This window comes from Methylobacterium sp. HMF5984 (assembly GCF_045033435.1).
Taxonomy (GTDB): domain Bacteria; phylum Pseudomonadota; class Alphaproteobacteria; order Rhizobiales; family Beijerinckiaceae; genus Methylobacterium.
On the sequence record NZ_JBJFLN010000001.1, the window covers coordinates 1,647,078 to 1,758,656 of the forward strand.

Below are 111,579 nucleotides of genomic sequence, written 5' to 3' on the forward strand. Positions count from 1 at the left end.
CAAGGCGGCCGTCGACGCCGCGATCGCCGAGGCGGGCGCCGCCGGCCCGAAGGACATGGGCAAGGTGATCGCCGTGCTGAAGGGCGCCTATGCCGGCCGCATGGACTTCGCGAAGGCGAGCGGGCTGGTAAAGGCGGCGCTGAACGCCAAGGCGTGAGGGCACCTCAGGCACGGAGGTCCTTTCTGCGCGCTTCCGCGTTGGCACGCAGCCCCGCGTCGACGCGGCGAGTCGTTACGATCGAAGGGTCGATCCGGCGCGCCGGCCGGCCGCCTGGATCGGGCGATTCGACCCGGAGGACTCGTTAGGACCGAAAGCGCTATACTCGGCGGCCAACGACATTCGAGTCCCGCATCTCCGTGCGCTACCCGCCCCACATCCTCGAAGAGATCCGCAACCGGCTTCCCGCCTCCGACGTGGTCGGCCGGCGGGTCAAGCTGAAGAAGGCCGGGCGCGAGTGGCGCGGGCTGTCGCCGTTCAACGCCGAGAAGACGCCGTCCTTCTACGTCAACGACCAGAAGCAGTTCTACCACTGCTTCTCGTCCGGCAAGCACGGCGACATCTTCAGTTTCCTGATCGAGACCGAAGGCCTGAGCTTCCCGGAAGCCGTCGAGCGGCTCGCCGCCGACGCCGGCGTGTCGTTGCCGGCCCCCACCGCCGACACACGCGAGATGGAGACCAAGCGCCGCGGCGCGATCGAGGTGATGGAGCTGGCCACCGCGTGGTTCGAGGAGCGGCTGGCCTCGCCCGCGGGGGCGGCCGCCCGCGCCTACCTCGACCGGCGCGAGCTCGGCCCCGAGATCCGCAGGAGCTTCCGCCTCGGCTACGCTCCGGCAGACCGCTACGGCCTGCGCGACCACTTGGCGGGTAAGGACGTCGACAAGGCGCTGATGGGCGAGCTCGGCCTGCTGGTGACCGGCGACGACATCGCCGTTCCCTACGACCGGTTCCGCGACCGCATCATCTTCCCGATCGCCGACGTGCGCGGCCGGGTGATCGCCTTCGGCGGCCGGGCGATGCAGGCGGACGCCAAGGCGAAGTACCTGAACTCGCCCGAGACGCCGCTCTTCCACAAGGGGCAGGTGCTGTACAACCTGAACCGGGCGCGGAAGGCCGCCCACGATCGCGGCACGATCATCGCTGTCGAGGGCTACGTCGACGTCATCGCGATGACGATGGCGGGCCATGCCAACACCGTCGCTCCGCTCGGCACCGCGCTGACGGAGGAGCAATTGGCGTTGCTGTGGCGGCATGCCGACGAGCCCGTGCTGTGCTTCGACGGCGACGGCGCTGGGCAGCGCGCCGCCTTCCGCGCCCTCGACGTGGCGCTGCCGATGCTGGAGCCGGGCCGGTCGCTGCGATTCGCGATGCTGCCGGAGGGCCAGGACCCGGACGACCTGCTGCGCTCGGGCGGCTCGGACGCGATCGACAAGGTGGTCGAGGCGGCCAAGCCCCTGGTCGAGATGCTGTGGAGCCGCGCCGTCGAGACCGGCTCGACCGACACGCCCGAGCGCCGGGCGGGCCTGGCCAAGACGCTGCGCGCCCTCGTCGCCGGCATCCGCGACGAGACGGTGCGGGGCTACTACCGCGACGAGATTGAGGAGCGGTTGCGCGGGCTCTCGCCGCGCGGCGCGACGCAGCAGCGTGGCGCCTACCAGCCGGGCGGGCGGCCGAATGCCTACGTCCGCAAGCCGCGCCCCGGCGATCCGCCGCCCTCGCCGCGGCTGACCGCCGGGCCGAGCGCGGGCCTCGCCCGCTCGAACGGCTTCTCCGGCAGCGGCGGCTCGCGCGAGGCGATGATCGTGGCGAGCCTCCTCGTGCATCCCGAGCTGCTCGGGCTCGAAGCCGAGGATCTCGCCGCCCTCGATCTCGAGGACGCGGATGCGGTGGCCCTGCGCTCGGTTCTGCTCGACCGCGCCGCCGACGCGGCGGACCCGGACGTGGCGGTGGTCGAGAATCGGCTGGCGCGGGCCGGGCTCGAGGCGGCGAGCGCGCGGCTGGCGGCACGGGTGCGCCCGGGCGACCGCTGGGCCCTCGATCCGCACGCCGATCTCGTCAAGCTGGAGGACGCTTTGCGGCAGGCCGTGATCTTGCACCGCAAGGCCGGCGCGCTAAATAGCGAACTCCGACAGGCGGAACGTGCGCTCGTCGAAGAAGAAACAGAGGCGAACTTCGCTTGGCTGTGCGACGTCAAGGAGCGCTTGGCGGTGATCGCGGGAGCGGAGACCGAGGCGGACCTGCAGGACACGAACGACTCGACTGTGTCGTAGGGCCTGTGCGATGGCGGAATACGTCACGCCTTCGCGGCATGGTTAACAATCGGTCAAGCGTCTCGCTTGCATACCGAACTCGAGAATACGACGCGGTCGAAGCGGTTCGCCCGGGTCTCACACGCATTGCGGCGCCGACGGCGCGGCGTGGCCGAAAGGCCCCCGCATCGTGGCGCGCCGAAACAATAGGCTGATCATGGCGACGAAGGCAACGGAACGGGACGAGACGGACACCGCTCCGGCAGAGCAGACCGATGGGCCGCTCCTCGACCTGACGGATGCTTCGGTCAAGCGGATGGTGAAGCTCGCCAAGAAGCGCGGCTACATCACCTACGAGGAGGTCAACGAGGTCCTCCCCGAGGGGCAGTCCGACCCCGACCAGCTCGAGGACGTCCTGTCCCAGCTCTCCGAGATGGGCATCAACGTCGTCGAGGCCGAGGAGACCGACGAGGCTGCCGCCGACAAGCCGGCCAACGGCGAGGCGTCGGACGACGAGGAGAGCGCCGAGGGCACGGAGGTGGCCGAGGTCGCCCCGACGCGCGCCGTCGCCGTCGTCACCGCGACCAAGGAGCCGACCGACCGCACCGACGATCCGGTGCGGATGTACCTGCGCGAGATGGGCTCGGTCGAGCTGCTGTCGCGCGAGGGCGAGATCGCCATCGCCAAGCGGATCGAGGCCGGGCGCGAGGCGATGATCGCCGGCCTGTGCGAGAGCCCGCTGACCTTCCAGGCGATCATCATCTGGCGCGACGAGCTCGTCGACGGCAAGGTGCTGCTGCGCGACATCATCGATCTCGAAGCGACCTATGCCGGCCCCGACGGCAAGAACCCGCAGATCGCGGAGGCCGCCGCCGAAAGCGAGGATGCCGAGCCGGAAGCGCCGACGCCCGAGGGTGGCGACGACGACGACGACATGGAGAACAACGTCTCGCTCGCGGCGATGGAAGCGGAGATCAAGCCGCGCGTGCTCGAGACGTTCGACGCGATCGCCAACAACTACCGCAAGCTGCGCAAGCTCCAGAACGAGGAGACCGAGCGCAAGGCGAACAGCGAGAAGACCACGCCGGCCCAGGAGAAGAAGCAGGCCGAGTTCAAGGACACCGTCGTCGCCGACGTGAAGTCGCTGTCGCTGAACAACAACCGCATCGAGGCCCTGGTCGAGCAGCTGTACGACATCAACAAGCGCCTCATCTCGCACGAGGGCCGGCTGATGCGCTACGCCGAGAGCCACGGCGTCGCCCGCGACGAGTTCCTGCGCCACTACCAGGGCTGGGAACTCGACCCGAACTGGATGACCCGCGTCGGGACGCTCGGCGGCAAGGGCTGGAAGAACCTCGTCGAGAAGGGCTCGAAGCAGGTCTCGGACCTGCGCGAGCAGATCCTGACGCTCGCCTCCGAGACGGGCCTGGAGATCGGCGAGTACCGCAAGATCGTCAACATGGTCCAGAAGGGCGAGCGCGAAGCCCGCCAGGCCAAGAAGGAGATGATCGAGGCCAACCTCCGCCTCGTGATCTCGATCGCCAAGAAGTACACCAACCGCGGCCTGCAGTTCCTGGACCTGATCCAGGAGGGCAACATCGGCCTGATGAAGGCGGTCGACAAGTTCGAGTACCGCCGCGGCTACAAGTTCTCGACCTACGCCACCTGGTGGATCCGCCAGGCGATCACCCGCTCGATCGCCGACCAGGCGCGCACCATCCGCATCCCGGTGCACATGATCGAGACGATCAACAAGATCGTCCGCACCTCGCGCCAGATGCTGCACGAGATCGGGCGGGAGCCGACCCCGGAGGAGCTGGCCGAGAAGCTGGCCATGCCGCTCGAGAAAGTCCGAAAAGTCCTGAAGATCGCCAAGGAGCCGATCTCCCTCGAGACGCCCATCGGCGACGAGGAGGACAGCCACCTCGGCGACTTCATCGAGGACAAGAACGTCGTCCTGCCGATCGACGCGGCGATCCAGAGCAACCTCCGCGAGACCACGACGCGCGTCCTCGCCTCGTTGACCCCGCGCGAGGAGCGGGTGCTCCGCATGCGCTTCGGCATCGGCATGAACACCGACCACACCCTCGAGGAGGTCGGCCAGCAGTTCTCGGTGACCCGCGAGCGCATCCGTCAGATCGAGGCGAAGGCCCTGCGTAAGCTGAAGCATCCGAGCCGGAGCCGGAAGCTGCGGAGCTTCCTGGACAACTGAGCGTCGGATACGCCATTCTCGAATTCGCCGAAATGCGATCGTCGGATCGCGCCGTGCTCGCGGCGCGATCTCGCGTTCCAGGCGGCGAAGGGATGATGGTCTTCGATCCGGATCGATCTCGCCATCGTCAGCCGGAACCTTGCTTTGGCGGTTCGTGAACCCACCTTGGCCGTATGCTTGAGCGTCGCCAGCATCCACCCGTGCCGCCGACCGCCGCAGCCGACGGCTCGGAGGCGGACGACGTGCCGTTCGGCGCGCTGCAGGATTGCGTCGCGATCCGCGACTGGCTGCTGAGCGAGGGCGCCCGCCTGCCCGAGCCCGACGACTTGATCGCGGGCTTCGCCGAGCGCCTCAACGCGGTCGGCGTTCCGGTGGACCGGACCTCGACGGCGATCGATACGCTGCACTCGGAATATTCCGGCATCGGCCGCATCTGGACGCGCGAGTCCGGCACGACGGTGCGCCTGTTCCCGCACGGCGAAGCCTCCGAGCGCGCCTACGCGGCGAGCCCGTTCCGCAAGGTGCACGAGGACGGCGAATGGCTGATCCTCGACCTCGCCGAGACGCCGGACGACGCCTACTCGGTGATCCCCGACCTGAGGGCCGCCGGTTACCGCCACTACATCGTGGTGCCGCTGTTCTTCACCAACGGCACGCATAACGGCATCACCTTCGCCACCCGCGACCCGGACGGATTCCGCGACGAGGACGTGGCGATCCTGCGCTTCATCATGCCGGCCCTGGCCGCGGTGATGGAGATGCGGATCGTCACCAAGCAGCTCGACACGGTGCTGCGCATCTACGTCGGCGACGAGCCGCACCGCGCCATCCTGTCGGGCGATATCCGCCGCGGGCAGGTGAAGCGCATCCGCTCGGCGATCCTGTTCGCCGACATGCGCGACTACACCCGCATCTCGGCGAACATGACGCCGGAAGAGGCGGTCGATCTGCTCAACATCTTCTTCGACTGTCTCGTGCCGCCGATCGAGCGGGAGGGCGGCGAGGTGCTGAAGTATCTCGGCGACGGCCTGCTTGCCATCTTCCGCGAGCCGGGTGACGACCTCGGCGGCGCCGCCAAGGGGGCGCTGACGGCGGCACAAAGTGCGCTCGCGGCGCTGGAGGAGGCCAACACCCTCCACCAATTCACAGTGCCGATGATGGCCGGCATCGCGCTCCATCACGGCGAGGCGGCCTACGGCAACGTCGGCTCGGGCACGCGCCTCGACTTCACGGTCATCGGCCGCGACGTGAACATGGCGAGCCGCATCGCCCGGCTCAACAAGACGCTCGGCGAGCCGCTGCTGATGTCGAAGCCCTTCGTCGACTTCCTGTGGGGCGATCCGGTGCCGCTCGGCGAGCACGTGCTCGACGGGTTCGCCGAGCCGATGATGGTCTATCGCCCGCGCCCGAAGCCGCACCGCGGCCAGGGCTGAGGCGGGCCTCAGCCCCGCAGCGTCATCGTCCCGCCGGCGATGCTGAAGTCGCGCACGCGCTTCAGGAACGACATGCCGAGGAGGTTCGTGCCGAGGCGTCCGCTCGGGACAATCACGGCCTCGACGTCGCGCACGGTGACGGGCCCGATCCGGATCGTGCCGATCCGCACCGGCGCGACGCGGATCGTCCCGTTGGCGGTCATCACCGGGCGCGTGAAGTCCCGCGGCCCGACGACGATGCCGAGGCGGGCGGCATCCTCTTCCGCGAAGCTGCACGTCGTGGCCCCGGTGTCGACCATCATGCGCAGCGATCGCCCGTCGACCAGCGCGTCGGCGAGGAAGTGGCCGTTGCGGTCGGCGCCGAGCGCGATCGCCGTCGGCGCGGACGCAACCAGTTGCACCGTCGGCACCGGTGGGGCCGCGGCCTTGCGGCTGGTCAGGCGGTTGCCGATGCCTCCGAGCACCCCCGCGACGAGGCCGGCCGCGAGGCAGAGCATCAGGATCGTCCGCATCGCCTACCTTCGCCCCCGCCGATCGAGGACGCTTAGACGAGCATGACGCCGGTGAACGATGCGTGGCGGCATGCCCGCCGCCGGACGGAACCGCGCGGCCATCTGCCGACAGGGTTTCCGGTCCGTCTCGGCGCGACGACGAATCGCGCGCATCCGCAGGAGGGGATCGGCCCGCGGGGTTGACCGAGGCGGCCGGCGGGACCACATCTGCGGTGTTCCAGGGAGATCCCCGGCAAGGGGCTGAGAAACCGCTGGCAGGCTCGTGAGGGCCCGCGGCGCGGAAATCCTTCGAACCTGATCCGGTTCACACCGGCGTAGGGATTGGACCGTGGGCGCCGTCTTCGACGACGGGGTGCCCCAGCTTCTCAGACGAAGCGTCAGGCCCGGTCTCTGCGACAGCACGCGGAGGATCACTTGGGTCGTCATTCGGGTCGTCACGCAGCATCACCGATCGGGACGCGCCGGACGAGCGGCGGCGCCCGGCCAACCGTCCCGCTGCCGGCGCGTGCCGACGTCGCGATCGTCGGCGGCGGCCTGATCGGGCTGTCGATCGCCTGGCGGCTGGCGCAGGCCGGGCGGTCCGTCGTCGTGGTCGAGCGGGAGACCATCGGCTCCGGCGCGAGCCTCGCCGCCACGGGCATGCTGGCGCCGGCGGCCGAGCACGAGCCCGGCTCCGACCCGCTGCTGCCGCTGGCGCTTGATTCGCTCCGGCGCTGGCCGGGGTTTCGCGCCGAGCTCGAAGCGGCGTCCGGCCTCGACATCGACTACCGCGAGGACGGGACGCTGGTGCTGGCCATCGGGCGCGACGAGGTCGAGCGCCTGCGCTTCCGCTTCGACCTGCAGCGCCGCTCGGGCGTCGCCGCCGAGTGGATCGCGGGTGCCGACGTGCGTCGCCGCGAGCCGGCCCTCCGCCCCTCGGTCACCGCGGGCGTGCTCTGCCCGCTCGATCATCAGGTCGACCCGAGCCGGGTGATGGCGGCGCTCGTCGAGGCGTGCCGTGCCGCCGGCGTGGCGCTCGTCGAGAACAGCCCGGTCGTCGCCCTCGAACGCACGGGCGGCCGCGTCGCGGGCCTGCGCACCGCCGACGGCGTGGTCGTGGCCGAGACCGTGGTGCTCGCCGCCGGCGCCTGGAGCGGCGAGGGCGGCCTGCTGCCGCAAAGCCTCGCCCTGCCCGTGCGCCCGCTGAAGGGACAGTCGCTGGCGCTGAAGACCACGGCCCGCACCGGCACGCTCTCCCACATGGTCTGGACCGAGCAGGTCCACATGGCGCCGAAGAGCGACGGCCACATCGTCGTCGGCGCGACGGTCGAGGATTGCGGCTTCCGCCCCGGCGTCACCGCCGGCGGGCTCTATGCCCTGCTCGAAGGCGCGCGCCGGGTGCTGCCCGGCATCGAGGAGATGGAGGTCGAGGCCGTCTGGAGCGGGTTCCGCCCGACCTCGGACGACGACGCGCCGATCCTCGGTGAGATCGCCCCCGGCCTGGTGGTCGCCACCGGCCACCATCGCAACGGCTACCTGCTCGCCCCGGTGACCGCCGACGCGATCGCCGCCCTCGTCACGACGGGCGCGATGCCGTCGGTCGCGCAGGACTTCTCGCTGGCGCGGTTCGCGCCGGGCGCCGAGCTGAGGGCGTCGGCATGAAGCTGACGGTGAACGGACAGGCTCGCGAGATCGAGGCCGCCGACGTCGCCGCCCTGTTCGCGCAGGCGGCGGAGGAGACCGGCAGCACCGATCCGCAGGGCGTCGCCATCGCGCTCAACGGCCGCGTCGTCCGCCGCCGCGACTGGGACACCACACCGATCTCCGAGGGCGACCGCATCGAGATCGTACGCGCCATGCAGGGAGGCTAGAGGATGGTCGACACGCTCACACCCCTCCGACCGGAGGCCGACGACCCCTTCGTGATCGCCGGCGTCACGCTGGGCTCGCGGCTGTTCATCGGCACCGCGGGCTACCCGACGCAGGTGATCATGCGCGATGCGGTCGCGGCCTCCGGGGCCGAGGTCGCCACCGCCTCGATCCGCCGGGTCTCGCTGCAGGGCCACGGCTCGGACACCGTGAAGATCCTGAAAGGGCGCCGCTTCCTGCCGAACACCGCCGGCTGCGAGACCGCCCGCGACGCGATCATGACCGCCGAGCTGGCCCGCGAGGCGCTCGACACCAACTGGATCAAGGTCGAGGTGATCGGCGACCGCGAGACCCTGTACCCGGACGTCGCCGAGCTGATCGAGGCCTGCCGCCACCTCGTCGACGACGGCTTCGTCGTGCTGCCCTACTGCAACGACGACCCGATCGTCTGCCAGCGGCTCGCCGACATCGGCTGCGCCGCGGTGATGCCGATGGGCTCGCTGATCGGCTCCGGCATGGGCATCGCCAATCCGGCCAACCTCGAGTTGATCTGCCGCCGCATGAGCGTACCGGTGATCGTGGATGCCGGCATCGGCACGGCCTCCGACGCGGTGATCGCGATGGAGCTGGGCGCCGACGCCTGCCTGATCAACACCGCGGTGGCGAAGGCCGACGATCCCGTCCGCATGGCGCGCGCGATGCGCAACGCCGTGCAGGCGGGCCGCGATGCCTACCGCGCCGGTCGAATCCCGCGCCGCGGCCGGGCCGAGCCGTCGAGCCCGCAGCTCGGCCTTGTCGGCTCGTAGCCTGCCGTCGCCGCTCCTTGCGGTGACCGACCGGCACGGGCCCCGCCCCCTGGGCGAGACCATCGCCGCCGTGCTCGACGGCGGGTGCCGGTGGGTCTGGTTTCGCGACAGGGATCTGCCACCGCGCGAGCGCCGGGCGCTGGCGGAGCGCATCGCGGAACGCGTCCGCGAGGCCGGCGGCGTGCTCTCGGTCGGCGGCGATCTCGAGCTTGCCGCGGCCCTCGGCGCGAGCGTCCATCTCGGCGGCGGGGCGGATCGTGCCGTTATCACCGATGCCAGGCGCCGCCTCGGCACCTCGGCGCTCGTCGGCGTGTCGGCGCACGGTCTGCGCGACGTCGGGGCGGCGGAAGACGCGGATTACGTGACCCTGAGCCCGATCTTCGCCACGGCGAGCAAGCCCGGCTACGGTCCCGCCCTCGGCCTCGGCGCCATCGCAACGGCCGCGCGAATCGGAATCCCGGTCGTTGCGCTGGGTGGCATCGGCGTCGCCACCGCCGCCGCGTGTCGCCGAGCGGGCGCGGCGGGCGTGGCCGTGATGGGCGGCCTGATGCGGGTCGACGACCCTTCCGCCGAAGCTCGGGCGCTGTTGCGCGCCTGGGAAGCGGCCTCGGATGGACCACCGTGAGCCTTAAGCAGGATCAGAATTCGACGCTCGCCGATTCAGCCCCGTCCCCACCCTCGATCTCATCCCGAGGTGCCGCGTCGGCGACCTCGAAGGGGGGCTCCAGAAATCGCGCGCGCGCTGCGGGGCTCCTTCGAGGCCTCCGCTTCGCTGCGGCACCTCGGGGTGAGGCTCACGGTTGGAGGAGGTCCGGCGTGAGAAACTACTTCGCGGCGGCAGGCCCGTAGGGCGGGCGCGGGATCGCCCGATGCGCGGCGCGGAGCGCCGCCGACCAGCGCTCGCGCAGGTCGTGGAAGTAGCCCTCGCCGGCCTCGATCCGATGATTCACCTCGAGGTCGAGGGCGTTGCGGCGCGCCAGCGCGATGTCGATCGGCAGGCCGACGCCGAGATTCGAGCGCATGGTCGAATCCATCGAGACGAGTCCGACCTTGAGGGCGTCGTAGAGCTCGGTCTCGAACTTCACCGCCCGGTCGAGGATCGGCTTGCCGTACTTGTGCTCGCCGATCTGCAGGAACGGTGCATCGGTGCTGCACTCGATGAAGTTGCCGGCCGAGTAGATCAGGAACAGCCGCATCGGCTCGCTGCCGATCTGGCCGCCGAACAGCAGCGAGACGGAGAAGCGCAGGCTCGCCGCCTCGAAGCCCGCCTTCTCGATCGCGCGCACGTGGCGGATCGCGCGGCCGACGAGCTGGGCCGCCTCGAACATCGTCGTCGTCTCGACGAGCTTCAGCTTGGCCTCGCCGTTGTCGCCGGGCACGCCCTCGGAGAGCAGGCTCAGGACCGATTGGGTCACCGACAGGTTGCCGGCCGAGGCCAGCATCATCACCCGCTCGCCCGGCACGTTGAAGTGATGGAGCTTGCGATAGGTCGAGATGTCGTCGAGCCCCGCATTGGTGCGGGTGTCGGCGATCATCACCAGGCCTTCCTCGACGAGGACGCCGACGCAGTAAGTCATGGGATCAGGCTTTTCGAAGAGGCGCGGAGCGTCAGGATTGCGGTGCCGCCTGGGCTTGCTCCACCCGGAGCTTCACGTCCAGCGTTTCGGTGCCGCCGCCGGTGCGACTGCCGCGAATCGGGGCAGCCCCGAGGTAGTCGAGCCCGGATGCGACGCGGATATAGGCTTCCGTGGTGGCGTCGCCGGTGGTCGGATCGAAGCCGACCCAGCCGAGATCCGGCACCAGCGCCTCGGCCCAGCCGTGCGGCGTCTCCTGCTCGGCGTCGCTCCCCTCCGGGCGGTGGTAGCCGGAGACATAGCGCGCCGGGATCGCCCGGTGGCGGGCGGCGGCGATGAAGACGTGGGCGAAGTCCTGGCATACGCCGGCCCCGGCCTCGAAGGCCTTCGGCGAGGGCACGGCGGCGCTCGCGGGCCCTGGCGTGTAGGCCATGTGCGCGTGCACCGCGGCCATCAGCCGGTGCAAGAAGGGGAGGGCGGCCGGGTCTCCGGCGCCGGCGACTGCGTCGGACAGCGCCTGGATCTCCGGGCTCGGCAGCACGAGGTCGGTGTCGCGCAGGTAGAACGTCTCGGGCAGGCGCTCGACGGCGCCGCGGACGATGCCGTGGGTCTCGTGGGTGTCGACCTCGCCGGTGACGCGAATCACCAGCGCGTCGGAGGCCTGGTCCGGCGTGAACCAGTGGACGACGTTGCCGTAGCCGTCCTCGCGCTCGGTGAGTCGTCCGTCGACCGAAGGCTCGATCCGCCAGCGCCGGACGTACTGCCCGTCATGGTCGCGCGGCGTCATCCGCAGGACCTGGATCAGCCCGCGTGCCGGTTGCTCGTAGCTGTAGATGGTCTCGTGGACCACGCGAATGCGCATGCGTCGATTCTGCCCGTCCTGGCTCCGCCGGTCTCGGCGACACGGCGCCCGCGATGGACGCCGCGGCGCCCGGAGTCACACGTTTTACACGACGTTCCGACGGAGCGCGCAACCGCGGAAGCGGAACTGCGCGTATTCCGCTGCGGCTTGGGCCTCAGCCGAGATACTGCTCGGCGATGGCGGCGCCGACCTTGTTGTTCTCGCCGATGAAGGCGATCACGAACTCATGCAGGCCGGACGCGAAGACGCGGTCGATCTCCTCGCTTTCCAGCCGTGCGAGCAGGTTGCTCGCCAGGCGCTGGCTGGCGCCGCGGCGTCCGTAGGCGTCGGCGATCAGGTCGAGATGCTCGACGAGGACGCCGTAGCAGTTGGCGAAGGAGCGCGGCATCTGCCGGTTGAGGATCAGGAGGTCGGCGACCAGCAACGGCTTGACGCTCTCGCGATACACCCAGTGATAGGCGTTGAAGGCCGAGACTTCGCGCAGGATCGTCGTCCACTGGAAGTAGTCGAGGCTGCCGCCGATCTTCTCGGTGTCCGGCAGCAGGATCTTGTACTTCACGTCGAGGATGCGGGCGGTGTTGTCGGCCCGCTCGATCGCGGTGCCGAGACGCGTGAACCAGTAGGTGTCGTTGCGCAGCATCGTCCGGTAGGCCGAGCCGTCGAAGGTCAGCGAGATACCCTTCACCCAATCGAGGAAGCGCGTGAACGCGTCGCGGTCGAGGTCCTTCTTCTCGTAGGACCGCAGCTCGAGCCAGGCGCCGTTGATCGTGTCCCACATCTCGGTGGTGAGCGCGGTGCGCACGCTGCGCGCGTTCTCGCGGGCGCTCTCGATGCAGGAGCGGATCGAGGACGGGTTGTGCGGGCTGAAGGCGAGGAAGTCGCACACCGTCGCGGCGTTCACGCCGTCGTAGTGCGGCTTGAACACCTCCGGATCGCCGGCCGAGGCGAGGGCCGAAGCCCACTCGTTGGTCTCGCCCCCGCCGTAGCTCGTCGGCAGCGAGGCCAGGCGATGCGCCGCATCGAGGATGCGGGCGACGAACTCCGCCCGTTCGACGTAGCGCGAGAGCCAGTAGAGGTTGTCGGCAGTCCTGGAGAGCATGGCTGTTTCGCTGGGGTCTCTTCGGCTTCGGCCCGGGGGCGTCCACCGCTGGGCGGTTCTCGGTGAAAGCAGGCGTCACGCCATCACGCGTCGAGAACCCAGGTGTCCTTCGTACCGCCCCCTTGGCTGGAATTCACCACCAAAGATCCTTCCTTCAGCGCCACGCGGGTGAGACCGCCCGGCACGATGCGGATCTCGTCGGCGCCGCACAGCACGAAGGGGCGCAGGTCGACGTGGCGCGGGGCCACCCCGGAGGCGACGAAGGTCGGGCAGGTGGAGAGCGACAGCGTCGGCTGGGCGATGAAGCCGTCCGGGGCGTGGCGCAGGCGCTTGGCGAATTCCTCGATCTCGCGCTTGGTCGCGTGCGGCCCGACAAGCATGCCGTAGCCGCCCGAGCCGTTGACCTCCTTGACCACCAGCTCGGACAGGTTGTCCATCACGTAGGAGAAGGCCTCCTTCTCGCGGCAGCGATAGGTCGGCACGTTGTGCAGGATCGGCTCCTCGCCGGTGAAGAACTTCACGATCTCCGGCATGTAGCTGTAGACCGCCTTGTCGTCGGCGATGCCGGTGCCGACCGCGTTGGCGAGCGTCACGCTGCCGCGCTCGTAGGCGTTCATGATGCCCGGCACGCCGAGCATCGAATCCGGCCGGAACACCAGCGGATCGAGGAAGTCGTCGTCGAGGCGGCGGTAGATCACGTCGACCCGGCGCGGGCCTTCGGTGGTCCGCATGTAGACCACGTCGTCCTTGGTGAAGAGGTCGCCCGCCTCGACCAGCTCGACGCCGAGCTTGTCGGCCAGGAACGAGTGCTCGTAGAACGCCGAGTTGTAGCGCCCGGGCGTCAGCAGCACGACGGTCGGGTCGCGGGTCGCCGTCGTCGGCGCGAGGCTGCGGAGCGTCGCCAGCAGCGCGTCCGGATAGTTCTCGACCGGCGCGACGCGGTGGCGGGAGAACAGGTCCGGGAACAGCCGCAGCATCACCTCGCGATTCTCGAGCATGTACGACACGCCGGACGGGATGCGGGCGTTGTCCTCGAGCACGAAGAAGTCGTTCTCGCCGGTGCGGACGATGTCGATCCCCGCGATGTGCACGTAGAGGTCGTGCGGCACCCGGAACGACCGCATCTCCATGCGGTAATGCGCGTTCTTGTAAACGAGGTCGGCCGGGATGATGCCGGCCTTGATGCATTCCTGCGCGCCGTAGATGTCCTTCAGGAACATGTTAATCGCGGTGACGCGCTGCTTCAGCCCGCGCTCCAGGAAGCCCCATTCCGGCTTGGTGATCACCCGCGGGATGATGTCGAACGGGATCAGCCGCTCGGTCGATTCGTTGTCGCCGTAGACCGCGAAGGTGATGCCGATGCGCCGGAACAGCAGCTCGGCCTGGCTGCGGCGGGTGTTGAAGTGGTCGGCCGGCGTCGTGTCGAGCCAGTTCTTCAGCTGACCGTAGGCCTCGCGGACGTCGTCGGGACTCGTCGCGGCGCCTGCGAAGGCGGTCATCTCGTCGAAGGCCACGGCCGCCATTCAGTCTCTCCCAGATCCGTCACGCTAGAGGCAAGAGGCGCGCCACGCAAAGGGATTACGGCCTCGTTCGGGGCTCGTTCCAAACACGCGTCAGATGAGGCGCAGGCCTTTCAGGCTGGCATGGCCTGACCGGCCGAGGATGACGTGGTCGTGCACCACGATCTTCAGCGGGCTGAGCACGGCGATCACTTCGCGCGTCATCGTCACGTCGGCGGCCGAGGGCGCCGGATCGCCGGACGGGTGGTTGTGCGCCAGGATGATCGCGGTGGCCGAGAGCTCCAGCGACCGCCGCGCCACCTCGCGCGGGTAGACCGGCGTGTGGTCGACGGTCCCGCGCCCCTGGATCTCGTCGGCGATGAGGTGGTTGCGCTTGTCGAGGAACAGCACCCGGAACTCCTCGCGGGTGGCGAAGGCCATGGTGGCGCGCAGGTACTCGATGAGCTCGGCCCAGGAAAAAAGCAGCGCGCGCTGGGCGATCGCGCCGCGCGCCAGCCGGCGGCCCGCCGCCTCCATCAACTTGAGGTCGGCGACCACGCCGGCGCTGACGCCCTCGACCTCGGCGAGCCGGGCCGGATCGGCGCTCAGCACCTCGGCGAAGCTGCCGAAGCGGCGGATCAGCGCCTTGGCCAGCGGCTTCACGTCCCGCCGCGGGATCGCGCGGAACAGGGCAAGCTCGAGCATCTCGTAGTCGGGCAGGGCGTCGGCACCCTGCTTGGCGAAGCGCTCGCGCAGGCGATCGCGGTGGCCGAGATAGTGCGGCGGCTCCTCGGGCTTCGGCGCGACGGCCGGCCGCTCGGCGAACAATCCGCCCTCGGCCGCGTCGCCCGGGCCCGTCACGACCTCAAGCGCCCGGGTTGCCGGGCTGGTGCAGCCCCTTCGGCGAGACCGTGAAGATCTCGACGCCGGTCTCGGTGACGGCCACCGTGTGCTCGAACTGCGCCGACAGCGAGCGGTCGCGCGTCACCGCGGTCCAGCCGTCGGAGAGCACCTTCACCGCCGGCCGGCCGAGGTTGATCATCGGCTCGATGGTGAAGAACTGCCCCGGCCGCAGCGGCACGTCGTAGCTCGCCTCGACGTAGTGCAGGATGGTCGGCGCATCGTGGTAGCTCCGGCCGAGGCCGTGGCCGCAGAAGTCGCGCACCACCGAGCAGCGCTCGCCCTCGGCGTAGTCCTGGATCGCGCGGCCGATGTCGTTGGTCGATCCGCCGGGCTTCACCGCGGCGACGCCCCGCATCAGCGCCTCGTAGGTGATCTCGCACAGGCGCGCCGCCTTGCGCGGCACCTCGCCGACGAAGGCCATCCGGCTCGAATCACCGTGCCATCCGTCGAGGATCAGGCACATGTCGAGGTTGACGATGTCGCCCTCGCGCAGCGGCTTGTCGTTGGGGATGCCGTGGCAGACCACGTGGTTGATCGAGGTGCAGATCGACTTCGGATAGCCGCGGTAGAGCAGCGAGGCCGGGTAGGCGCCGTGATCCATCGCGAACTCGTAGGCGAGCTTGTCGAGCGCCTCGGTGGTCACGCCCGGCTGCGTCGCCTCCATCAGCACGTCGAGGCCTTCCGCCGTCAGGCGTCCGGCACGGCGCATGCCCGCGAACCCCTCCGGCCCGTGGATCGGTGCCTGGGGCACGCGCCGCTCCGCTTGGTCTTGCTGGGTCATCGAGGGGCTTGTCCGCGCCGGGTCGGTCTTCGAAGGCTTATGTACGGCGTGGCCGCCGAGGCGCCAAGTGACCGGCGTTCGCCCCCAGGCTTGCGCCGGACGAACGCACGGCGGCATAAGCGGGGCTCGGGCGACCCGGTGCGAGGGGTCCCAAGGCACAGGACGGCGCGATGGCTGACAGGGCGGTACCGCACTTCCACAACGAGCTCGGCGTCGCGGTCATCCATGTCGGCTCGCGGGAGTTCATGTGCATCGGCGCATTGCCGCCGTTCGATCATCCGCACGTGTTCCTCGACATGGGCGCCGACAACGAGATCATCTGCCAGTACTGCTCGACGCTGTATCGCCACCGCGCCGACCTGAAGGCCGGCCATGCCGACCCGGCGGCATGCGTCTGGCACGATGAGACGGCGGCGGCCGAATAGGGTCATGCCCCGAGACCCTCAGCCGCCGCTGACCGTCGCCATCGTCGGAGGCGGGATCGGCGGCCTGACCGCGGCGCTGGCGCTGAACGCCGCCGGCCATGCGGTGACGGTCGTCGAGCGCCGCACCGGCTTCAGCGAGGTCGGCGCCGGCCTCCAGCTCTCGCCGAACGCGAGCCGCGTGCTCGCCGATCTCGGGCTCGCGGCGGCGCTCCGGCGCACCGGCTCCGAGCCGCCGGGCGTGACCGTCCGCGCCCTCGATTCGGGCCGGCGGATCGGGGCGGTGGCGCTGGGCGCCAAGGCCCGCGAGCAGTTCGGCGCGCCGTACTACGTCATCCACCGGGCCGACCTTCAGACCCTGCTCCTCGACGCGGTGCGCTCCCGCCCCGGCATCCGCCTGATGATGGGCCGTGCCGTCATGGGCCTCACCGAGACCGAGGACGCCGTCACCCTCGCCCTCGAAAGCGGCAACGGCACCCGCAACGACAGCCTCTCGGCCGACCTGGTAATCGGGGCGGACGGCCTGCGCTCGCGCATCCGCGGGCACCTCGACCCACGCCCGCTCGCGACCGCCGGGATGGCGGCGTGGCGGGCGATCGTGCCGCGCGAGGCCGTGCCCGAGGAGCTGGCCGGCGAGGCGACCGGTCTGTGGCTCGGGCGCGGCCGGCATGTGGTCCACTACCCGATCCATGCCGGCCGCGACCTCAACGTCGTGGCGATCGTGCCCGAGCGGCAGGGCGACGAGGATTGGGGCCGGCTCGGGGATCCGGCGGTGCTGCGCGCGCATTTCCGCACCTGCGCGCCGGAGCTGCTCGAGCTGCTGACCGTGCCGGATTCCTGGCTGGTCTGGTCGCTCGCCGACCGCCCGGTGGCGCGGCCGATCGCGCGCGGCCGGGTCGCGCTGCTGGGCGATGCCGCCCACCCGGTGCTGCCGTTCCTGGCGCAGGGGGCGGCGCTGGCGATCGAGGACTGCTCGATCCTGACGCGGTGCCTCGCCGAGCATCCGGTCGCGGACGCGCTCGCGGCCTACACCAAGGCGCGCCGGCGCCGCGTCCGCCGGGTGCAGCGCGCCGCCCGCGGCAACGGCCGGACCTACCATGCCGGCGGCCTCACCGCCTTCGTGCGCGACGCGGTGATGCGCCGCCTCGGGCCCGACGGCATGCGCGCGCGCTACGCCTGGCTCTACGGCTGGACGCCGAACGCTTGATCTCGCCGACGCCGGCGGCTACCGCTTCGGCACATCGAGGGGCCGCTTGCCGAAATTGGTAGACGGAAGGCACTTAAAATGCCTCGGGCTTCGCCCGTGTGGGTTCGAGTCCCACAGCGGCCACCACGCCCCGATCCTTGCCCGGCACCGGCCGTCCTGATACGCGAGCGGGATCATCTCCAGGGATTGCGGGGAAGGGTGCGACGCGCACGCTCCGCAGAACCGTACCGCGCAGGGTTCGCCGCGGGCATGGCGCGTGCCTGCCCGTGCGGCCCTGTACCCGTCATCGGGCCGGGCGCGCTCCCGCGCCGGCCCCGCCGAACCTGATAGGATGCCTGCGATGGCCCGCGAATTCATCTACCACATGAAAGGCCTGACCAAGACCTACACCGGCGGGAAGAAGGTGTTGGACAACGTCAACCTGTCCTTCTACCCCGACGCCAAGATCGGCGTGCTGGGCATCAACGGCTCGGGCAAGTCGACCCTGCTGAAGATCATGGCCGGCATCGACACCGAGTGGACCGGCGAGGGCTTCGTCGCCCAGGGCGCCCGCGTCGGCTACCTGCCGCAGGAGCCGCAGCTCGATCCGACGAAGTCGGTCCGCGAGAACGTGATGGAGGGCGTCGCCGAGAAGCAGGCGCTGCTCGACCGCTACAACGAGCTCGCGATGAACTACTCCGACGAGACGGCGGACGAGATGACCCGCCTTCAGGACGAGATCGAATCGAAGAACCTGTGGGAGCTCGAATCCAAGGTCGACCAGGCCATGGAGGCCTTGGGCTGCCCGAGCGACGAGCAGCCGGTCGCCACGCTGTCGGGCGGCGAGCGCCGCCGCGTCGCGCTGTGCCGGCTGCTGCTGTGGGAGCCGGAGCTGCTGCTGCTCGACGAGCCGACCAACCACCTCGACGCCGAGACGGTGAACTGGCTCGAAGGCCACCTGAAGAACTATCCCGGTGCGATCCTGATCGTGACCCACGATCGCTACTTCCTCGACAACGTCACCAGCTGGATCCTCGAGCTCGATCGCAGCAAGGGCATCCCGTACGAGGGCAACTACTCGGCCTGGCTGGTGCAGAAGCAGAAGCGCCTGCAGCAGGAGGGCCGCGAGGACATGGCCCGCCAGCGCTCGATCGCTCGCGAGCAGGAGTGGATCGCCGCCTCGCCGAAGGCGCGCCAGTCCAAGTCGAAGGCGCGCATCACGCGCTACGAGGAGCTGGTCGCCAAGCAGAACAACAAGGTCGATGCCGCGGCCCAGATCGTGATCCCGATCGACGAGCGGCTCGGCAACAACGTCATCGAGTTCGACCACCTCAACAAGGCCTTCGGCGACCGGCTGCTGATCGAGGACCTGTCGTTCAAGCTGCCGCCGGGCGGCATCGTCGGCGTCATCGGCCCGAACGGCGCCGGCAAGACGACGCTGTTCAAGATGATCACCGGCCAGGAGAAGCCCGACGGCGGCGCGATCTCGGTCGGCGAGACCGTGCATCTCGGTTACGTCGACCAGTCGCGCGATGCGCTCGATCCCAACGCCACGGTCTGGCAGGAGGTCTCGGGCGGCAACGACATCATCTATTTCAACAAGCGCGAGATCAATTCGCGGGCCTACTGCGCGGCCTTCGCCTTCAAGGGCGGCGACCAGCAGAAGAAGGTCGGCACGCTGTCGGGCGGCGAGCGCAACCGCGTGCACCTCGCGCGCACGCTGAAGGGTGGCGCCAACGTGCTCCTCCTCGACGAGCCGACCAACGATCTCGACATGGAGACGCTGCGGGCGCTCGAGGACGCGCTGGAGGATTATGCCGGCTGCGCGGTGATCATCAGCCACGATCGCTGGTTCCTGAACCGGATCGCGACCCACATCCTCGCCTTCGAGGGCGACAGCCACGTCGAGTGGTTCGAGGGCAACTTCTCCGACTACGAGGCCGACAAGATGCGCCGCCTCGGTGCCGACTCGCTGATGCCGAAGAAGATCAAGTACAAGAAGTTCTCTCGCTGAGGCCGGTTTCCCTCCCCCCTTCTGCGGGGGAGGGGATCATGCGGCGGACGATCAGTGAAATCCTAGAAGTACGACTTCAGCGTTCCGCGACGGCGCACGTCGAGCGTCGCGCAGTGGAACGAGCCGCCGAACGGGCCGTAGCTCAGGAACGGCGCCGGGATCGGATCGAAGCCCCAATCCTTGAGCGCCTTGATCAGCGTCGGCTGGCTCTGGTCGACGACGATCTTCTTCTCGTCGATGGCGAGCACGTTGATCGAGGTCCAGGGCGAGCACATCGAGATCTTGCTCATGAAGCCCTCGACCGGGTCGGGACGTGGGGCGACCAGCACGTCCCACTTCTTCAGCACCGCCGGCAGCTTCTCGACGTCGATGTAGTCCGGGTTGACAAGCACCTTGCCGGGCGCAAGCGGCATGAACGACGAATCGATGTGCATCGGCTGCGGGCAGCGGCTCTCGATCTCGTGGACGCGGAAGCCGGACCCGAGGTGGCGCCGCAGCCACTCGATGCCCATCAGGTTGGTGACGTTCGAGCGGGTGACGAAGATGTCGCGGCCGCAGCGGACGAAGTCGGCGGCGTCGAAGACCGGCTCGAACTCGTTGACCGTGAACTGCATCGGCTCGCCGGCCTTCAGGTTCGGCACGCGATAATCGTAGTTGTAGAGCTCGTCCGTCAGCTGCGGCCGCGGTGCCGAGGTCCAGCGCGCGCCGTTGCGGAAATACTCCTTGAACAGCGAGCGGTAGGCATCGCCCTCGAAGTAGCGCGAGCGCCAGCACATCGGGCTCTCGATGATCTCGTCGCCGATCACCAGGTACGGGTCGCGCGGGCAGGCGACGCAGAAGCCGCGGGACGACCAGCGCGGGGCGCGGTACTTCTTCGAGAAGTCGATGCTGTCCGGGCGGCGGATCTTCACGCCCTCGCCGGCGAGGATGCCGATGAAGTTATCGAGCTCCTTCTGCGCGAGCTTCTTCATGAAGGCCGGATACCGGAAGCCCGAGGCGAAGCGGTAGAACGGCTGCGCGGCGCGCGGCAGGTTGAAGATCACGGTCAGGTGGTGCGTCGGGATCGTGGCGCCGTCGAGCGAGCCGACGATCACCTCCTCCAGCGGGTCCCACTCGTTCCAGGCCATTACCGGCGAGTGCGGCGCCGGCACGCCCGGGTCGCCGCGGACGAAGCCGTCGGTACGGGCGTCGTCGAGCACGGCCTCTCCGGCCGAGTGGGAAGCGTCGCGGTCCATGGTGATCCCTTCGTGATACGCTGCGCGGGCGGTCTGCTCGGGGCGAAACCCCTGGTGCCGCTTTGGTCCGCACTGTGTCTATCGGGTGATAGACATTGCCGATCGTTGCTGCAACTTGAGCCTTACTCCTCGTCCGCAGCGGTCTTTTTCGGTCGAAATCGCGGCGAGAGTCCAGCATCAAGCCACCCCCGAGCTTGAAAGAGTATCATGAAGCGTCTGACGACCCTGGCCTTGATCGCCGGCCTCTGCACGGTCGTCGGCCTGTTCCTGTCTTCCGGTCTCGAGGATGTGGCGGCGGCGGTGGTGAGTGCCGGCTGGGGCGCGCTGGCGGTGGTCGCCGCGCGCGCGGTCGCCGTCGCCTGGGCCGGCCTCGGCTGGTTCGTGATCTTCCCCGTCGCCGGCCGCCCGAGCCTGGCCGCCTGCATCAACCTGCGCTTCGTGCGCGAGGGCATCAACACGCTGCTGCCGGTCGCGACGGTGGGCGGCGACTTCATCGGCGCGCGCCTTCTGGCCAAGCGCGGCATCGCCGGGGGCCTAGCCGGCGCCAGCATGTTCGTCGACATGATGACGCAGGCGCTGACCCAGTTGCTCTTCACCGTCGCCGGCCTCGGGCTCCTGATCTGGCTCGCGGGCGACGGGCCGATCGTGCGCACCGTCGCCGGCGGCCTCGCCATCGCCGCCCCCGCCATCGGCGCGTTCTACCTGATCCAGCGCCGCGCCGGGCACCGCCTGATCCAGGGGATCGTCGACCGCTTCGCCTCGGGCCGCGAATGGCAGGCGCTCGGCGCCGTCGACGTGCTCTACGACAACCTGCGACGCCTCTACGGTGCGCCCCTGCGCATCGTCTCGGGCATCGGCGTGCACCTCGTCGGCTGGGTCATCGGCTCGCTCGAGGTTTACGTCTGCCTGCACTTCATGGGCTATCCGGTGAGCTTCGCCGAGGCGATCGTGATCGAGAGCCTGGCCCAGGCCGTGCGCGGCGCCGCCTTCGCGGTCCCCGGCGCGCTCGGCGCGCAGGAGGGCGGGCTGATCGCGCTCTGCGCCCTGTTCGGCATCCCGGCCGAGGCGGCGCTCGCCCTGTCGCTGGTCAAGCGTCTGGCCGACCTCCTCGTCGGCGTTCCCGGCCTGTGGCTCTGGCACACGCAGGAGGGCCGCCTGCGCCGCGAGGCGAGCGAGCCCGGGGCCTCCGCGCAGGAGGAGGGCCGGACCACCTTTCGCCGAGTCGGGGCCGTCCCCGCACCCGCGACGCTCGGACCGTTCTACAGCTATGCGCCCCCCCGCGGGCAGAGCGCCCACATTGAGGACACCGCGGTGCCGGAGTTGAAGAAGTGCGCCTGATGCGCCGGTTGATCCTCGCGCTGGCGCTCGTCGCCGGCACCGTTCCGGCCTTCGCCGCCGACGACCCGGCGGTCGCGGTGGTCGACGGGCTCTACGCCCGCTTCGACGCCGCCGTGAAGAACGGGGCCGGCACCCTCAAGGACCGCATCGACGCGGTCGGCCCGACCCTGGAGCGGTCCTTCGACTACCCGGCGATGGTCCGCCTGGCGATCGGCGCCAAGTGGGCGGAGTTCTCGCCCGAGCAGCAGGGCGCGATCACCGAAGCGTTCCGCCGCAACTTCGTCGTGACCTACGCCAACCGCCTCGCACGGGCGGCCGGCGCGAAGTTCGAGGTGACGCGCAAGAGCGAGGCGAGCGGCACGAACCAGCGCGTCCTCACCCACGTCACCACCCCGGACGGGGACGATTCGCAGATCGACTTCGTCGTGAATTCCGACAACCGCATCCAGGACGTCCTGCTCAACGGCAACGTCAGCGAGGTCGCGGGTCAGCGGGCGAGCCTCGGCCAGCCGCTCAAGGCCGGCGGGGCCGACGCGGTGCTGAAATTCTTGCGCGAACGCACCGACGGCATGCTGAACGCCAAACCGGCGCCTTGAACGGCCTGCACAGAGCTTTCGTGCCGCACGCCGCGGCCCATCGATCCCACGCACCTTGCGACCGAGCGACGTTCCCATGGACCTGACCTGGCTCTCGCCGATCCTTCTGGTCCCCGCGCTCGCGGGTTGCCTGTACGCGCTCACCGCGGCGTTCCTCGCCGGGCGGTGCTCCGCGAAGGTGGCGCCCGCTTTCGCCGACGATGCGGCGCGGCCCTCGGTGACGGTGCTGAAGCCCCTCTGCGGCCTCGAGCCGAACCTGTTCGAGAACCTGCGGACCTTCTGCGCCCAGGACTATGCCGGCCCGGTGCAGATCGTGTTCGGCGTGCAGAGCGCCGGCGACCCGGCGATCGGCGTCGTGCGGCGCATCGAGGCAGCCTTCCCGCAGCTCAGCATCGACCTCGTCGTCGACGCGCGCCAGCACGGTTCGAACCGCAAGGTCTCGAACCTGATCAACATGTCGGAGGTGATTCGGCACGAGGTGGTGGTGCTCGCCGACAGCGACATGGTGGTGCGCCCCGACTATCTCGAGCGCGTCGTGGCCGAGCTGTCCGCCCCCGGCGTGACCGGGGTGACCTGCCTGTACCACGGCGTTCCCGGCGACCGGGGCGTGTTCGCGCAGCTCTCCGCACTCGCCATCGACGTGCAGTTCCTGCCCAACGTCGTGATGGGCACGGCGCTCGGCCTCGCCAAGCCGTGCTTCGGCTCGACCATCGCCTTCACCGCCGCGTCGCTGGCGAAGATCGGCGGGTTCGCCACCTTCAAGGACGACCTCGCCGACGACTATGCCATCGGCGAGGCGCTGCGCGGGCTCGGCGGCCGGGTCGCGATCCCGAACTTCACCATCGGGCATACCTGCGTCGACACCGCGATCGCGGGCCTCTGGACCCACGAGCTGCGCTGGAACCGCACCATCCGCAACGTCGACCCGGCCGGCTATGCCGGCTCGATCGTCACCCACGCCTTCCCGATCGCGCTGATCGCCGCGCTGATGCCGGAGGCCGGCGCGACCGCGCTCGGCGTCGCGGCTCTGGCACTGGCCTGCCGCATCATCCTGTCGATGCGGCTGGAGCGTGCCTTCGGGATCGGTCCCCATCCGTACTGGCTGTTGCCGATCCGCGACATCCTCTCGTTCGCGAACTTCTCATGGAGCTTCGTATCGGGGGCGGTGACATGGAAAGGTCACGATTATCGCGTCGTTGCGGATGGAACGCTTATTCCGGAGGGCAATCTCGGCCAGGATGCTGAGTCGCCCACCGTCTGACCTTGCCGTCGCGTCGTCTAAACTTGCCATCCTCGATCCGTCATCCTTTCGATCCGATCGCCCTGCTCTGAGGCCTTGAACCCCATGCGCACGCTCTTCCTCCAGGCTCCCACCTTCGACGGCTTCGACGGCGGCGCCGGGTCCCGCTACCAGGCCAAGCGCGAGATCAAGTCGTTCTGGTACCCGACCTGGCTCGCCCAGCCGGCCGCCCTGGTGCCGAACTCGAAGCTGATCGACGCGCCGCCGCACAACATCAAGCTGGCCGAGATCGTGGCCCAGGCCAACGACTTCGACATGGTGGTGCTCCACACCTCAGTGCCGTCGTTCAAGTCGGACGTGAAGACCGTCGAGGCGCTCAAGGCCGCCAACCCCAAGCTGATCGCCGGACTGATCGGCGCGAAGGTCGCGGTGGACGCCGCCGGCGCGATGGCCCAGGCGCCGTGCATCGACTTCTGCGCCCGCAACGAGTTCGACTTCACCGTTAAGGAAGTCGCCGACGGCACGCCGATGTCGGAGATCAAGGGTCTGTCCTATCGCAACGCCGACGGCGTCGTGGTCCACAACGAGGACCGCGAGATCATGACCGACATGGATCAGCTTCCCTTCGTCACGAGCGTGTACAAGCGCGATCTCGAGATGGAGAAGTACTTCATCGGGTACCTCAAGCACCCCTACATCTCGTTCTATTCCGGCCGCGGCTGCAAGAGCCGCTGCACGTTCTGCCTGTGGCCGCAGACGGTGGGCGGGCATACCTACCGCACCCGCTCGGTCGCGCACGTGATCGAGGAGATCAAGTACTGCCTGAAGGAGTTCCCGCAGACGAAGGAGTTCTTCTTCGACGACGACACCTTCACCGACAACCTGCCCCGCGCCGAGGAGATCGCGCGCGAGCTGGGCAAGCTCGGCGTCACCTGGTCGTGCAACGCCAAGGCGAACGTTCCGCGCGAGACCCTCGAGGTGCTGAAGGCCAACGGCCTGCGCCTGCTGCTGGTCGGCTACGAGTCCGGCAACCAGAAGATCCTGAACAACATCAAGAAGGGCATGCGCGTCGAGGTCGCCGAGAAGTTCACCAAGGATTGCCACGACCTCGGCATCGCGATCCACGGCACCTTCATCGTCGGCCTGCCGGGTGAGACCCGCGAGACGATCCAGGAGACGATCGCCTTCGCGAAGCGCATCAACCCGCACACCATCCAGGCCTCGCTGGCGGCGCCGTACCCCGGCACCTTCCTCTACAAGCAGGCGGTGGAGAACGGCTGGCTCGACGTCGAGAACGCCGAGCTCGTGGATGAGAACGGCGTGCAGATCGCGCCGCTGCACTACCCGCACCTGTCGCACGCCGAGATCTTCGCGGCGGTGGAGGAGTTCTACCGGAAGTTCTACTTCCGCGCTCCGAAGATCGCCTCGATCGTCTCCGAGATGGTGCGCTCGCCCGACATGATGAAGCGCCGCCTGCGCGAGGGCGTGGAGTTCTACCGCTTCCTCAAGGAGCGTCAGGGCACCGCCAAGGCCGCCTGATAAGGGCGCCTGAGCCCCATCGCATGACCGATCCAGACGGCCGGGCCCCAAAGCCCGGCCGTCTTCGTTCAGGGGTCCGGGCCCGAGGCCCCCGGCAAACAGCCGCGCCCCCGTACACCGGAGTGTCTCGTGAAGCGTCTCGTCGTCACCGCCGACGATTTCGGCCTGAGCCCGGAGGTCAACGAGGCGGTCGAGCAGGCCCATCGCGACGGCATCCTCACGGCGGCGAGCCTGATGGTCTCGGCCCCCGCCGCCGCGGACGCGGTCGCCCGCGCCAAGCGGATGCCGTCGCTGCGCGTGGGATTGCACCTGGTGCTCGTCGAGGCGTGGCCGACGCTGCCGGCCGCCACCTTGCCGGATCTCACCGATGACGCCGGCCTGATGCGTCGCGACATGGAACGCCTCGGCCTGGACCTTGCGCTGAGGCCGGCGGCCCGCCGCCAGCTCACCGCCGAGATCACCGCGCAGTTCGAGGCCTACCGCATCACCGGCCTGCCACTCGATCACGTGAACGCGCACAAGCACTTCCACGTGCATCCGTTGATCGCCGGCGCGGTGCTGTCGATCGGGCCGCGTTACGGGATGCGCTCGATCCGCGTGCCGCGCGAGCCGCGGGCGGTGCTGAAGCGTGCCGAGCCCGGTGCGACCCCACGGGTGGCCCTCGATACGGCACCCTGGGCGGCCCTGCTCGCCGTCCGGGCCCGGATGATGGGGCTGACTATTCCCGATCGAACCCTGGGTCTGGCCTGGTCCGGAGCGATGACGCCCGCCCGCGTGGCCGGCCTGCTCGCGCATCTGCCCGACGGCCTGACCGAGCTCTACACCCACCCGGCCACCGCCGGCGGCTTCCTCGGCGAGGCGCCGGGCTACGCCTACGCCGCGGAGCGGGACGCGCTCGTCGCGCGGGCCTCCATGGATGCGGTCGCGCGGTCGGGAATCGTCTGCGGCGGGTTTTCGGATTTCGCACCGAATAGACGATGACGACGTCTTCACGGAGCCCGCAGAAGATTTCGCATCAAACGCTGCAGAGACGACAGCGTCAAACGACTGTATATCGTCGCAAATAGCTCATCAGGACTTGCGTTTCGGAAGCATGTCCGATTGATGACCAAAATTTCATGCAACGTGGGCTTCGGCGCCCGCGTTCCGACAGCAGCCCCAGGGCACAAGACGATCGTCGCAACAGACCCTCGCCGCCGCATGGGACGAATCGGAGATGTCGTCATGACCCGCTACACCCTCCTCGCCACCGTCTTCACCGCCTCCGTCGCCCTCGGGGGCGCCGCCTACGCCGCCGACCAAGCCGCGACGACCGCCGCCTCCCACGAAACCGCAATCCAGAAGGACGTCGGCAAGCTGTCGGCCGATGGGGCGAAGGGCTTCCGCGACCTGCATCTCGCCCGGATCGCGATCTTCGATGCCGACCCGGCCCAGGCCAAGACGCTGGTCCACGATGCGCAGGCGGTCCTCGCAAAGGCGAAGACCGACGAGAGCGTGTTCACCAAGGCGGAGGCCGATCTCAAGCCGCCCGCCGCCGCCAAGGCGATGCCGGCCAAGGGCACCGGCGTCGGCGACATGAAGCAGCCCGTCGCGTGGCTGCCGGTCGACGGGCAGCTGCTGCTCGACGAGGATTTCGTCGCCACGCCGCAGAAGGCGGCAGCTGTGGCCGATGCCAACAAGAATCTCGAGAAGGGCGACCGGAAGGGCGCGGCCGAGAAGCTGAAGCTGGCCGGCGTGAACGTGAACTTCACCATGGCCGTCGTGCCGCTGGCGAAGACGACGGCGGATGTCGACCAGGCTGCGACGCTGCTGGACCAGGGCAAGTACTACGAGGCGAATGCCGCGCTGAAGCGGGCCGAGGACGGCGTCCGCTTCGACGTCATCGATGCGACGAGCCTGCCGCAGGCCTCCAAGGCCGCGGGAGCATCCGCCAAGGCGAACGTGACCGAGCCGACCGGGACCGGCACCGCGACGCCCGCGCACTGATCGCAGCCCGCACGCCGACCGAGGTCGCTCGCGGATTAAAGCCTGCCCACCAAACGAGAACGGCGCCGTCCCCGTGGGACGACGCCGTGCATTTGAGCAGAAAGGCTGCCGTCCGTCACTTCACGGCGGCGGGCTCCGGGCGGACGGCTTGGCCCGTGCCGGGCAACCGGCCGGCCTCTTCCCCCTCGGGGCGATCGGCACCGGGCTTGGCCGGCGGCGGACCGAGGAAGGCCGGCACCACGAAGAAGGCGGCGATAAGCGTGAAGAACAGCGACAGCGCCAGCAGCTTGCCCATGCTCGCCGTGCCGGGATGGCTCGACAGCACCAGCGAGCCGAAGGCGGTCCCCGTGGTCAGCGCGGAAAAGAAGATCGCCCGCGTCAGGCTGGAGGCCAGCATGTCGGTGACGCCGGCCCGCCAAGCGATCACGTAGTAGATATGGAACGCCACGCCGACCGCGAGCATCAGCGGCAGGGCGATGATGTTGGCGAAGTTCAGCGGCATGCCGACGACGTGCAGCGCCATCAGCGTCCACAAGGTGGCGAGCACCAACGGCCCGAGCGTCATCGCCACGTCCCAAGGCTTCCGCAGCGCCACCGAGAGGATGATGAAGATCAGCACCAGGGCGGTCACCGCCGCCTGCACGAAGGCGCCGAGGATGGTGTAGCTCGACGAGGTCGTGGCGATCGGCGCGCCGGTGGCGTGCGGCGCGACGCTCTGGATCTCGGATGCGAACTGCCGCAGCACCTCGTCGTCGTTGGAATTGCCCTTCGGATGCACCTCGATGCGGGCGCGGCCGTCGGCGGCGACCCATTCGGCCTTCAGCTGCGGCGGCAGGTTGGCGAGGGTGATCTTCTCGGGATGCAGCACCGTCCGCAGCCGCGAGAGCAGCGGGCCGAGATCGGTGGTGAGGGCGACCGAGGCGGCCTCGCGCGTCGCCGGCTTGGCGGCCGCCAGCTTGTCGAGCGTGCCGGAGAGACGGCCGGCGGTCTTGTTGCCGGGCGCATTGCCGCCGGCGATGCCGGTCAGGGCGGCCGCGGTGTCCTTCAAGGCCTTGACGTTGTCGGCATCGGTCGGCGGCGGCGGCTTGCGCGTCGGGTTGAGGATCGGATCGAGCAGCTCGGCCGTCTCGGCGACGGTGGCGAGCTTCTTGTCCTGGTCGCGCGGCACGAAGGTGTCGATGCTCATGATGTCGGCGGCCAGCGGCAGCGCGGCGAGCTTCTTCGTGACCTCGGGCACGGCGTCGACGCTCGGAGCCAGCACGTCGGCGACGTTCGGGCTCGTGGCGGGATCCTTGATCAGGTCGAGATAGGTCGCGATCGATTCCACGTGCGGGCTGCGCAGGTGCATCGGGTTCGAATCGAAGGGCAGCTTCCACAGCAGCGGGGCGCCGGCCAGCGTGACGAGGCCGACGGCGATCAGCACCGGCTTGCGATTGCGGATGATCCACGGATCGACGCCTGCGAGCCACGTGGTCTCGACGGCGGCCTTCTCGCCCTTCGGCCGGAACACGGCGATCAGCGCCGGGAGGAGGGTGATCGCGAACAGGTAGGCGACGACCATGCCGACGCCGGCGATCAGGCCGAGCTCGGACACGCCGCGGAACGCGGTCGGCAGGAAGGCGAAGAAGCCGGCGATCAGCGACACCGCCGCCAGGGTCAGCGACCAGCCGACCCCGCGCGCGGCGGCGCGGATCGCGTCCTCGAGCGTCGGCTGCTCGTAGCGGTCGGCGCGGTAGCGCACCGAGAACTGAATGCCGAAATCGATGCCGAGGCCGACGAACAGAGCCGCGAAGGCCACCGAGATCGGGTTGAGCTCGCCCACCATCAGCAGCCCGAGCGCCGCCGTGACGATCAGGCCGGAGAAGGTGGTGATCAGCACCGACACCACCAGCGGCGCCGAGCGCAGGGCGAGCCAGAGGAACAGGACGATGGCGCCGACGGTGACGAGGTTGTTCAGCAGCGCGTCGTCGGACAGCGTCGCGAACTCGTCGTCGGCGACCGCGACCGGGCCGGTGAGACGCATCTCGAGCCCGTGCTCGGGATCGATGTTCAGCTCCTTGGCGACGTTCCGGATCAGCTTCGTCGCGGTGTAGCCCGGCTGCAGCGCGTTGAAATCCAGCACCGGCTGGATCAGCACGAACTTGCGCAGGTCGGTGGTCTTGCTCTCGCCGCCCGACAGCAGGAGCTGCCAGGACATCCTCGCCGGCTTGCCGTCGAGCACCGTCTGCAACGTCCGGTCGATCTCGCCCATCGGCTTGTCGAGATCCTCGATCTTGGCGTCGCCGCTCTTGATGCCGCGGGCGCCGAGCGCCAGCACCCGCATCACGCCGCGCAGACTCGGATCGGAGGCGAGCGGCCCGAGCAGGCCCTGCTGCTGCACCAGCTGCTCGGTGGTCTTCTCCAGTTCCGCCTGCGGCAGCAGCAGCAGGCCGTTCTTCTCGAAGAAGGGGCCGCCGTCGGGCCGGTAGACCGTCTCGATCAGGTTCTTGTGGACGGCGATCGCCTTGGCGAAGGCGCTCGCGGCCTCTTCCGCCTGCTCCGGCGTCTTGCCGTCGATCACCGCGACGACCGTGTTCGTGCGCTGTGGGAACGCCTTCTCGTAGTTGATCTCGTCCTGGCGCCAGGGCTCCTTCGGATCGATCAGCCGCTCGACATCGGTGTTGATGCGGAACAGATGCGCCGCGATGCCGGTGCTGGCGGCGGTGACCAGGGCCACCAGGGCGATCACGACCCAGCGATGTCGGACGGAAAACGCGACGAGACGTTCGATCACGAGTACCCTACCTGCCTGGAGCGGCTGCCCTTCGAGGCCGCACGACTCTCACATCTTGTATGCTGCCGGGACGGTTCCCGCGGGACCCGTCGACGGCGCGAGACCTTCGCCACATCCACCCGGTCGCATCGAGGCAGGATCGGACCTGATCGAGACGCGGTCGTCTCACGATGCCGTGTGGCCGAAGACGCGGCGCCGACCCGGTGAACGCACGGGACGACGCGGGATGAGGACGCATCCGAGGCACGATCGTTGCGCCAAGGCCGCAGCGCTCAGTAATCTTGCAGCCCTGCGATTGCAACGCAGCGACCTCCGACGCGGGTGGCTCTCCCCATCGATGTGTGGCGCCGGCGCCGTTTCGCACCGCAATATCACGGGATGCGCCGTTTCGCGGGACTGCCGTCGCATTGCCGACGCATTGGCAGGATGGGGTCCCCCCCGAAGCGGGACGCGTTCGCAGGAACGGCCCTCAGGCTGTGGCGCGGTTGCGTCAGCCCCGCAAACACGCACGCGAAACGGCCCAGGACCGGCCCGTTCAGATCGGTTCCAGGCTAGAGCGCTGGAATTCGAATTTTTTTCACGTTAAGCAGCCCCTTGGTTCGGGGCTACGCAAACAGGAGCCGTATCTTGGGAATCCCCCTCCGGTATGTCGCGACGATCGGCAGCTACATCATCAAGCAGCATCTCACCGGCCGGAAGCGCTATCCGCTCGTGATGATGATGGAGCCCCTGTTCCGCTGCAATCTCGCCTGCGCCGGCTGCGGCAAGATCGATTACCCCGACGAGATCCTGAACAAGCGCCTGCCCGTGGCGGACGCGCTGGAATCCGTGCGCGAGTGCGGCGCCCCGATGGTGGTGATCGCCGGCGGCGAGCCGCTGCTGCACAAGGACCTGCCGCAGATCGTCGAGGGCATCATCGCGCAGAAGAAGTTCGCGATCGTGTGCACGAACGCGCTGCTGCTCGAGAAGAAGATCAAGGAGTACAAGCCGAGCCCGTACTTCACCTGGTCGATCCATCTCGACGGCGACAAGGAGATGCATGACGGCTCGGTCTGCCAGCGCGGCGTCTACGACAAGGCCGTGGCGGCAATCGCCAAGGCGAAGGAGATGGGCTTCCGCGTCACCATCAACTGCACCTTCTTCAACAACTCGTCCTCGGACAAGATCGCCGACTTCTTCGACAGCGTGACCAAGATGGGCATCGACGGCATCACCGTCTCGCCCGGCTACGCCTACGAGCGCGCGCCCGACCAGCAGCACTTCCTGAACCGCAAGGCGACGAAGGACTTGTTCCGTGGCGTGTTCCGCGCCGGCAAGGAGAAGGGCCGCCAGAAGTGGGCGTTCCAGCAGTCGGGCCTGTTCCTCGACTTCCTCGCCGGCAACCAGACCTACCATTGCACGCCCTGGGGCAACCCCACCCGCACCGTGTTCGGCTGGCAGAAGCCCTGCTACCTGCTCGGCGAAGGCTACGCGGCCACGTTCAAGGAGCTGATGGAGGAGACCGACTGGGATTCCTACGGCACCGGCAACTACGAGAAGTGCGCCGACTGCATGGTCCACTCGGGCTACGAGGCCTCCTCGGTGGTCGATTCGGTGCGCAAGCCCTGGAAGCCGCTGATCCACGCCATCCGCGGGATCAAGACCGAGGGCGAGATGGCCCCCGAGGTCAGCCTCGAGAACCAGCGCCCGGCAGAGTTCGTGTTCTCCCGCAACGTCGCCCAGAAGCTCTCCGAGATCAAAGCCTCCGGCGTCGACACCAAGCGCGAAGCCCGCAACCGCACCGCGGCCTGACGGCTCGGCCACGCGCATTCGAGGAGGCCCGCCCGGGAAACCGTGCGGGCCTCCTTCGTTTCGTCGAGGCTCGGTGGAGCGTCGTGCCTTTCGCGACACGGTGTCTGCAGCCGACCCAATGCAGGACAAATATCCTTCCTGCCGTCACCGGGCCGTCATGCCCGATCCCTAGCTGCGGCTCAGCTTGAGTGGCTGGGGGATCCCGCGATGGTGACACGGTACGGCGCGGCGTGAGCCGTGGGCTCATTCGGCGTGCTTGCGTTCCTGACGGGCGCGGCCTCGGCCCAGGCAATCCGCACGCCGAACCTGACGACGGCCGACGGCCCGGTGGCGGTGACGGTTGGCGATGCGACCGTCGTGAACCAGGGTCTCCAGGGCGTCGGCCGGCTGCCGGCCACCACCCGCGACTTCCTCGGCGACACGCTGGGCTCGTTCTCCGCGCTCGCGATCGACCTCGCCAGCTGGCGGCGCTCGGGGGCCACCTACAGCGGCACGCTCTACACGCTGCCCGATCGGGGCTACAACGATCCGAGCGGCGGGCTGTTCTCCGATTACGCCGTCCGGCTGAACCGCTTCAATCTCAGCTTCACGCCCGATCCCGGCGCGGGCCTGCCGCAATCGACCGCCTCCCAGCGGCAGATCGCGATCGTGCCGAACGGCGGCATCGTGCTCACCGACGCCAACGGCCGGCGCTTCAGCGGTCTCGATCCGGCCTCCGGCACCACGACCCAGCTCGGCGCGGTGCTGCCTTCGGCGGCGAGCGGGCCGAGCGCAGGCCGGATCAGCCTCGATGCGGAAGGTCTCGCGCGGCGACTCGACGGCTCCTTCTACGTCAGCGACGAGTACGGGCCGAACATCTATTACTTCAGCGCCGGCGGGCAGCTTCAGGGCGTGCTCGGCGTGCCCGACGCGATCCGGCCGCGCACGGCCGGGGCGCTCGACTTCAACTCGATCAACCCGCCCGACGCAACAACCAGGGCTTCGAGGCGCTGTCGCTGGCCCCCGACGGCCGCAGCCTCGTCACCATCCTGCAGAGCGCCACGCTCCAGGATTCCGGCCCGAATCAGCAGCAGCGCAACAACACCCGCATCCTGATCTACGACCTCGCCGGCAGCGCGGTACCGGCCGCGCCCGCGCGCGAATACGTGCTGCAGCTGCCGACCTACCGCGACACCGGCAACGGCGGCGCGCCGAACCGGACGGCGGCACAGAGCGACATGCTGGCCCTCAACGACACCCAGTTCCTCGTGCTCTCGCGCGATTCGAACGGGCTCGGCACCGGCAACACCACGCCGATCGTCTACAAGAGCGTCCTGCTGGTCGACATCGCGCAGGCCACGAACATCGCCGGCACCCCCTACGACGGGGCCACCCCGATCTCGCCGGGGGGCACCCTGCGGCCCGGGGTCCAGCCGGCGCAGACGACCGAGATCGTCAACCTGCTGAACCCGGTCCAGCTCGGGCGCTTCGGCATGAACCTCAACACCAACCCGGCGACCCAGACCACGCTCTCGGAGAAGTTCGAGGCCCTCGGTCTCGTGCCGGTGCTGAGCGAGCGGGCGCCGAACGACTATTTCCTGCTCGTCGGCAACGACAATGACTTCCTCACCCGGCAGGGCAGCATCAACGGTCAGGGCTACGATGCCGGCATCAACAACGATTCGGTGCTGCTCGCCTATCGCTTGACGCTGCCCACCTACGTCGATCCGCTCTCCCTCGCGGTGATGAAGCAGACGGCGCCCGTGGTGCTTCAAGGGCTCGGCGGCGCGACCCTCGGCTTCGCCGCGTCGGCGACACGGGGCGTGCAGGACCACCTCGCCGCCCTGCGCCGCAGCCAGGGCCTCGCCGGGCCCTGGAGCCAGTCCGGCGGCTTGTGGATCGGCGGCGATGTCGTGTTCGCCGACCAGCCGCGCAACGGCGGCCTCGCCCTCGACCGCACCATCGCGCAGGGCAGCGCCGGACTCGATCTTCCGCTGCCCGGAGCTTGGCGCGCGGGCGTCGCCGTCGGCGGCGGCGGGTCGCTCAGCCGCGCCGGCGGCTTCCGGCAGGACCAGAGCGCCTTCACGGTCTCGGCATATGCCGGCTACTACGGTGCGGACTTCTACGCCCAGGGCATCGTCGGCGGCGCGCCGCAGGTCAATCTTGATGGGATCCGCCGACCTGCGGCCTACGGGCTCACCGCGTCCGGGCGCAGCTCGGGCAGCGCCTTCGCGATCGACGGCGAGGCCGGCGTGCCGATCCGAGCCGGCGACCTCGGGCTGACGCCGTTCGCAGGCATCACCCACCTGTCCGGCACCGTCGACGGCTTCACGGAGACCGGAGCGGCAGGCAACAACATCGCGTATCGCGACCTCGCCCTGGTTCAAACCACGGTGCGCTTCGGCGGCGAGCTGGCCTATTTTGGGCTCGGCGGACTGATCCCGTCGGTGCGCCTGGCGTACAACCTCGCCACGGGTCCGCAAGGCAGCAGCGGCACTGTGCGTCTCGCCAGCGTCCAGAACGGTCTCGCCACCGCCGCCGTGGCCGTGCCGTTCCTGCGCGACGACTTCGTCAGCGCCGGCGCCGGCCTGCAGGGCAGCCTCACCGACGACCTGGGCTGGCGGGTCGACTATCAGGCGGCCATCGGCACCCGCACGGGCGTCGCCCACGGCGTCACCGCGGGACTTCGCTCTCAGTGGTAGCAGGCGAGCAAGAGGATCGCCGAAGCCGCACGCTCAGGCACCGCGGCGATCCTCGTACGGCGGCACCCCGAGGCTCGGGCCGAGAAGCGTGCGGCAGCGGCTGAGCGCCCCGAAGGCGGCATTCGAATCGCGGGCGAGTCGGACGAGATCGCCGATCCGGGCCGATCCGCGTGCGAGAGCCGAGAGGACGGCGAGGATGTCGGGCTCGCCGTTCGGCTTGAGGGCCTGCGCGGCGAAGGCGGGCAACGCCCGGTGCGCCGGATCGCAGACCACCCGGATCGCCGCGAACGGCAGACCGTGCCGCTCCGCGAAGGCGGCGGCGACGTGCGATTCCATGTCGACGGCGAGCGCCCGGGTGCGCGCCCGCAGCTCGGCCTTCCCCGCGACGCTCATCACCGCAGCATCGACGCCGGCGAGGTCGCCGGAGCGAACCGTGTCGCCGGGCAGACCGAGGCGCGCGAGCAGGGCGGCCGCGACCGCCGGATCGGCCTCGTAGCGCCGGTCCGCCGCGACGATTCCGGCCGCGACCACCACGTCGCCCGGAACGAGGTTCGGATCGAGACCGCCCGCGATGCCGATGCTGACGATCGCGCGGCAGCCGGGCGGGTCCCGCGACGCCAGCAGGGCGGCGAGACGGGCGGGATTTCCACCGGCGCCCACCGCCTCGACGCCGGGGCCCGAGGCAAGCCGGCGTTCCTTGGCGAGGCCCGTGACGGCGAGCACCGGAAGGCTCGACGCGGGGTCGTGCGCATGGAGACCGACCGCGCGGGCAGGGGACGCCGGCTCGACGCGGGTCATGGGTCGACGATCGTGAAAGGTGGCATCCGCGAAGCGATCACCGGCGGTCCGTCCTACAAATCACCCCGACCGCCCGCCGAGCCCGGGGTGGCGCAGGCGGTCCTTCCCGCCCGTGCCCGCTCCGCTCGGATCGCGCAAAGTCGGCCGATCACATGCCGAACGCCACCCGGCGGCTGTTGCCGCGCTTGAGGTTGCGGTAGCGCGCCATCGCCCAGAGCGGGAAGAACTTCGGATAGCCATGGTAGCGCAGGTAGAACACCCGCGGGAAACCGGTCGCGGTGTAGCGCTCCTCGTTCCAGAAGCCGTCGGTTCCTTGCGTGCGCGCCAGGAAGTTGATGCCGCGGGTCACGGCCGGGTCGTCGCATTCCCCGGCGGCCATCAGGGCGAGCAGCGCCCAGGCGGTCTGCGATGCGGTGGAGGAGCCGGCCTCGAACGCCGGATCGATCTTGTAGCTCGACGCATCCTCGCCCCAGCCACCATCCGGGTTCTGGATGCGGATCAGCCATTCCACGGCGCGCCGGATCTCGGGCGAGGCGGGATCGACCCCGGCCGCGTTCAGCGCGCACAGCACCGACCACGTGCCGTAGATGAAGTTCATGCCCCAGCGGCCGTACCAGCTGCCGTCCTGCTCCTGGTCGTTGAGCAGGTAGGTCACGCCGCGATCGAGGGCCTTCGACGATTCGCGGGTCTCGCCGAGCTGCGACAACATCGACACGACGCGGGCGGTCACGTCCGCGGTCGGCGGGTCGAGCAGCGCGCCGTGATCCGAGAACGGGATGTGATTGAGGTACATGTGGTTGTTGTCGGCGTCGAACGCCGCCCAGCCGCCGTCCTTCGACTGCAGGCCCTCGACCCATTCGCGCGCCCGGGCGATCGAGGCGGTGTAGTCCGGCATGTTGGCCACCAGCCCGTGCTGGCGCATGGCGCGATCCATCGCCATCACCACGACGGCGGTGTCGTCGAGGTCCGGGTAGTGGGCGTTGGCGTACTGGAAGGCCCAGCCGCCGGGGCGGACCTTGGGCTTGGCCGCCGCCCAGTCGCCGGCGATGTCGAGCACCTGGCGCGGCAGCAGCCAGTCGAGGCCGGCGCGGGCCTGCCCCTCGGCATCGGTGCCGCCGGCCTCGAGCAGCGCGTGCCCGGCCAGAGCGGTGTCCCAGACCGGGGAGACGCAGGGTTGCACGTAGGCCTCGTGCGCCTTCACCACGACGAGCTTCTCGATCGCGTCGCAGGCGACGCGGACCTGCGGATGGTCCGGGCCGTAGCCCATCGCCTCGTACATCAGCACGGTGTTGACCATGGCCGGGAAGATCGCGCCGAGCCCGTCCTCGCCGTTCAGGCGCTCGCTGACCCAGGCCCGCGCCTTCTCCATCGCCCGCAGGCGGATGCGATGGGGGAAGTAGGCCTCGACCTTCTGCAGCACGCGGTCGATCGCGCCGAAGATCGGCGTCCACGGCCAGGTCGCGTGCGGGCTGCCGGGCCAGCGGCGCACGCTGGACGGCGGCGTCAGGAACAGCTCGCCGATGCCGACGCCGCGCGGGTTCTTCGCCCGCGGCTTGGTCGCCTGCAGCACGAAGAGCGGCACCATCACGCAGCGGGCCCAGTACGACACCTTGTCGAGGTGGAACGGGAACCACTTCGGCAGGAACATCACCTCGACCGGCATCACCGGCACCGCCGACCACGGCACCTCGCCGTAGAGCGCCAGGATGAAGCGGGTGAAGACGTTGGATTGCGCCGCGCCGCCGCGCGACAGGATCGCCTCGCGTGCCCGGCGCATGTGCGGCGCCTCGATGTCGTCGCCGATCATCTTGAGGGCGAAGTAGGCCTTCACCGTGCAGCTCATGTCGAACGGCCCCTCGTGGACGAGGGCCCAGCCGCCATGCTTCTCCTGCGTGCGGCGCAGGTAATTGCCGATCTTCGGCTCCAGGCCCTCGGGGGGGCGGGTGTCGCGGAACTGGTGGAACAGGATGTACTCGGACGGGATCGTGGCGTCGGCCTCGAGCTCGAAGCAGATGTGCCCGTCGGCCTGGGCGAGAGCGGTCAGGGCGCGGGTCGCCCGCGCGACGCCGTGATCGACGTCGTCGAGGGAAATCGCCTGGGTCTTCGGGCGTTGCAGCGCCTCGACCTTGTTTACAGCCTCTCGCATCATCCTCGCCTCAAACGGCCACAACTCTCGATCCGCGCCCGATCGTCCCGGATCGGATCACGGCTCGCCCGTCTCGTCCTGCCTACGCATGGGCCGTACCGGCCCGTCGCCGGTCCGAACGCATGCTCGTCTCGGTCCTGCCTCATGCGGCGCCGCGCGTGCGTGCCGGATCGCACGACAGGGCGAGGGCGGCCGTCTTGCCCGAGCGGATCGACCCCTCGATCGTCGAGGGAAGCCCGGTGGCCGTCCAGTCGCCTGCGAGCACGAGGTTCGACCACGCCGTCTCCGCGCCGGCGCGGCGCGCGGCTTCGGCCGGCGTCGCGGCGAAGGTCGCGCGCTTCTCCTTGACGATCTGCCAGCTTGGCAGTTCCGGGGCAAGGTCGGCCACGGTCGCGATCTCGGCCCAGATCTGCTTGGCCAAGTCTTCGCGCGGCACGTCGAGTAGCCGGTCAGCGCCGCTGATCGTCACCGAATAGCGGTCGGGATAGGCGAACAGCCATTCGGTCAGCGAGTTCACCATGCCGAGGATCAGCGGCGAGCCTGCCTTCGGCACCATCTTGAAATGGGCGTTGACGATCGAGCGGAACGCCTTCGGCGCTGACAGGCCGGGCAGCATCTCGGAGGCGACCCAGGGCGGCAGGGCCAGCACCACCGAATCGTCGGCCGCCACGTCGACCGCCCCGTCGGCGAAGTCGAGCCGCTCGACGCCGGCCGTGCCGAGGACCAACCCGCGCAGGCGCCGGCCGAAGCGGACGGAGGCGTCGCGGGATGCGAGGTACCGCAGCGCCGGGTCGACGAAGGCGTAGGACAGGCCCTTCACCGCGACCAGCGGGCGGCAAGCCGCCCCGCCGGCGCCCAGCGTCTCGCGGAGAATCTTGGCGGCCAGCCCGACATCGCTCTCGGCGACCTCGGTGTTCAGCGCCGCCAGCAGGACCGGATGCCAGAGCCGGTCGTAGAGCGCGCCCTCGCAGGCCATGCTGGCGCCGATCGTCCCGCCGGCGCCGTCCGCCTTGCCGGCTGCCGCCCGCAGGATGCCGAGCGGCGCGAGGTAGTCGCGCGCACGGCTGCCCGGCACGCGGCGCGCCTTGCTCAGCACCCACCACGGCACCCGGCCCGCATTCGGGCGAAGGGTCCAGCGCTCGCCGGTCTTCAGGTCGGCGAACGGGAAGGCGGCCTCGTCCGGGCCGGTCAGCGCGTCGTCCGGCGCGCCGACGCGCTTCAGGAACTCGAGGGCGTCGGCGTTGCCCGACAGCAGCAGGTGATTGCCGTTGTCGAGCTCGAGACCGAGCGTCGGGTCGTAGTACGACCGGCAGCGGCCGCCGGCCTGCTTGGCCGCCTCGTGCACGACGACGCGCGCCCCGCGCTCCGCCAGCGACACCGCGGCCGACAGGCCCGCGAGCCCGGCACCGACGACGTGGACCGTCGCCATCAGACGATCCCGTGCCGAAGCGCCACGGCGACGAGGGCGAGCTTCCTCGGCTTCACCCGCGCCCGCGGCATCGCCCAGCCGCGCTTGAGCAGCGCGACGAGGTAGAGCCGGTAGGCCGCCGCCATCAGGCGGGCCGCCTTGGTCGGCTTGCGCGGGCTCTTGGCGACGATCGCCCAGGTCGCGGCGTAATGCGCCTCGGCCTCCGCCGCGAGCGCGGCGCAGACCTCGCCGATGCGCGGATGCGTGATCGCCGCGTGCGGCGTCGGATCGGTCAGGCCGATCGCGGCGAGCCTTTCCCGCGGCAGGTAGAGCCGGCCGCGCTCGGCATCCTCGTCGATGTCGCGCAGGATGTTGGTGAGCTGCAGCGCCCGGCCCTCGTGCCAGGCGAGCTCGATGCCGAGCGCCTCCGGCATGCCGAAGATCCGCACGGACAGGCGCCCGACGGCGCTGGCGACCCGGTCGCAGTAGAGGTCGAGGGTCGCCGCGTCGGGCGCGACGATGTCCTCGAACGCGTCCATCGCCATGCCGTCGATCACGGCGTGGAAGTCTTCCCGCTTGAGGTCGTAGCGCTGCACCGGAACCACGAGGTCGCGCACGCGCGCCGCGGGCCTGCCGGCATAGAGCCCGTCGATGTCGGCGCGCCAGCGGTCGAGCTCGGCCGCGCGCAGGTCGGCCGCGCCGCCGTCGTCGGCGACGTCGTCGACCGCACGGCAGAACGCGTAGACGGCGTACATCGCCTCGCGCCGCTCCTTCGGCAGCAGGCGCATCGCGGTGTAGAACGACGAGCCGGCCGCCGGCAGGGCCGGGGCCTCGTCGGCGGGCAGGGCCGTCGCGGTGGCGGTGACGGTCATAGGTAAGCCTTGCCCTGCGGCGCCGCGCGGACGATGCGGCCTCGGAACGGCCGTCGGGCCAGCGTCGCGCCGATGCCGCCGAGCGCCGTCAACGCGAAACCGGCCTTGCCGTGATGGACCTTCTCCGAGAGCGGATCGCGATCGAGCAGCCCGCGGGCGAGGACGACGGCGAGCCGGTGGATCGCCGCGATCTCCAGCGACAGGCGCAGGTCGTCGATCAGGTCCGGCAGCACCTTGCCCGCGTCGAGCAGGCCCAGCGTCCGCTCGGCCAAGTCGCGGATGACCGCGCGCAATTGCGGCGTCGCCCTGGCGGCTCCCAGCATGGCGACGGTGGCGCCGTGCCGATCGAGCGCGTCCTGCGGGATGTAGACCCGGTCGAGAGTGCGGAAATCCTTGCCGCAATCCTGGAGATGGTTGACGATCTGGAGCGCTGCGCAGATTGCGTCCGAGGCGGCCCAGACCCGGGCGGGATCCTCGCCGTGCACGTCGAGGACGTAGCGGCCGACCGGCATCGCCGAGTAGCGGCAGTAATGGATCAGCTCGTCCCAGTCGGCGTAGCGGTTCTTGCGCGCATCCATCCGGAACGCGTCGAGCAGCTCAAGGGCGTGGCGCGGCGGCAGCCCGCGGGCGGCGAGCTCGCGCTTGAGCGGCTCGGCCTCCGGGTCGGCGGCCCCCGCGCCGGTCAGGGCGTCGGCGAGACCGTCGAGAAGCACGAGCTTGCGCTCGGGCGACAGCGCGGCATGGTCGGCGACGTCGTCGCCGGCGCGGACGAAATCATAGAACGCGAGGATCGCGCCGCGATTCTTCGGATGGATCAGGTGCGAGGCGACGGGGAAGTTCTCGTCGTTCGCGCCCTTGCCCGAGCGCAGCTCCGTGGCGGTGCCGGATGCGCTCATCGCTGGGCTCCCGGCAGGTATCCCGCGCCGCGGAACCAGTCGATCGCGTCGGACAGCCCCTCCCGGTAGGGGCGGGCGGCGTAGCCGAGCTCGGCCCGCGCCTTCGCGTCGGAGAAGAACATCCGGTAGCGCGACATGCGGATGCCGTCGATCGTGGCGAAGGGCTGCTTGCCGGTGATGCGCGCCATCTGCTCGGAGACGAAGGCGATCGGATAGACCACGGCCCGCGGCAGGTTCACCGTCGGGGGCTTGCGGCCGACCATGCGGGCGATGTCGCCGAGCATCTGCGAGAGCAGCACGTTCTCGCCGCCGAGGATGTACTTCTCGCCGATCCGCCCCCTGCGCAGGGCGAGCAGGTGGCCGGCGGCCACGTCGTCGACGTGGGCGAGGTTGAGGCCGGTGTCGACGAAGGCCGGCATCTTGCCGAGCGCCGCCTCCTGGATGATGCGCCCGGTCGGCGTCGGCTTGACGTCGCGCGGGCCGATCGGCGTCGACGGGTTGACGATCACCGCGGGCAGTCCGCTGCCGGCCACCATCGCGTCGACCACGCGCTCGGCCACGACCTTGCTGCGCTTGTAGGCGCCGATGGCGGTCTCGGGCGTCAGCGGCCGCGTCTCGTCCGAGGGCGTGACGCCGTCGTCCGGCGGCTTGATGGTGGCGACGCTGGACGTATAGACTACGCGCTCGACGCGCGCCTCGAGGGCGGCGCGCATCAGGTTGCGGGTGCCGTCGCGGTTGGTCCGGACGATCTCCTCCATGTCCGGCGCCCAGAGCCGATAGTCGGCGGCGGCGTGGATCAGGTAGCGCTGGCCCCGCATCGCGGCCGCGCAGGCCTCCGGGTCGCGCATGTCGCCCTCGACGACCTCGACGTCGGACCAGGTCAGGTTCGTGCGCGGGCTCGTGGCGCGCACCATGATGCGCACCGGAAATCCGGCGTTGCGGAACACGTCGACCAGGGCCGGCCCGAGAAAGCCGCTCGCGCCGGTGATCAGCACCGGGCCGAGGTCGGAAGAACCGCTTGGGGTCGCCTCTGCCATCACGCTCGAATCGTCACGGGAACGCGGGCGATGCCTTCGTTTTGGGCATCGCACCGCAGCAAGCCGGCTTTTGTCATCGAATGACGTGCACGACAAGGCGATCCGGGGCACAGGCGGCCCGGATCGTGGCGCGCGACGACACCCTCAAGCGAGGCGGAGACGCGAACGCCCTTCCTGACGCTCGGGGAGGATGTCCTCGACCTTCCGGACGATGCTGGCGGCGTCGAGGCCGGCCTCGGCGTACATCTTGTCCGGGCTGTCGTGGTCCTGGTAGCTGTCGGGCAGGGTCATCGTGCGCACCCGCAGCCGCATCGCGTCGAGCACGCCGCGCTCGGTCAGCAGGTGCAGCACCTGCGCCCCGAAGCCGCCGCGCGAGCCCTCCTCCAGCGTGATCAGAACCTCGTGGCTCGCCGCCAGGTCCAGGATCAGCGCCTCGTCCAGCGGCTTGGCGAAGCGCGCATCCGCCACCGTCACCGCGATGCCGGCCGCCTCCAGCGTCTCGGCCGCCTTCAGCGCCTCGGACAGACGCGTGCCCAGCGACAGCAGCGCCACCCGCGCGCCCTCGGGCCGCGTCACGATCCGGCCCCGGCCGATCGCCAGCGGAACGCCCACCTCCGGCATCTCGACGCCCACCCCCTCGCCGCGCGGGTAGCGCAGCGCGATCGGGCCGTCGTCGTGCGCGTGGCAGGTCGCCACCATGTGCACCAGCTCGGCCTCGTCGGCCGCCGCCATCACCGTCATGTTCGGCAGGCAGCACAGGTACGCCAAGTCGAACGCCCCCGCATGCGTCGCCCCGTCGGCCCCCACCAGCCCCGCCCGGTCCAGCGCGAAGCGCACCGGCAGGTTCTGCAGCGCCACGTCGTGGATCACCTGGTCGTAGGCTCGCTGCAGGAAGGTCGAGTAGATCGCCACGAACGGCTTGTAGCCCTCCGTCGCCAGGCCGCCGGCGAACGTCACCGCGTGCTGCTCGGCGATCCCGACGTCGAAGGTCCGGTCCGGATGCGCCTTGCCGAACAGGTCGATCCCGGTGCCGCCCGGCATCGCCGCTGTGATCGCCACCACCTTGTCGTCGGCATCCGCCGCCTTGATCAGGCTCTCGCCGAACACCCGCGTGTAGGCCGGGGCGTTGGCCTTGGCCTTGGTCTGCACGCCCGACAGCACGTCGAACTTCACCACGCCGTGGTAGCGGTCGGCCGACGCCTCCGCCGGCGCGTAGCCCTTGCCCTTCTGCGTCACCACGTGCAGCAGGATCGGGCCCTGCTCCGAGTCGCGCACGTTCTTCAGCACCGGCAGCAGGTGGTCGAGGTTGTGCCCGTCCACCGGACCGACGTAGTGGAAGCCCATCTCCTCGAACATCGTGCCCGAGCCGACGATCAGCCCGCGGGCGAACTCCTCGGCCTGCGCCGCCCGCTGGTAGATCGCCTTCGGCAGCAGCTTGCCGAGCTGCTTGGCGGTCTCGCGCAGGCCCCGGTACGCCCCGCCCGACGCCAGCCGCGCCAGGTAGGCCGACATCGCGCCCACGGGCGGCGCGATCGACATGTCGTTGTCGTTCAGGATCACGATCAGCCGCGAATGCAGCGCGCCGGCGTTGTTCATCGCCTCGTAGGCCATGCCCGCCGACATCGAGCCGTCCCCGATCACCGCGATCATGTTGCGGCGCTTGGGCTCGGCGTGGCCCTTGGCCTTCGCCGAGGCCGCGTGCAGGTCGCGCGCCACCGCCATGCCCAAGGCGGCCGAGATCGAGGTCGAGGAATGCGCCGCCCCGAACGGGTCGTATTCGCTCTCCGAGCGCTTGGTGAAGCCCGACAACCCGCCGCCCTGGCGCAGCGTCCGCATCCGCTCGCGCCGCCCGGTCAGGATCTTGTGCGGATACGCCTGGTGCCCGACGTCCCACACGATCCGGTCGTCGGGCGTGTCGAACACGTGGTGCAGCGCCACCGTCAGCTCGACCACCCCGAGCCCCGACCCGAGATGACCGCCCGTCACCGACACGGCCTCGATCATCTCCGAGCGAACCGCGTCCGCCACCGCCCGGAGATCGCTCTCCGGAAGCAACCGCAACGCGGACGTCTCGGACAAACCGTCCAAAATCGAGGGGGCGTTTTCTTGAGGTGTCAATGAACCACTCGCTCGCTTATGACGTCCGGCCCGAAAGGCATCCGTGGCAGGCCGCGTCGATCCGAGGCGACCGGCACGCGGTCCGCCTCTCGTGTGACGACGGGGTCGTTCCGACCACGCCTCGACCGAATTCGCCGTCGCCCGCTCGCGGGAACGTTGGTACGGCCGCTGTCATGATAGTGCCAATTACGGACCTTGTGGGATCCAATCAATGTTTCATCCCTCCCTTTTCCCGGTTTCGTGCCTTCGCTGCCACATGAGGCCCGCGTCGCTCCGCATTGTGCTGCCCGGAATCCTGACCATTCTCACCATCGTCTTCAGCACCGGAGCCGAGGCCGATCCCCGCCCGGTCGACGGGGACTTCACGTTCGCGTGTGCCTATCTCGGGGATTGCCCGCCGCGGACCGTGCCGGGTGGGCCCGACCGCGACGTGCGCCCGTTCGAGGGGACGCTCGGGCGGCCGTGCGCGTGGCGCGAGCGCCCGACGCCGTCGGGCCCGCGAAGGGTCCGCACGTGCTCCTGAAGCCGGCTCGCCTCGCCGCCGTCGTCCTCCTGCTCGGATGCGGCGCGGCGCGGTCGTCGGACGCCTGCCCGGCGCTGTTCGCCGACGGCCGAGCGCCGGAACTGACTAACCCGAAGCTCGCCCCCAGGACGCTGGCCCTGTGCTTCGATGCCTACGCGGTGCTGCATTCCGGCGTGGCGCGAACGCCGCTCTACGCCGCGGAGCACCTGACGCGAGCGAGCGTCGCGGCGGCGCGGCTGGTGGAGCGGATCGACGCCTTCCACGACGAGGACCGCGTCCCGCCGGACGACCGCGCGCGGCTCGACGACTACGTCCGCAGCGGCTTCGACCGCGGCCACCTCGCGCCGGCCGGCGACATGCCGACCGGCGAGGCTCAGGCGCAATCCTTCAGCCTCGCCAACATCGTGCCGCAGGATCGCGTGCTGAACCGGAGCCTGTGGGCCGCGATCGAGGAGAGCACCCGCCGGCTCGCGACCCGGCGCGGGCAGCTCTTCGTCGTGACCGGGCCGGTCTACGCGGGCGACGGGCTCGCCTCGATCAACGGCCGGGTGCTGGTGCCGACGCAGATGTTCAAGGCGATCTACGATCCGGTGGCCGGGGAGGGCGGTGCCTGGCTCGCGCCGAACGACGGCAGCGGGACCTTCCAGTCGGTGTCCCTCGCTGCGCTCCGCACCATCGCCGGGATCGACGCCTTCCCGTCGCTGCCGCCGGGCCAGAAGGCCTCGGCGATGACCCTACCGGAGCCGCGCGCCTATTCCCGCGACGACATCGCCAACCATCGTCCCCGCGGACGGGAGCAGACCTGGCAGGACTGGCTCGGCCACGAGGCCGTGCGCGCGCTGCACCGTGCGCTGCGGCAACTGCTCCGCGCGATCTTCTGAGGATCAGCCATGAAGAAATCCAAGGACGGCGAGGCCGCCTTCGAGCCCTTCGCCGACGGGGCCGCGGTGAGGACCATCGGGGCGCTCGCGTTCGAGAACGGCCCGGAGACGATCGCGCTCCACGGCTCCCTCGACCTGACGCGGGACGCGGCGGGCCTGGCCCAGGCGCGTGCGCTCAAGGCCACGGTCGACGCGATCGTCGCGTCGCTCGAGGCGGCGGACCTGCCGGGCAGGGTCGCCGAATCGGCGACGGAACCGACCATCGTGAAGAACCCTTTCGCCTGACGGCGACGGCGATCCGCTCGCTCAGGCGATCCGCACGCTCGTCAGCGCCTCGGCAGCGCGGCGGACCTCGGCGGCGATCAGCTCCTCGCTCGCCCCGTCGATCGGCATGTCGGCCAGGAGCACCGCGACGTCGCGCTTCACATCCTCTCGAACCTCGGGGTCCTCCTCCGACAGGCGCCCGATCAGCACGCCCATCACGATCTCCATCGCCAGCATCTTCGCGTAGAGGCGGGAGACGGCGTCGAGGGGCTCGTCGTCGGGTTCGGACATGGGGTTCCTGACTGTTGTGGATCGCGGTGGCACGAAGGCCCGGCAGTGCCGCGCCGTGCGCGTGATCGGCCGGAGCGGGACCGCCGCGCAAGCCCCGCCGGAGATCAACCCCTCGGTCTCGCCGGACGAGGCCCGATCGTCACGGGGCCTGCGTGGTGGGAGAGGGGCCCGCCTCCGTCGCTTGCGGCTCGGCGCCCGGCGCCTTGCGCGACACGTAATACAGGTCGATCGCACGCCAGAAGGCGCCCTGCTCGTCCGACGTGCGACGCGCGAGCGCCGCGTCGAGAAGCGACATCGCTGCACGGGCGGGCGCGTTGCCCTTCACGTCTTCCAGAAGGCTGGCGAAGGTCAGCATGGGGGCGCCTCTTCCGGACGAATGCTTCCAGGAAACGCTCAAGCTCGCGGAACGATCCGGCATGACGGTTCGGCGAGGGCGACGCTTCGGCGAGCGGCTTCGTTCTTGCCTCGTAGGACGGCCGGCCTACCATGCGGCCGGCACGCCGCGCCGCGGCGGTCATGACGAAGGATTGTCGATGCTGTCTGTCAGATCCAGCCGGTGTACCGCGGTCGCGGCCGTTCTCCTGGCGAGCCTGTCGCTGCCGGGGGCGGCGATCGCGCGCGAGATGCCCGACGCGGCGGTCGAGGCGAAGGTCGGCAAGCCCAACGTGGTGATCCTGGCCACCGGCGGCACCATCGCCGGCGCCGGCGCGGATACCGCCAACAGCGCGACCTACCAGGCGGCCAAGGTCGGCGTCGAGAAGCTGATCGCGGCGGTGCCGCAGATGTCGGCCATCGCCAACGTCCGCGGCGAGCAGGTCTTCCAGATCGCCTCCGAGAGCTTCACCGACGCGCAGCTGGTGCAGCTGGCCAAGCGCGTCTCGCAGCTCGTCAAGCAGAGCGACGTGGACGGCGTGGTCGTCACCCACGGCACGGACACGCTGGAGGAGACGTCGCTGTTCCTCAACCTCGTGGTGAAGACCGACAAGCCGATCGTCGTCGTCGGCTCGATGCGCCCGTCCACCGCCATCTCCGCCGACGGCGCGCTCAACCTGCTCGACGCGGTCGCGGTCGCCGGCAGCAAGGAGGCGATCGGCAAGGGCGTGACGGTGACGATGAACGACCAGATCCAGTCCGGTCGCGACGCCACCAAGCGCACCAACATCGTGCCGAGCGCGTTCTTCAGCCAGTGGGGCTCGCTCGGCATGGTGGTCGAGGGCAAGACCTACTTCTTCCGCAGCCTCGACAAGCGCCACGGCACCAGCTCCGAGTTCGACATCGACACGATCGACAGCCTGCCGCTGGTGGCGATCGTCTACGGCTCGGGCAACATGTTCCCCGGCGCCTACAAGGCCGCGGTCGATGCCGGCGCCAAGGCAATCGTCAATGCCGGCACCGGAAACGGCTCGGTGCCGGGCTATCTCGTCGACACGCTGAAGGACATCCGCGCCAAGGGCACGCTGATCATCCGCTCGTCGCGGGTGCCCGACGGGTTCGTGCTGCGCAACGCCGAGCAGCCCGACGACACCTACGACTGGGTCGTCGCGCACGACCTGAACCCGCAGAAGGCGAAGATCCTCGCGGCGGTCGCGCTGACCAAGACCAGCGACACCAAGGAACTGCAACGGATCTTCTGGCAGTACTGAGGCTCGACGCTCCGGCTTCCCCTGCCGTCTTGCCCGTCGCCGCCATCTTACGGTCGGGCAGCGGGCCTAGACGTTCGCATCACGGTCGGCTCACCCGAGCCCGACCACGGACAGGACGGTCTCGGAGCGCTTCGGCTCCGAGCCGTCGAGAGGGCATGCGATGACAGAGATTCATCCGGTGGTCGCGGCGGTGACGGCCCGCATCGTCGAGCGCTCGCGCGACTCGCGGGCCGCCTATCTCGACCTCATCCGGCGCGAGCGGGATTCGGGCGTGCACCGGCCGACGCTGGCCTGCGGCAACCTCGCCCACGGCTTCGCGGCCTCCGGCGAGGACAAGGCCGCGATCCGCTCCGGCCGCGCGATGAACATCGGCATCGTCACCGCCTACAACGACATGCTGTCGGCGCATCAGCCCTACGGACGCTACCCCGAGCAGATCAAGCTGTTCGCCCGCGAGGTCGGCGCGACGGCGCAGGTCGCGGGCGGCACGCCGGCGATGTGCGACGGCGTCACCCAAGGCCAGCGCGGCATGGAGCTGTCGCTGTTCTCGCGCGACGCCATCGCCCTGTCGGCGGCGGTCGCGCTCAGCCACGGCATGTTCGACGGGGCCGCCCTGCTCGGCATCTGCGACAAGATCGTGCCGGGCCTGATCATCGGCGCGCTGCGCTTCGGCCACCTGCCGACGATCCTGATCCCGGCCGGGCCGATGCCGACGGGGATCGCCAACAAGGAGAAGCAGCGCATCCGCCAGCTCTACGCCGAGGGCAAGGTCGGGCGCGAGGAGCTGCTGGAATCGGAATCCGCCTCCTATCACGGGGCCGGCACCTGCACGTTCTACGGCACCGCGAACTCCAATCAGATGATGATGGACGTGATGGGCCTGCACATGCCCGGCGCCTCGTTCATCAATCCGGGCACCAAGCTGCGACAGGCCGTGACTCGCGCCGCGATCCACCGGCTGTCGGAGATCGGCGCGTCGGGCAACGACTACCGGCCGCTCGGGCGCTGCATCGACGAGAAGGCGATCGTCAACGCGGTGGTCGGGCTGCTCGCCACCGGCGGCTCGACCAACCACGCGATCCACCTGCCGGCGATGGCGCGTGCCGCCGGCATCGTTCTCGACTGGGAGGATTTCGACCGGCTGTCCGGTGTGGTGCCGCTGATCGCCCGGGTCTATCCGAACGGCTCGGGCGACGTGAACCACTTCCACGCCGCCGGCGGGATGAGCTTCGTGATGGCGAGCCTGATCGATGCCGGCCTGCTGCACGACGACATCCTCACCGTGTCCGGTTCGCGCCTGCGCGACCACGCCCGCGACCCGAAGCTGTCGGGCGACGCGCTGACCTTCGAGGAGGCAGTGCCCGAGAGCCTCGACGACACGATGCTGCGCAAGCCCGCCGCGCCGTTCCAGGCCGATGGCGGGATGCGCCTGGTGAAGGGAAACCTCGGCCGCGCCACCTTCAAGACCAGCGCCGTGGACGAGCACCGTCGCACGATCGAGGCGCCGGCCCGCGTCTTCGACGACCAGGACGACGTGCTGAAGGCGTTCAAGGCGGGCGAGCTCGAGCGCGACGTCGTTGTTGTGGTTCGCTTCCAGGGCCCCCGCGCCAACGGGATGCCGGAACTGCACAAGCTCACGCCGCAGCTCGGCGTGCTGCAGGACCGCGGCCACAAGGTCGCCCTGGTCACGGACGGCCGGATGTCGGGTGCGTCGGGCAAGGTGCCGGCGGCGATCCATCTCAGCCCGGAGGCGCTCGGCGGCGGCCTCATCGCGAAGATCCGCGACGGCGACATCGTGCGGCTCAGCGCGGAGGAAGGGCTGCTGCAGGTGCTCGTCGACGACGCGGAACTCGCCGCCCGCGACGAGGCCGCGGCGCCGCCGCCGGCCACCGGGACCGGGCGGGAGCTGTTCGCCTTCATGCGTCACGGCGCCGACGGGGCCGAGCAGGGCGCCTCGGCGATGCTCGCGGCCGCCGGCCTCTGATCACGAAACGGGAGATCCAACCATGACCGGCATCGACGCGCTGATGCGCTCCGTCCCCGTGATCCCCGTCCTCGTGATCGAGGACGTCGAGCATGCCGAGCCGATCGCCCGAGCCCTGGTCGAGGGCGGCCTGACCGCGCTCGAGGTCACGCTCCGCACGCCGGCCGCCCTCGACGTGATCCGCGCGATGTCGCGGGTGGAAGGCGCGGTGGTCGGGGCGGGAACAGTCCTCAACGAGCGCGACCTCGACGCGGCGATCGAAGCTGGTGCGACGTTCATCGTCAGCCCCGGCCTCACCGCGCCGCTCACCGAGGCGGCGTTGAAGCGCGGCATCCCCTACCTGCCGGGGGTGGCGAATGCCGCCGACATCATGCGCGGGCTCGACCACGGGCTCGACCGGTTCAAGTTCTTCCCGGCGGAAGCGTCCGGCGGGATCAAGGCGCTGAAGGCGCTGGCCGCCCCGTTCGGGCAGGTCCGGTTCTGCCCTACCGGCGGCATCTCCGAGGCGACGGCGCCGGACTGGCTCGCGCTCGACGCGGTTCTCTGCGTCGGCGGAAGCTGGGTCGTGAAGCCCGGCGCGCCGGACGTGGACGCGATCCGCAAGGCCGCCCTGGCGGCGACCGGCCTGCGGCGCTAGGCGCACGAAAACGCCCGCCCCGGTTTCCCGGAGCGGGCGCAACGTCTCGAACCGTATCGATGCCGATCCGCTATCGTCGATCAGCAATCGTTCTTGGCAGCCTGCGCGGCGGTCGGGTTGCCCTTGTCCTGGGCGTTGACGTCCGCCGGCGAGGTGGCTCCGGCGGCGGAACCGGCCTTGTTCATCGCGCCGACGGTGCCGGGCGACTCGCCCTTGGCGCCGGGGCTGGTGTTGGCGGTGGCCTTCGGATCGACCGTCGAGGCCTTGCTGGCGTCCTTGTCGGGGGTGACGGTGGTTCCGGTCGAGCACGGCGCGGCGAACGCGGCCGACGACATCAGAACGAGGACGGCGGCACCGGCGAAAGTGGTGATCTTGGTCATGCGTTTCTCCGCAGTTTCTTAAGGCGGGTATCAAACGTCAGGACTGCCGGAGGGTTCCTTTATTATTTCAACCTGGCAATGCGGACGGGTGAACCCTCCCGCATTGCTGTACGGCGACTTCAGGCGACGACGATGAGCCGTCTAACGTCGGTGTCTTACGTTTTGGAGCCGGGACTATTCCGCTGGCGCAGCGGCGCGAAGCTCGCGCGGGCTGAACCGGCCGTCCCCCGTGCTCTGCATGTCGACCCGGCGCTGATGGTGCTCGTGCAAGGTCGAGCGATGGCCGATCGAGACGATCGTGGTGTTGGGCAGGGTCTCGCGCAGCATCCGGTAGATGCCGGCCTCGCTCGGCTCGTCGAGGGCGGCGGTGGATTCGTCGAGGAACAGCCATTCGGGCTTGGCCAGCACCGCGCGAGCGATCGCCAGGCGCTGCTGCTCGCCGCCGGACAGGCGCTGGTCCCAGGCGTCGACCTCGTCCAGGCGATCGACCAGGGCCGGCAGTTGCGCCGCGACCAGCGCCTCGCGGATCGCCGCGTCCGGAAACTGGTCGGTGGTGTTCGGGTAGCACACGGCACCGCGCAGCGTGCCGAGGGGAATGTAGGGCCGCTGCGGCAGCACCAGGGCCGATTGGCCGGCGGGCACGTCGATCCGGCCCTTGCCGAACGGCCAGATCCCGGCGATCGCGCGGAACAGGGTCGACTTGCCGGAGCCCGAGGGGCCGGTGACGAGCGTCGACGCGCCCTTCGTCATCGCAAGGCTGTCGGCGGTGACGATCGTCCGCCCGTCGGGCAGGGCGAGCGTCAGCCCGGTCGCGGTCACGTCGGACCCGGTGGCGTTGCCGTGGCCGAGCCCGTCGGAGGCGGCGGAATAAGCCTCGGCCAGCGTCATCGCGCGCTTGAACGAGGCGAGACGGTTGGTGTTGGCCTTGTAGGCCGCGATCGTGACGTAGGAGTTGATGAAGAACGACAGCGACGACTGCACGCTGGAGAAGGCGTCGCCGGTCTGCTGGAACTGTCCGAGGGTGATCTTCTTGAGGAAGTAGCTCGGCGCGGCGAGGATGTAGGGAAACACCACGCTGATCTGGCTGTAGGACAGCGTGAAGCTGCCGAGCTTGATCCGCCGGTAGATGATGCCGAGGTAGTTGTCGATGATCTCGCCGAACAGGCTCTTCAGCCTGACGTTCTCCGCGCGCTCGCCGCGCAGGAGCGCGATCTGCTCGGAGTAGATCCGCGAGCGGGCGAGCGAGAAGCGGAAGTCGGCCTCGACCTTCTCCTGCCGGAAGTCGAGCCCGATCAGCGGGCGTCCGATCAGGTGCGTCAGCCAGGTGCCGACCAGCGCGTAGCCGACGACGAGCCAGACCAGGAAGCCCGGGACCACGGTGTCGGTGAACGGCAAGACGAAATCGCGCGACAGGCCCCACAAGATGACCATGAACGAGACCAGGGTCGCCGCCTGTGACAGCAGGCGGATCGAGAGCGTCGTCGTCTGCGAGATGAACAGGTTGACGTCGCTCTGGATGCGCTGGTCCGGGTTGTCCGCGTGCTCGCCGGTGAAGGGGATGCGGTAATGCGTGCCGCCGTCGAGCCACCGCTCGTAGAAGCTCCGGGTCAGCCAGGTCCGCCAGCGCAGGTGGAGCGACGCGTCGACGAAGGTGTCGAACATGCCGACCACGACCCAGATCGTGGCGAGCGGGGCGAAGATCCAGACGAGCTGGTACCAGAACGCGTCGGCATTGTACTCCTGCAGCGCATTGAACAGGTCGCGGAACCAGAAGTTCAGGCGCAGCTGCAGCGCCACCTGGGCGAAGGTGATGAAGATCGACAGCGCCACCAGCCGCTGCCCGACCTTGCCCTCGGTGTTGCCGAAGAAGCGGAACGGGCCGATCTCCCGGGTCGGCGCCTCGCGGCTGGCGAAGTACGGATCGGCGATCAGGGTGATCGCGCGGATCGGCTTCAGGTAGGAGATCGCCAGGACCAGCCCGCCGAACACCACGGCGCCCGTGGCCGCGAAGTCCGGCGGGAGCAGGGCGGCGAGCGTCGGCGGCAGCGCTCCCATCGCGGCCAGCGTCTTGCCGCCGGCGAGGACGAGGTATCCGATCCCGTAGACCGAGACGAAGACCTTCAGGTAGGCGGAGAGGTTGGCCGAGGCGAGCAGGATGCCGGCCATGGCGAAGCCCGCGAGCGAGACGTAAAGCGGCGGGGAGGGGACGCCCGGTGCCGCCAGCAGCGCGAGGGCGGCGAGCGCCGTGAGGACGGCCTGCAGGCCGAGCCCGCTTCGAAGTGCGGCCACGCGCGTCTCCCGGAAATCTTGACGATCGGCTCCGTTCGCGAAGCCCTTCCCGGCGGCAGTGACCGCGGGTCGTGGCGAGATCGTGGCACCGGCCCGGGCGCGACGCTCAACCGCGCGTGAGCCGGCCGCCTACCAGTTCCATTCCTCGAAGCCCGGCTCGCGACAGCGATAGCCGATCGGGCATTGCGGGTTGTCCCGGGTGGGCACGAGGCGAAGCTCGGCGATCTCGGACAGGTCGCAGAAGCTGCGGTCGCGCACGATGCGCTCGGGCTGCGCGCCGCCGACCGCGATCGTCACGTCGCCGCCGCGCTTGACCATCTCCATCACGTCCGCGCAGGCGATGCGCGGTGTCGCCTGCCGCGTCTGCGCCGAGGCCGGCCCCGACGCGAGGGCGATCACAAGAGCCGTGGCGAAGCATCTCATCGCTGGGAATCGGGCGCCTCGTTGGCTCGCCCTGAAGGGAGCGGCGCGCGAGCATGGCAGTGAATCGGCGCACCCGCCATTGCACCGATGCAACGTCGGAAGTGTCGCGTCGAAGACCCACCTGCGATCCGTCGCCGCCGCAGCGCCGTATTCGCGCGTTTAGGGATTTCGCGCCGCGCAAGACTTGTTAAGATTTCGTCGCCCGCGGTGCGCAGTCTGCGAATCGCTGGATCTTCGAGGCGGCGTCCCGGCGGACCTTCGGCATCTACATCGCTCCCGCGTCGCGACGGACGGGCGCACGGAAGATTTCGGCGTCGGATGCGTGCGGCCCACGAAGGGGAGGGCGGGATGACGATGGCGGCGGGGCTCGAGGCGTACCCGACGGAACAGAGCAGCGGAGCGGGCCGTCCCGTTTCGAAGCGCTGGGTCGCGCTGTTCGTCGCGCTCGCCGCCGGCTGGGGCACGCTGTTCGGGTACAGCGTGACGTTCCTCAGCGAAGATCTCCCGTTCAGGCCGGCCGCCGCCGCCCCGCCGGAGGTGCCCGCCTTCGGCTTCCCCCCCTTGCCGCAGACCATCGCCGTCGCGGCCGCGACGCCGGTGCCCGAGGTACAGGTGCCGCGCGTCGTCGAAGCGCCGGCTCCGGTCGTCGCGGCGGTCTCGGCACCGGCCGCTGCTCCGGTGCCCGCACCGCCGCCGCGGGTGGAGCGCGCCGAGTACGTCGGGACCTGGGGCCCGACCGAGGCCGCCTGCGGCAAGCGCTCGCGCCGACGCGGCTACATCCCCGCGACGATCACGCCCGAGCGCGCCAGTGCCGGGCGGACGATCTGCAGCTTCCACGACGGCCGACGCGTCGGGAACGCCTGGACCATGGCCGCGGACTGCGCCGAGCGCGGCCGGCGCTGGTCCTCCCAGGTCCGCCTCGTCGTCGACGGCGACCGCCTGACCTGGACGAGCGGCAAGGGCACCGCATCCTACGTCCGCTGCGGAAAGCGGGCGGGCTGACACGGCGCGTCGTCGATCGCTCCTGTCGTCCTTTTTGCAGTATCGCCGCCGCGGCTCTCGTCGACTTCCCGGTTGAAAGGCTTGAAGCGCGTCGCGTCAGAGCCTCCCGCTCAGGATGTCCGCGGGAGGCCGCGCGCGCGGCCAATGGTCGAGACAGATCTGCTGCAGGCTTCCCCGAAGCCGCCCGAGCCCCCTCGTCGTCCAAGCGTCCGCTCGCCGATCGTTTCACAGCGTCGGGAAGACGGCGCCGACCCGGGCCCAAGCGCAACGAAAAAAGGGGCCGCCTCGCGGCGACCCCCTTCCGACGTTGCAATGGTGGCTCGGACTTAGAAGTCCATCCCGCCGCCCATGCCGCCCATGCCGCCGCCGCCGCCCATGGGGGCGCCGCTGTCCTTCTTCGGAGAGTCGGCGATCATGGCTTCGGTGGTGACGAGCAGGCCGGCGACCGAGGCCGCGTCCTGCAGAGCGGTGCGCACGACCTTGGCCGGGTCGATGATGCCGGCCTGGATCATGTCGACGTACTCTTCCGTCTGGGCGTTGAAGCCGTAGGACTCGGAGCTGGTGTTGTCGGTGATCTTGCCGACGACGATGGAGCCCTCGACGCCCGAGTTCTGGGCGATCTGACGGATCGGGGCCTCGAGCGCCTTCAGCACGATCTTGATGCCGGCCTGGACGTCGGGGTTGTCGCTCGAGAGGGCGGCGACCGCCTTCTTGGCGCGGAGCAGGGCGGTGCCGCCGCCGGGCACGATGCCCTCTTCCACCGCAGCGCGGGTGGCGTTGAGCGCGTCGTCGACGCGGTCCTTCTTCTCCTTGACCTCGACCTCGGTCGCGCCGCCGACGCGGATGACCGCGACGCCGCCGGCGAGCTTGGCCAGGCGCTCCTGGAGCTTCTCACGGTCGTAGTCCGAGGTGGTCTCCTCGATCTGCGCCTTGATCTGCCCGACGCGCGCCTCGATGTCGGCCTTCTCGCCCGAACCGTCGATGATCGTCGTGGTCTCCTTCTCGATGCGGATCCGCTTGGCGCGGCCGAGCATCGGCAGGGTGACGTTCTCGAGCTTGATGCCGAGATCCTCGGCGATCATCTGGCCCTGCGTGAGGATCGCGATGTCCTCAAGCATCGCCTTGCGGCGATCGCCGAAGCCCGGCGCCTTCACGGCCGCGACCTTCAGGCCGCCGCGCAGCTTGTTGACCACGAGGGTGGCGAGCGCCTCGCCCTCGATGTCCTCGGCGATGATGACCAGCGGCTTGCCGGTCTGCACCACGGCCTCGAGCACCGGCAGCATCGCCTGGAGCGACGACAGCTTCTTCTCGTGGATGAGGATGTAGGGGTCCTCGAGCTCGGCGACCATCTTCTCCGCGTTCGTGATGAAGTACGGGGACAGGTAGCCGCGGTCGAACTGCATGCCCTCGACGACGTCGAGCTCGGTCTCGGCGGTCTTGGCTTCCTCGACGGTGATGACACCCTCGTTGCCGACCTTCTGCATCGCGTGGGCGATCATCTCGCCGATTTCCTTGTCGCCGTTCGACGAGATCGTGCCGACCTGGGCGACCTCCTCGGACGAGGCGACCTTCTTGGAGCGCGCGATGATGTCCTTGACCGCGGCGGCCGTGGCGAGGTCGATGCCGCGCTTCAGGTCCATCGGGTTCATGCCGGCGGCGACGTACTTGGCGCCTTCGCGGACGATCGCCTGGGCGAGGACGGTCGCGGTGGTGGTGCCGTCACCGGCGATGTCGTTGGTCTTCGAGGCCACTTCGCGCACCATCTGGGCGCCCATGTTCTCGAACTTGTCGGAGAGCTCGATCTCCTTGGCGACGGTGACGCCGTCCTTGGTGATGCGCGGCGCGCCGAAGCTCTTCTCGATCACGACGTTGCGGCCCTTCGGGCCGAGCGTCACCTTGACGGCATCCGCGAGGATGTCGACGCCGCGGAGCATCTTGTCGCGCGCGTCGGAGGAGAAACGAACGTCTTTCGCTGCCATGTGCAGGATTCCTTTTCGTTGGTGGAGAAGCCCCAAGACCCGGGCGGGCCTCGAAGGGCGGTTACGTCAGGTGTCCGAAGACGTCAGGCGACGACGCCCATGATGTCGGATTCCTTCATGATCAGGAGATCCTGACCGTCGATCTTGACCTCGGTGCCCGACCACTTGCCGAACAGGACGCGGTCGCCGGCCTTGACGTCGAGCGCGTTGATGCGGCCGGCCTCGTCGCGGGCGCCCGGGCCGACGGCGACGATCTCGCCTTCCTGCGGCTTCTCCTTGGCGGTGTCGGGGATGATGATGCCGCCCTTGGTCTTCTCTTCGCCTTCGATGCGGCGGACGACGACCCGGTCGTGCAGCGGACGGAACTTCATGAGCTGCCCTCTTGTTTGAATTCGCAAATCGGCGTTGATGCAGCGGAGACCCGCGTCCAACCCTGGCCGTTAGCACTCGTGGAAGATGAGTGCCAAGGCTGCGGGCGAGATAGCGGCGGCCCCTTGGCGAGTCAAGTCTGTCGCACCCCGCGGCGGCCGTCGCGCGCCGGGTTTCTCTCCCTCATCGCAAGCGCCGACGGAATTCCCTTTCATGCTCAGCCTGCACGGCCCCGAGGGCGCGCTCGCGCCGAGCGACACCGGCGGTCGCGCCGCCGTCCCGACCCAGACCGTGTGGATCGACCTCAACGATCCGACCCCCGAGGAGGCCCGGGCGGTGGAGGAGGCCACCGGCATCCGCGTGCCCTCGCGCAAGGCGCTGTCCGAGGTCGAGAGCTCCAGCCGCCTGCGCCGGCTGAAGAACGGCCTGTCGCTCTCGACGCCGATGGTGACCTTCGAGAGCACCGACTCGCTGCTCAAGCCGCTCGGCTTCGTCCTGACGCCGGACCACCTCGTCACCGTGCGCTTCCACGAGCTCCGCGCCTTCACCGAGGTGCGCAAGCGGATCGACGAGGGGGAGGTCGCCAAGACCGGGATCGAGGTCTTCCTGCTGCTGATGGAGGAGCTGGTCGACAGCCTCGCCGATGCGCTCGAGGACATGGGCGCCGAGCTCGACGGCCTCTCGACGCGGATCTTCGACTTCGACGTGCGCGCCCGACCGTCGAAATCCGACGAGAAGGCTCCGCCGCGCCGCCGCGACCTGGCGCTGAAGCGCATCCTGCGGGGCATCGCCCGCCGCGGGAAGGTGCTCGGCAAGATCCGGGCGAGCCTGCTTGGCCTCGAGCGCATCGTGCCCTTCGTCGCCGGAGCCTGCGAGCAGGTGCTGGCCCAGGAGGAGACCGATGCGCGCTTCGAGACGATCCGCCGGGACATCGAATCCCTCGACGAGTTCGAGACCCGGCTCTCGGAGAACGTCCAGTTCCTCCTCGACGCGGCCTTGGGCCTGATCAACATCGAGCAGAACAACGTCTTCCGCGTCCTCACCGTCGTCTCGGTGGTCGGCGTCCCGCCGACGCTGATCGCCTCGATGTACGGGATGAACTTCAAGCACATGCCCGAGCTGGATTGGGCCTACGGCTATCCCTACGCGCTCAGCCTGATCCTCGCGAGCGCGATCATCCCGATCGTGGTGTTCCGTATCAAGGGTTGGTTCTGAGGCGGCGCGTCAGAGGACATCGCGCCGCTCGATCACGGCGAGGATCGTCTCGCGGACGCCGTCGAGGTTTTCGTCGATCTCGGCGTTGGCGATGCGGACGACCTCGAACCCGCATCGTCCGAGCCATTCGGTCCGATCGGCATCGGACGCGATCGCGGCCTGCGATCCATGCGTCGCACCCACGACCTCGACGACGCGCTTCGCCTCAATGCAGGCGAAATCGACGACGTAGCGATCGATCGGCCATTGCCGCCGGAACTTGCGCCCGTTCAGCTGCCGATTGCGGAGGATGCGCCAGAGCCGTGCCTCCGCACCGGTCTGCGCCGCCCGCAAACTCTTCGCACGCTGCGTCGGGTTCGGCATGCCATGACCTGACCTCACACGCCGACGCGATCTCGCGGATGCGCGACGCACTCCCTTTCCCGTTCGGGAGTGGATTGGGGTGAGGGGACAGGTTCATCCGGAGAAGGCGCATCCCTCACCCTGTCCCTCTCCCGGACGGGAGAGGGGACCCGCGCTTCATCCTATCGGAAGTGTAGATCGTCCTGCCCTTCTCCCCCTGGGAGAAGGGACCCGCGGTTCACCCCACGATCGCCGAGAAGTCTGCGACTTCGCGGGTTGCGGCGCGCAGCGCGTTGAGGAGGGCGAGGCGGTTCTCGCGAAGCGCCGCGTCGTCGGCGTTGACGGTGACGTGCTCGAAGAAGGCGTCCAGCGGGGCGCGCAGGTGCGAGAGCGCCCGCATCGCGCCGGCAAAATCCTCCTTCGCGACCGCCGCCGAGGCCTCGGCCCGCGCCGTCGCCAAAGCCTCGGCCAGCGCCCGCTCCTCGGGCTGACCGGCGGCGGCGAGCACGGCATCGGGCTCGGCATCGTAGGCGCGGCCGTCCTTCTTTTCCTCGATGCGCAGGATGTTCGAGGCGCGCTTGACGCCGGCGAGCAGGTTCCTGCCGTCCTCGGTGTCGAGGAAGGCGCCGAGCGCCTCGACGCGGCGGACCACCATCAGCAGGTCGTCCTGTCCGGGCAGCGCGAAGACCGCATCGATCAGGTCGTGGCGGGCGCCCTTGTCGCGCAGGTAGACCTTGAGGCGGTCGGCGAAGAAGGCCAGCAGGTCGGCGACGCGCTGGGCCGACGGGCTTCGGTCGGCCTCGCCGTCGGTCTCGACGATTGCGGAGAAATGGAAGCCGGCCGAGCCGAGATCGTCCTCGCGGATGCTTGCGGGCTCGGCGGAGGCGGCCGGCGCGCCGCGGGTTTCCGCGATGGCGAACTGTCGGTTGGCGACGCTCGAAAGCGGCAGCCGCAGGGACCGCTCCAGCGTGGTCCGGATCACCCCCAAAGCCGCCCGCCGCAGCGCGTACGGGTCCTTGCTCCCGGTCGGCTTCTCGTCGATCGCCCAGAAGCCCACCAGCGTGTCGAGCTTGTCGGCGAGCGCCACCGCCACCGAGACCGGATCGGTCGGCACGCGGTCGCTCGGCCCGACCGGCTTGTAGTGCTCCTCGATCGCGGCACAGACGCTTGGGTTCTCGCCCTGGAGCGCGGCGTAGCGGGCGCCCATCAAGCCCTGCAGCTCGGGAAACTCGCCGACCATCTCGGTGACGAGGTCCGCCTTGGCGAGCCGCGCGGCGCGCTCGGCGAGGTCGGCATCGGCGCCGACGAGGGAGGCAAGCTCACGCGCGAGCGCCGCGATGCGCTGCACCCGCTCGCCCTGCGTCCCGAGCTTTTCGTGAAACACGATGGTGTCGAGCTTCGGCAGGCGGTCCGCGAGGCGGATCGCCTTGTCGGTCTCCCAGAAGAACTTCGCGTCCGAGAGCCGGGCGCGGACCACGCGCTCGTTGCCCGCGGTGATCGCGGCGCCGCCGTCCGTGGCGACGAGGTTCGAGACCAGGACGAAGGCCGGCGCCAGCGCGCCGCCGGCGTCGCGCACGACGAAGCATTTCTGGTTGGCGCGGATGGTGGCGCGCACCGCCTCGCCCGGGATGTCGAGGAAGCTTTGGTCGAAGGTGCCCATCAGCACCACCGGCCATTCGACGAGGCCTGCGACCTCCTCCAGCAGGCCCTCGTCCTCCACGAGCTCGAGGCCGCGGGCGAAGGCGAGGTCGCGGGCGTCGTGCAGGATGATGTCCTTGCGGCGATCCGCATCGAGCACGACCTTGGCGCGCTCCAGGCTCCGGACGTAGTCGTCGAAGCGACGGACCTCGATCGCGCCGGGCGCCAGGAAGCGGTGGCCGTAGGTGGTGGTGCCCGACGTGATGCCGCCGACCTCGAACGGCACCAGGTCCGGCGTCTCGGTCTCCGGGCCGAAGGTCGCGACGATCGATTGCAGCGGGCGCACCCAGCGCAGGGCGCCCGCCTGCGCCGAGGCCGCCCCCCAGCGCATGGATTTCGGCCAGGGGAAGCTCTTGATGATCGCCGGCAGGATGTCGGCCAGCACGTCCAGCGTCTCGCGGCCGGGCTTCTCGATCACCGCGAGGTAGAACTCGCCCTTCTTCGGGTCGATGATCGTCCGCGCCTGGTCGAGGCTCGTCAGCCCGGCGCCGCGCAGGAAGCCCTGCACCGCGGCGTCCGGCGCGCCGACCTTCGGTCCGCGCCGCTCCTCGCGCAAAGCCTCGCCGCGCGCGGGCAAGCCGGCGACGTGGAGCGCCAGCCTGCGCGGGGTCGCAAAGGCCTTCGCGCCGTCGTAGAGGAAGCCGCGCTCAACCAAAGCGTCGGTGACGAGCTTCTTCAGATCCTCGGCCGCGCGCCGCTGCATGCGGGCCGGGATTTCTTCGGAGCGGAGTTCGAGCAGCAAATCGGGCATGGCCGCGGGAATAGACGCCCGCTCCGCGTCCGTCGAGACGGAGCGTGCGGAGAGGCGCGGGATGCCGCCGCCGATCTGCGCGTCGCGCTCGGGCTAGGGCAGCTTCGCAGAAAGGATCGTCACGAGGTCCCAGATTTGCGCCGTCGTCGAGCGCACGTCGGCGATCAGCCAGCGCCCGTTCTCGCGCACGAGATCGTAGCGCAGGTCCTGCGGCGTGCCGTTGTGGAAGGTCGCCTGCACCTCCGCACGCGCGTCGTCGGATGCGAGCATGGTGAGCTTCAAGGTCTTCTCCCAGTTCGCCTCGGTGTCCTGCCCGTTCACGTAGAAGGCGAAATCCAGTCGGCCGACCTCGTTTCCGGCCTCGCGCCGGTCCCGCTCGTAGAGCGAGCGCAGGCGCGCCGCATAGAAGCCGACCGCGCCGATATCGTCCTTGGCGTAGAACGCGCGCACGGTCTCGACCGGGTCGGTGGCGGACTGGGCGAAGGCCGGAGCAGCGCCGAGGGCGAGCAAGGCCAGGGCGGCGAACGCGAACCGGTTCATGCCGCCGCCGGCGCGCCGCCGGCCTCCGTCAGCAGCCAGGCCGCGCCGCAGGCCTTGGCCAGCTCACGCACCCGCAGGATGTAGCTCTGGCGCTCGGTCACCGAGATCACGCCGCGGGCGTCGAGCAGGTTGAAGACGTGGCTCGCCTTGATGCACTGGTCGTAGGCCGGCTGAACCATGCGGTGGCGCGCGCCAGCGCGCTCGGGAGCGCCGGCGTCGAGGTAGAGGCGGCAGGCCTTCTCGGAATCGGCGAACTGGCGGAACAGCATCGCCGTGTCGGCCGCCTCGAAGTTGTGCCGCGAATATTCCTGCTCGGCCTGCAGGAATACGTCGCCGTAGCTCACCCTGTCCGCGCCGACGCCGCCGTTGAAGTTCAGATCGTAGACGTTCTCCACGCCCTGCACGTACATCGCCAGGCGCTCCAGCCCGTAGGTCAGCTCGCCCGCGACCGGTGCGCATTCGAGGCCGGCGACCTGCTGGAAGTAGGTGAACTGGCTCACCTCCATGCCGTCGCACCAGCATTCCCAGCCGAGACCCCAGGCACCCAGCGTGGGGCTTTCCCAGTCGTCCTCGACGAAGCGGATGTCGTGCAGGGCGAGATCGACGCCGATCGCGGCGAGCGATTCGAGGTAGAGCTCCTGCAGGTTCTCGGGGTTCGGCTTCAGGATGACCTGGAACTGGTAGTAGTGCTGCAGCCGGTTCGGGTTCTCGCCGTAGCGCCCGTCCTTCGGCCGGCGCGAGGGCTGGACGTAGGCGGCCTTCCAAGGCTTCGGGCCGAGCGCGCGCAGCGTCGTCGCCGGGTGGAACGTGCCCGCCCCGACCTCCATGTCGTAGGGCTGCAGGATCACGCAGCCCTTGGCGGCCCAGAAGCGCTGCAGGGTCAGGATCAGGCCCTGGAACGACGTTTTCGGGCTGAGATCGGCATCGCTCGGCATGGGCGCTTCTTCGTCGTCGGGCAGGGGAGGCGGCAGCGTTTAAGCGCGGGCGACCGCATTGGGCAACCGCGACGCCGGCGCGGGTGCGGGCGCACACCGATTGCGGCGCAATTTCGGCAGACAAGCGGAACCGTATCGCGACGGCCAAGTTTATTGCCCAACACTGGGATATCGGCCGCCCGCCCCGGCCGAACGCGACGGAACAACAGTCATGCGCAGCCTCGCCAAGAAGAACGTCACCGTCTTCGCGGTCCTCGTCGCCGCCTCGCTCGTCGCGACACCGCTGGTGATGAGCGCCAGCAGCGCGCTGGCCACCGTGGACGACGTCTCGGCGGTGGCCGTGCCGGTCGCAGTGGTGCCGGTCGAGGTGGCGCCCGTCGCCGCGCCGGCCGTCAAGGCCGAGGGCTGCACCCGCAAGGTGCGGGTGGTCTACAGCGGGTACGGCACGCCGGACGCCGCCTGCCTCGCACGCTGAGCGCGCCGTCGTGTGACGGCCTGGCGGCCTGCGCGCGACGTCGCCTCACAGGCCGTAACGCGCCCAGGCCGCACGCTCCTCGATCGCGGCGATGGCCTCGTCGGCCAAGCCGATCCCGCCCGGCGCCCCGCGGCGCAGCAGGCGGGCGACGAACGACCCCTTCGCCTCGGCGATCAGCCTCAGGTCGACGCCCTCCCCGAATCGGGCGCGCAGCGTCGAGCGGATGTCGCCGATCGCGTCGACGAGCCCGAGCTCGAGAGCCTGCCGTCCCGTCCAGATCGCCCCCGTGAACAGGTTCTCGCCGGACCTCAACGTCGGGCGACGCGTCGTGACGAGACCGGTGAACAGGTCCTGCACGTCGGCCTGGATGCGCAGCAGGCGCTCGACGTCGGCCGGGTCCTCCGGCCGGAACGGATCGAGCATCGCCTTGGCGTCGCCCTGGGTGTGGACGCGGCGCTCGACGCCGATGCGTGCGAGCAGCTTGTCGAACCCGAAGCCGGCCGAGACGACACCGATCGAGCCGACCACCGAGGTCGGGTCGGCGACGATGGTGTCGGCCGCGCAGGCGATCATGTAGCCGCCCGACGCCGCCACGTCCTCGACGAAGGCGTAGACCGGCAGGTTCTTCTCCACGGCGAGATCCCGGATGCGCCGGTGGATCAGGTGGGATTGCGCCGGCGCGCCGCCCGGCGAGTTGATCACGATCGCCACGGCGACCGCGCCCGGCACCGCGAAGGCGCGCTCCAGGCTGCCCGCCACCGTGGCGATCGAGAGGCCCGGGCGCAGCGGCGAGACCGCGCCGATCGCGCCGTTCAGGCGCACCACGGCGACGCGCGGCCGCGTCTTGCGAAAGCGCGCCGGCAGGAGCGCACGCACGAAATCCGGAACGGCGAAGGACATGGAGATCCGATGGTGGGAGAAGGCCCGCGTCGGGGGAGGTGGTCATCGCCGGCCCCACGGCAAGGCTTGCGGAGCAGGGCGCGTCGTTTCGCGGCCTGCCGATCGAACCGAATCGCGCCGGCCGCCGTTTCCGGCGCGGCGGAGCGTTCTCCGCCCGGGCGGGGCCCGACCCCTCGCCCGTCCCACAGGCAAGGAGAGGACGTCTCGATGCGATCCTGGAGATTTCTGATGGTCGTGCTCGCGCTGCTCGGAGGCGCGACGGGCCTGAGCCTCTCGGCGAAGGCCGCCCCGATGACGGTGCCGATCACCGCCGCGCAGAACGATGCCGCGCCGCTGGTGCAGAATGCCCGCTGGCACGGCCGCCGCCATTGGCATCGCCACCATCGCTGGCACCGGCATCACCGCTGGCACCGTCACCATCACTGGCGCCGGCATCATCACCACCACCATCACGGTCATCATCGCCGGCTGCGGTTCTACTGAGGTTTTGCGAGGGGGGCGTCCGGGACGCCCCCCTCTTTTCACGCGTCGCGGATGATTTGCCCCGCATGCACCTTCACGCCGGCCAGGGCCGGCCACGGTGCAGGGCGTCCGCCTCGGCGGTGAAGCCGCCGTCCGCCCCCTGCAGGACGAGCGGCGGATGCAATTCGAGCGCGGCACGGCTTCCCTTGGTCGCGCGGACGAGGATGCGGATCGCCGGACGCTCGGCGCGGGCGTGGACCGGACGGATCGCGACGCCGCCGAACCGGTTGCGCAGGGCTTCGAGGCAAAGCGGCAGGGCGTCGGCCCGGTGGATCAACCCGAGCCGACCGTCCGGTCGAAGCAGGTCGGTGCAGGTCCGGATCCAGCGCTCCAACCCGCCCACAGAGAAGTCGTGGGCGGCGGCCTTGCCCGCGTCCGGCGACGGGCGGTGACGTCCCGCCTCGAAGAACGGCGGGTTGGTGAGCACGATGTCGGCGCAACCCGGTGCGAGGCCGGCGCTGCGGCGATCGGCACCGGAGGCGAGCACGTCGGCCTCGACCACCGTCACCCGGTCGGCCATCGCGTTCAGCTCGGCGTTCCGGCGCGCCAGCGCGGCGATCTCGGGCGCGCGCTCGACCAGCACGATGCGGCTGCCGGGTGCGCGGATGCCGACGGCGAGCCCGACCGCCCCCGTCCCGGCCCCGACGTCGCAGACGACGTCGCCCGGCTTCGGCTCGATCCACCGCGCCAGCAGAACCGCGTCGCTCCCGGCTCGATGGCTTCCGCGCGGCGGCTGCAGCAGGCGCAGGGTTCCGCCGAGAAAGTCGTCCGGCACCTCGGCCATGATCAGGGGTTCGCGTCGCGAAGCTCGTGCGCGAGCCCGGCGTCGCGCAGGAGCCGGCGCGCCTGCGCGGCATGATCGCCGGGCACCAGCAGGCGCCGGGGGAAGGCGCCGATCGAGCCCTCCATCAGGCTCATGTGGTTGTCGGCGACGAGCACCGGGATGTCGGCGCCTTCGAGCAGCGATTGCGCGAAGCCGATCAGGACGATGTCGTTGGTGCGGATCAGCTCGGTCATCACAACCCTGTTCGCGGTGGAGGGCGCTTTCGTCGCGTGCGCGCTGGCGTGCGCCGGCACCATATCCGGTTTCGCGGACGCATGTTGCGGTGCCCTCAAGCGCATGCGAAGGGGTGGCGCATCGCGCGCTGCAGTCGAAATCGGTCTGGAGGCATCGGACCTTGGGTGTCGTCGTTTCCATCGAAGAAGGCCGCCCCGACGCGGAAGCGAGCCTCGCCGACCTCGTGGCCCTGGTGTCGGGCGGCATGGAGCGGGTGAACGCCCAGATCCTGTCGCGCACCGGTTCCGACGTGGCAATGATCCCCGAGGTCGCCAACCATCTGATCGATTCCGGCGGCAAGCGCCTGCGCCCGATCCTGACCCTGGCGAGCGCCGACCTCTGCGGCTATTCCGGCCACGACGGGGACGTGAAGCTCGCCGCCAGCGTCGAGTTCATGCACACCGCGACCCTGCTGCACGACGACGTGGTGGACGGCAGCGACATGCGCCGCGGCCGGGTCGCCGCGCGGATCAAGTGGGGCAACGAGGCGAGCGTGCTCGTCGGCGACTTCCTGCTTGGGCAAGCGTTCCGGATGATGGTCGAGGTCGGCTCCCTGCGCGCCCTCGACATCCTCTCGGCCGCCGCCACGGTGATCGCCGAGGGCGAGGTCATGCAGCTCACCGCCGCCAAGAACACCGGCACCTCGGAGGACGCGTACCTCGCGGTGATCCGTGCCAAGACCGCGGAGCTGTTCGCCGCCGCCTGCGAGGTCGGTCCGGTCCTCGCCGGGCGCCCGGTCGCCGAGCAGGAGGCCTGCCGCGCCTACGGCATGAACCTCGGCATCGCCTTTCAGCTCATCGACGACGTGCTCGACTACGGCGGCACCAGCGCAGCGCTCGGCAAGAACGTCGGCGACGATTTTCGCGAAGGCAAGATCACCCTGCCGATCGTGCTCGCCGTCCGCCGCGGCACCGAGGAGGAACGCGCCTTCTGGCGCCGGACTCTGGAGCAGGGTGCGCTGGAAGACGGCGATCTCGAGACCGCGCACGCGATCCTGCGGCGCCACCACGCCCTCGAGGAGACGGTCGCCCGCGCGCGCGACTACGGCACGCTCGCACGGGATGCGCTCGATCCCTTCCCCGAAAGCCCGATGAAGTCGGCGCTGCTGCAGGTCGTGGATTTCTGCGTTTCGCGCGTCCACTGATCCGCACGCGGCGGCCCTCGAACCACTCCACAGATCCTCTCGACGCCTCCGCCCGTCCGTCAGCGCAGGTAGGTCGCGACCGTCCACCACGTCGGCTGCGTCGAACCGATCGCGCGCGCGGCCCGCGACGCCGAATGACGATCGGCGAAGACCGCGAACACCGTCGCGCCCGAACCCGACATCCGCGCAAGCCGGCAGCCCGCCTGGGTGCGGAGCGCCGCGAGCGCGGTGCCGATCGCCGGCGCCACGGTCAGCGCCGGGGCCTCGAGGTCGTTGCGCGCCGGCCCGATCGCCGCGACCAGAGCCTCGACCCCGGATCCCGGGCCGATCTCGGGATGGGGCGCGCCGTTCAAGCGGTCGCCGACCCGGAGGCCGAGCGCCTTGAACACCGGTGCCGTCGGCACCGGCACGCCGGGGTTGATCAGCACCGCCGGGAACGGCTGCATCCCGAGCGCCGGGCCGATCTCCTCGCCGGCGCCGCGCATCATGCGGGCCCGCGGATCAAGGCAGACCGGCACGTCGGCCCCGGTGGCCCGTGCGGCGGCGACCACCGCCGGATGGTCGAGGGGCAGGCCGTTCAGCTCCGCGAGCAGGCGCAGCGCCGCGGCTGCATCCGACGACCCTCCGCCGATCCCCGCCGCCACCGGCAGCCGCTTGACGAGATCGAACGCGCCGAGCCTGAGATCCGGCACCGCCTCCGCGAGGTGCCGGGCCGCCCGCACGACGAGGTTGTCGCCGGTCGGGCCGGCCGGTCCCGCGGTGGGGCCGCTCACAGAGAGCGACAGCTCCGGGCCGGGATCCAGCGTCAGCGCATCGCCGACGCCGGCGAACGCCACGAGGCTTTCCAGCACGTGATAGCCGTCGCCGAGGCGACGCCCGAGCACGTGCAGGGTCAGGTTGATCTTCGCCGGGGCGCGGGTGGTGAGCAGGGGCACGGGCTCTCGTCGGGGCGATGACTTGGAGCGGCAGGCCATACGAGGCGGGCGCCAGCGCGGCAACCCGCAGGCGTACGCCCGGCATTGTCGGCCCGCCAAGGCCGGCCTAGGATCGCACGGTGTCCCGATCCAACTACGCCGATCCGCTGCCGGACGACCTCGCCACGTTGATCGCGGCGATCCGCACCCGCATGCGACCGCGGGCGATCTGGCTGTTCGGGAGCAGGGCCCGCGGCGATCATCGTGCCGACAGCGATTGGGACCTCGTCGTCGCGGTGCCGGACGATGTTTCCGACGATGCGCTCGATCCCATCATCGGGTGGTCGATCGGCCGCGAAGCCGGCATCTCCGCCACGATCCTGGCCGCCCGCGAAAGCGAGCTGGCCGAAAGCTGGGGCGTCCCGAATACGCTGAGCTATGCCCTCGCCCGCGAAGGCCTGAGACTCGATGTCCAAGGGGCGTAGGATCGCGACCTGCCTCGAGCTTGCCCGCGATTGTGCGAAGGATGCTCGCATCCTGCTGAAGGCCGAGTCGCGGAACGCTGCCTACTTGGCGTCGCAGGCCGCCGAACACCTGATCACGGCCGTCGCCACGGCCGAGGGCATCCACATCGAGCGGAAGGACGCCCACCAGCTCGATACCATCGTTCGGAAGATCCCGGAGGAAAACCCGGATCGCCGGGCGCTCGCAGCGATCACGTTCCTGGAAGCCTACGCGACCAGCTATCGCTACGGGACACCGACAGGGCGTGTTCCGGCGACCCCGTCATCCGACCGCGTCGAGGACGCACTGGCAGCGATCGATGGGCTGATCGTATCCCTCGAAGAGCATTTCGCGATCGAAGCCGAAGTCGGCGGGACCGCGTCGAACCCGGTCCCGCGTCGATAAGCCTGCTTCAGCCGCCGCTCTTCTTGTCGGCCGAGCCCGGCGCCTCGCTCGGGGCCGGGGCGCCCTTCGGCAGTTCCGGGTTCTCGGCGTTGTGCGGCGCGGCCACCGGCGCCGGCGGGTTCTCCGCCGTGGCGGTCGGCTTGTCGGTATCGGGCAGGCCGTTCTTCAGCTTCTCGTTGATCTGCACGAGGTCGTCGGGCTCGGGGTTCAGGTCCTTGGCGTGCTGCCACTGGAACTTGCCTTCGAGGCGCCGGCCAGAGCGCCAGTAGGCGTCGCCGAGGTGGTCGTTGATGGTCGGGTCGCCCGGCTTCAGCTCCACGGCCTTCTCGAGCTCGCGCACCGCGTCGTCCCAGCGCCCGAGGCGGAAATAGGCCCAGCCGAGGCTGTCGACGATCATGCCGTCGCGCGGGCTGGCGTCGGCCGCCTGCTTGAGCAGCTTGAAGGCGTCGTCGATGTTGATCTTCTGATCGACCCAGGAATAGCCGAGATAGTTCAGCACCTGCGCCTTCGCCGCCGGCTGGCTCGCCGGCACGAGCTCCAGGGCCTTCTTCAGGTCGGCCTCGGCCTTCGGCCATTGCTTGGCGCGCTCGTAGGCGGTGCCGCGGAAATAGTAGGTCGTCCAGAAGTTCGCCTGCGGCCGGTCGCCGATGAGCGCGATCGCGCGGCTGTAGGTCTCGGCCGCCTCCTCGTACTTCTTGCGCGAGCGCTGCACGTTGCCGAGCGCGGTGATGACGTCGATGTCGTCGGGATGCGCCTTCATCGCGGCGTCGAGGTACTGCAGCGCCTCATCGCCCTTGCCGGCCTGCTCGAGGTTGAGGCCGATCTGGATGTCGGCGTTGAGCTTCAGCGGCGAGGTCGCCGGGATCTGGGCGTAGGCCTCGTTCGCCTTCTCCGGCTGCTTCATCCGGTCGAGGGTGTCGGCGAGCGTCAGGCGCGCCAGCGCATGCTCGGGGGCGAGGTAGAGGGCGAGCCGGAGGTAGACCACCGCCGGCAGCTCGTCGCCCTGCGTCGAGCCGGCCGAGCCGAGCCCGTACAGTACCTCGCCGGCGCCTTCCTGCGCCGTGGTGACGAGGCGGGCGAGCGGCTTGCCGGCCTTCAGCTTGTCGAGGGCGTCGCGCACGATCGGGTGGCGCGGCATCAGCGCGTCGAAGTCGGTATAGGCCAGGATCGCGAGGTCGGTGCGGCCGGCATTGGCCTCGAACCGCGCGTAGGCGTCGACGATGCGCAGGGTGTTCTTGTCGGCGTCGTAGGCCGCCTTGAGGCGGCGCTCCGCCTCGGCCTGGTCGCCGGTGACGCTGGCGATCAGACCGGCATGATAGTCGCGGAAGGTGTTGTAGTAGCGCTCGCCCTTGAGCTTGCTCACGGTCTCGAGGGCGCGCTTGCCGTCGCCGGCACCCGCATAGGCCCAGGCGGTGAGGAGCGTCGCGGTGAGGTCGGCGGCGGCCCCGCGCCCGCTGCGCGAAAAATTCTGGCGGGCGGCGGCCCACTGGCCGGCCTTGATCTGGCGCACGCCGAGCGACAGCTGCGCCAGCCCGTTGGTCGAGTCGCGGTTGACGAGGCGCTCGGCCGCGCGGAACGCGTCGGGCAGGGCGCCGTCGGCGAGCAGCGAGACGAAGGCCCGCTCGAGCAGATCGGTGTTGCGCGGATCGGCCTTCACCGCCTCGCGGTAGAAGCTCGCCGCCGCCGCGGTGTCGCGGGAGGCCCCGGCGATGTAGGCTGAGAGGAAGTTGCCCTCGAGCGACTCCGCCGGCTCGTACTCCGACATCGGGCTGGATTCGCGCGGCTGCATCGCGAACGCTTGCCCGCCGAGCGAGACGCTCGCGGCGAGCGTCAGGGCGAGCACCGTGCGGGTGCGGCGGGGACGGACATCGGTCATGGGCACCGTTCACGGCTCCTGCGGGCGCCTGCCCATCGCGGCCAGGCGGCGCCGAATTCGGCGGGGACACTGGACTCTTCCCGCCATGCCCGCAAGGCGAAAGGATGGCGCGGGCCCGACCGCCGGACGCCGCCGGACCCGCCGCGATTCGATCGTTCCAGGCCCCGACGGACGACCCTTTCAGCTCGCGCGTCCGGTTCCCGCAAAGCGGGTTCGCGGGATGGATCCGCTCCCCGCGACGTGGATCGCGCAGAGCGGACGAGGCGGATTGATCCGATCACATGTTGGGGTAGTTCGGCCCGCCAGGTCCCTCCGGCGTCACCCAGTTGATGTTCTGGTTGGGGTCCTTGATATCGCAGGTCTTGCAGTGGACGCAGTTCTGCGCGTTGATCTGGTAGCGCACGCCGTCGCCGGCGGCCGCATCCTCGACCCACTCGTAGACGCCCGCCGGGCAGTAGCGCGCGGAGGGCCCGCCGAACACGTCGTGCTCGGAGGTCTTCTGCAGGCCCATGTCCTTGACCTGAAGGTGGGCCGGCTGGTCCTCCTCGTGGTTGGTGTTCGAGAGGTAAACCGAGGACAGCCGGTCGAAGGTGAGCTTGCCGTCGGGCTTCGGGTAGACGATCGGCGTCACCTCGGAGATCGGCTTGGTGCAGGCGTAGTCGGGCTTGCCGTGCTTCAGCGTGCCGAAGATCGAGGCGTTCAGCAGGGTGTTGGACCACATGTCGAGGCCGCCCAAGCCCACGCCCGCGAGCGTGCCGTAGCGCGACCACAGCGGCTTGACGTTGCGGACCGCCTTGAGGTCGGTGCCGATCGCGCTGGCGCGCCAGCCGGCATCGTAGGCGGTGAGCTCGTCGCCCTGGCGCCCGGCCTTCAGCGCGGCGGCGATGGCGTCGGCCGCCTGCATCCCGGAGAGCACCGCATTGTGCGAGCCCTTGATGCGCGGCACGTTCACGAAGCCGGCGGAATCGCCGACGAGGCAGCCGCCGGGGAAGACGAGCTTCGGCACCGATTGCCAGCCGCCTTCCATGATCGCGCGGGCGCCGTAGCCGATGCGCTTGGCGCCCTCGAACACCTCGCGGATCATCGGGTGGGTCTTGAAGCGCTGGAACTCCTCGAACGGCGACAGGGTCGGGTTCTCGTAGTTCAGGTGCGTGACGAAGCCGACCGAAAGCAGGTGGTCGTCGAAGTGGTAGAGCCACGAGCCACCGCCGGCCTTGTTCGGCAGCGGCCAGCCCATCGAGTGCCGCACCAGGCCCGGCTCGAACTTGCCGGGCGCGAGCTGCCACAGCTCCTTCACGCCGAGCCCGTACTTCTGGTGGTCGCTGTGCCAGTTGAGCTGGAACCGGTCGATCACCGTCTTGGTCAGCGAGCCGCGCGCCCCCTCGCCGAAGATCACGTACTTGCCGCGCAGCTCCATGCCGCGGGTGTAGTCGTCGCGCGGCTCGCCCGACTTGGCGATGCCGAGGTCGCCGGTGGCGACGCCGACGACGACGCCCCGGTCGTCGTAGAGCACCTCGGAGGCCGGGAAGCCGGGATAGATCTCGACGCCGAGCGCCTCGGCCTTCGCGCCGAGGTACTTGGTCACGTTCGATAGCGAGCCGACGAAGTTGCCGTGGTTCGACATGAACTTGGGGAAGAACAGGTTCGGCAGGGTGACGCCGCTGTTCTTGGTCAGGAACAGGAACTCGTCGCGCTCCACCGCGGTCTTCAGCGGCCGCTCGGGATCGTCGCGCCAGTCCGGCACGAGGACGTCGAGGCCCGACGGGTCGATCACGGCGCCCGACAGGATGTGTGCGCCGACCTCGGAGCCCTTCTCCACGACGACCACGTTGACCTCGTCGCCGCTTTCGAGCGCGTGCTGCTTCAGGCGGATGGCGGCGGCGAGCCCGGCCGGCCCCGCGCCGACGACGACCACGTCGAAATCCATGCCCTCGCGTTCGGGATGCGCCATGCCTGTCGTCTCCTGCCGTGTCTCGTTCGTGCGCGCGGACCGTGCGTCTCCGCCGTCCGATCGTTCGATGCGCCGTTGCCGTCGTTCTGAACCCGTTCCAATGTAGGTTGGCAAGCCGCTGCTGGCAGGGGATCGGGCGCGGGAGCGGCCAAGTTGCGCAGCGTCGCGGCCTGACGCCGACCGGAATGCCGCGTTGTCCACAGGCGTGCGAAGCCCCACATGATACTCATGACCTCGTCGGCGGACGCACAGCGCGACCTGATCGCGTACCTCGATTTCCATGTGGAGAGCGGCGTCGACCTCGCCCTCGACGAGGCGCCGCACGACCGCTTCCGGGAAGCCGACACCCCGGCGCCGACCCTGCGCCGCAGCGCGCCCGTGCGCGAGGCGCAGGTGGACGCGCCGCGCCTGGAACAGCCGGAAGCGCCGCGCCGCGAGCTGCCGCCGCGAGGCGATCCGCCGCCGGCGCCCGAGAAGGCTCCGGCGCGCACCTACGGGCAGTCGGCATCGGCGAAGCCCGAGGATGCGGCGATCGATGCGCGGGCACGGGCGAAGGATGTCGGGACGCTCGAGGAGCTCGAGGCGTTGATGGCGACCTTCGACGCCTGCCCGCTGAAGTTCACCGCGAAGAACCTCGTCTTCGCCGACGGCAATCCGGCCGCGAAGCTGATGTTCATCGGCGAGGCGCCCGGCGCCGACGAGGACCGCATCGGCAAGCCGTTCATGGGCCGCTCGGGCCAGCTGCTCGACCGGATGATGGCGGCGATCGGCCTCGACCGAACCAAGGCCTACGTCGCCAACGTGGTGCCGTGGCGTCCGCCGGGCAACCGCGAGCCGACGATCCAGGAACTGGCCGTGTGCCGGCCGTTCCTGGAGCGCCAGATCGAGCTGGCCGACCCCGACATCATCGTCTGCCTCGGCAGCCCGGCCACGAAGGCGATCACCGGCACCAAGGACGGCATCCTGAAGGCGCGCGGGCGGTTCTACCCCTACGCGATGCCTCACCGCACCGTGCGGGCCCTCGCCACCCTGCACCCGGCCTACCTGCTGCGGCAGCCGATGCAGAAGCGGCTCGCCTGGCGCGATTTCCGGCTGCTGCGCACCGCGCTCGACGGAAAAGCTTGACCGTTCCGGCGGAACCGTCCTTCGGCCTGTGTCATTACCCTGCGACTCGCGATAACGGCGTCGTGAGAACGAGTGGCGGTCGAGACCATGCGCTGGGACGATTTTCGGAGTTCGGACAACGTCGAGGATCGTCGCGGCGAGGGCGGCGGTGGCGGGATAGGCTTCCCGGGCGGCGGCGCTGGCGGCCTCGGCATCGGCGCGATCGTCGTCATCCTGATCATCAGCTGGGTCACGGGCATTAACCCGGCGATCCTGATGGGGGGCGCCGAGCAGATCACCCGTGGCGGCGGCAGCCAGCGCGAGGAGCCGGCCGATCCGCAGACCCAGACGCGCCGCAAGACCGCGCCGACCGACGACAGCGGCCGCTTCGCCTCCAAGATCCTCGGCAACACGGAGGACGTGTGGAGCCAGATCCTGCCGAACCAGACCGGCAAGCAGTACACCCCGACGACGATGGTGCTCTACACCGGCGGCACCCGCAGCGGCTGCGGCTCGGCCCAGGCCGCGATGGGCCCGTTCTACTGCCCGCTCGACAAGAAGGTCTATCTCGACACGGGCTTCTTCAAGGAGATGGAGCAGAAGTTCGGCGTGAAGGGCGACTTCGCCTACGCCTACGTCATCGCTCACGAGGTCGGCCACCACGTGCAGGACGTCCTCGGCATTCTCGGCAAGGTTCAGGCCCGGCAGCAGCAGGCGTCCTCGAAGCGAGACGCCAACGCGCTTTCCGTGCGGATCGAGCTGATGGCCGACTGCCTTGCTGGCGTCTGGGCCAAGAACTCCAACGACAAGTACAACGCGCTCGAGCAGGGCGACATCGACGAGGCGATGAATGCGGCGAGCGCGATCGGCGACGACAAGCTGCAGAAGCAGAGCCAAGGCTACGCCGTGCCGGATTCGTTCACCCACGGCTCGTCCGAGCAGCGCCAGCGCTGGTTCATGAACGGCTACAAGAGTGGCCAGACGAAGTCCTGCGACACGTTCCGGACTGCGAACAACTGACCCTGGCCGGCTTGCTCCCTCCTCTGCGGGGAAGCGATGCGGCTCACGGCGATTCCGAGCGCTCGGACTAGCACGTGCGGACGCTCGCCGAGCGTCGAACGATGCCGCGATGGCGATGCGGGAGAGAATGGTGGACGGTGCAGGGATCGAACCTGCGACCTTTCCCGTGTGAAGGGAACGCACTACCGCTGTGCTAACCGTCCGTACCGCGCGTCGACACGCAGTCGCCGCGACCGGGGCGACCGGCGCTGGCGCCTTCGATCCCGGGACGAGGGCCTTCTAGGGCGGGGTAGGCGGCGGCGTCAAGCTGCAGAACCGGCGCAACCGCCCACCAATGTCGACGGCCGCGCCGGCTCCGATTGGAAAACCGCCTCGCGACCTACTGGCCGCCGGCGTTGCCGCCGCCGCCGCGGCCCATCTGGGGAACGCCGCGCTCGGGCTGGTCGGCGTTGCCGCCCGCCGCGGAATCCGTCGTGACCGTCGCCGCGCCGGTGCCGGTCGGCGCGACCACGGCGCCGGCCCCGGAGCCGCTGTTCGTGGCGCCACCCGGAACCGCGACGGTGCCCGGCGGCGTGCCCGGCGCGACCTGCTGAGGCGGGTTCGGCTGGCGGATCGGTGCCGGCGCGTTGCTCTGGGCGGAGGCCGGCGTCGCCGCGGCGACGAGGGTGGCGAGGAGGATCGATCGCATCGGAGGGTGATCTCCCTGGATAGTGGACGCCGCGCTGCGCGCAGCCGGTCGAACGACACAGGTCTTCAACCGCGAAACCCGGCGCGCGTTTCCGTCGGTCCTCGCGGGGCGTGCGGCTCCCTCCGTCCGACGGGCTGTGGCCGAGCGGGTCGATTGGGGGTTATGAGCCCAGCATGGCTCCTCTCGTCCGCTTCGCGCCGTCTCCGACCGGCTTCCTCCACATCGGCAATGCGCGCCCGGCGCTGCTGAACGCGCTGTTCGCCCGCGCGCGCGGCGGCCGCTTCCTGCTCCGGCTGGACGACACCGACCGCGAACGCTCGACCGAGGCCTTCGCCGAGGCGATCGAGACCGACCTCGCCTGGCTCGGCATCGTGCCGGATCTACGCGCCCGCCAATCCGACCGGACCGCGATCTACGACGCGGCCGCCGACAGGTTGAAGGCGCTCGGCCGGCTCTATCCCTGCTACGAGACGTCGGAGGAGCTGGAGCGGCGGCGCAAGCGCCAGCTCGGCCGCGGCCTGCCGCCGATCTACGACCGCGCCGCGCTCGCCCTCACCGCCAACGAGCGGGCGGCGATGGAGGCCGCGGGCCGCATCCCGCATTGGCGCTTCAAGCTCGAGCCGCGCGTCGTCGCCTGGGACGACCTCGTCCGCGGCGAGGCCCATGTCGACTGCGCGTCGCTCTCGGACCCGGTGCTGGTGCGGGCCGACGGCAGCTACCTCTACACGCTGCCCTCGGTGGTCGACGACGCCGACCTCGGCGTCACCCACGTGATCCGCGGCGAAGACCACGTCACCAACACCGGCGTTCAGGTGCAGATCTTCGAGGCGCTGGCGGCGACGCTGCCGATCTTCGGCCACCACAACCTGCTGACCACGGCGGACGGGGAGGGGCTTTCCAAGCGCCTCGGCCACCTCTCGCTGCGGTCCTTGCGCGAGGCGGGCTACGAGCCGGCCGCCGTCCGCTCGCTCGCCGTGCTGACCGGATCGGCGGAGGCGGTCCGCGCCGTCGCGACGCTGGACGAGCTCGCCGGCCTCGTCGACCTCGCCCACATCTCGCGGGCGCCGGCCAAGTTCGACCCGCACGAGCTCGACGGGCTCAACGCCCGCATCCTGCACGCGATGCCCTTCGCCGACGCCGCCGAGCGCCTGGACGCGCTCGGCATCCCGGCCGCGGCCGCCGAGCCGCTGTGGCTCGCGGTGCGGGCCAACCTGCACAGGATCGACGAGGTCCGGGACTGGTGGGGGGTGGTGGCCGGGCCGGTGACACCGGTGATCGCAGACGCCGCCGTGACGGCGGCGGCCCTCGACACCCTTCCGTCCGAACCCTACGGACCCGAAACCTGGAAGGCCTGGACGACGACGATCCGCGAGCGGACCGGCGTCAAGGGCAAGGCGCTGTTCATGCCGCTGCGCCTGGCGCTCACGGGGCTGGAGCACGGGCCCGACCTTACGGGCCTGCTGCCGCTGATCGGCCGGGACCGCGCCGGGCGACGGCTCGCCGGAGAGACCGCCTGAGACGCCGCCTCCCGGGCGGATCCTGGAAAAACGTCGGCCGGCTCTACTCGGCGAGATCGAGGAGATGGCGGCCCTCGCGGTCGTCGATCTCGATGATCCACAGGTCGGAATCGAACCGGATCTCCTTGGTCAGGCGCTCCTCCGCATCGAGCGGCGTGCCCTCCGGAACCATCGCCACGAAGCGACGCCCGCCGGTATCCTCGTCCTCGAACAGCGCTTGCGGCGCCGGCCCGTAGAGGTCGGCGCGGCCGTCGAGGCGATCGACCTTGACGAAGATCGCGCCGGCCTCCGCCGCGCCCCGGCGGCGCTGCACCGCGGAGATCCCCTCGACGGCCAGTCGCCGCAGATGGGCCGAAACCCAGAAATCGGAGCGCAGGCGCGGCATGGACCCTCCCGGTGCGGATGCGCGCCGGGCATGCGCCGCGCCGGACCGCGATGCAATCAGGCCGGGGGCAAGGCCGCGCGGGCGGCGAGCTCGCGAAGCGTGCGGCCGGCGGCCTCGCCCTTCACCGGCAGCTTGCGGTCGCGCTCGAACTTCTCGATCGCCGCGCGGGTGGTCGCTCCCATCAGCCCGTCGGCCTTGAGCGGGCCGTAGCCGAGCTTCGACAAGGCCTTCTGCGCCTGCATCACCGCCGGCTGCGGCTTGGGCGGCGCGACGGCACTCTTGGGCGTCACCGAAGCGGTCGTCTCGTCGGATCGGATCAGGTCGGCGATCGGATCGCGGGCGGCGGCCCTAGCGGCCTCTGCTGCCTTGAGAGGCGTGCGTGCCGTCTCGGCCGGCCGGTCGGCATCGGCGACCTTCTCAGGTACCGACCTCGCGGCGGGGTCCTTTCTCGCGGCATCCTTGCTCACCGCATCCTTGCTCATCGCATCTTGGCGGATCGCGATCTTCGGCAGGATCGGGGCCGGGTGGCGCCCGTTCTGGTAGCCGAGGGCGTTCATCGAGACGACCACCACCGCGCCGAACACGACCACGCCGCCGAACAGCGCGCCGGGATTGCGCCGGCACATCCGGAACGTCCCGCTGGCGACGGCGCCGAGCATCATCCGCCATTCCGACACGTCGGCGGCGGGCCGGCGCTGCGCCGGGCGGCGGGCGGCCTTGGCCGGGCGGGCGCTGCGGGCGTCTCCGGCGACGGTGATCTCGCGATGGTCGCGCATCTCGGACATTCTGTCTCCCCGTTGCGTTTCAATCAGCCGACGCGGCGCAGGCGCGCGGGATCGTCGATCTCCCGCACCACCGTCGGCCCGGTGTCGAACAGGCCGAGCGGCAGCCGCACCACGGCGCCGTGGGCCGAAGCCCTGCCGGCCGGGCGAACCCGGGCGGTGAGCGGCGCGGTGCCGACCGGGCTCTCGGCCGACCGGCAGGCCCTCGGCAGGCTGACGGTGACCGTGGTCCCGGCATCCGGCGCGCTCTCGATCGCGATCGTGCCGCCGTGCAGGCCGACGAGGCCCTGCACCACCGAGAGGCCGAGGCCGGTGCCCTCGTGGGTGCGCTTGTAGCCGCCGGAGCCGGCCTGGAAGAACGGCGTTCCGAGTCGCGGCAGGTCGGCCTCGCGGATGCCGATGCCGGTATCCGACACGATCAGGTCGAGGCCGGCCGCGGTCCGGCGCAGCGCTACCTCGACGCGGCCGCCGGCCGGCGTGAACTTCACAGCGTTCGAGATCAGGTTGATCAGCACCTGACGGCAGGCGCGCGAATCGGCGGTGATCTCGATCGGGCCGGGCTCGGCGACCTGCGCGAGCACGACGCCGACCGCATCGGCCTTGAGCTTCATCAGGTCGCAGCAGCTGCGCGTCAGCGCCGCCGCGTCGACCAGCTCGGGCGCGTAGTCGAAGTTGCCGCTTTGGATCCGGCTCATGTCGAGCAGCGTGTTGACGACGCTGAGCAGGTGCTGGCCCGAGGCGCCGATGATGCCGGCATATTCCCGCGCCCGCTCCGGTGCGAGCACGACCGCGCCTTCGCCGGCCAGGACCTCGGAGAAGCCAATGATAGCGTTCAGGGGCGTGCGCAGCTCGTGGGTGACGTTGGCCAGGAACCGGCTCTTGACCTCGTCGGCGCGCTCTGCCTCGGCGCGGGCGCGCTCGAGCTCCTCGGCGTGGCGGCGATGCTCGGTCACGTCGCGGGTCACCGCGACGACGCCGACCGGGCCCGACGGCGACTGCGCGATCCGGTGGGCGCGCATCTCGACATGGATCAGCCGCGCGCCGTCCTGGCGCCGGGCGGTCGGGTCGACGTTGAGGCGCAGCTGCACCGTCGCCGGCTTGCCCAGAGCCGCGACATCGCTGATCGCCTGGAGGAAGGCGGGGCGGTCGGCCACGTGCACCCGCTCGAGCAGGCCGTGGCCGCGCAGGCGCATCGCATCGGTGCCGACGAGCGTCTCGGCCGAGGCCGACGCCTCGATCACCCGGCCGTTGACGTCGTGCCAGGTCACGAGGTCGTCGATCGCCGCGAGCAGCATCCGGTCGCGGGCCTCGTTGTCCCGCATGCGCTTGCGCCACTGGCCCTCGTTGCGCATCTGCTCCAGCACCTGCGCGGCGACGTGGCCGATCGCGGTGATGGCGAAGACCGGCATCGCGACGGAGGCCGACAGCGCCATGGTCGGGCTCGTGATGATCCACGATCCGGTGAACGCCACGCAGAGGACGCCAACCATCGCGAGCAGCGACGCCGCGACGGTGGCGCGCTTCGAGCCGGAGACCACCGCCTCGAGCGGGATCGCAACGAGCCAGATCGCGGCGGCCGACTGCACGCCGCCGGTGAGGCTGGCGAGGCACACGACGAGGCCGGTGAGGCCGGCCGACGAGACGGCGTGCGCGATCCACAGCGAGCCGGTGCGCGAGAGCAGGACGGCGGCGAGCACGGGCAGGAACAGGCTGGCGATCGCCAGGACCTCGATGCCCGACGGCACGCCGCGCCACAGCAGGTAGGGCGGCAGGCCGGCCATCATCACCGCGCCGGTGGCGAGGCGCGACACGAGGAAGCGCTCGTGGCGGAAGCGCACGCTGGCATCCTCGATCGCCGATTCATGCACGAAGCTCGCGAGGCGGGCGTCGAGCAGCGCGGGCAGCCGGTGTTGAATACGCAAGACAGATACGCGCAACGCACAAGACCCAAGACCAGGACGGCCAACAACCCGGCATGCCTGGCAACACTCGGCCTTCGCGCCCCCCGGTTCGGTGACGAACGACTAGATCCCGACCCTCGCAGACCCGGCTTAAACGAGTGTTGCGCGTCGGCCCGCGATGGCCGGGATGCTTTCCACAACGTAACCGTGACTACGCGCAGGGTGTCCCCGTCGGGGCTCGTTCACCATCGAATGCCTTTTAGGCGATCGGTTGACGTTGGATTCAGGAAAACGGCCCCACCCTCGGCCGTCTTCGACCCGCACGCTTCCCGGATCACCGTCCATGTCGTTCCTGCTGCGAGCCGCCCTGGTGATCGGCGCGTTGTCGTACCTCGCGGCGACCCGCGATCAGCCGGGGACATGCGCGAGCGTTCCGTCCGCACCCGAGATGGCCGGTCCGTGCGACGCGGCGTCCCCGGCGCCCGCGACGGGATCGACGTTGCTCGCCACGGTCGGGTCCGCGACAGCCGCCTGGAGCGCGATGCCGGCGGAGTCCCGGCAGCGCCTGGCGCAGGAGGCCATGGCCGAGCTCGGCCGGCACGTTGGTCCGCAGGCCGCCTCGCGCGACACCCTCGCGGATGCCGATCGCAAGGCTCCGTGGCGGGGATCGGAGGGGCGCTGAGGCCGTTCGTGCTGGACGATACGACGACGCGGAATGCGTGAGCCCCAGCCGGCGGCCGGCGCGGCCGATCTCAGGACGACTTCCGAGCCCGCATCGGGAGGGGCGTCCGGTTCGCCGGCCGCTCGGCCGCGGCCTGCCGGATCTTGCCCGTGTCCGGCGCATGGTGCGGCTGGTGGGCGTCGGACGCGCCGCTGCGCTCGCGCAGCGGCCGGTCGAGGATCGCCGAGAGCAGGTCGCGGGCGGCGGGACGATCGGTGGTCCGAAACAGGCGGACGAGCTCGAACACCCGCTCGGCCGAGCGCGAGACCGCCTCGTCGAGGGTCAGGAAGACGTAGACCGCCTCCTCCTCGTGGAGGTCGGCGGCGCGCAGGCACAGCGTGAGCAGGTCGTAGCGCGAGCCGGCGTCGGGCGCGCTGCGCAGGAAATTCGCCGGCAGCCCGAGCCCGTCCGACAGGGCGGCGAGGAAGCCCGGGACGTCGTGGGCGGCGGAGAGGCCGAGCAGCATGCCGCCGAGGTCGCGCGGCGGGGGCGGGCAGGGGCGAAGCGCGGCCGTGGCGGCGATCGCCTCGCGGATCGCGTCGCGCCGGATCGGGTCGGCGTGCAGGTAGAGCGGAGCGAGCTCGCCGGCGGCGAGATCCGGGCGGGCGAGCAGGAGGCCGGCGAGGTCCGGATCGGTCCGGCCGCGGCCGACGAGGTGCCGGACGTCGCCGCCGCGGAGCGTGATCCCGAGATTGCCGGCGAGCGCCCGGTCGATCGCCGGATCGCCGCGCTGCGCCAGCTCGGCGATCACCGCGCGGGGGAGGCCGGGTCGGCCGGCCATCGCCGAGCCGAGATCGGCGCCGTCGAGGAGCGCGGCATCGATCAGGGCGGGCGAGAGCGTCACCGCCGACCCCAGCACGATGTCGCGGACGCGTCCGCCACGGGCGGCCAGCGTGGCGAGGACGGATTGCGGCGTGTCGGCGAAGGGCGCGAGCTTCTCCGCGACTATCGCCGCCGTCTCCTCGTCGACGATCGGGATCAGCCCGCCGGCGAGCGAGGCAAAGGATTCGAGCTCCGACTTGTCACGGTTGGCCGCCTGCACGAACAGATCGGTCTGGACCCGCAGAATGACGGGCTTCAGGTCGAGATGCGCGATGCGCGACAGTTCGATCAGCCCGGACAGGTCGGGCGCGACCTCGACGGATGGGGGCATGGCACTTCGGATACGCAGGAACTGGATCGACCATCACGCTAGGGTCGTTTGCGTGAATCGACCTTTAAGCCGCTCGCCGAAGCGACGTGTCGTCCTGCGCCAAGATCGGATCGGCACGAGGCCGATCCGCCTCAGACCTTCGTGCCGCTCACCGTCACCCGGCCCTCGATCGGGTAGGCCGGATCATTGTAGCCGGGCGTCGAGGGATGGCCGGTCACGACGAGGCCGTCGACCAGGGCCTCGTCCTCGGGCGTGAAGCGATAATCGAGCCCGCCGAGGTAGTCGGTCCATTGTTCCATGGTCCGCGGGCCGGCGATCACCGCGGTCACGGCGCGGTTGTTCATCACCCAGGCGAAGGCGAACTGCCCGGCGGTGATGCCGCGCGCCTCGGCATGGTCCTTCAGGGTGCGGGCGATGCGCAGCGATTCCGGGCGCCATTCCGTCTGCATCATCCGCGTGTCCTGGCGGCCGGCTCGGGTGTCGGCCGGCGGCGGGGCGTCGGGATCGTACTTGCCGGTCAGCACGCCGCGGGCGAGCGGCGAGTACGGCACCACGCCGAGGCCGAAATGCGCGCAGGCCGGCAGGTGCTCGGTCTCGGGCATGCGGTTGAGCGCGTTGTAGTACGGCTGGCTCACCACCGGCCGGTCGATGCCGTAGGCGTCGCACAGGCGGCAGATCTCGGCGATCCGCCAGGAACGGTGGTTCGAGACCCCGAAGTGCCGGATCTTGCCCTGGCGAACCAGGGTCTCCATCGCCCGCACGGTCTCGTCGAGCGGCGTCGCGTGGTCCTCCTTGTGGAGGTAGTAAATGTCGATGAAGTCGGTCCCGAGCCGGCGCAGGCTCTCCTCGGCGGCGCGAAGGACGTGGACGCGCGACAGGCCGCGATCGTTCGGCCCGTCGCCCATCGGGTTGGCGACCTTGGTGGCCAGCACCCAGGCATGCCGATCCGTCGCGATCGCGCGGCCGGTGATCGCTTCCGAGGCGCCGGAATTGTAGACGTCGGCGGTGTCGATGAAGTTCACGCCCGCATCCCGGGCGCTCGCGACGATGCGCGCGGAATCGGCCTCGTCGGTGGCACCGCCGAACATCATCGTGCCGAGGCAGATCGGCGAGACCTTGAGGCCCGAGCGGCCGAGCGTGCGGTAATCCATCGGAGGCGGTCCTGCGTCGTGGGGTTGCGGGGGTATCTCGGCCGGGATCGCGGAGCGTCAACCGTCGTCGCAGGTTCGGAACCGGGAATGGCCCGTGCCCGTAACCGGAGGCACATCGCGGCGAATGGGTCGCATGCGCTCCCCGCGCCGTGCCGGCCGACCGGGCCGCCAACCGTCATCGACACCGCATGCGAAGAGCCGAGATGTCCCACGCCCTGCCGCTGCCCTGGCTCGACCGCGCCGGACGCCTCTCGCTCCTGAAGCTCGTCGCGTTCCTGATCGCCGTCGCCCCGGCCGTCTACCTCGCCGGCGCCTACGCGACGAACGCGCTCGGGCCGAAGCCGATCACGGCGCTGATCCACGGCACCGGCGAGTGGACGATCCGCTTCCTGCTGGCCTCCCTCGCGGTCACGCCGCTGCGGCGGGTGGCGAACTGGCCGAAGCTGATCAACGTCCGGCGCCTGCTCGGCGTGACCACGGCGGCCTACGCGCTGGCGCATCTCGCGCTGTACGTGGTCGACCAGAACTTCGACCTCGCCAAAGTCGTCTCCGAGATCGCGCTGCGGTTCTACCTCACGATCGGCTTCGTCGCGCTCGTCGGCCTCATCGCCCTCGGGGCGACCTCGACCGACGCCGCGATCCGGCGGATGGGCGCGAGCTGGTCGCGCCTGCACAAGGCGGCCTACGCGATCGGCATCCTCGGGCTGCTGCACTACTTTCTGCAATCGAAGATCGACGTCTCCGATCCGGTGTTCTGGACCGGGCTGTTCGTGCTGCTGATGGGCTGGCGCCTGATGCAACGGTTCAGGCTGCCGATGCGGCCGTGGTCGCTCGCGCTGCTCGCCGTTGCCGCCGCCCTCGCGACCGCGGGCATCGAGGCGGCCTGGTACGGGATCAAGAGCGGCATCCCGGCCGACCTCGTGCTCGGCGCCAACCTCGACTTTTCCGACGTGATCCGCCCGGCCTGGTGGGTCCTCGCGGTCGGCCTGACGTTGCCCGTCGTCGCCCTCGTGCGCGTGCCGCCGGGTGCGAAGGCGCCGGCGCCGCGTGCGGGCCGTCCGCAGCGCGTCCAGCCGGCCGCATAGGCGCCTTGCTCCCGCCGGCACGCCGACGCACAACCCGGCGCGGCCCCGCGGCGGGCCGAACGGAGCTCGACCTGTCCATGCGCGGTTTCCTGAGCCGATCCTCGCTCGTCCTCGCGCTGGTCTGCCCCGGCGCGGCGCTCGCCGCCTGCCCGCTGCCGGAGCCGCCGCCCGCCTCGGCCAAGCCGGAGAAGCCGGCCCTGCCGGCGAAACCCGCCTGCCTCGATGCCAAGGGTGGGTGCCCCGGCTGGGAGGCCTACAGCTACAACGACGCGATCAAGGCCTACAACCTGCAGCTTCAGGCGTTCCGGCCGATCGCGGAAGGCTACGTGCAGAAGCTCAACGCCTACGTGAAGGCGAGCGCCGATTACGCGCAGTGCGAAGTGAAGTCGATGCAGTAGCGGCCGCCTTCGCGGCCCGATCGGAACATGTTACGCTCGCCGCATGAGCGTGAAGCCGAAACCGCGCATGACCGTCGACGAGTTCCTGGCCTGGGGCGAGGGACGACCGGGGCGGCATGAGTTGCTCGACGGCGAGGTCTTCGCGATGTCGCCGGAACGGGTCCGGCATGCCGAGACGAAATTCGCCGCCCAACTCGCGTTGCGGGCTGCCATTCGGCGGGAAGGCTTGCCCTGCCAAGTGCTCCCGGACGGAATGACGATTCGGATCGAACGCACCACGGCTTTCGAGCCTGACGCCCTTGCCCGTTGCGGACCTCGTCTCGATCCGGACACGGTGGAAGTGACGGATCCGGTCATCGTGGTCGATGTCCTCTCGCCGAGCACGCGTTCGATCGATACGGGCGCGAAATTCGCAGGCTACTTCGGCATCCCGAGCGTGATGCATTACCTCCTCATCGACACGGTCAAACGCCTCGCCGTCCACCATCATCGTCGCGCCGACGACGTCATCGAGACGCGTATCGTCTCGGACGGCGTGCTGACCTTCGATCCTCCCGGCATCACCGTCCCGCTCGCCGAACTCTACGACGACGCCTGAGCCGCCTCGCTTGACCCTGCCGGGCGCCGGTGCGAGAGCGCGAGCGAATTTCCGAAGGGACGCCCGCATGACCGCTCGCCTCGACCTCCTGGTGCTCGGCAACGCCATCGTCGACGTCATCGCCCGCACGGACGAGGGTTTCCTCGCCGACCAGGGCGTGCCGAAGGGCGCGATGGCGCTGATCGACGAGCCGCGCGCCGAGGCGCTGTTCTCCGCGATGGGGCCGGCGACGATCGTGTCGGGTGGGTCGGGCGCCAACACGGCGGTCGGCGCGGCGCTGCTCGGCGCCAAGACCGGCTTCGTCGGCAAGGTCCGCGACGACGAGCTCGGCGGCCTGTTCAGCCACGACCTGAAGGCGACCGGCGTCGCGTTCGACGTGCCGGTGGCGACCGACGGGCCGGCCACCGCCCGCTGCTTCGTCCTCGTGACGCCCGACGGCGAGCGCACGATGAACACCTATCTCGGCGCCTGCCAGGGCCTGTCGCCGGCCGACCTCGACGAGGCGACGGTCGCGAGCGCCCGCGTCGTCTACCTCGAGGGATACCTCTGGGACCCGCCGGCCGCCAAGGACGCGTTCCGCAAGGCGGTGACGATCGCCCACGGCGCCGGCAACGCGGTGGCGCTGACCCTGTCGGACGCGTTCTGCGTCGGCCGCTACCGCGACGAGTTCCTCGGGCTGATCCGCGACGGCAGCGTCGACATCCTGTTCGCCAACATCGGCGAGTTGCAGAGCCTCTACCAGACCGACGACGCGGACGCGGCGCTGAAGGCGCTCCGCGACGAGCGCGACGCCCGCGGGCGGCACCTGCTCGGCCTCGTCACGCGCTCGTCCGAGGGCGCGATGGTGGTGAAGGGCGGCGAGATCCGCTCGGTCGAGGCCTCGCCGGTGCGCGAGGTGGTCGACACCACCGGCGCGGGCGACCTCTTCGCCGCCGGCTTCCTGGCCGGTCACGCCCGCGGCCTCGACTACGTCACCTCGGCCCGCCTCGGCGCGCTCGCGGCGGCGGAGGTGATCCAGCATATCGGCGCCCGGCCGCAGGGCGACCTCGTCGCGCTCGCCAAGGCGCAGGGGCTGATCTGAAGGATCAGGGCCGGAGCAGCACCTTGCCCACCGCCTCGCGCCGGCTGAGGATGCCGAGGGCCGCGGCGTAGTCCTCGAGGGGGTAGACGCCGTGCACCCGCGCGGTCAGCCGCCCCTCGGCGACCCATGCGAGCATCTGGCGCTGGTTCTCGCGGTGCACCTCCGGCTCGCGCTCGGTGAAGACACCCCAGTGGACGCCCATCACGTCGAGCTCCTTCAGCAGCATGATGTTGAGGGGCAGGCGGGGAATCTCGCCCGCGGCAAAGCCGACGACGAGGAAGCGGCCGCGCCAGGTCAGCGCGCGGAAGGCCGGTTCCGAGAAGGCGTCGCCGACCGCGTCGTAGACCACGTCGACGCCCTTGCCCCCGGTCGCGTCTTTCAGGGCGTCGCGCAGGGTGGCCGGATCGTAGACGAGGCCCACCTCCGCCCCGTGCTGCCGGGCGATGGCGAGCTTGTCCTCCGAGGAGGCGCAGGCGATCACCCGCGCCCCGAGCAGCGCCCCAAGCTCGACCGCCGCGAGACCGACCCCGCCCGACGCCCCGAGCACCGCGAGCCATTCGCCGGGCCGGATCTTCGCGCGGTTGCGCAGGGCATGGAGGGACGTGCCGTAGGTGATCGTGAGGCCGGCAGCCTGCTCGTCGTTCACCCCGGCCGGAACCGGCGTCAGCATGCGTGCGGGCACCGCGAGCCGTTCGCGGCAGGTGCCGTACTTGGCATGCACGATCACCCGATCGCCGACCCGCACGCCGTCCGCGCCCGGTCCCAGGGCCTCGACCACGCCGCAGGCCTCGCCCCCGGGCGAGAACGGCAGCTTGGGCTTCACCTGATAGCGCCCGGCGATGATCAGCGTGTCGAAGAAGTTGAGCGCGGCGACGGTGACCCGCACCAGGGCCTCGCCCGGGCCGGGGACGGGATCGGGCAGCGTCGCGATCGACAGGTCGTCCGGGCCGCCGAGCCGGGTGCACAGGAGAGCCTTCATCGCGCGCCTTCCGTTCGTTTCACCAGTTGCCCAAGGCCAGCCGATCGCCTCAGCGCCGCTCGTAGATTCCCGTCAGCGATCCCTTGGCCAGGATGTGGCCGCGCATCGCATCGACCAGGGCGCCGCGGCCCGGCGAGGCCGGCAGGTCGAGGAGGCGGTCGAGGGCGTAGACCTGGAACAGGTAGCGGTGCGGGCCGTGGCCGGTGGGCGGGTCGGGCGGAAGCCAGCCGTCCTTGAGGAAGCTGTTCTTGCCGAGATCGACGCGCGCGTTCGCGGAGGCCGCCCCCTCGGCCAGATCCGAAACGTCCGGCGCGAGGTTCCAGACGATGAGGTGCACTAGCGGCTGCGGCGTCGGGCTGCCGGCATCCTCGGCGAGGATCGCGACGCTCGCCGTGCCCGCGGAAAGGCCGCTCCAGGCGAGCGGCGGCGACGTCCCGTCGCCATCCGCGGTGAAGCGGACCGGCATGCCGGCGCCGTCGGCGAAGGCCGGGCTCGTCAGCGCGATCGTCTCCGGGGCATCGGCGAAATCGGCGTGGAAGACGGTCTTCTCGAGGCCGGCCTTGAGGCCGGACAGGGCCTGACCGACCGCAGCGGGGATCTTCTCGAGCATCGGGTCTCCTTCGTTTCTGACGCCGGTCGAACAGCGCCCGGCATCCTAGGCCGGGCGCTCGGCCGCCAGCATGTAGTTCACCGCCGTATCGCGGCCCAGCCGCCAGCCGTCGGTGAGCGGATTGTAGACGACGCCCGTGGTGTTGGTGACCGACAGGCCGCCGCCGCCGAGCGCCGCCGACAGCTCGGACGGCGTCACGAACTTCTCCCAGTCGTGGGTGCCCTTGGGGAGCCAGCCGAGGATGTACTCGGCGCCGACGATGGCGAGCGCGAAGGAGCGCATCGTCCGGTTGAGCGTCGCGGCGAAGAGCAGGCCGCCGGGCTTCACCGCCGACGCCGCCGTGCGGACGAAGGCCGGCATGTCGGTCACGTGCTCGATCACCTCCATGATCAGCACCACGTCGAAGGTCTCGCCCGCGGCGACCACAGACTCGATGGTCTCGGCGCGATAGTCGACGGGCACGCCCTCGGCCTCCGCGTGGCGTCGCGCGGCGGCGATGTTCTGCGCCGCCGGGTCGAGGCCGGTGACGTCGGCGCCCAGGCGCGCGAGCGGCTCCGACAGCACGCCGCCGCCGCAGCCGACATCGACGATCGAGAGGCCCTGCAGCGCGAACGGCGTCTCGACCGACCGCCCGTGATGACGGCAGACCGCGTCGCGGATGTAGGCGAGGCGGACGGGGTTGAAGCGGTGCAGCACCCGCATCGGACCGCGCGGATCCCACCACGTCGCGGCGAGCGCATCGAACCGGGCGACCTCGCCGGGGTCGACGAAGCCGAGGCCCGCGCTGCTGCTCGCACCCGCCTCGATCCCGGCGGCGGTCTCGTCGATGGTCATCCGATCTCTTTCCATTCGGGGACGGCGCGCGCTCGGTGGTCGCAGTCCCGCGCCGACCGCGCACGGGCGACCGGCCGAGCGGGTGCGGCCGACCCTGCATTCCGGGTAAGTGGAGCTTGGCGGCGTGTTGACAGCCCCCGACCCCGCTTGTACCCGCCGGACGCCGGTCCGGTACAGCCGGCGGCGCGGCCGTTCGCGAATCGTTGGAGGCCGCCGAACACGCCCGGACATCTGAGCCCGGATCGGTCGTTCGACGAAGTTTGAGAAACGCGGACGCTGCATGCCCCGTCTGGTGATGAAATTCGGCGGCACCTCGGTCGCCAACGTCGAGCGCATCCGCAACGTGGCCGCCCACGTCGCCCGCGAGGTCGCGGCCGGCTACGAGGTCGCGGTCGTGGTCTCGGCGATGTCGGGCAAGACCAACGAGCTCGTCGGCTGGGTCAAGGACGCCGACCCCGAATACGAGGCCGCCGAGTACGATTCCGTGGTCGCCTCGGGCGAGCAGGTGACCTCGGGCCTCCTGGCGATCGCGCTGCGCAAGGCCGGGATCCCGGCCCGCTCCTGGCAGGGCTGGCAGGTGCCGATCCTGACCTCCGACGCGCACGGATCCGCCCGCATCGAGGAGATCGACGGCGCCCAGCTCGACGCAGGGTTCAAGCGCGGCGAGGTCGCGGTGATCGCCGGCTTCCAGGGCATCCATGCCGAGACCGGCCGGATCACGACGTTGGGCCGCGGCGGGTCGGATACCAGCGCGGTGGCCGTCGCCGCCGCCATCGGCGCCGAGCGCTGCGACATCTACACCGACGTGGACGGGGTCTACACCACCGACCCGCGCGTCGTGCCGAAGGCGCGGCGCATGGAGCGCGTCACCTTCGAGGAGATGCTGGAGATGGCCTCGCTCGGCGCCAAGGTGCTGCAGGTCCGCTCCGTCGAGCTCGCCATGGTGCACCGGGTGCCGACCACGGTCCGCTCCTCCTTCGATCCGCCGGACGCCGCGCGCCCCGGCACCCTCATCTGCGACGAGGACACAGACGTGGAACAGCAGATCATCACCGGGATCGCCTTCGCGCGGGACGAGGCGCAGATCACGCTTCGCCGCGTCAAGGACAGCCCCGGCGTCGCCGCCGCGATTTTCGGGCCGCTGGCCGACGCCAACATCAACGTCGACATGATCATCCAGACGGTGTCGGGCGACCAGTCGACCACCGACATGACCTTCACGGTGCCGGCCGCCGACTACGACCGGGCGCGCACGGTGCTCGACCGGGCGCACGACACGATCGGGTTCGCGCAGATCGAGGGCGCCACCGACGTGGTGAAGGTTTCGGCGATCGGCGTCGGGATGCGCAGCCATGCCGGCGTGGCGGCCAAGGCGTTCCGTGCGCTGGCCGACAAGGGCATCAACATCCGGGCGATCACCACCTCCGAGATCAAGTTCTCCGTCCTGATCGACGCGGCCTATACCGAGCTTGCCGTCCGCACGCTTCACTCGCTATACGGCCTGGATCAGGCCTGAGGCTTGCAGGCCCGTCCGACGGGTGCGACCTGAGATTGCCCGGCGCCGACACCCGGCGTCGCGCTGACAGGGGATTGACCAGACGATGCCCGCTGCGCCCGGAGGCCCGCGCCTGCTGCTGCGCCGCCTCCGCGAAGCCATGGCGGAGCCGGTCAGCCCCCAGGCGCGCCTGGACCGCATCGTCGTGGTCATCGCCGCCAACGTCATCGCCGAGGTGTGCTCGGTCTACGTCCTGCGCGACGACAACACGCTCGAGCTGTTCGCCACCGAGGGCCTGAACCGCGAGGCGGTCCACCTGACCCGGATGCGCGCCGACGAGGGCCTCGTCGGCCTGATCGCGCAGACGGCCGAGCCGTTGTCGCTCTCCGACGCGCAGACCCACCCGGCCTTCTCCTACCGCCCGGAGACGGGCGAGGAGGCGTATCACGCCTTCCTCGGCGTGCCGCTGCTCCGGGCCGGCAACACGCTCGGCGTGCTCACCGTCCAGAACAAGACCTACCGCGTCTATTCCGACGAGGAGATCGAGGCGCTCCAGACCACCGCGATGGTGCTCTCGGAGATGATCGCGTCGGGCGAGCTGCAGGGGCTGGCTCCCGACGCCGGCACCGCGGCGCGCCGCGCCGTCAACGCCCGCGGCGTCGTGCTCGCCGACGGCATCGGCCTCGGCCACGTGGTGCTGCACGAGCCGCGCATCGTCGTGAAGACGCTGATCGCCGAGAACGTCGAGGCCGAGATCGCCCGGCTCGAGGCCGCGATCGAGGCGGTGCGCTCGGCGATCGACGACCTGGTCGAGCGCGGCGACAAGATCGGCACCGGCGAATCGCGCGAGGTGCTGGAAACGGTGCGCATGTTCGCCCACGACAAGGGCTGGCTGCGCCGGATGCGCGAGGCGGTGGTCTCGGGCTTGACCGCGGAGGCGGCGGTCGAGCGCGTCCAGTCGGACAACCGCGCCCGGATGATGCGCCAGAGCGACCCGTACCTGCGCGATCGCCTGCACGACCTCGACGACCTCGCCAACCGCCTGCTGCGCCGCTTGACCGGGCAGGAGGGCGCGGGCTCGGGCGCTTACCTGCCCGACAACGCGATCCTGGTCGCCCGCTCGATGGGCCCGGCGGCGCTGCTCGACTACGATCCATCGCGCCTGCGCGGCGTCGTGCTGGAGGAGGGCGGCCCGACGAGCCACATCGCGATCGTCGCGCGGGCGCTCGGCATCCCTGCCGTCGGCGAGGTCGAGAACGCGACGGCGCTGTGCGATTCGGGTGACGCGATCATCGTCGACGGCGTCTCCGGTGAGGTCCAGGTCCGCCCGGGGCCGGAGATCGAGGCGGCCTATGCCGAGATGGTGCGCCTGCGCGCCAAGCGGCAGGAGCAGTACCGGGCGCTGCGCGACGTCCCCGCGACCACCCGAGACGGCATCCGCATCGGCCTGCACCTCAATGCCGGCCTGCTCGTCGACCTTGGCCACCTCAACGAGACCGGCGCGGAGGGCATCGGCCTGTTCCGCACCGAGCTGCAGTTCATGGTGGCGCAGCGGATGCCCTCGGCGGCCGAGCAGCAGGCGCTGTACGAGGCGGTGTTCGCCGCCACCGGCGACCGGCCGGTGACGATCCGCACGCTCGACATCGGCGGCGACAAGATCCTGCCGTACATGCCCAAGCTCGAGGAGGAGAACCCGGCGCTGGGCTGGCGCGCGATCCGGATCGGCCTCGACCGGCCGGCGCTGCTGCGGGTGCAGCTGCGCGCGCTGCTGAGGGCGGCCGCCGGGCGGCCGCTCAAGATCATGTTCCCGATGGTCGCCACGGTCGACGAGTTCGTCCGGGCCAAGGCGATCGTCGATCGCGAGAAGGCGCATCTGCGCCGCCACGGCCATCCGCTGCCGAGCGATTGCCGCCTCGGCGCGATGGTCGAGGTGCCCTCGCTCTTGTTCCAGATCGACGAAATCGCCCAAGTAGCCGACTTCCTGTCGGTTGGCTCGAACGACCTGATGCAGTTCCTGTTCGCGGTCGACCGCGAGAACCGCCGCGTCGCGGACCGGTTCGATCCGCTCTGCGCCGCAGCGATCCGCGCCTTCCGGTTGATCGCCGAGCGCGCAGACGCGGCCGGATGCCCGGTGACGGTGTGCGGCGAGATCGGCGGACGGCCGCTCGAAGCGATGGCGCTGATCGGCATGGGCTTCCGCGACCTCTCGATGTCTCCGGCCTCGATCGGCCCGATCAAGGCGATGGTGCTGAGCCTCGACGCGCGGGCGATCGCCGACGTGATCGACGCCGAGATGGCCCGCGCCCATGACGGCGCCTCGATCCGCCCGGCGCTCGCCGCCTTCGCCAAGGCCCACGGCATCCCGGTCTGACCCCGCCCAGCGTGAAAACCGGGCTCGTTTCCGTCAGCGTCCCAGAGTAGACCCCGGTCGATGATCCCCTTTCCCCCCGACCGCCTCGACGCCATCCTCGTGCGCCACGACATCGTCACCGGCACCCTCGCCGCCGGCGATGCGAGCTCGGAGAGCATCGTCCAGCTCTCCCGCGAGCTGTCGGATCTCGATCCCGTCGTCGCCGGAATCCACGCCTATCGCGCCGCCGCCGCCAACCTGGCCGAGGTCGAGGCGCTGATCGACGAGCCCGGCGGCGACCCCGAGATGCGTGCGCTCGCCGCCGCCGAGAAGCCCGACGCCGAGGACGCGCTGATCAAGGCGCACCGCGACCTGCAGCTGATGCTGCTGCCCAAGGACGCGGCCGACGAGAAGAGCGCGATCCTCGAAATCCGCGCCGGCACCGGTGGCGACGAGGCCGCGCTGTTCGCTGGCGACCTGTTCCGGATGTACGCCAAGTACGCCGACACCAAGGGCTGGAAGGTCGAGGTCATCTCCGAGAGCGAGGGCACCGTCGGCGGCTATCGCGAGGTCGTGGCGGAGGTGAAGGGCCGCGGCGTGTTCGCCCGCCTGAAGTTCGAGAGCGGCGCCCACCGGGTCCAGCGCGTGCCCGACACCGAGGCGCAGGGGCGGATCCACACCTCCGCCGCCACCGTCGCGGTCCTGCCCGAGGCCGAGGAGGTCGACATCGTCGTCAACGACGCCGACCTGAAGATCGACACCATGCGGTCGCAGGGGGCCGGCGGCCAGCACGTCAACAAGACCGAATCGGCGATCCGCATCACCCACCTGCCGTCGGGGATCGTGATCTTCGTCCAGGAGGAGCGCTCCCAGCACAAGAACCGCGCCCGCGCGATGTCGCTGCTGCGGGCCAAGCTCTACGATGCGGAGCGCTCGGCCAAGGATGCGGTCCGCGCCGCCGACCGCAAGTCGCAGGTCGGCACCGGCGACCGCTCGGAGCGCATCCGAACCTACAACTTCCCGCAGGGCCGGGTGACCGACCACCGCATCAACCTCACCCTGTACAAGCTGGAGGAGATGCTCGCCGGCACCGCCCTCGACGAGCTGGTCGACGCGCTCGTGACGGAGCATCAGGCCGAGCTGCTCGCCGCCGAAGGCATGGCGTGAGCGGACGGGCCGACGCGCGCATCGTCCGCCCGGATCATACGCGCAGCCTTGCCCTGCGGCGCCTCGCCGAATGCTTCGCCGCGGAAGGCATACCCGAGGGCGATGCCCGCTTCCTGATGCTCGGCGTGCTCGATCTCCGCGCCGTCGACCTCGCGCTGCACGGCGGCCGAGCCCTCGGGTCGGAGGGCGCGGACAGGTTGGAGGCCGCCGCGCGCCGGCGCGTTGCCGGAGAACCGGTGGCCCGCATCCTCGGAACGTGGGAGTTCTGGGGCCTGACGTTCCGGCTGTCCCCGGAAACGCTGGTGCCGCGGCCCGACACCGAAACGTTGGTCGACGCCACGCTGGAAACGGTTTCGGACCCGGCGGCCCCCCTCCGCATCCTCGACCTCGGCACCGGCAGCGGCTGCATGCTGGTCGCGCTGCTGAGCGCGCTGCCGAACGCGACCGGCATCGGCCTCGATCGCTCCTGGAATGCCCTGCGTACGGCGCGCGCGAACGCGCTCGACAACGGCGTCGCCCATCGCACCCTGTTCGTCGCCGGCGATTGGTGCGATGCGCTCGTGGGCCGGTTCGACCGGGTGGTCTCGAACCCGCCCTACATCGCCAGCGCCGTGATCGCCGGCCTCGATCGCGAGGTGCGCGAGCACGATCCGATGGCCGCGCTCGACGGCGGCGGCGACGGGCTTGCGGCCTATCGACGGATCGTCGATGCGACGGCAGGCGGGTTGCTTGCGCCGGGCGGCTCGCTCCACCTCGAAATCGGCTACGATCAGGCGGACGCCGTGACGGATCTGGGCCGGAAGGCGGGCCTTCGACCGAGCGGCATCACGCGCGATCTCGCCGGGCATACGCGGGTCGCGTCGTTCGTCGGTCGGCCCGACAAGGCGCCCGCATAGGGGATTTATGGCACCGATCACGCAAAATTCGCCGGAATCCCCATCAACTTCGCGCTGGATCCCCCGTCTCGACTTGCGGTTCGCGGACGATCCGTTAAGACGGAAAGCCGTAGGTTCGGTATAGCGCATCCTTTGCGGGGTGGCGGCCGATCGCTCCACCGTCGATCAGACGCAGGCTCGGGTTCGAGCAGCGGCGCGGCGGTTTTCGAACCTGACAATCGACGGGCGTCTTGGACGCAAGCGTAGGCCCCGAGGGATCGGGACAGACGGCTGGTAGGCGAGCGGTTCGTGGATCAATTCCGATGATCCGTCCGCGGGCGCCGGCGAGGACCCGCACTGCGGCGCCTCGGGAGCCCGGCCCCCAGCCTTCCCCCCGACCAGACGCGCCTTTCGCAGTAACGAGGGTCATCTGAGACCGATGAGACCAAACCAGAACCGACGGGTGCGCGGCCGGAACCGGCCGAAGGGCCCGAACCCGCTGACCCGGTCCTACGAATCCAACGGACCCGACGTCAAAGTCCGCGGCACCGCCCAGCACATCGCCGACAAGTACGCTCAGCTCGCGCGGGACGCGCAGGCGGCGGGCGACCCGGTGGCGGCGGAGAACTACTTCCAGCACGGCGAGCACTATTTCCGGATCATCTCCGGCGCGCAGGAGCAGGGCCGCCCGCAGGCCGGCGCCGGCTACGCCTCGCGGTCGTACGACGACGACATGGAGGACGGCGACGACGAGCAGGGCGGCGAGGCCAACGGCCAGGGCTATGCCGGCTACGCGCCCGAATACGGCGATCCGGGCCAACAGCCGCAGCCCTACGACAACCGCGGCGAGGGCGGCCAGCAGGACGGTCGCCAGGATCGCGGCCAGGATCGCAACCAGCAGGACAGGTTCGGCCAGAACCAGAACCGCGGCGACCGCCAGGAGCGCCGCGATCGGTTCCAGAACAACCGCAACGACCGGCCGCGCTTCGACAACGGCGCCCGCTTCGACAACCAGCGTCCCGACGGCAACCGCCAGGACGGCGGCCGGCAGGATCAGGGCCGCCAGGAGCACGGCCAGCGCGCCGATTACGATCGCCAGGACGCGCCCCGGCAGACCTTCAACCGCCAGGACAGCGGGCGGCAGGAGAATGGACGGCAGGAGAACGGGCGTCAGGAGTATCCGCGCCAGGACAATCGGCAGGAGAACCGCGCCGAGTTCAACCGTCGCGATCAGCCGCGGGACGAGTTTCCGCGCCAGGACCTTTCGCGCCAGGATCCGTCTCGTCAGGAGCAGCCGCGCGCCGAAGCGCCCCGCGAGAACCGTTACGAGAACGGACGCACGGAGCAGCCGCGCCGCGAGCCGCGCCAGGAGGCCCGGACCGAGATGCCGGCCCGCGCCGAGGCGCCGGTGCGTGCGGAAGCACCGGCCCGGGCCGAGGCTCCGGCCCGGCGCGAGCGTCGCCGCGAGGAGCCGCGGCCCGTCGCCGAGGATGCGGCCGGCCTCCCGGCCTTCCTGATGACGCCGCCCCGCCTGCCGCCGGCCGCCGAAGCGCCCGTGGCGGAGGCGCAGGCGCCGAGCCCGCCCACGGCCGAAAGCGAGGACGCGCCGGCTCCGAAGGTCCGTCGCCGGCGGCGCCCGCGCTTCGAGGGGACCGAGGGCGAAGGTTCGCCGGAGACCAACGCACCGGACGGCGCATCCTCAGTCGAGTAGACGCCATCATTCCCGCGAGACAGGCCGCACCGGATCTCCGGGGCGGCCTTTTTCGTATCCGAAGGTCGGTCCCCGAAGGGCCGATCCGGCCTTCACCCGGTCGGGATACGCTCGGACGCAGAGAACGGGCCGGAGAGACGTGAGATCCAGGCCTCCCGGCAGTGCCAGCGGGCGTCGAGCGATAGGCTCTCGCGGCAGGTCACCGAGCCGGCATGGGTGCCACGGCACCGGCGTTTCGAGCCAAACCACCCGTGCGCGCAGCAGGCGGAGCGCCGCGAATCAGTCCCCGTCCGCCTCGGCGAGGGCGAGGGCCGGCGTCGGCCCGCGATAGCCGGTCGCCAGCACGTAGAGCTCGCTCGAATCGGCCCGGCTCGCATTCGGCTTGACGTGCCGCACGAGGGAGAAGTCGCGCTTGAGGTCGGTGAGCAACGCGGTCTCTGTGCCGCCCTGCAGCACCTTGGCGAGGTAGGCGCCGCCGGGCGCCAGAACCTCCCGGGCGAACTCGGCCGCGGTCTCGGCGAGCCCGATGATGCGCAGGTGATCGGTCTTCTTGTGGCCGGTGGCGTTGGCGGCCATATCGGACAGCACGAGGTCGGCCGGGCCGCCGAGCAGGCCGGTGAGGCGCTTCGGCGCCTCGGGGTCGAGGAAGTCGAGGGTGATGAACTCGACGCCCGGCATCGGCTCGATCTCGAGCAGGTCGATTCCGACGATGCGGCCGGTCTCGCCGACGATCTTCGCCGCGACCTGCGACCAGCCGCCGGGGGCGGCGCCGAGATCGACGATGCGCTGGCCGGGCTTCAGCAGCTTGAAGCGCTCGTCGATCTCCATCAGCTTGAAGGCCGCCCGCGAGCGGTATCCTTCGCGCTTGGCCCGCTGGACGTAGGGATCGTTGAGCTGGCGCTCGAGCCAGCTCTTCTGCGAATGGGTGCGCCCGCGCCCGGTCTTCACCCGCTGCTTGAGATCGCCGCGGACTCCGCCCGTCGCGCCCGCTCCGCCACGCCTGTCGGTCACCGGTAGCCCCCGCGGCGCCACACGCCGTCTTCCCGCATCATGTTCATCAACAATCCTTCGCGCAGGCCGCGATCGGCGATGCGCAGGCGCTCGGCCGGGAAGGCACGGCGGATCGCCTCCAGGATCGCGCAGCCGGCGAGGACCAGGTCGGCGCGGTCGCGGCCGATGCACGGGTTCTCCGCCCGCTGGTCGAGCCGCGTGTCGAGCAGGTCGTCGATCGCACCGGCGACCTCGGCGTCGCTCATCCACAGCCCGTCGACCCGGCGGCGCTCGTAGCGCACGAGGCGCAGGTGCATCGCCGCGATGGTGGTGACGGTGCCGGAGGTTCCGAGCAGGTGGAAGCCGGGCGCCGTCGCCGCGGCCGCCGCACGGATCGCGAAGGGGCCCAGCATCTCGGCCACCTCCTCGACCATGCCCTCGAACATCATCCGCGTCACCTCGGAGCCGCCGTGGCGCTCGGCCAGGGTGACGACGCCGACCGGCAGCGAATCCCAGGCGCGGATGCGCAGGGTCGGATCGGTCGAGGGGTTGGCGGCCGAGCCGTCGAGCCAGGCGATCTCGGTCGAGCCGCCGCCGATGTCGAAGATCACCACCGATTCGGCTTGCGGGTCGGCGAGCGCGGCGCAGCCGGTGACGGCGAGGTAGGCCTCGGTCTGCCGGTCGACGATCTCGAGATCGAGGCCGACCTCGGCCCGCACGCGCGCGACGAACTCGGCACCGTTCACGGCGAGCCGGCAGGCCTCCGTGGCGATGATCTTGGCCCGCCCGACGCCGCGGGCGCGCATCTTCCCCTTGCAGATCCGCAGCGCGTCGATCGTCCGCTCGATCGCCGCCTCGCTGAGCCGGTCGGAGCTGCCGAGTCCCTCGCCGAGCCGGACGATGCGCGAGAACGCGTCGATCACCCGGAAGCCGTGCGAGGACGGCTCGGCGATGAGCAGGCGGCAGTTGTTGGTGCCGAGATCCAGGGCCGCGTAGGCGTTGCGGCGCATGTCGCGATGCGAGACCGCGGGGGCGGAACCGGGTGCCCCTGCCGGTGGCGCGCCCTGGGGGCGGGCCGGCGCGGTCGCGCCACTCTCGTCCCTCATCGGCGTCGCCGCGCTTTCCCATCCCTGGCCCCGGCGAACCGCCCGGCCATCATTCACGCTCGACCCTACTCGCTCGGCGGCGAACTGCAACGTCCCGTTCACGAATGCCGGGACTGCATCCACGGCCGTCGGCGCGAGCGCAGCCGGCGAAGAGGATCGAAAACCATTCGCCCGACGCCGAGACCCGGCCGCCGAGACATCGGATGCGATGCGCGATCACGCGGTCGCGTCAGGCCATCGCCTTGGCGAGGCTGGCGGCGCGGGAGGTTGGCCGCAGCAGGCTCTTCACCTGGGAGTAGGGTCGCGGCCGGTTGATCACCTCGTCGAGGCGCGACCACAACGTCTTGGGCGAAAACGGTTTCGCGATGATCTCGTTGACGCCGAGGGTGATCGCGCGGTCGACGACGTTCCGACGCGGCTGGGCGAGCATCAGGATGATGGGAATCGTCGGGCAGGGCGAGGTCGAGGGCGTGCGCGCCAGCCGGATGAACTCCTCGCCCGAGAGGATCGCCAGGTCCCAGTCGATGATCGTCAGGTCGGGCTTGCTCTCGGCGAGCACGCCGAGCGCCTCAGCCCCGTCCGGCGCCTCCAGCACCCGCTTGATGCCGACGCGCATCAGCATGTCGCGCACGATTCGACGGATGTAGAGGCTCTCGTCGACCACGAGGGCGGAGAAGTCCGGGAAGGTCGGGGTCGCGATCATCGAGGGGGCGGCACGCGGGCCCCGGCGGATGCGGGAGCCTGTCCCCCTGCATACGCGCCCGGCCTTTGCGCTTCCCTAACACGGCGCGCTCTGCAAGCCTGGGTTTCACGACGACGAGAAAGTGATGGAACTCCGAGCGGACCGACAACAAGGTCCTTGCGGTCAACGGCCAATTGCGTCAGGACTGAGGCGTTATTCTTGGTTACCGCGACCGGGGGTAATGGGAGTGCGGGGCGTGAGCTGTCTGGGATGGCGCGCACGCGGTATTCGAGACGTGGTCGGCGGACGGTTTTTGGCGAGCTTTCGATGGGACGTGGTCGTGATTTCCGGGGGCCGCAGAAGCGCGGCTTCGATGAGGGTGGCGCAGAGCCGAGATGGCCTGATCAGGCTCCCCCGAGTGGCGGCGGATACGGTGGCGGCGGCTTCGGCGGCGGCGGTGGCGGGTTCGGTGGCGGCGGCGGTGGTTTCGATCGCGGCGCTCCCCGGGCTGCGGCGGCCCCTACGGGCCCGGAGCGCGATGCCACGGTCAAGTGGTTCAACAAGGAGAAGGGCTTCGGCTTCGTTGAGCTCGGCGACGGCTCGGGCGACGCCTTCCTCCACATCCGCGCCGTCGAGGCAGCCGGCCATGACGACCTGCTGCCGGGCACCCGGCTCACCGTTCAGACCGCGCAGGGCCAGAAGGGTCCGCAGGTCACCAACGTGACCAGCGTCGACACCTCGACGGCCGAGGCGGCTCCGCCCCGGCGCGAGATGCGCGATGCGCGTCCCCCGCGCGCCGGCGGCTTCGGCGGCGCCGGCGGCTACGGTGCCGGCGGTGGTTACGGCGGCGCCGGTGGCGGCTTCGGTGGCGGCGGCGGCGGCGGCGGTTACGGCGGCGGTGGCCGCGTCGCCTCGGGCCCCTCGACCGAGATGCAGGGCACCGTGAAGTGGTACGACCCGGCCAAGGGCTTCGGCTTCGTGTCGGTGAACGACGGCGGCAAGGACGTGTTCGTCCATCGCTCCGCCCTGTCGCGGGCCGGCCTCGAGTCGCTTGCCGAGGGTCAGACCGTGACGCTCGGTGTGGTCGACGGCCAGAAGGGCCGCGAGGCTCAGAGCATCAACGTCGACGATTGATCGGCGGCATTTTTGGCGAACGCGGCGGCCTCGCTTCCGCCGCGTTCCCGATGCGATTGGAAACGGCGGTCCTTCACGGGGCCGCCGTTTTGCGTTCCGGGACGACAATCGGAGACATCTCATGCGTCGTGCCGTACCGTTCGGCATCCTGCTCGCCCTCGCCACGGCGCAGCAGGCGAGGGCCGAGGATTTCACCGGCGCTTATGCCGGCGTGAACCTCGCCTACGGCTTCGAGCGCGGGCGGGATGCGAAGAAGCCCGGCCCCCTCCCGGAGAAGGACGCGGCGGTTCCGAGCGCGAACGATCTGCCACCGAGCGCGTCGATGGCAGCGAAGTCCCTCCGATCGTCGCGTCCGGCCGCCCGCTGAGACGGGGGACCATCCGCGCTGAGATCGCGGACGGCACCGGGCGCTACTGGCCGGCCATCGCCTTGGTGATGAAATCGCGCCGAACGAAGGTGGCGTAGTCCGGCTGGGCCGCGAGGTTGCCGAGGGCGATCTGCGTATCGAGGGCGATCTTGAGGGCATCGGACGTGATGTCGACGCTCTCCGGATAGACCTTGTCGCCCATCATGCGCTTGACCGCAGCCTCGACCACGGTCGGATCGAGGTTGGGGAACTCCTTCCTCGCCACCGCGACCGCCTTGGCCGGATCGGACTGCATCAGCCGGATCGCCGCCTGCATGCCGTCGACGAAGGCCTGCGCCACCGCCGGATCGACATCCTTGCGCGCGCTCACCGCCGAGAACGCGTAGGGGCCGTACTTCTCGGGGAAGCCGAGGACGACCTTCATCCCCTTGGCGGCGACCTGATCGAGGCCGGGCTCGTACAGCACGGCGACCTTGGCCTGGCCGGCGAGGAACGGGCCCGGCTCGGTGCCGAGCTGCACCTGCGTCAGCGTCACGTCGTCCTTCGACAGGCCGTTCTCCTTCAAGAGCTTGAGGAACAGCGAGGTGCTCGTCGTCGGCATCAACCCGGTGACGACGGTCTGCCCCTTGAGGTCCTTCACGTCCTTGAAGACGAAGTCCGGCGTCGTCGCGATCCACACGGCGGCACCGTTGACGACGTTGGCGATGACGCCGACGGGCGCGCCCTTCGAGGCCGCCACCGCGGTCCATTCCGGGCCGTGGATCGAGAACTGCGCGCTCTTCGAGATCACCGCCGAGAGCGCGACGCTCGGCGCGCCGGCCGTCTCCTTGGTCACGTCGATGCCGGCCTTCTCGAACAGGCCCTCGTCCAGGGCGACGTAGAGCGGCAGGTAGAGCATCGACTGGAAGGCCTGGCTCACGGTCGCCTTCAGCGCCGCCGCCGAGGCGGGCAGGGCCCCCATCAGCCAGGCCGCGGCGACGGTCGCGATGAGGGGACGACGCTGGATCATCGGAAGGCTCTCGTTCTGCTGGCGGGAAGGGCGGGGCGGACGGCCGCGGCGAGCCGCGCTCCGCCGGCTTGGAACTCAGACCTGGACGCTGCCGGCGGTGTCGACCTGCCGCCACGGCAGGATGCGACGCTCGGCGAAATCGATGACGTGGTAGAGCAGGAAGCCGACGAACATCAGCACGAACAGCCCGACCCAGACGGCGTTGAGGTCGTAGAGCGACGAGGCGTTGTAGATCAGGTGGCCGAGCCCGGCCTGGGACGAGATGAACTCGCCGACGACCGCGCCGACCAGCGCGAAGCCGATGTTGATCCGGAACATCCCGATGATCGCCGGCAGCGTCGACGGCACGATCACCGAGCGGAAGATCCGGTTCTTCGAGGCGCCCATCGAGGCCAGCAGCGCCTGCAGGTCGGGATCGGCGTCCCGGGCGGCCTGGTACGCCGCGATCAGCGCGACCAGCGCCGTCAGCGAGACCGCGAGCGCGACCTTCGAGACGAACCCGGTGCCGAACCACAGGATCACGATCGGGGCGAGCGCGATCTTCGGCACCGAGTTGATCGCGACGATGAACGGCTCGACGATCCGCGCCACCAGCACCGAGTACCAGAGCCCGAGCCCCGCGACCGAGCCGATCGCGGTGCCGATCACGAAGCCCAGGATGGCCTCCACCACCGTGAGCCAGGTGTCATGGGCGAGGCTGCCGTCGAGCACGCTCTTGACGAACACCCGCCAGATGCCCGAGGGCGCGCCGACCAGGAATTCGGTGAGCCAGCCGGCATCAACCGCGACCTCCCATGCCGCGAAGAACACGGCCACCGCGAGGAGCTGGATCAGCCCGCGCCCGAGCGTGGTGTCGATCGCCCGTGCCAGGGCACCGGGCCGGCGGCGTCGGGCCGGCGGCGTCGGTCGGCTCGCCGCCGCCGGCGGTGCCTGTTCGTGGGATAAGATCTGGATCGCCATCAGGCCGCCCTCGCGCTGGTCTGGATGTCGAGCTCGCCGCAGAGCGTGTTGAAATACTCGGAGAAGCGCGGATCGCTGCGGGCGCCGATCGGCGACCGATCGCTGAGCGCGATGTCGTGCACCGCCTTCACCCGGGTCGGGCGATTGCCCAGCACCACGACGCGCTTCGAGAGCGCCACCGCCTCGTCGATGTCGTGGGTCACGAGCACGACGGTCTTGTGGAAGGTCTCGACCGCGTCGAGCAGCACGCCTTCGAGGTAGAGCCGGGTCTGGTAGTCGAGCGCCGAGAACGGCTCGTCGAGGAGCAGGATGTCCGGATCCATGATCAGCGTCCGGATCAGCGCCGCGCGCTGCCGCATGCCGCCCGACAGGGTCTTGGGGTAGGCGTTCTCGAAGCCGGACAGGCCGAAGCGGGCGAGGTAGTCCCGTGCCGTCTCGGTGGCGGCCCTGGCGTCGACGCCCTTCATCTCCAGGCCGAGCATCACGTTCTGCAGGACCGTGCGCCAGGGGAACAGCAGGTCCTTCTGCATCATGTAGCCGACGCGGCCGGACAGGCCGGGCACGATCTCGCCGCGAAAGCGCATCGTCCCCTCATCGGGCTCGAGCAGGCCGGCGATCACGTTGAAGACCGTGGTCTTGCCGCAGCCGGACGGGCCGATGATGCTGACGAAGTCGCGCTCGTAGATGTCGAAGCTCAGCCCGTCGAGCACCGGGACGGCACCACCCTTCGCCGGGAACGCCTTGCGGATGCCCCGTAGGGCGAGCTGCACGTCCCGGCCGTTCGCAACCACATCCATCACCGGCTCCACGCTGACGGCGGGATCCAGCAAGGCCCGGGCCAAACTGCATGCAGAATGCAGGCGTGAGGCCGAAACGGCGAGACACGCGTGATCGGTGGCGCCGGACCAAACGAAGACGGGCAGGACGCGCGACCGCGTCCTGCCCTCACATCATCGAAGTTCGAAATTCTTTGGTGGGCGCACTAGGGTTCGAACCTAGGACCCGCTGATTAAGAGTCAGCTGCTCTACCAACTGAGCTATGCGCCCGATCGCATTGAGCGATCCGCCGCGGTCCACCAAGTCCCGCTGCGATGCGGGCTGATACCAACCGGCCCGGGGGCTGTCCACCCCGTGTTCGCGGTTTTTGCCCGCGAGCGGGAATTTTCCCCCGGGCCGGTCGGTTTTCGGCCTACTCCGCCGCCGCGTGCTGCGCGTGGAGGCGTACGGCCGAGGCCGAGAGCTTGTTCAGCGCCGAGAGGTAGGCCTTGGCCGAGGCGACGAGGGTGTCGGGGTCGGCGCCGCGTGCGGTGATCGAGCGCTCGCCGGCCTTCAGCCGCACCGAGACCTCCGCCTGGGCATCCGTGCCGGCGGTGACCGCGTGGACCTGGTAGAGCTCGAGCTGCGCCTCGTGCGGCACCAGCGCCTGGATCGCGTTGAACACCGCGTCGACCGGCCCGTTGCCGTCGGCCTCCTCGGTGAGCGTCTTGCCGTCGACGGCGACCTTCATGGTCGCGCGCTGCGGCCCGCGCGTGCCGGCGATGACCGAGAGCGAGACCAGGCGAATGCGATCGTGCGCGGTGGCGAGATTCTCGTCGACCAGCGCCTCGATGTCCTCGTCGTAGACGTTCTTCTTGCGGTCGGCCAAGGCCTTGAACCGCTCGAACACGTCCTGCAGCTGGTTGTCGGACAACCGCAATCCGAGCTCGTCGAGCTTCGAGCGGAAGGCGGCGCGGCCGGAATGCTTGCCCATCACCAGGTTGGTCTTGGTGAGGCCCACCGAGGCCGGGGTCATGATCTCGTAGGTCTCGGCGTGCTTGAGCATGCCGTCCTGGTGGATGCCGCTCTCGTGCGCGAAGGCGTTGCGGCCGACGATCGCCTTGTTGAACTGCACCGGGAAGTTCGTGGCGTGGCTGACGAGCTTCGAGGCCCGGGTCAGCATCGTCGATTCGATGCCGGTCTCGTAGGGCAGCACGTCGGAGCGGGTGCGGATCGCCATCACCACCTCCTCCAGCGCCGCGTTGCCCGCGCGCTCGCCGATGCCGTTGATCGTGCACTCGACCTGCCGCGCGCCGCCCTCGATGCCGGCCAGCGTGTTGGCGATCGCGAGGCCGAGATCGTTGTGGCAATGGACCGAGAAGATCGCCTTGTCGGCGTTCGGCACGCGCGCGCGCACCGCCTCGAACATCGCGCGGTACTCGCCCGGCGTCGCGTAGCCGACGGTGTCGGGCAGGTTGATCGTCGTCGCGCCGGCCTTGATCGCCGCCTCGACGCAGCGGCACAGGTAGTCGATCGGCGTGCGGGTCGCGTCCATCGCCGACCACTCGACGTCGGCGACGAGGTCGCGGGCCTGCGCCACCGTCTTCAGGATGATCTCGACGACCTCGTCCTCGGTCTTGCGCATCTGGTGCGCGAGATGGATCGGCGAGGTCGAGACGAAGGTGTGGATGCGCCCCTGGCGGGCGTGCCGCACCGCTTCGCCGGCCCGGGCGATGTCGGCGGGGATGGCGCGGGCGAGCCCGGCGATGGTGGCGCGCTTGGCGCGGCGGGCGATCTCCGAGACGGCCTCGAAGTCGCCGTTCGAGGCGATCGGGAAGCCGGCCTCGATGACGTCGACGCCCATCGCGTCGAGCAGCTCGGCGACGGCGAGCTTCTCGTCGAGGGTCATGGTCGCGCCCGGGCATTGCTCGCCGTCGCGCAACGTCGTGTCGAAGATCACGACGCGGTCTTTTTTCGTCTCGGAAACGCTGGTCATCGGTTGTCCACCCTGTCGCGGCGCGCCCCCGCCGAGCGGATCGGGCGGCCTTCGAAGCCTGTGAGGTCGGCCATGCGATCCCCTGAAGGCCCAGGCGAACGCCCGGACGGCCCTCAGGGGCGGGTAAGCAGAAGCGAGCGGAGGGCGCGCGTCAGCGACGCCGCGGTCGCGGCCTCGACGATGACGGGTGCTGAGCCGGCGCTGGCCAAGGCTCGTCTCTCCTTGGCGCCGATCTCGGGACCGCACGGAGATGTGCGGGGCCGGCGACGCAGGCAGCGTGGATATCCCTGGTTGGGCCCGAAGACAAGCGCGACCGTCGACCGGCCGAGCGGCGAAACCGGCCGCCGCAACGAAGAAGGCACCCGCGGAGCGATCCGCGGGTGTCTGTAGAGGGAAGAGCCGGGGCGGGCGAGGATCAGACGGCGATGCGCTCCTCGGCGTCCATCGGCTCGCGCAGCACGTAGCCGCGGCCCCAGACGGTCTCGATGTAGTTCTTGCCCTGGCTGGCGTTGGCGAGCTTCTTCCGCAGCTTGCAGATGAACACGTCGATGATCTTCAGCTCGGGCTCGTCCATGCCGCCGTAGAGATGGTTGAGGAACATCTCCTTGGTCAGCGTCGTGCCCTTCCGCAGCGAGAGGAGCTCCAGCATCTGGTACTCCTTGCCGGTGAGGTGGACGCGGGAGCCGGCGACCTCGACGGTCTTCTGGTCGAGGTTCACGATCAGGTCGGCGGTGGTGATCACCGACTGGGCGTGGCCCTTCGAGCGGCGGACGATCGCGTGGATGCGGGCCACGAGCTCGTCCTTGTGGAACGGCTTGGTGAGGTAGTCGTCGGCGCCGAAGCCGAGGCCCTTCACCTTGTCCTCGATGCCGGCCATGCCCGACAGGATCAGGATCGGCGTCTTGACCTTGGCGACGCGAAGGTTGCGAAGCACTTCGTAGCCCGACATGTCGGGCAGGTTCAGATCGAGCAGGATGATGTCGTAATCGTAGAGCTTGCCGAGATCGATTCCTTCCTCACCGAGATCGGTGGTGTAGGTGTTGAAGTTCTCGGACTTGAGCATCAACTCGATGCTCTGCGCCGTGGCGCCGTCGTCCTCGATCAGAAGTACCCGCATCGTCGATCCCCAGCCCGGCCGGCCGTATCAGCGTTCGGACACGTCGCCGCCATTCGTCCGCCACCGGCCTGTGGACGGACGCCCCATCGTCATTGACGTGAAACGCTATTCGTTAATCGTTAACAAAACCTGATTCTGTGTGGCAAGCGATCGTTTGACCCCGCCTCGACCTTTTTGCGTCCGGTGTTTGCGGTCTGTTCTCACCGCACAAACCGTCCGCGGCCGACGCCGAGCCCCCCGCCCCAGCCAAGTCCTTCACCCGTAACGGGCCGCACCCGTTTGTGACCGTTCCGCCACATCCGGCACGCATGTCCTGAGCGGATCGAGGGACCCGGACTGGCACTGCGATCGGCCCCGCTACAAGCCCGATGACCGCAGTGTTAAGGAGGGAGGTAAACGAACCGTTAGGGCTTCAGGAATGACGCAGGACCAGGGTGGGACCGCGGCACGGACGCTCTCGGGAATCCGCGCCGGGCTGGAGCGCGTCGAGCCGCTGGAGACCTACGGACGGGTCGTGGCGATTCGCGGCCTGCTCGTCGAGGTCGCAGGTCCCGTCGCCGCGATGCGGCTCGGCGGGCGGCTCGACGTCGAGGGCGCCGGCAGCGCCGGGCTGATCCCGTGCGAGATCATCGGCTTCCAGGGCGACCGGGCGCTCGCCATGCCGTTCGGCTCGCTCGAGGGCGTCCGCCGCGGCTGCCCCGCCTTCGTCCGCGACGAGGCCGCGGGCGCGATCCGGCCCTCGCCGGCCTGGCTCGGGCGCGTCGTCGATGCGCTGGGCCGCCCGGTGGACGGCCTCGGCCCGCTCGCCAGCGGGCCGGAGATCTACCCGCTGCGGGCCGACCCGCCGCCCGCCCATGCCCGACGCCGCGTCGGGACGCCACTCGATCTCGGGGTGCGCTGCCTCAACACCTTCCTGACGATGTGCGCCGGGCAGCGCATGGGCATCTTCGCCGGCTCCGGCGTCGGCAAGTCCGTGCTGCTGTCGATGCTCGCCCGCTACACCGCCGCCGACGTCGCGGTGATCGGTCTCGTGGGCGAGCGCGGCCGCGAGGTTCAGGAATTCCTGCAGGACGACCTCGGCGCCGCCGGCCTCGCCCGGTCCGTGGTCGTGGTCGCGACCTCGGACGAGCCGGCCCTGATGCGCCGGAACGCCGCTTACGTGACCCTCTCCGTCGCCGAGCATTTCCGCGATCAGGGCGCCAAGGTGCTGTGCATGATCGATTCGATCACGCGCTTCGCCATGGCCCAGCGCGACATCGGCCTCGCCGCCGGCGAGCCGCCGACCGCCAAGGGCTACACCCCGACGGTGTTCTCGGAGCTGCCGCGCCTGCTCGAGCGCGCCGGCCCCGGCGTGGGGGAGGGGACGATCTCGGCGCTGTTCACGGTTCTGGTGGAGGGCGACGACCACAACGAGCCGGTGGCGGATGCGGTGCGCGGCATCCTCGACGGGCACATCGTGATGGAGCGCTCCATCGCCGAGCGAGGGCGCTATCCGGCGGTGAACGTGCTGCGCTCGGTCTCGCGCACCATGCCGCGGTCCTGCGACCCGGCCTTCCTCCCGGTGGTGCGGCGGGCGCGCAAGCTGCTCGCGACCTACGCCGACATGGAGGAGCTGATCCGCCTCGGCGCCTACCGCGCCGGCGCCTCGGCCGAGGTCGACGAGGCGGTGGCGCTCATGCCGCGATTGGAGGCTTTTCTGGGGCAGGGTAAGGAAGAAGCAACCTCCATCGGCGATGGTTACGCACGGCTCGCGGAGATCGTGGGCGGTTCCTGAGACGTGCGGTGCGGCGGCCCTTCGCCGCCTCCGCTCCTCGGGTCATATGCCTGGATCTCCTGCGTTGTGTGGAGTGAGCGTATCCCATGAAATCGCGTGACACGCTGATCCGGCTGCGCCGCTTTCAGGTCGACGAGAAGCGCCGCCGCGTCACCCAGATCGAGATGATGATGGCCGACTTCCAGCGCATGGCGATGGAGCTCGACCGCGAGGTCGTCCACGAGGAGGCCCGCGCCGGCATCACCGACATCGGGCATTTCGCCTACCCGACCTACGCCCGCGCCGCCGCCACGCGCCGGGACAACATGCGCCAATCGGCGATCGCCCTGGAAGGCCAGCTCGCCGAGGCCAAGGCCGAGCTCGGCGAGGCGTTCGAGGACCTGAAGAAGGTCGAGATCCTCGACGATCGCGAGCGCTCGGCCGAGCGCGCCGCGGAAGCCGTCCGCGAGCAGGCGGCGATGGACGGGATCGGCCTCGCCCGCGCCCGCGCCTGAGGCGAGCCGCGCCCCAGCGCCTGAGGCGAGACACGCGTCCGCGCGAGAGGCAAGGCGGCACGAAACCGTCATGATCCGATGACATCAGACCGCGCAGGCGCGCTCCCGCGGGCGTGCTTGCGATGCGTCGCGTCCTGACGCATCAGGGGTGTTCCCCCCGAGGTGTCGGTGTCCATGAAGAAGATCAGCGATTTCATCTGGCCGATCGTCGGCCTCGCCGCGGTGATCGTCTCCGGATACCTGCTGTTTCGTGAATTGCGCGGCATCTCGTTGTCGGAGATCAAGGGCAGCCTCGCCGCCATCCCGCCGCACCGCTTTCTGCTCGCCGCCCTGTCGACGCTGGTCGCGTACGCCGCTTTGGCTTGGTACGACCGGATCGCGCTGCTGCATCTCGGCGTGACGCACATCTCAACGTTCTTCGTCTCGGTCTGCTCCTTCACCACCTATGCGCTGTCGCACAACATCGGCGCCTCGGTGTTCTCCGGGGCGGTGGTGCGCTACCGCGCCTACACCGCCAAGGGCCTGTCGGCCGCGCAGGTCGCGGTGCTCGTGGCCCTGTGCTCCTTCACCTTCGGCCTCGGGACGATCCTGCTCGGCGGCTTCGTGCTCGTCGCGCTCCCCGATACCCTGACGCGCCTCCAGGGCTACCTGCCGGCGATCCTCACCAACCCGAGCACCGCCCGCACCCTCGGCGCTGTCCTGCTCGGCGCGGTCGCGCTCTACATCGCCGGCTCGCTGCTCCGGCTGAAGCCGCTGACGATCCGGTCGTTCAAGCTCGAGTACCCGCGCCCGCCGATCATGATCCGGCAGATCATCGCGGCCCCGCTTGAGCTGCTGGGGGCCGCCGGCATCATCTATTTCGCGCTGCCCGAGGCGCACAATCCCGGCTTCCTCGTGGTCCTTGCGGTCTTCCTCGCCTCGTTCTCGGCGGCGCTGGTCTCGAACGCGCCGGGCGGCCTCGGCGTGTTCGAGCTGGTCTTCGTGGTGGCGATGCCCGACATCGCTCGGCCCTCGATCATCGCCGCGCTCCTCGTCTTCCGGATGTTCTATTTCTGGCTTCCGTTCCTGATCTCGGTGATCGTGGTGCTGCTCTACGAGCGCAACCGCCTGGCCGGCGCCCTGCGCGGGACCGGGACGTCGGCAGCCCCCACGCCGGACCCGCCGCTCGTTGCGCCCGGCCTCGATCCGGCGAAGATCGAGCGGGACCTGAAGCAGAAGACGGTGTGAGAGACAGGGCTTATGGCGCAACCGCTCGGCCACGAGCGCTTGCGGCAGGCCCTTGAGGCCCTCGGAGCGGATCTGGCCGCGCGCGGCCTTTTCGTCGAACTGGCCGTGCACCGTGGCGGCGCTCTGATCCTTCGCGTCGCATGGCGGCGATCGACGCGGGACGTCGACGCGGTGGTGCGGGAAGGTTTCGACGAGGCGACGCTCGCGCCATCCGTCGCCCGGGTCGCCGGGCTGATGGGCCTCGATCCCGACTGGCTCGACAATGCCGTCGGCATGTTCACGCCCCTCGACGAGCCCGAGAGCTTGTTCGATGTGTCGGGCACCTATCCCAGCGAGGGCCCCCCGGGGCTGAGGACGCTCGTGGCCCGTCCGCACTATCTCCTCGCCATGAAGCTCCGCGCCCTGAGCAGCCTCGATCGCGGAACGCGCGACATGGACGATGCCCGCGCGCTCGCCGCCCATCTCGGGATCCTCGACCTGGAAAGCCTGCACGCCCTCTACGCGTCGATCTACGACGAAGCCCCGCCGATCGATGCGCAACTCCGCTTTCCGGGCGTCCTGGACGCGTCGCCGTGAGACCCGCCACGCTGCACGCGCTCGCCATCCGCATCCGCGAGGATGGCGAATGGGATCATCACAGCCGCGAGTTTCTCGACGCATTCTACGCGCTCGACGGCGAGATCGAGCGCCAGGCCGCGATGATCGCCGGCGATCCCGGACTCGTCGGCGATCGGCGCGCGGACGCCTATCTCGGTGCGATCGCCGAGCATCTCGGCCGCCGTTGGGGATTGCCGATCCCCGGATGGGTGCGGGACGACGCGCGTTACCTCACCACGGCGTGGTTCCTGCCGGACGAGCCGAACCTGCGCGACTACCTGCTCTGCGCGAGCCCGGTCGCCTTCCGGGTTCGCCTGATCTTCACGGGTCCGGATCCGCTGCAACGCGCGCGATTTCCCTATCGCCGCGGCGTTCGAAGCCTGCCGCTCGATTATCCGCCGCCGGACCTCAGACCGAGCCGACGTTGCGAAGCCGCGCCCGCGCGTGAATCTCCGCCTGGCTCATCACCGGCGTCTCGCGGCGGAAGCGCTCGATGATCGAGCGGACGAAGGGCCGGGCCTGGACCGAGGTGACGAGTACCGGCATCTCGCCCATGCGGGCGGCGGTTTCGAACCGGTCGCGCACCGTCTGCACGAATTCGGTGAGCTTCGAGGGCTGCATCGCCAGGTAGCGCTCGTCGCGCTCGCCGACGATCGAATCGAGGAAAGCCTGCTCCCAGGCCGGCGACAGGGTGATGATCGGCAGCATGCCGTCGGCGCCCTGATACTGCGCACAGATCTGGCGGCCGAGCCGCGCGCGGACGTGCTCGACGATGTCGCGCGGGTTCTTGATCGATCCGGCAACCTCGGCGATGCCCTCGACGATGGCGCCGAGGTCGCGGATCGAGACCCGCTCGGCCAGCAGGAACTGCAGCACCCGCTGGATGCCGGTGGTGTTGATCTGCGAGGGCACGACCTCCTTGACCAGGTCGGCGTGCTCCTTGGACAGCTCGCGCAGTAGCTTCGAGACCTCGACGTGGTTGAGAAGTTCCGAGACGTGCGCCTTGATGATCTCGGTGAGGTGCGTCGAGACGACGGTGGCCGCATCGACGACCGTGTAGCCCTTGAGCTGGGCCTGATCGCGCAGGGACGCGTCGATCCAGGTCGCCGGCAGGCCGAAGGTCGGCTCCAGCATGTGCTGGCCGGGAAGCTGCACCTGCCCACCCATCGGGTCCATCGCCATGAATTGGCCGGGGAAGATCTGGCCGGTTCCGGCCTCGATCTCCTTCACGCGCACGACGTAGGCGTTGGCGTCGAGCTGCACGTTGTCGAGGATCCGAACGGAGGGCATGACGAAGCCGAGATCGGCCGCCAGCTGTCGGCGCAGCGCCTTGATCTGGTCGGTCAGCCGGTCCTGTCCCTCGCCGTTGACGAGGGCGAGGAGGGCGTAGCCCATCTCGAGCTTGAGCTCGTCGAGCTTCAGGAGGTCGGTGACCGTCTCCTCCTTCTCCTTGGCCGCGGCCGCCACCGCCGCCGCGTCCATCGGCACGCCGGCGGCATCGAGCGGGGGCGCCTCGCGGGCGGTCTTCGCGAACCGCCAGGCGGCGTAGCCGGAGGCGCCGGCGAGGGCGAGGAACGGCAGCATCGGCATGCCGGGCATCAGCGCGATCAGCACCATCACGCCCGAGGACATGCCGAGCGCCTTTGGGTAGTTGGCGAGCTGCTTGCCGAGCGCCTTGTCGGCCGAGCCCTTCACGCCGGCCTTCGAGACGAGGATGCCGGCCGCGGTCGAGACGATCAGCGCCGGAACCTGCGAGGCGAGGCCGTCGCCGATGGTGAGCAGGGTGTAGCTCTTGGCCGCCGCGCCGATCGCCATGTCCTGCTGCGCGACGCCGATGATGATGCCGCCGACCACGTTGATGAAGGTGATGAGCAGGGCGGCGATCGCGTCGCCGCGGACGAACTTCGAGGCGCCGTCCATGGCGCCGAAGAACGACGATTCCTCCTCGAGCGCCGAGCGCCGCGCCTTGGCGACCTTCTCGTCGATCAGGCCGGCCGAGAGGTCGGCGTCGATCGCCAT

103 protein-coding genes, 3 tRNA genes and 1 riboswitch (2 of these 107 running past the window's edge) are annotated in these 111,579 nt (G+C 70.1%); of the genes, 53 read left to right on the forward strand and 53 right to left on the reverse strand.

What is annotated here, in order from left to right; genetic code table 11:
* The 4 genes from ACFZ8E_RS07845 to ACFZ8E_RS07860 all read left to right on the forward strand — a co-directional run.
* Positions 1-157, forward strand: partial view of a GatB/YqeY domain-containing protein gene (locus tag ACFZ8E_RS07845; protein WP_243937646.1) — the 3' portion only. 305 nt of this gene lie to the left of the window's left edge; 157 of the gene's 462 nt are visible here — the last part of the coding sequence; its start codon lies beyond the left edge, outside the window; it ends in the stop codon at positions 155-157.
* Positions 158-357: 200 nt separating this feature from the next.
* On the forward strand, positions 358-2,268 hold the full coding sequence (gene dnaG, locus ACFZ8E_RS07850) for a DNA primase (RefSeq protein WP_405042531.1): 1,911 nt from the start codon (positions 358-360) through the stop codon (positions 2,266-2,268).
* Between the two features lie 196 nt (positions 2,269-2,464).
* Positions 2,465-4,459, forward strand: a complete 1,995-nt coding sequence (gene rpoD / locus ACFZ8E_RS07855; RefSeq protein ID WP_405042532.1) for an RNA polymerase sigma factor RpoD — start codon at positions 2,465-2,467, stop codon at positions 4,457-4,459.
* A gap of 173 nt (positions 4,460-4,632) precedes the next feature.
* Complete coding sequence (locus tag ACFZ8E_RS07860) at positions 4,633-5,892, forward strand: adenylate/guanylate cyclase domain-containing protein (protein ID WP_147842139.1); 1,260 nt, start codon at positions 4,633-4,635, stop codon at positions 5,890-5,892.
* Between the two features lie 8 nt (positions 5,893-5,900).
* Here ACFZ8E_RS07860 and ACFZ8E_RS07865 read toward each other — a convergent pair whose 3' ends face one another.
* A complete protein-coding gene (locus ACFZ8E_RS07865; protein ID WP_243934744.1) occupies positions 5,901-6,404 on the reverse strand; it encodes a TIGR02281 family clan AA aspartic protease in 504 nt (167 codons plus the stop codon).
* A gap of 210 nt (positions 6,405-6,614) precedes the next feature.
* Positions 6,615-6,743: riboswitch (TPP riboswitch) on the forward strand.
* A 75-nt stretch (positions 6,744-6,818) separates the two neighbouring features.
* Between ACFZ8E_RS07865 and thiO the strand changes: the two genes are divergently transcribed.
* The 4 genes from thiO to ACFZ8E_RS07885 are packed head-to-tail and all read left to right on the forward strand — an operon-like array spanning position 6,819 to position 9,683.
* Positions 6,819-8,045, forward strand: coding sequence for a glycine oxidase ThiO (gene thiO, locus ACFZ8E_RS07870; RefSeq protein WP_405042533.1), 1,227 nt, complete (start codon positions 6,819-6,821; stop codon positions 8,043-8,045).
* The gene (gene thiS / locus ACFZ8E_RS07875) at positions 8,042-8,254 is read left to right on the forward strand and encodes a sulfur carrier protein ThiS (RefSeq protein ID WP_147842140.1); all 213 of its coding nucleotides are present in this window, start codon (positions 8,042-8,044) and stop codon (positions 8,252-8,254) included. The genes thiO and thiS overlap by 4 nt, the downstream gene beginning before the upstream one ends.
* Positions 8,255-8,257: 3 nt before the next feature.
* The gene (locus tag ACFZ8E_RS07880; protein WP_147842141.1) at positions 8,258-9,058 is read left to right on the forward strand and encodes a thiazole synthase; all 801 of its coding nucleotides are present in this window, start codon (positions 8,258-8,260) and stop codon (positions 9,056-9,058) included.
* Positions 9,059-9,080: 22 nt separating this feature from the next.
* Entirely contained in the window at positions 9,081-9,683 is a 603-nt protein-coding gene (locus ACFZ8E_RS07885; RefSeq protein WP_405042534.1) for a thiamine phosphate synthase, read from the forward strand.
* Positions 9,684-9,882: 199 nt separating this feature from the next.
* Here the strand turns inward: ACFZ8E_RS07885 and ACFZ8E_RS07890 are convergent, their stop codons facing one another.
* The 6 genes from ACFZ8E_RS07890 to map all read right to left on the reverse strand — a co-directional run bounded on the left by ACFZ8E_RS07890 (position 9,883) and on the right by map (position 15,776).
* The gene (locus ACFZ8E_RS07890) at positions 9,883-10,635 is read right to left on the reverse strand and encodes a peptidase (RefSeq protein ID WP_147726286.1); all 753 of its coding nucleotides are present in this window, start codon (positions 10,633-10,635) and stop codon (positions 9,883-9,885) included.
* A gap of 31 nt (positions 10,636-10,666) precedes the next feature.
* Positions 10,667-11,494, reverse strand: coding sequence for a transglutaminase family protein (locus tag ACFZ8E_RS07895; protein WP_147842143.1), 828 nt, complete (start codon positions 11,492-11,494; stop codon positions 10,667-10,669).
* A gap of 154 nt (positions 11,495-11,648) precedes the next feature.
* Positions 11,649-12,593 (reverse strand): alpha-E domain-containing protein, encoded by a 945-nt coding sequence (locus ACFZ8E_RS07900; protein ID WP_147726288.1) that lies wholly within the window; start codon positions 12,591-12,593, stop codon positions 11,649-11,651.
* Between the two features lie 83 nt (positions 12,594-12,676).
* The gene (locus tag ACFZ8E_RS07905) at positions 12,677-14,116 is read right to left on the reverse strand and encodes a circularly permuted type 2 ATP-grasp protein (RefSeq protein WP_405042535.1); all 1,440 of its coding nucleotides are present in this window, start codon (positions 14,114-14,116) and stop codon (positions 12,677-12,679) included.
* Positions 14,117-14,206: 90 nt separating this feature from the next.
* A complete protein-coding gene (radC, locus tag ACFZ8E_RS07910) occupies positions 14,207-14,953 on the reverse strand; it encodes a DNA repair protein RadC (protein WP_405042536.1) in 747 nt (248 codons plus the stop codon).
* 4 nt (positions 14,954-14,957) lie between these two features.
* A complete protein-coding gene (gene map, locus ACFZ8E_RS07915; RefSeq protein ID WP_405042537.1) occupies positions 14,958-15,776 on the reverse strand; it encodes a type I methionyl aminopeptidase in 819 nt (272 codons plus the stop codon).
* Positions 15,777-15,946: 170 nt separating this feature from the next.
* Between map and ACFZ8E_RS07920 the strand changes: the two genes are divergently transcribed.
* The 4 genes from ACFZ8E_RS07920 to ettA all read left to right on the forward strand — a co-directional run bounded on the left by ACFZ8E_RS07920 (position 15,947) and on the right by ettA (position 19,398).
* Positions 15,947-16,201, forward strand: coding sequence for a zinc-finger domain-containing protein (locus tag ACFZ8E_RS07920; RefSeq protein WP_405042538.1), 255 nt, complete (start codon positions 15,947-15,949; stop codon positions 16,199-16,201).
* 4 nt (positions 16,202-16,205) lie between these two features.
* Complete coding sequence (locus ACFZ8E_RS07925; protein WP_405042539.1) at positions 16,206-17,405, forward strand: FAD-dependent monooxygenase; 1,200 nt, start codon at positions 16,206-16,208, stop codon at positions 17,403-17,405.
* Positions 17,406-17,445: 40 nt separating this feature from the next.
* Positions 17,446-17,531: transfer RNA gene (locus ACFZ8E_RS07930), tRNA-Leu, on the forward strand.
* Between the two features lie 214 nt (positions 17,532-17,745).
* On the forward strand, positions 17,746-19,398 hold the full coding sequence (gene ettA / locus ACFZ8E_RS07935; protein WP_147728950.1) for an energy-dependent translational throttle protein EttA: 1,653 nt from the start codon (positions 17,746-17,748) through the stop codon (positions 19,396-19,398).
* A 62-nt stretch (positions 19,399-19,460) separates the two neighbouring features.
* Here ettA and ACFZ8E_RS07940 read toward each other — a convergent pair whose 3' ends face one another.
* Positions 19,461-20,633, reverse strand: coding sequence for an amidinotransferase (locus ACFZ8E_RS07940; RefSeq protein WP_147842102.1), 1,173 nt, complete (start codon positions 20,631-20,633; stop codon positions 19,461-19,463).
* A gap of 207 nt (positions 20,634-20,840) precedes the next feature.
* Between ACFZ8E_RS07940 and ACFZ8E_RS07945 the strand changes: the two genes are divergently transcribed.
* The 6 genes from ACFZ8E_RS07945 (at position 20,841) to ACFZ8E_RS07970 (ending at position 27,332) form a co-directional block, all read left to right on the forward strand.
* Positions 20,841-21,971 carry a flippase-like domain-containing protein gene (locus tag ACFZ8E_RS07945; RefSeq protein ID WP_147842103.1) on the forward strand — a complete coding sequence of 377 codons (1,131 nt, stop codon included), beginning with the start codon at positions 20,841-20,843 and terminating at the stop codon, positions 21,969-21,971.
* Positions 21,962-22,567 carry a phospholipid-binding protein MlaC gene (locus ACFZ8E_RS07950; RefSeq protein WP_147859427.1) on the forward strand — a complete coding sequence of 202 codons (606 nt, stop codon included), beginning with the start codon at positions 21,962-21,964 and terminating at the stop codon, positions 22,565-22,567. Before ACFZ8E_RS07945 ends, ACFZ8E_RS07950 begins: the two co-directional genes overlap by 10 nt.
* Positions 22,568-22,643: 76 nt before the next feature.
* The gene (gene hpnI, locus ACFZ8E_RS07955) at positions 22,644-23,828 is read left to right on the forward strand and encodes a bacteriohopanetetrol glucosamine biosynthesis glycosyltransferase HpnI (protein WP_147725742.1); all 1,185 of its coding nucleotides are present in this window, start codon (positions 22,644-22,646) and stop codon (positions 23,826-23,828) included.
* Between the two features lie 84 nt (positions 23,829-23,912).
* Positions 23,913-25,346, forward strand: a complete 1,434-nt coding sequence (hpnJ, locus tag ACFZ8E_RS07960) for a hopanoid biosynthesis associated radical SAM protein HpnJ (RefSeq protein WP_147725743.1) — start codon at positions 23,913-23,915, stop codon at positions 25,344-25,346.
* A gap of 129 nt (positions 25,347-25,475) precedes the next feature.
* On the forward strand, positions 25,476-26,327 hold the full coding sequence (gene hpnK / locus ACFZ8E_RS07965; protein ID WP_405042540.1) for a hopanoid biosynthesis-associated protein HpnK: 852 nt from the start codon (positions 25,476-25,478) through the stop codon (positions 26,325-26,327).
* A gap of 243 nt (positions 26,328-26,570) precedes the next feature.
* Positions 26,571-27,332, forward strand: a complete 762-nt coding sequence (locus tag ACFZ8E_RS07970; RefSeq protein WP_405042541.1) for a YfdX family protein — start codon at positions 26,571-26,573, stop codon at positions 27,330-27,332.
* Between the two features lie 115 nt (positions 27,333-27,447).
* On the opposite strand, the gene ACFZ8E_RS07975 is transcribed toward ACFZ8E_RS07970, so the two are convergent.
* Entirely contained in the window at positions 27,448-30,105 is a 2,658-nt protein-coding gene (locus tag ACFZ8E_RS07975; RefSeq protein WP_405042542.1) for an MMPL family transporter, read from the reverse strand.
* Positions 30,106-30,732: 627 nt separating this feature from the next.
* On the opposite strand from ACFZ8E_RS07975, the gene hpnH reads away from it, so the two are divergent.
* From hpnH to ACFZ8E_RS07990, 3 genes are all read left to right on the forward strand, one after another.
* Complete coding sequence (hpnH, locus tag ACFZ8E_RS07980) at positions 30,733-31,896, forward strand: adenosyl-hopene transferase HpnH (RefSeq protein ID WP_147725747.1); 1,164 nt, start codon at positions 30,733-30,735, stop codon at positions 31,894-31,896.
* A gap of 252 nt (positions 31,897-32,148) precedes the next feature.
* On the forward strand, positions 32,149-32,991 hold the full coding sequence (locus ACFZ8E_RS07985) for an esterase-like activity of phytase family protein (RefSeq protein ID WP_405044344.1): 843 nt from the start codon (positions 32,149-32,151) through the stop codon (positions 32,989-32,991).
* Positions 32,892-34,577 (forward strand): autotransporter domain-containing protein, encoded by a 1,686-nt coding sequence (locus ACFZ8E_RS07990; protein ID WP_405044345.1) that lies wholly within the window; start codon positions 32,892-32,894, stop codon positions 34,575-34,577. The genes ACFZ8E_RS07985 and ACFZ8E_RS07990 overlap by 100 nt, the downstream gene beginning before the upstream one ends.
* Positions 34,578-34,610: 33 nt before the next feature.
* Here ACFZ8E_RS07990 and ACFZ8E_RS07995 read toward each other — a convergent pair whose 3' ends face one another.
* From ACFZ8E_RS07995 to dxs, 7 genes are all read right to left on the reverse strand, one after another.
* Positions 34,611-35,375 (reverse strand): phosphorylase, encoded by a 765-nt coding sequence (locus tag ACFZ8E_RS07995; RefSeq protein ID WP_405042543.1) that lies wholly within the window; start codon positions 35,373-35,375, stop codon positions 34,611-34,613.
* Between the two features lie 148 nt (positions 35,376-35,523).
* Positions 35,524-37,521 (reverse strand): squalene--hopene cyclase, encoded by a 1,998-nt coding sequence (gene shc / locus ACFZ8E_RS08000; RefSeq protein ID WP_147725753.1) that lies wholly within the window; start codon positions 37,519-37,521, stop codon positions 35,524-35,526.
* Between the two features lie 142 nt (positions 37,522-37,663).
* Positions 37,664-38,950, reverse strand: a complete 1,287-nt coding sequence (gene hpnE / locus ACFZ8E_RS08005; RefSeq protein ID WP_405042544.1) for a hydroxysqualene dehydroxylase HpnE — start codon at positions 38,948-38,950, stop codon at positions 37,664-37,666.
* Positions 38,950-39,801: a presqualene diphosphate synthase HpnD gene (hpnD, locus tag ACFZ8E_RS08010; RefSeq protein ID WP_405042545.1), complete on the reverse strand. Its 852-nt coding sequence runs from the start codon at positions 39,799-39,801 to the stop codon at positions 38,950-38,952. Before hpnD ends, hpnE begins: the two co-directional genes overlap by 1 nt.
* A complete protein-coding gene (hpnC, locus tag ACFZ8E_RS08015; protein WP_405042546.1) occupies positions 39,798-40,697 on the reverse strand; it encodes a squalene synthase HpnC in 900 nt (299 codons plus the stop codon). The genes hpnD and hpnC overlap by 4 nt, the downstream gene beginning before the upstream one ends.
* Positions 40,694-41,734: a hopanoid-associated sugar epimerase gene (gene hpnA / locus ACFZ8E_RS08020; protein WP_147842112.1), complete on the reverse strand. Its 1,041-nt coding sequence runs from the start codon at positions 41,732-41,734 to the stop codon at positions 40,694-40,696. The genes hpnC and hpnA overlap by 4 nt, the downstream gene beginning before the upstream one ends.
* A 144-nt stretch (positions 41,735-41,878) precedes the next feature.
* Positions 41,879-43,822 (reverse strand): 1-deoxy-D-xylulose-5-phosphate synthase, encoded by a 1,944-nt coding sequence (dxs, locus tag ACFZ8E_RS08025; RefSeq protein WP_405042547.1) that lies wholly within the window; start codon positions 43,820-43,822, stop codon positions 41,879-41,881.
* A 543-nt stretch (positions 43,823-44,365) separates the two neighbouring features.
* Between dxs and ACFZ8E_RS08030 the strand changes: the two genes are divergently transcribed.
* The gene (locus ACFZ8E_RS08030; protein WP_405042548.1) at positions 44,366-45,256 is read left to right on the forward strand and encodes a DNA/RNA non-specific endonuclease; all 891 of its coding nucleotides are present in this window, start codon (positions 44,366-44,368) and stop codon (positions 45,254-45,256) included.
* A gap of 9 nt (positions 45,257-45,265) precedes the next feature.
* The gene (locus tag ACFZ8E_RS08035) at positions 45,266-45,541 is read left to right on the forward strand and encodes a hypothetical protein (RefSeq protein ID WP_243987088.1); all 276 of its coding nucleotides are present in this window, start codon (positions 45,266-45,268) and stop codon (positions 45,539-45,541) included.
* A gap of 21 nt (positions 45,542-45,562) precedes the next feature.
* Here the strand turns inward: ACFZ8E_RS08035 and ACFZ8E_RS08040 are convergent, their stop codons facing one another.
* Positions 45,563-45,811 carry a hypothetical protein gene (locus ACFZ8E_RS08040; protein WP_147725393.1) on the reverse strand — a complete coding sequence of 83 codons (249 nt, stop codon included), beginning with the start codon at positions 45,809-45,811 and terminating at the stop codon, positions 45,563-45,565.
* Positions 45,812-45,950: 139 nt separating this feature from the next.
* Positions 45,951-46,166 carry a hypothetical protein gene (locus tag ACFZ8E_RS08045; protein ID WP_147725394.1) on the reverse strand — a complete coding sequence of 72 codons (216 nt, stop codon included), beginning with the start codon at positions 46,164-46,166 and terminating at the stop codon, positions 45,951-45,953.
* 178 nt (positions 46,167-46,344) lie between these two features.
* Here ACFZ8E_RS08045 and ACFZ8E_RS08050 point away from each other — a divergent pair, with 178 nt between their 5' ends.
* From ACFZ8E_RS08050 to eda, 3 genes are all read left to right on the forward strand, one after another.
* Positions 46,345-47,454 (forward strand): type II asparaginase, encoded by a 1,110-nt coding sequence (locus tag ACFZ8E_RS08050; protein ID WP_405042549.1) that lies wholly within the window; start codon positions 46,345-46,347, stop codon positions 47,452-47,454.
* A gap of 160 nt (positions 47,455-47,614) precedes the next feature.
* On the forward strand, positions 47,615-49,438 hold the full coding sequence (gene edd / locus ACFZ8E_RS08055; protein ID WP_147725396.1) for a phosphogluconate dehydratase: 1,824 nt from the start codon (positions 47,615-47,617) through the stop codon (positions 49,436-49,438).
* Positions 49,439-49,460: 22 nt separating this feature from the next.
* Entirely contained in the window at positions 49,461-50,075 is a 615-nt protein-coding gene (gene eda, locus ACFZ8E_RS08060; RefSeq protein ID WP_405042550.1) for a bifunctional 4-hydroxy-2-oxoglutarate aldolase/2-dehydro-3-deoxy-phosphogluconate aldolase, read from the forward strand.
* 80 nt (positions 50,076-50,155) lie between these two features.
* Here the strand turns inward: eda and ACFZ8E_RS08065 are convergent, their stop codons facing one another.
* The 3 genes from ACFZ8E_RS08065 to ACFZ8E_RS08075 all read right to left on the reverse strand — a co-directional run bounded on the left by ACFZ8E_RS08065 (position 50,156) and on the right by ACFZ8E_RS08075 (position 53,167).
* On the reverse strand, positions 50,156-50,455 hold the full coding sequence (locus ACFZ8E_RS08065; RefSeq protein WP_405042551.1) for a hypothetical protein: 300 nt from the start codon (positions 50,453-50,455) through the stop codon (positions 50,156-50,158).
* A 174-nt stretch (positions 50,456-50,629) separates the two neighbouring features.
* Positions 50,630-52,744: an ABC transporter ATP-binding protein/permease gene (locus ACFZ8E_RS08070; RefSeq protein WP_147841288.1), complete on the reverse strand. Its 2,115-nt coding sequence runs from the start codon at positions 52,742-52,744 to the stop codon at positions 50,630-50,632.
* Between the two features lie 129 nt (positions 52,745-52,873).
* Entirely contained in the window at positions 52,874-53,167 is a 294-nt protein-coding gene (locus ACFZ8E_RS08075) for a hypothetical protein (RefSeq protein ID WP_405042552.1), read from the reverse strand.
* A 318-nt stretch (positions 53,168-53,485) separates the two neighbouring features.
* Between ACFZ8E_RS08075 and ACFZ8E_RS08080 the strand changes: the two genes are divergently transcribed.
* Entirely contained in the window at positions 53,486-54,169 is a 684-nt protein-coding gene (locus tag ACFZ8E_RS08080; protein ID WP_246687867.1) for a peptidase inhibitor family I36 protein, read from the forward strand.
* A 326-nt stretch (positions 54,170-54,495) separates the two neighbouring features.
* On the opposite strand, the gene groL is transcribed toward ACFZ8E_RS08080, so the two are convergent.
* Both groL and groES read right to left on the reverse strand, forming a co-directional pair.
* Complete coding sequence (groL, locus tag ACFZ8E_RS08085; RefSeq protein WP_147725401.1) at positions 54,496-56,148, reverse strand: chaperonin GroEL; 1,653 nt, start codon at positions 56,146-56,148, stop codon at positions 54,496-54,498.
* 83 nt (positions 56,149-56,231) lie between these two features.
* Complete coding sequence (gene groES, locus ACFZ8E_RS08090; protein ID WP_055886789.1) at positions 56,232-56,519, reverse strand: co-chaperone GroES; 288 nt, start codon at positions 56,517-56,519, stop codon at positions 56,232-56,234.
* Positions 56,520-56,730: 211 nt separating this feature from the next.
* On the opposite strand from groES, the gene ACFZ8E_RS08095 reads away from it, so the two are divergent.
* On the forward strand, positions 56,731-57,732 hold the full coding sequence (locus ACFZ8E_RS08095; RefSeq protein WP_147841290.1) for a magnesium transporter CorA family protein: 1,002 nt from the start codon (positions 56,731-56,733) through the stop codon (positions 57,730-57,732).
* A gap of 9 nt (positions 57,733-57,741) precedes the next feature.
* Here the strand turns inward: ACFZ8E_RS08095 and ACFZ8E_RS08100 are convergent, their stop codons facing one another.
* The 4 genes from ACFZ8E_RS08100 to ACFZ8E_RS08115 form a co-directional block, all read right to left on the reverse strand.
* Complete coding sequence (locus ACFZ8E_RS08100; protein WP_405042553.1) at positions 57,742-58,095, reverse strand: endonuclease domain-containing protein; 354 nt, start codon at positions 58,093-58,095, stop codon at positions 57,742-57,744.
* A gap of 217 nt (positions 58,096-58,312) precedes the next feature.
* On the reverse strand, positions 58,313-60,523 hold the full coding sequence (gene glyS / locus ACFZ8E_RS08105; protein WP_405042554.1) for a glycine--tRNA ligase subunit beta: 2,211 nt from the start codon (positions 60,521-60,523) through the stop codon (positions 58,313-58,315).
* Positions 60,524-60,616: 93 nt separating this feature from the next.
* A complete protein-coding gene (locus ACFZ8E_RS08110; protein WP_405042555.1) occupies positions 60,617-61,063 on the reverse strand; it encodes a DUF3828 domain-containing protein in 447 nt (148 codons plus the stop codon).
* Complete coding sequence (locus ACFZ8E_RS08115) at positions 61,060-61,998, reverse strand: glycine--tRNA ligase subunit alpha (RefSeq protein WP_243937789.1); 939 nt, start codon at positions 61,996-61,998, stop codon at positions 61,060-61,062. The genes ACFZ8E_RS08110 and ACFZ8E_RS08115 overlap by 4 nt, the downstream gene beginning before the upstream one ends.
* Before the next feature lie 211 nt (positions 61,999-62,209).
* Here ACFZ8E_RS08115 and ACFZ8E_RS08120 point away from each other — a divergent pair, with 211 nt between their 5' ends.
* Entirely contained in the window at positions 62,210-62,473 is a 264-nt protein-coding gene (locus tag ACFZ8E_RS08120) for a hypothetical protein (RefSeq protein ID WP_147725407.1), read from the forward strand.
* A gap of 45 nt (positions 62,474-62,518) precedes the next feature.
* On the opposite strand, the gene ACFZ8E_RS08125 is transcribed toward ACFZ8E_RS08120, so the two are convergent.
* Complete coding sequence (locus tag ACFZ8E_RS08125; RefSeq protein ID WP_244028521.1) at positions 62,519-63,373, reverse strand: S49 family peptidase; 855 nt, start codon at positions 63,371-63,373, stop codon at positions 62,519-62,521.
* A gap of 228 nt (positions 63,374-63,601) precedes the next feature.
* On the opposite strand from ACFZ8E_RS08125, the gene ACFZ8E_RS08130 reads away from it, so the two are divergent.
* On the forward strand, positions 63,602-63,856 hold the full coding sequence (locus tag ACFZ8E_RS08130; protein WP_187275371.1) for a hypothetical protein: 255 nt from the start codon (positions 63,602-63,604) through the stop codon (positions 63,854-63,856).
* A gap of 73 nt (positions 63,857-63,929) precedes the next feature.
* Here the strand turns inward: ACFZ8E_RS08130 and ACFZ8E_RS08135 are convergent, their stop codons facing one another.
* Both ACFZ8E_RS08135 and ACFZ8E_RS08140 read right to left on the reverse strand, forming a co-directional pair.
* The gene (locus ACFZ8E_RS08135) at positions 63,930-64,679 is read right to left on the reverse strand and encodes a tRNA1(Val) (adenine(37)-N6)-methyltransferase (protein WP_405042556.1); all 750 of its coding nucleotides are present in this window, start codon (positions 64,677-64,679) and stop codon (positions 63,930-63,932) included.
* Positions 64,680-64,681: 2 nt separating this feature from the next.
* Positions 64,682-64,912 (reverse strand): DUF2007 domain-containing protein, encoded by a 231-nt coding sequence (locus ACFZ8E_RS08140; RefSeq protein WP_147725411.1) that lies wholly within the window; start codon positions 64,910-64,912, stop codon positions 64,682-64,684.
* 161 nt (positions 64,913-65,073) lie between these two features.
* On the opposite strand from ACFZ8E_RS08140, the gene ACFZ8E_RS08145 reads away from it, so the two are divergent.
* Positions 65,074-66,096 (forward strand): polyprenyl synthetase family protein, encoded by a 1,023-nt coding sequence (locus tag ACFZ8E_RS08145; protein WP_147725412.1) that lies wholly within the window; start codon positions 65,074-65,076, stop codon positions 66,094-66,096.
* A 59-nt stretch (positions 66,097-66,155) separates the two neighbouring features.
* Here ACFZ8E_RS08145 and ACFZ8E_RS08150 read toward each other — a convergent pair whose 3' ends face one another.
* Positions 66,156-67,031, reverse strand: coding sequence for a 4-(cytidine 5'-diphospho)-2-C-methyl-D-erythritol kinase (locus ACFZ8E_RS08150; RefSeq protein WP_243948599.1), 876 nt, complete (start codon positions 67,029-67,031; stop codon positions 66,156-66,158).
* Between the two features lie 119 nt (positions 67,032-67,150).
* Here ACFZ8E_RS08150 and ACFZ8E_RS08155 point away from each other — a divergent pair, with 119 nt between their 5' ends.
* On the forward strand, positions 67,151-67,495 hold the full coding sequence (locus tag ACFZ8E_RS08155) for a nucleotidyltransferase domain-containing protein (RefSeq protein WP_243948598.1): 345 nt from the start codon (positions 67,151-67,153) through the stop codon (positions 67,493-67,495).
* Positions 67,479-67,919: a HEPN domain-containing protein gene (locus ACFZ8E_RS08160; RefSeq protein ID WP_405042557.1), complete on the forward strand. Its 441-nt coding sequence runs from the start codon at positions 67,479-67,481 to the stop codon at positions 67,917-67,919. Before ACFZ8E_RS08155 ends, ACFZ8E_RS08160 begins: the two co-directional genes overlap by 17 nt.
* 7 nt (positions 67,920-67,926) lie before the next feature.
* Here ACFZ8E_RS08160 and ACFZ8E_RS08165 read toward each other — a convergent pair whose 3' ends face one another.
* Entirely contained in the window at positions 67,927-69,795 is a 1,869-nt protein-coding gene (locus ACFZ8E_RS08165; RefSeq protein ID WP_405042558.1) for a tetratricopeptide repeat protein, read from the reverse strand.
* A 277-nt stretch (positions 69,796-70,072) separates the two neighbouring features.
* A complete protein-coding gene (locus tag ACFZ8E_RS08170) occupies positions 70,073-71,746 on the reverse strand; it encodes an electron transfer flavoprotein-ubiquinone oxidoreductase (protein ID WP_405042559.1) in 1,674 nt (557 codons plus the stop codon).
* A 228-nt stretch (positions 71,747-71,974) separates the two neighbouring features.
* Here ACFZ8E_RS08170 and ACFZ8E_RS08175 point away from each other — a divergent pair, with 228 nt between their 5' ends.
* Entirely contained in the window at positions 71,975-72,871 is an 897-nt protein-coding gene (locus ACFZ8E_RS08175) for a uracil-DNA glycosylase family protein (RefSeq protein ID WP_405044346.1), read from the forward strand.
* A gap of 87 nt (positions 72,872-72,958) precedes the next feature.
* Positions 72,959-73,870, forward strand: coding sequence for a neutral zinc metallopeptidase (locus tag ACFZ8E_RS08180; protein WP_405044347.1), 912 nt, complete (start codon positions 72,959-72,961; stop codon positions 73,868-73,870).
* Positions 73,871-73,998: 128 nt separating this feature from the next.
* Here the strand turns inward: ACFZ8E_RS08180 and ACFZ8E_RS08185 are convergent.
* Positions 73,999-74,073 (reverse strand) — tRNA-Val (locus tag ACFZ8E_RS08185).
* Between the two features lie 176 nt (positions 74,074-74,249).
* Complete coding sequence (locus ACFZ8E_RS08190; protein WP_405042560.1) at positions 74,250-74,558, reverse strand: hypothetical protein; 309 nt, start codon at positions 74,556-74,558, stop codon at positions 74,250-74,252.
* Between the two features lie 173 nt (positions 74,559-74,731).
* Between ACFZ8E_RS08190 and gltX the strand changes: the two genes are divergently transcribed.
* Positions 74,732-76,075, forward strand: a complete 1,344-nt coding sequence (gene gltX / locus ACFZ8E_RS08195; RefSeq protein WP_405042561.1) for a glutamate--tRNA ligase — start codon at positions 74,732-74,734, stop codon at positions 76,073-76,075.
* 43 nt (positions 76,076-76,118) lie between these two features.
* Here the strand turns inward: gltX and ACFZ8E_RS08200 are convergent, their stop codons facing one another.
* From ACFZ8E_RS08200 to ACFZ8E_RS08210, 3 genes are read right to left on the reverse strand one after another with little or no spacing between them, the layout of a single operon-like run.
* A complete protein-coding gene (locus ACFZ8E_RS08200; protein WP_147841304.1) occupies positions 76,119-76,460 on the reverse strand; it encodes a DUF1491 family protein in 342 nt (113 codons plus the stop codon).
* A 56-nt stretch (positions 76,461-76,516) separates the two neighbouring features.
* Positions 76,517-77,245, reverse strand: coding sequence for a peptidoglycan-binding protein (locus ACFZ8E_RS08205; RefSeq protein ID WP_405042562.1), 729 nt, complete (start codon positions 77,243-77,245; stop codon positions 76,517-76,519).
* Between the two features lie 23 nt (positions 77,246-77,268).
* Positions 77,269-79,164 carry a PAS domain-containing sensor histidine kinase gene (locus ACFZ8E_RS08210; protein ID WP_147858191.1) on the reverse strand — a complete coding sequence of 632 codons (1,896 nt, stop codon included), beginning with the start codon at positions 79,162-79,164 and terminating at the stop codon, positions 77,269-77,271.
* A gap of 322 nt (positions 79,165-79,486) precedes the next feature.
* Here ACFZ8E_RS08210 and ACFZ8E_RS08215 point away from each other — a divergent pair, with 322 nt between their 5' ends.
* Entirely contained in the window at positions 79,487-79,825 is a 339-nt protein-coding gene (locus tag ACFZ8E_RS08215; RefSeq protein ID WP_405042563.1) for a hypothetical protein, read from the forward strand.
* A 70-nt stretch (positions 79,826-79,895) separates the two neighbouring features.
* Here ACFZ8E_RS08215 and ACFZ8E_RS08220 read toward each other — a convergent pair whose 3' ends face one another.
* Together ACFZ8E_RS08220 and ACFZ8E_RS08225 are read right to left on the reverse strand one after the other, a co-directional pair.
* Positions 79,896-81,017, reverse strand: coding sequence for a DUF2336 domain-containing protein (locus ACFZ8E_RS08220; protein WP_243987133.1), 1,122 nt, complete (start codon positions 81,015-81,017; stop codon positions 79,896-79,898).
* Between the two features lie 131 nt (positions 81,018-81,148).
* The gene (locus ACFZ8E_RS08225) at positions 81,149-82,168 is read right to left on the reverse strand and encodes an aldo/keto reductase (RefSeq protein WP_405042564.1); all 1,020 of its coding nucleotides are present in this window, start codon (positions 82,166-82,168) and stop codon (positions 81,149-81,151) included.
* A 203-nt stretch (positions 82,169-82,371) separates the two neighbouring features.
* Between ACFZ8E_RS08225 and ACFZ8E_RS08230 the strand changes: the two genes are divergently transcribed.
* The 4 genes from ACFZ8E_RS08230 to ACFZ8E_RS08245 all read left to right on the forward strand — a co-directional run bounded on the left by ACFZ8E_RS08230 (position 82,372) and on the right by ACFZ8E_RS08245 (position 85,330).
* Complete coding sequence (locus ACFZ8E_RS08230; protein ID WP_405042565.1) at positions 82,372-83,253, forward strand: sulfite oxidase heme-binding subunit YedZ; 882 nt, start codon at positions 82,372-82,374, stop codon at positions 83,251-83,253.
* 77 nt (positions 83,254-83,330) lie between these two features.
* The gene (locus tag ACFZ8E_RS08235) at positions 83,331-83,651 is read left to right on the forward strand and encodes a hypothetical protein (RefSeq protein WP_147726310.1); all 321 of its coding nucleotides are present in this window, start codon (positions 83,331-83,333) and stop codon (positions 83,649-83,651) included.
* Positions 83,652-83,694: 43 nt separating this feature from the next.
* Positions 83,695-84,249 carry a Uma2 family endonuclease gene (locus ACFZ8E_RS08240; RefSeq protein WP_405042566.1) on the forward strand — a complete coding sequence of 185 codons (555 nt, stop codon included), beginning with the start codon at positions 83,695-83,697 and terminating at the stop codon, positions 84,247-84,249.
* A 67-nt stretch (positions 84,250-84,316) separates the two neighbouring features.
* Positions 84,317-85,330 (forward strand): adenosine kinase, encoded by a 1,014-nt coding sequence (locus ACFZ8E_RS08245; protein WP_243936236.1) that lies wholly within the window; start codon positions 84,317-84,319, stop codon positions 85,328-85,330.
* A gap of 4 nt (positions 85,331-85,334) precedes the next feature.
* On the opposite strand, the gene ACFZ8E_RS08250 is transcribed toward ACFZ8E_RS08245, so the two are convergent.
* From ACFZ8E_RS08250 to ubiG, 3 genes are read right to left on the reverse strand one after another with little or no spacing between them, the layout of a single operon-like run.
* On the reverse strand, positions 85,335-86,309 hold the full coding sequence (locus ACFZ8E_RS08250; protein WP_405042567.1) for an NADPH:quinone oxidoreductase family protein: 975 nt from the start codon (positions 86,307-86,309) through the stop codon (positions 85,335-85,337).
* 49 nt (positions 86,310-86,358) lie between these two features.
* Positions 86,359-86,919 carry a YbhB/YbcL family Raf kinase inhibitor-like protein gene (locus tag ACFZ8E_RS08255; RefSeq protein ID WP_405042568.1) on the reverse strand — a complete coding sequence of 187 codons (561 nt, stop codon included), beginning with the start codon at positions 86,917-86,919 and terminating at the stop codon, positions 86,359-86,361.
* Between the two features lie 45 nt (positions 86,920-86,964).
* Positions 86,965-87,753, reverse strand: coding sequence for a bifunctional 2-polyprenyl-6-hydroxyphenol methylase/3-demethylubiquinol 3-O-methyltransferase UbiG (gene ubiG, locus ACFZ8E_RS08260; RefSeq protein ID WP_405042569.1), 789 nt, complete (start codon positions 87,751-87,753; stop codon positions 86,965-86,967).
* 280 nt (positions 87,754-88,033) lie between these two features.
* Here ubiG and ACFZ8E_RS08265 point away from each other — a divergent pair, with 280 nt between their 5' ends.
* From ACFZ8E_RS08265 to ACFZ8E_RS08285, 5 genes are all read left to right on the forward strand, one after another.
* Positions 88,034-89,269, forward strand: a complete 1,236-nt coding sequence (locus ACFZ8E_RS08265) for an aspartate kinase (protein WP_405042570.1) — start codon at positions 88,034-88,036, stop codon at positions 89,267-89,269.
* Positions 89,270-89,354: 85 nt separating this feature from the next.
* Positions 89,355-91,619, forward strand: coding sequence for a phosphoenolpyruvate--protein phosphotransferase (gene ptsP, locus ACFZ8E_RS08270; RefSeq protein ID WP_147843241.1), 2,265 nt, complete (start codon positions 89,355-89,357; stop codon positions 91,617-91,619).
* A 60-nt stretch (positions 91,620-91,679) separates the two neighbouring features.
* Positions 91,680-92,765: a peptide chain release factor 1 gene (gene prfA, locus ACFZ8E_RS08275; RefSeq protein WP_147726318.1), complete on the forward strand. Its 1,086-nt coding sequence runs from the start codon at positions 91,680-91,682 to the stop codon at positions 92,763-92,765.
* Positions 92,762-93,661, forward strand: coding sequence for a peptide chain release factor N(5)-glutamine methyltransferase (prmC, locus tag ACFZ8E_RS08280; protein ID WP_405042571.1), 900 nt, complete (start codon positions 92,762-92,764; stop codon positions 93,659-93,661). The genes prfA and prmC overlap by 4 nt, the downstream gene beginning before the upstream one ends.
* A gap of 442 nt (positions 93,662-94,103) precedes the next feature.
* Positions 94,104-95,351, forward strand: coding sequence for a DUF4167 domain-containing protein (locus ACFZ8E_RS08285; RefSeq protein ID WP_405042572.1), 1,248 nt, complete (start codon positions 94,104-94,106; stop codon positions 95,349-95,351).
* A gap of 279 nt (positions 95,352-95,630) precedes the next feature.
* Here ACFZ8E_RS08285 and ACFZ8E_RS08290 read toward each other — a convergent pair whose 3' ends face one another.
* The 3 genes from ACFZ8E_RS08290 to ACFZ8E_RS08300 form a co-directional block, all read right to left on the reverse strand.
* Complete coding sequence (locus ACFZ8E_RS08290) at positions 95,631-96,362, reverse strand: RlmE family RNA methyltransferase (RefSeq protein WP_147729083.1); 732 nt, start codon at positions 96,360-96,362, stop codon at positions 95,631-95,633.
* Positions 96,359-97,447, reverse strand: a complete 1,089-nt coding sequence (locus ACFZ8E_RS08295) for a Ppx/GppA phosphatase family protein (protein ID WP_147844394.1) — start codon at positions 97,445-97,447, stop codon at positions 96,359-96,361. Before ACFZ8E_RS08295 ends, ACFZ8E_RS08290 begins: the two co-directional genes overlap by 4 nt.
* 229 nt (positions 97,448-97,676) lie before the next feature.
* Entirely contained in the window at positions 97,677-98,150 is a 474-nt protein-coding gene (locus tag ACFZ8E_RS08300; RefSeq protein ID WP_147729085.1) for a response regulator, read from the reverse strand.
* A 306-nt stretch (positions 98,151-98,456) separates the two neighbouring features.
* Between ACFZ8E_RS08300 and ACFZ8E_RS08305 the strand changes: the two genes are divergently transcribed.
* Positions 98,457-99,263: a cold-shock protein gene (locus ACFZ8E_RS08305; protein WP_405042573.1), complete on the forward strand. Its 807-nt coding sequence runs from the start codon at positions 98,457-98,459 to the stop codon at positions 99,261-99,263.
* Positions 99,264-99,384: 121 nt separating this feature from the next.
* Positions 99,385-99,630: a hypothetical protein gene (locus ACFZ8E_RS08310; RefSeq protein WP_405042574.1), complete on the forward strand. Its 246-nt coding sequence runs from the start codon at positions 99,385-99,387 to the stop codon at positions 99,628-99,630.
* A 43-nt stretch (positions 99,631-99,673) separates the two neighbouring features.
* On the opposite strand, the gene ACFZ8E_RS08315 is transcribed toward ACFZ8E_RS08310, so the two are convergent.
* The 6 genes from ACFZ8E_RS08315 to ctrA form a co-directional block, all read right to left on the reverse strand.
* Positions 99,674-100,639 carry an ABC transporter substrate-binding protein gene (locus ACFZ8E_RS08315; RefSeq protein ID WP_405042575.1) on the reverse strand — a complete coding sequence of 322 codons (966 nt, stop codon included), beginning with the start codon at positions 100,637-100,639 and terminating at the stop codon, positions 99,674-99,676.
* Between the two features lie 75 nt (positions 100,640-100,714).
* The gene (locus ACFZ8E_RS08320) at positions 100,715-101,599 is read right to left on the reverse strand and encodes an ABC transporter permease (protein ID WP_243936250.1); all 885 of its coding nucleotides are present in this window, start codon (positions 101,597-101,599) and stop codon (positions 100,715-100,717) included.
* Positions 101,599-102,396 (reverse strand): ABC transporter ATP-binding protein, encoded by a 798-nt coding sequence (locus tag ACFZ8E_RS08325; RefSeq protein ID WP_405042576.1) that lies wholly within the window; start codon positions 102,394-102,396, stop codon positions 101,599-101,601. Before ACFZ8E_RS08325 ends, ACFZ8E_RS08320 begins: the two co-directional genes overlap by 1 nt.
* A gap of 174 nt (positions 102,397-102,570) precedes the next feature.
* A tRNA-Lys gene (locus ACFZ8E_RS08330) sits at positions 102,571-102,646 on the reverse strand.
* Between the two features lie 142 nt (positions 102,647-102,788).
* Positions 102,789-104,351 carry a 2-isopropylmalate synthase gene (locus tag ACFZ8E_RS08335; RefSeq protein WP_405042577.1) on the reverse strand — a complete coding sequence of 521 codons (1,563 nt, stop codon included), beginning with the start codon at positions 104,349-104,351 and terminating at the stop codon, positions 102,789-102,791.
* A 415-nt stretch (positions 104,352-104,766) separates the two neighbouring features.
* Positions 104,767-105,468, reverse strand: coding sequence for a response regulator transcription factor CtrA (gene ctrA, locus ACFZ8E_RS08340; protein WP_147727979.1), 702 nt, complete (start codon positions 105,466-105,468; stop codon positions 104,767-104,769).
* Between the two features lie 418 nt (positions 105,469-105,886).
* Here ctrA and fliI point away from each other — a divergent pair, with 418 nt between their 5' ends.
* The 5 genes from fliI (at position 105,887) to ACFZ8E_RS08365 (ending at position 110,057) form a co-directional block, all read left to right on the forward strand.
* A complete protein-coding gene (fliI, locus tag ACFZ8E_RS08345; RefSeq protein WP_147843018.1) occupies positions 105,887-107,242 on the forward strand; it encodes a flagellar protein export ATPase FliI in 1,356 nt (451 codons plus the stop codon).
* Positions 107,243-107,328: 86 nt separating this feature from the next.
* Positions 107,329-107,736: a flagellar export protein FliJ gene (fliJ, locus tag ACFZ8E_RS08350; protein WP_147728232.1), complete on the forward strand. Its 408-nt coding sequence runs from the start codon at positions 107,329-107,331 to the stop codon at positions 107,734-107,736.
* Between the two features lie 174 nt (positions 107,737-107,910).
* Entirely contained in the window at positions 107,911-108,963 is a 1,053-nt protein-coding gene (locus tag ACFZ8E_RS08355; RefSeq protein WP_147728231.1) for a lysylphosphatidylglycerol synthase domain-containing protein, read from the forward strand.
* 12 nt (positions 108,964-108,975) lie between these two features.
* Entirely contained in the window at positions 108,976-109,539 is a 564-nt protein-coding gene (locus ACFZ8E_RS08360) for a hypothetical protein (protein WP_405042578.1), read from the forward strand.
* Positions 109,536-110,057 carry a hypothetical protein gene (locus ACFZ8E_RS08365; protein ID WP_244028565.1) on the forward strand — a complete coding sequence of 174 codons (522 nt, stop codon included), beginning with the start codon at positions 109,536-109,538 and terminating at the stop codon, positions 110,055-110,057. Before ACFZ8E_RS08360 ends, ACFZ8E_RS08365 begins: the two co-directional genes overlap by 4 nt.
* Here the strand turns inward: ACFZ8E_RS08365 and flhA are convergent.
* Positions 109,969-111,579 carry the 3' portion of a flagellar biosynthesis protein FlhA gene (gene flhA / locus ACFZ8E_RS08370; protein WP_147728230.1) on the reverse strand. The gene runs 537 nt beyond the window's last position, so only the last 1,611 of its 2,148 coding nucleotides appear in the window; the start codon falls outside the window, past its right edge — the gene reads right to left on this strand; the stop codon is at positions 109,969-109,971. The genes ACFZ8E_RS08365 and flhA overlap by 89 nt on opposite strands.

Bases quoted from the DNA above. Each gene is read 5' to 3' on its own strand.
- rpoD (WP_405042532.1), top strand. From the start codon at position 2,465: ATGGCGACGAAGGCAACGGAACGGGACGAGACGGACACCGCTCCGGCA.
- ACFZ8E_RS07860 (WP_147842139.1), top strand. From the start codon at position 4,633: ATGCTTGAGCGTCGCCAGCATCCACCCGTGCCGCCGACCGCCGCAGCC.
- ACFZ8E_RS07865 (WP_243934744.1), bottom strand. From the start codon at position 6,404: ATGCGGACGATCCTGATGCTCTGCCTCGCGGCCGGCCTCGTCGCGGGG.
- thiS (WP_147842140.1), top strand. From the start codon at position 8,042: ATGAAGCTGACGGTGAACGGACAGGCTCGCGAGATCGAGGCCGCCGAC.
- ACFZ8E_RS07880 (WP_147842141.1), top strand. From the start codon at position 8,258: ATGGTCGACACGCTCACACCCCTCCGACCGGAGGCCGACGACCCCTTC.
- ACFZ8E_RS07890 (WP_147726286.1), bottom strand. From the start codon at position 10,635: ATGACTTACTGCGTCGGCGTCCTCGTCGAGGAAGGCCTGGTGATGATC.
- ACFZ8E_RS07895 (WP_147842143.1), bottom strand. From the start codon at position 11,494: ATGCGCATTCGCGTGGTCCACGAGACCATCTACAGCTACGAGCAACCG.
- ACFZ8E_RS07900 (WP_147726288.1), bottom strand. From the start codon at position 12,593: ATGCTCTCCAGGACTGCCGACAACCTCTACTGGCTCTCGCGCTACGTC.
- ACFZ8E_RS07905 (WP_405042535.1), bottom strand. From the start codon at position 14,116: ATGGCGGCCGTGGCCTTCGACGAGATGACCGCCTTCGCAGGCGCCGCG.
- map (WP_405042537.1), bottom strand. From the start codon at position 15,776: ATGACCCAGCAAGACCAAGCGGAGCGGCGCGTGCCCCAGGCACCGATC.
- ACFZ8E_RS07920 (WP_405042538.1), top strand. From the start codon at position 15,947: ATGGCTGACAGGGCGGTACCGCACTTCCACAACGAGCTCGGCGTCGCG.
- ACFZ8E_RS07925 (WP_405042539.1), top strand. From the start codon at position 16,206: ATGCCCCGAGACCCTCAGCCGCCGCTGACCGTCGCCATCGTCGGAGGC.
- ettA (WP_147728950.1), top strand. From the start codon at position 17,746: ATGGCCCGCGAATTCATCTACCACATGAAAGGCCTGACCAAGACCTAC.
- ACFZ8E_RS07940 (WP_147842102.1), bottom strand. From the start codon at position 20,633: ATGGACCGCGACGCTTCCCACTCGGCCGGAGAGGCCGTGCTCGACGAC.
- ACFZ8E_RS07945 (WP_147842103.1), top strand. From the start codon at position 20,841: ATGAAGCGTCTGACGACCCTGGCCTTGATCGCCGGCCTCTGCACGGTC.
- hpnI (WP_147725742.1), top strand. From the start codon at position 22,644: ATGGACCTGACCTGGCTCTCGCCGATCCTTCTGGTCCCCGCGCTCGCG.
- hpnJ (WP_147725743.1), top strand. From the start codon at position 23,913: ATGCGCACGCTCTTCCTCCAGGCTCCCACCTTCGACGGCTTCGACGGC.
- ACFZ8E_RS07970 (WP_405042541.1), top strand. From the start codon at position 26,571: ATGACCCGCTACACCCTCCTCGCCACCGTCTTCACCGCCTCCGTCGCC.
- ACFZ8E_RS07995 (WP_405042543.1), bottom strand. From the start codon at position 35,375: ATGACCCGCGTCGAGCCGGCGTCCCCTGCCCGCGCGGTCGGTCTCCAT.
- shc (WP_147725753.1), bottom strand. From the start codon at position 37,521: ATGCGAGAGGCTGTAAACAAGGTCGAGGCGCTGCAACGCCCGAAGACC.
- hpnE (WP_405042544.1), bottom strand. From the start codon at position 38,950: ATGGCGACGGTCCACGTCGTCGGTGCCGGGCTCGCGGGCCTGTCGGCC.
- hpnD (WP_405042545.1), bottom strand. From the start codon at position 39,801: ATGACCGTCACCGCCACCGCGACGGCCCTGCCCGCCGACGAGGCCCCG.
- hpnC (WP_405042546.1), bottom strand. From the start codon at position 40,697: ATGAGCGCATCCGGCACCGCCACGGAGCTGCGCTCGGGCAAGGGCGCG.
- hpnA (WP_147842112.1), bottom strand. From the start codon at position 41,734: ATGGCAGAGGCGACCCCAAGCGGTTCTTCCGACCTCGGCCCGGTGCTG.
- ACFZ8E_RS08035 (WP_243987088.1), top strand. From the start codon at position 45,266: ATGAAGAAATCCAAGGACGGCGAGGCCGCCTTCGAGCCCTTCGCCGAC.
- ACFZ8E_RS08040 (WP_147725393.1), bottom strand. From the start codon at position 45,811: ATGTCCGAACCCGACGACGAGCCCCTCGACGCCGTCTCCCGCCTCTAC.
- ACFZ8E_RS08045 (WP_147725394.1), bottom strand. From the start codon at position 46,166: ATGCTGACCTTCGCCAGCCTTCTGGAAGACGTGAAGGGCAACGCGCCC.
- ACFZ8E_RS08050 (WP_405042549.1), top strand. From the start codon at position 46,345: ATGCTGTCTGTCAGATCCAGCCGGTGTACCGCGGTCGCGGCCGTTCTC.
- edd (WP_147725396.1), top strand. From the start codon at position 47,615: ATGACAGAGATTCATCCGGTGGTCGCGGCGGTGACGGCCCGCATCGTC.
- eda (WP_405042550.1), top strand. From the start codon at position 49,461: ATGACCGGCATCGACGCGCTGATGCGCTCCGTCCCCGTGATCCCCGTC.
- ACFZ8E_RS08065 (WP_405042551.1), bottom strand. From the start codon at position 50,455: ATGACCAAGATCACCACTTTCGCCGGTGCCGCCGTCCTCGTTCTGATG.
- ACFZ8E_RS08075 (WP_405042552.1), bottom strand. From the start codon at position 53,167: ATGAGATGCTTCGCCACGGCTCTTGTGATCGCCCTCGCGTCGGGGCCG.
- ACFZ8E_RS08080 (WP_246687867.1), top strand. From the start codon at position 53,486: ATGCGTGCGGCCCACGAAGGGGAGGGCGGGATGACGATGGCGGCGGGG.
- groL (WP_147725401.1), bottom strand. From the start codon at position 56,148: ATGGCAGCGAAAGACGTTCGTTTCTCCTCCGACGCGCGCGACAAGATG.
- groES (WP_055886789.1), bottom strand. From the start codon at position 56,519: ATGAAGTTCCGTCCGCTGCACGACCGGGTCGTCGTCCGCCGCATCGAA.
- ACFZ8E_RS08095 (WP_147841290.1), top strand. From the start codon at position 56,731: ATGCTCAGCCTGCACGGCCCCGAGGGCGCGCTCGCGCCGAGCGACACC.
- ACFZ8E_RS08100 (WP_405042553.1), bottom strand. From the start codon at position 58,095: ATGCCGAACCCGACGCAGCGTGCGAAGAGTTTGCGGGCGGCGCAGACC.
- glyS (WP_405042554.1), bottom strand. From the start codon at position 60,523: ATGCCCGATTTGCTGCTCGAACTCCGCTCCGAAGAAATCCCGGCCCGC.
- ACFZ8E_RS08110 (WP_405042555.1), bottom strand. From the start codon at position 61,063: ATGAACCGGTTCGCGTTCGCCGCCCTGGCCTTGCTCGCCCTCGGCGCT.
- ACFZ8E_RS08115 (WP_243937789.1), bottom strand. From the start codon at position 61,998: ATGCCGAGCGATGCCGATCTCAGCCCGAAAACGTCGTTCCAGGGCCTG.
- ACFZ8E_RS08120 (WP_147725407.1), top strand. From the start codon at position 62,210: ATGCGCAGCCTCGCCAAGAAGAACGTCACCGTCTTCGCGGTCCTCGTC.
- ACFZ8E_RS08125 (WP_244028521.1), bottom strand. From the start codon at position 63,373: ATGTCCTTCGCCGTTCCGGATTTCGTGCGTGCGCTCCTGCCGGCGCGC.
- ACFZ8E_RS08130 (WP_187275371.1), top strand. From the start codon at position 63,602: ATGGTCGTGCTCGCGCTGCTCGGAGGCGCGACGGGCCTGAGCCTCTCG.
- ACFZ8E_RS08135 (WP_405042556.1), bottom strand. From the start codon at position 64,679: ATGGCCGAGGTGCCGGACGACTTTCTCGGCGGAACCCTGCGCCTGCTG.
- ACFZ8E_RS08140 (WP_147725411.1), bottom strand. From the start codon at position 64,912: ATGACCGAGCTGATCCGCACCAACGACATCGTCCTGATCGGCTTCGCG.
- ACFZ8E_RS08160 (WP_405042557.1), top strand. From the start codon at position 67,479: ATGTCCAAGGGGCGTAGGATCGCGACCTGCCTCGAGCTTGCCCGCGAT.
- ACFZ8E_RS08165 (WP_405042558.1), bottom strand. From the start codon at position 69,795: ATGACCGATGTCCGTCCCCGCCGCACCCGCACGGTGCTCGCCCTGACG.
- ACFZ8E_RS08170 (WP_405042559.1), bottom strand. From the start codon at position 71,746: ATGGCGCATCCCGAACGCGAGGGCATGGATTTCGACGTGGTCGTCGTC.
- ACFZ8E_RS08175 (WP_405044346.1), top strand. From the start codon at position 71,975: ATGACCTCGTCGGCGGACGCACAGCGCGACCTGATCGCGTACCTCGAT.
- ACFZ8E_RS08180 (WP_405044347.1), top strand. From the start codon at position 72,959: ATGCGCTGGGACGATTTTCGGAGTTCGGACAACGTCGAGGATCGTCGC.
- ACFZ8E_RS08190 (WP_405042560.1), bottom strand. From the start codon at position 74,558: ATGCGATCGATCCTCCTCGCCACCCTCGTCGCCGCGGCGACGCCGGCC.
- gltX (WP_405042561.1), top strand. From the start codon at position 74,732: ATGGCTCCTCTCGTCCGCTTCGCGCCGTCTCCGACCGGCTTCCTCCAC.
- ACFZ8E_RS08200 (WP_147841304.1), bottom strand. From the start codon at position 76,460: ATGCCGCGCCTGCGCTCCGATTTCTGGGTTTCGGCCCATCTGCGGCGA.
- ACFZ8E_RS08205 (WP_405042562.1), bottom strand. From the start codon at position 77,245: ATGTCCGAGATGCGCGACCATCGCGAGATCACCGTCGCCGGAGACGCC.
- ACFZ8E_RS08215 (WP_405042563.1), top strand. From the start codon at position 79,487: ATGTCGTTCCTGCTGCGAGCCGCCCTGGTGATCGGCGCGTTGTCGTAC.
- ACFZ8E_RS08220 (WP_243987133.1), bottom strand. From the start codon at position 81,017: ATGCCCCCATCCGTCGAGGTCGCGCCCGACCTGTCCGGGCTGATCGAA.
- ACFZ8E_RS08225 (WP_405042564.1), bottom strand. From the start codon at position 82,168: ATGGATTACCGCACGCTCGGCCGCTCGGGCCTCAAGGTCTCGCCGATC.
- ACFZ8E_RS08230 (WP_405042565.1), top strand. From the start codon at position 82,372: ATGTCCCACGCCCTGCCGCTGCCCTGGCTCGACCGCGCCGGACGCCTC.
- ACFZ8E_RS08235 (WP_147726310.1), top strand. From the start codon at position 83,331: ATGCGCGGTTTCCTGAGCCGATCCTCGCTCGTCCTCGCGCTGGTCTGC.
- ACFZ8E_RS08240 (WP_405042566.1), top strand. From the start codon at position 83,695: ATGAGCGTGAAGCCGAAACCGCGCATGACCGTCGACGAGTTCCTGGCC.
- ACFZ8E_RS08245 (WP_243936236.1), top strand. From the start codon at position 84,317: ATGACCGCTCGCCTCGACCTCCTGGTGCTCGGCAACGCCATCGTCGAC.
- ACFZ8E_RS08250 (WP_405042567.1), bottom strand. From the start codon at position 86,309: ATGAAGGCTCTCCTGTGCACCCGGCTCGGCGGCCCGGACGACCTGTCG.
- ACFZ8E_RS08255 (WP_405042568.1), bottom strand. From the start codon at position 86,919: ATGCTCGAGAAGATCCCCGCTGCGGTCGGTCAGGCCCTGTCCGGCCTC.
- ubiG (WP_405042569.1), bottom strand. From the start codon at position 87,753: ATGACCATCGACGAGACCGCCGCCGGGATCGAGGCGGGTGCGAGCAGC.
- ACFZ8E_RS08265 (WP_405042570.1), top strand. From the start codon at position 88,034: ATGCCCCGTCTGGTGATGAAATTCGGCGGCACCTCGGTCGCCAACGTC.
- ptsP (WP_147843241.1), top strand. From the start codon at position 89,355: ATGCCCGCTGCGCCCGGAGGCCCGCGCCTGCTGCTGCGCCGCCTCCGC.
- prfA (WP_147726318.1), top strand. From the start codon at position 91,680: ATGATCCCCTTTCCCCCCGACCGCCTCGACGCCATCCTCGTGCGCCAC.
- ACFZ8E_RS08295 (WP_147844394.1), bottom strand. From the start codon at position 97,447: ATGAGGGACGAGAGTGGCGCGACCGCGCCGGCCCGCCCCCAGGGCGCG.
- ACFZ8E_RS08300 (WP_147729085.1), bottom strand. From the start codon at position 98,150: ATGATCGCGACCCCGACCTTCCCGGACTTCTCCGCCCTCGTGGTCGAC.
- ACFZ8E_RS08305 (WP_405042573.1), top strand. From the start codon at position 98,457: ATGGGACGTGGTCGTGATTTCCGGGGGCCGCAGAAGCGCGGCTTCGAT.
- ACFZ8E_RS08310 (WP_405042574.1), top strand. From the start codon at position 99,385: ATGCGTCGTGCCGTACCGTTCGGCATCCTGCTCGCCCTCGCCACGGCG.
- ACFZ8E_RS08315 (WP_405042575.1), bottom strand. From the start codon at position 100,639: ATGATCCAGCGTCGTCCCCTCATCGCGACCGTCGCCGCGGCCTGGCTG.
- ACFZ8E_RS08320 (WP_243936250.1), bottom strand. From the start codon at position 101,599: ATGGCGATCCAGATCTTATCCCACGAACAGGCACCGCCGGCGGCGGCG.
- ACFZ8E_RS08325 (WP_405042576.1), bottom strand. From the start codon at position 102,396: ATGGATGTGGTTGCGAACGGCCGGGACGTGCAGCTCGCCCTACGGGGC.
- ACFZ8E_RS08335 (WP_405042577.1), bottom strand. From the start codon at position 104,351: ATGACCAGCGTTTCCGAGACGAAAAAAGACCGCGTCGTGATCTTCGAC.
- ctrA (WP_147727979.1), bottom strand. From the start codon at position 105,468: ATGCGGGTACTTCTGATCGAGGACGACGGCGCCACGGCGCAGAGCATC.
- fliI (WP_147843018.1), top strand. From the start codon at position 105,887: ATGACGCAGGACCAGGGTGGGACCGCGGCACGGACGCTCTCGGGAATC.
- fliJ (WP_147728232.1), top strand. From the start codon at position 107,329: ATGAAATCGCGTGACACGCTGATCCGGCTGCGCCGCTTTCAGGTCGAC.
- ACFZ8E_RS08355 (WP_147728231.1), top strand. From the start codon at position 107,911: ATGAAGAAGATCAGCGATTTCATCTGGCCGATCGTCGGCCTCGCCGCG.
- ACFZ8E_RS08360 (WP_405042578.1), top strand. From the start codon at position 108,976: ATGGCGCAACCGCTCGGCCACGAGCGCTTGCGGCAGGCCCTTGAGGCC.